The organism is Roseovarius sp. CAU 1744 (genome assembly GCF_039839345.1).
Classification (GTDB): domain Bacteria; phylum Pseudomonadota; class Alphaproteobacteria; order Rhodobacterales; family Rhodobacteraceae; genus Roseovarius.
Map to the genome: position 1 here is coordinate 1 of NZ_JBDOQV010000008.1, position 111,313 is coordinate 111,313.

114 protein-coding genes, 1 tRNA gene, 2 pseudogenes and 2 riboswitches (1 of these 119 cut by a window edge) are annotated in these 111,313 nt (G+C 60.9%); of the genes and pseudogenes, 73 read left to right on the plus strand and 44 right to left on the minus strand.

The window, feature by feature from the left end:
- Together AAFO92_RS16285 and AAFO92_RS16290 are read left to right on the plus strand one after the other, a co-directional pair.
- Positions 1 to 123, plus strand: a pseudogene (locus AAFO92_RS16285) (succinyl-CoA--3-ketoacid-CoA transferase); the annotation flags it as partial.
- Between the two features lie 2 nt (positions 124 to 125).
- Positions 126 to 506 (plus strand): acyl-CoA thioesterase, encoded by a 381-nt coding sequence (locus AAFO92_RS16290; protein WP_347536872.1) that lies wholly within the window; start codon positions 126 to 128, stop codon positions 504 to 506.
- Positions 507 to 545: 39 nt separating this feature from the next.
- On the opposite strand, the gene aroQ is transcribed toward AAFO92_RS16290, so the two are convergent.
- The 6 genes from aroQ to AAFO92_RS16320 form a co-directional block, all read right to left on the minus strand.
- Positions 546 to 995, minus strand: coding sequence for a type II 3-dehydroquinate dehydratase (gene aroQ / locus AAFO92_RS16295; RefSeq protein WP_347536874.1), 450 nt, complete (start codon positions 993 to 995; stop codon positions 546 to 548).
- The gene (locus tag AAFO92_RS16300; protein ID WP_347536876.1) at positions 992 to 2,878 is read right to left on the minus strand and encodes a TIM barrel protein; all 1,887 of its coding nucleotides are present in this window, start codon (positions 2,876 to 2,878) and stop codon (positions 992 to 994) included. Before AAFO92_RS16300 ends, aroQ begins: the two co-directional genes overlap by 4 nt.
- Positions 2,875 to 3,726, minus strand: a complete 852-nt coding sequence (locus AAFO92_RS16305) for a shikimate dehydrogenase (RefSeq protein WP_347536878.1) — start codon at positions 3,724 to 3,726, stop codon at positions 2,875 to 2,877. Before AAFO92_RS16305 ends, AAFO92_RS16300 begins: the two co-directional genes overlap by 4 nt.
- A complete protein-coding gene (locus AAFO92_RS16310; protein ID WP_347536880.1) occupies positions 3,723 to 5,234 on the minus strand; it encodes a tripartite tricarboxylate transporter permease in 1,512 nt (503 codons plus the stop codon). Before AAFO92_RS16310 ends, AAFO92_RS16305 begins: the two co-directional genes overlap by 4 nt.
- Before the next feature lies 1 nt (position 5,235).
- Positions 5,236 to 5,748 (minus strand): tripartite tricarboxylate transporter TctB family protein, encoded by a 513-nt coding sequence (locus AAFO92_RS16315; protein ID WP_347536882.1) that lies wholly within the window; start codon positions 5,746 to 5,748, stop codon positions 5,236 to 5,238.
- 151 nt (positions 5,749 to 5,899) lie between these two features.
- The gene (locus AAFO92_RS16320) at positions 5,900 to 6,892 is read right to left on the minus strand and encodes a tripartite tricarboxylate transporter substrate binding protein (RefSeq protein WP_347536884.1); all 993 of its coding nucleotides are present in this window, start codon (positions 6,890 to 6,892) and stop codon (positions 5,900 to 5,902) included.
- Positions 6,893 to 7,055: 163 nt separating this feature from the next.
- Here AAFO92_RS16320 and AAFO92_RS16325 point away from each other — a divergent pair, with 163 nt between their 5' ends.
- From AAFO92_RS16325 to AAFO92_RS16370, 10 genes are all read left to right on the plus strand, one after another.
- Positions 7,056 to 7,745 carry a TetR/AcrR family transcriptional regulator gene (locus AAFO92_RS16325; RefSeq protein WP_347536885.1) on the plus strand — a complete coding sequence of 230 codons (690 nt, stop codon included), beginning with the start codon at positions 7,056 to 7,058 and terminating at the stop codon, positions 7,743 to 7,745.
- Positions 7,746 to 7,751: 6 nt separating this feature from the next.
- Positions 7,752 to 8,690 carry an AEC family transporter gene (locus AAFO92_RS16330; protein WP_347536887.1) on the plus strand — a complete coding sequence of 313 codons (939 nt, stop codon included), beginning with the start codon at positions 7,752 to 7,754 and terminating at the stop codon, positions 8,688 to 8,690.
- Positions 8,691 to 8,909: 219 nt separating this feature from the next.
- Positions 8,910 to 10,127 carry a glycine betaine/L-proline ABC transporter ATP-binding protein gene (locus AAFO92_RS16335; RefSeq protein WP_347536889.1) on the plus strand — a complete coding sequence of 406 codons (1,218 nt, stop codon included), beginning with the start codon at positions 8,910 to 8,912 and terminating at the stop codon, positions 10,125 to 10,127.
- 32 nt (positions 10,128 to 10,159) lie between these two features.
- Positions 10,160 to 11,002, plus strand: a complete 843-nt coding sequence (locus AAFO92_RS16340; RefSeq protein WP_347536891.1) for a proline/glycine betaine ABC transporter permease — start codon at positions 10,160 to 10,162, stop codon at positions 11,000 to 11,002.
- A gap of 65 nt (positions 11,003 to 11,067) precedes the next feature.
- Positions 11,068 to 12,102 carry a glycine betaine/L-proline ABC transporter substrate-binding protein ProX gene (gene proX / locus AAFO92_RS16345; RefSeq protein ID WP_347536893.1) on the plus strand — a complete coding sequence of 345 codons (1,035 nt, stop codon included), beginning with the start codon at positions 11,068 to 11,070 and terminating at the stop codon, positions 12,100 to 12,102.
- A 169-nt stretch (positions 12,103 to 12,271) separates the two neighbouring features.
- Entirely contained in the window at positions 12,272 to 13,087 is an 816-nt protein-coding gene (locus AAFO92_RS16350; protein WP_347536895.1) for an alpha/beta hydrolase, read from the plus strand.
- A gap of 39 nt (positions 13,088 to 13,126) precedes the next feature.
- On the plus strand, positions 13,127 to 14,272 hold the full coding sequence (locus AAFO92_RS16355; protein ID WP_347536896.1) for an NAD(P)/FAD-dependent oxidoreductase: 1,146 nt from the start codon (positions 13,127 to 13,129) through the stop codon (positions 14,270 to 14,272).
- Positions 14,273 to 14,297: 25 nt separating this feature from the next.
- Positions 14,298 to 14,492, plus strand: a complete 195-nt coding sequence (locus AAFO92_RS16360) for a tautomerase family protein (RefSeq protein ID WP_347536898.1) — start codon at positions 14,298 to 14,300, stop codon at positions 14,490 to 14,492.
- Positions 14,482 to 15,279 (plus strand): alpha/beta fold hydrolase, encoded by a 798-nt coding sequence (locus AAFO92_RS16365; RefSeq protein ID WP_347536900.1) that lies wholly within the window; start codon positions 14,482 to 14,484, stop codon positions 15,277 to 15,279. Before AAFO92_RS16360 ends, AAFO92_RS16365 begins: the two co-directional genes overlap by 11 nt.
- Complete coding sequence (locus AAFO92_RS16370; RefSeq protein ID WP_347536902.1) at positions 15,279 to 16,337, plus strand: LysR family transcriptional regulator; 1,059 nt, start codon at positions 15,279 to 15,281, stop codon at positions 16,335 to 16,337. The genes AAFO92_RS16365 and AAFO92_RS16370 overlap by 1 nt, the downstream gene beginning before the upstream one ends.
- A 136-nt stretch (positions 16,338 to 16,473) precedes the next feature.
- On the opposite strand, the gene AAFO92_RS16375 is transcribed toward AAFO92_RS16370, so the two are convergent.
- Positions 16,474 to 17,367 (minus strand): LysR family transcriptional regulator, encoded by an 894-nt coding sequence (locus AAFO92_RS16375; protein ID WP_347536904.1) that lies wholly within the window; start codon positions 17,365 to 17,367, stop codon positions 16,474 to 16,476.
- Between the two features lie 96 nt (positions 17,368 to 17,463).
- Here AAFO92_RS16375 and AAFO92_RS16380 point away from each other — a divergent pair, with 96 nt between their 5' ends.
- From AAFO92_RS16380 to AAFO92_RS16395, 4 genes are all read left to right on the plus strand, one after another.
- Positions 17,464 to 18,642: an MFS transporter gene (locus AAFO92_RS16380; protein ID WP_347536906.1), complete on the plus strand. Its 1,179-nt coding sequence runs from the start codon at positions 17,464 to 17,466 to the stop codon at positions 18,640 to 18,642.
- A 65-nt stretch (positions 18,643 to 18,707) separates the two neighbouring features.
- Positions 18,708 to 19,532 (plus strand): aldo/keto reductase, encoded by an 825-nt coding sequence (locus AAFO92_RS16385; RefSeq protein WP_347536908.1) that lies wholly within the window; start codon positions 18,708 to 18,710, stop codon positions 19,530 to 19,532.
- 234 nt (positions 19,533 to 19,766) lie between these two features.
- A complete protein-coding gene (locus AAFO92_RS16390; protein WP_347536909.1) occupies positions 19,767 to 20,618 on the plus strand; it encodes a Crp/Fnr family transcriptional regulator in 852 nt (283 codons plus the stop codon).
- A 328-nt stretch (positions 20,619 to 20,946) separates the two neighbouring features.
- On the plus strand, positions 20,947 to 22,125 hold the full coding sequence (locus tag AAFO92_RS16395; RefSeq protein ID WP_347536911.1) for a DMT family transporter: 1,179 nt from the start codon (positions 20,947 to 20,949) through the stop codon (positions 22,123 to 22,125).
- A gap of 496 nt (positions 22,126 to 22,621) precedes the next feature.
- Here AAFO92_RS16395 and AAFO92_RS16400 read toward each other — a convergent pair whose 3' ends face one another.
- The 3 genes from AAFO92_RS16400 to AAFO92_RS16410 form a co-directional block, all read right to left on the minus strand.
- Positions 22,622 to 24,757 carry an ATP-binding protein gene (locus AAFO92_RS16400; RefSeq protein ID WP_347536913.1) on the minus strand — a complete coding sequence of 712 codons (2,136 nt, stop codon included), beginning with the start codon at positions 24,755 to 24,757 and terminating at the stop codon, positions 22,622 to 22,624.
- Positions 24,754 to 25,461, minus strand: coding sequence for a response regulator transcription factor (locus tag AAFO92_RS16405; protein ID WP_347536915.1), 708 nt, complete (start codon positions 25,459 to 25,461; stop codon positions 24,754 to 24,756). The genes AAFO92_RS16400 and AAFO92_RS16405 overlap by 4 nt, the downstream gene beginning before the upstream one ends.
- Before the next feature lie 249 nt (positions 25,462 to 25,710).
- Positions 25,711 to 26,010, minus strand: a complete 300-nt coding sequence (locus tag AAFO92_RS16410) for a hypothetical protein (RefSeq protein WP_347537334.1) — start codon at positions 26,008 to 26,010, stop codon at positions 25,711 to 25,713.
- Here AAFO92_RS16410 and AAFO92_RS16415 point away from each other — a divergent pair.
- A complete protein-coding gene (locus AAFO92_RS16415) occupies positions 25,960 to 26,391 on the plus strand; it encodes an adenylate/guanylate cyclase domain-containing protein (RefSeq protein WP_347537323.1) in 432 nt (143 codons plus the stop codon). The genes AAFO92_RS16410 and AAFO92_RS16415 overlap by 51 nt on opposite strands.
- 84 nt (positions 26,392 to 26,475) lie before the next feature.
- On the opposite strand, the gene AAFO92_RS16420 is transcribed toward AAFO92_RS16415, so the two are convergent.
- Entirely contained in the window at positions 26,476 to 27,210 is a 735-nt protein-coding gene (locus AAFO92_RS16420) for a DUF5765 domain-containing protein (RefSeq protein WP_347536917.1), read from the minus strand.
- Between the two features lie 89 nt (positions 27,211 to 27,299).
- Between AAFO92_RS16420 and AAFO92_RS16425 the strand changes: the two genes are divergently transcribed.
- Positions 27,300 to 28,154: a class I SAM-dependent methyltransferase gene (locus tag AAFO92_RS16425; RefSeq protein WP_347536919.1), complete on the plus strand. Its 855-nt coding sequence runs from the start codon at positions 27,300 to 27,302 to the stop codon at positions 28,152 to 28,154.
- A 203-nt stretch (positions 28,155 to 28,357) separates the two neighbouring features.
- Positions 28,358 to 29,353 carry a fatty acid desaturase gene (locus tag AAFO92_RS16430; RefSeq protein WP_347536921.1) on the plus strand — a complete coding sequence of 332 codons (996 nt, stop codon included), beginning with the start codon at positions 28,358 to 28,360 and terminating at the stop codon, positions 29,351 to 29,353.
- Positions 29,354 to 29,550: 197 nt separating this feature from the next.
- On the opposite strand, the gene AAFO92_RS16435 is transcribed toward AAFO92_RS16430, so the two are convergent.
- Positions 29,551 to 29,640 (minus strand) — tRNA-Ser (locus AAFO92_RS16435).
- Positions 29,641 to 29,846: 206 nt separating this feature from the next.
- Here AAFO92_RS16435 and AAFO92_RS16440 point away from each other — a divergent pair.
- The 7 genes from AAFO92_RS16440 to AAFO92_RS16470 are packed head-to-tail and all read left to right on the plus strand — an operon-like array spanning position 29,847 to position 36,247.
- Entirely contained in the window at positions 29,847 to 30,767 is a 921-nt protein-coding gene (locus AAFO92_RS16440; RefSeq protein WP_347536923.1) for an SPOR domain-containing protein, read from the plus strand.
- 11 nt (positions 30,768 to 30,778) lie between these two features.
- The gene (locus tag AAFO92_RS16445; RefSeq protein ID WP_347536925.1) at positions 30,779 to 31,945 is read left to right on the plus strand and encodes a D-alanyl-D-alanine carboxypeptidase family protein; all 1,167 of its coding nucleotides are present in this window, start codon (positions 30,779 to 30,781) and stop codon (positions 31,943 to 31,945) included.
- Positions 31,942 to 32,565, plus strand: a complete 624-nt coding sequence (gene tmk / locus AAFO92_RS16450; protein WP_347536927.1) for a dTMP kinase — start codon at positions 31,942 to 31,944, stop codon at positions 32,563 to 32,565. Before AAFO92_RS16445 ends, tmk begins: the two co-directional genes overlap by 4 nt.
- Positions 32,565 to 33,689 (plus strand): DNA polymerase III subunit delta', encoded by a 1,125-nt coding sequence (locus tag AAFO92_RS16455; protein WP_347536929.1) that lies wholly within the window; start codon positions 32,565 to 32,567, stop codon positions 33,687 to 33,689. The genes tmk and AAFO92_RS16455 overlap by 1 nt, the downstream gene beginning before the upstream one ends.
- Before the next feature lie 19 nt (positions 33,690 to 33,708).
- A complete protein-coding gene (locus AAFO92_RS16460) occupies positions 33,709 to 34,515 on the plus strand; it encodes a TatD family hydrolase (protein ID WP_347536930.1) in 807 nt (268 codons plus the stop codon).
- Positions 34,515 to 35,312, plus strand: a complete 798-nt coding sequence (locus AAFO92_RS16465; protein ID WP_347536932.1) for an MBL fold metallo-hydrolase — start codon at positions 34,515 to 34,517, stop codon at positions 35,310 to 35,312. Before AAFO92_RS16460 ends, AAFO92_RS16465 begins: the two co-directional genes overlap by 1 nt.
- A 5-nt stretch (positions 35,313 to 35,317) precedes the next feature.
- Complete coding sequence (locus AAFO92_RS16470; protein WP_347536934.1) at positions 35,318 to 36,247, plus strand: AEC family transporter; 930 nt, start codon at positions 35,318 to 35,320, stop codon at positions 36,245 to 36,247.
- A gap of 25 nt (positions 36,248 to 36,272) precedes the next feature.
- On the opposite strand, the gene AAFO92_RS16475 is transcribed toward AAFO92_RS16470, so the two are convergent.
- On the minus strand, positions 36,273 to 37,505 hold the full coding sequence (locus AAFO92_RS16475) for a mandelate racemase/muconate lactonizing enzyme family protein (RefSeq protein ID WP_347536936.1): 1,233 nt from the start codon (positions 37,503 to 37,505) through the stop codon (positions 36,273 to 36,275).
- A gap of 225 nt (positions 37,506 to 37,730) precedes the next feature.
- Here AAFO92_RS16475 and AAFO92_RS16480 point away from each other — a divergent pair, with 225 nt between their 5' ends.
- The gene (locus AAFO92_RS16480; RefSeq protein ID WP_347536938.1) at positions 37,731 to 38,915 is read left to right on the plus strand and encodes a hypothetical protein; all 1,185 of its coding nucleotides are present in this window, start codon (positions 37,731 to 37,733) and stop codon (positions 38,913 to 38,915) included.
- A gap of 49 nt (positions 38,916 to 38,964) precedes the next feature.
- On the opposite strand, the gene pcaD is transcribed toward AAFO92_RS16480, so the two are convergent.
- The 5 genes from pcaD to AAFO92_RS16505 are packed head-to-tail and all read right to left on the minus strand — an operon-like array spanning position 38,965 to position 43,478.
- Positions 38,965 to 39,777 (minus strand): 3-oxoadipate enol-lactonase, encoded by an 813-nt coding sequence (gene pcaD / locus AAFO92_RS16485; RefSeq protein ID WP_347536940.1) that lies wholly within the window; start codon positions 39,775 to 39,777, stop codon positions 38,965 to 38,967.
- Entirely contained in the window at positions 39,777 to 40,979 is a 1,203-nt protein-coding gene (locus AAFO92_RS16490) for an endonuclease/exonuclease/phosphatase family protein (RefSeq protein WP_347536942.1), read from the minus strand. Before AAFO92_RS16490 ends, pcaD begins: the two co-directional genes overlap by 1 nt.
- Positions 40,976 to 41,962: a threonine/serine dehydratase gene (locus AAFO92_RS16495; protein ID WP_347536944.1), complete on the minus strand. Its 987-nt coding sequence runs from the start codon at positions 41,960 to 41,962 to the stop codon at positions 40,976 to 40,978. Before AAFO92_RS16495 ends, AAFO92_RS16490 begins: the two co-directional genes overlap by 4 nt.
- Entirely contained in the window at positions 41,959 to 42,792 is an 834-nt protein-coding gene (locus AAFO92_RS16500; RefSeq protein WP_347536946.1) for an alpha/beta hydrolase, read from the minus strand. Before AAFO92_RS16500 ends, AAFO92_RS16495 begins: the two co-directional genes overlap by 4 nt.
- Entirely contained in the window at positions 42,792 to 43,478 is a 687-nt protein-coding gene (locus AAFO92_RS16505; protein ID WP_347536948.1) for a haloacid dehalogenase type II, read from the minus strand. The genes AAFO92_RS16500 and AAFO92_RS16505 overlap by 1 nt, the downstream gene beginning before the upstream one ends.
- Positions 43,479 to 43,678: 200 nt before the next feature.
- Here AAFO92_RS16505 and AAFO92_RS16510 point away from each other — a divergent pair, with 200 nt between their 5' ends.
- Together AAFO92_RS16510 and AAFO92_RS16515 are read left to right on the plus strand one after the other, a co-directional pair.
- Positions 43,679 to 44,107, plus strand: a complete 429-nt coding sequence (locus tag AAFO92_RS16510) for a peptidylprolyl isomerase (RefSeq protein ID WP_347536950.1) — start codon at positions 43,679 to 43,681, stop codon at positions 44,105 to 44,107.
- 315 nt (positions 44,108 to 44,422) lie between these two features.
- Positions 44,423 to 45,910 carry a hypothetical protein gene (locus AAFO92_RS16515; protein ID WP_347536952.1) on the plus strand — a complete coding sequence of 496 codons (1,488 nt, stop codon included), beginning with the start codon at positions 44,423 to 44,425 and terminating at the stop codon, positions 45,908 to 45,910.
- A gap of 135 nt (positions 45,911 to 46,045) precedes the next feature.
- Here AAFO92_RS16515 and AAFO92_RS16520 read toward each other — a convergent pair whose 3' ends face one another.
- Positions 46,046 to 47,041: an NADPH:quinone reductase gene (locus tag AAFO92_RS16520; protein ID WP_347536954.1), complete on the minus strand. Its 996-nt coding sequence runs from the start codon at positions 47,039 to 47,041 to the stop codon at positions 46,046 to 46,048.
- A gap of 45 nt (positions 47,042 to 47,086) precedes the next feature.
- Entirely contained in the window at positions 47,087 to 47,506 is a 420-nt protein-coding gene (irrA, locus tag AAFO92_RS16525; protein ID WP_347536955.1) for an iron response transcriptional regulator IrrA, read from the minus strand.
- Between the two features lie 173 nt (positions 47,507 to 47,679).
- Between irrA and fabA the strand changes: the two genes are divergently transcribed.
- The 4 genes from fabA to AAFO92_RS16545 all read left to right on the plus strand — a co-directional run bounded on the left by fabA (position 47,680) and on the right by AAFO92_RS16545 (position 50,596).
- Positions 47,680 to 48,189: a bifunctional 3-hydroxydecanoyl-ACP dehydratase/trans-2-decenoyl-ACP isomerase gene (gene fabA, locus AAFO92_RS16530; protein WP_347536957.1), complete on the plus strand. Its 510-nt coding sequence runs from the start codon at positions 47,680 to 47,682 to the stop codon at positions 48,187 to 48,189.
- A 24-nt stretch (positions 48,190 to 48,213) separates the two neighbouring features.
- Positions 48,214 to 49,443: a beta-ketoacyl-ACP synthase I gene (fabB, locus tag AAFO92_RS16535; RefSeq protein WP_347536959.1), complete on the plus strand. Its 1,230-nt coding sequence runs from the start codon at positions 48,214 to 48,216 to the stop codon at positions 49,441 to 49,443.
- A 6-nt stretch (positions 49,444 to 49,449) separates the two neighbouring features.
- On the plus strand, positions 49,450 to 50,241 hold the full coding sequence (locus AAFO92_RS16540) for an enoyl-ACP reductase (protein WP_347536961.1): 792 nt from the start codon (positions 49,450 to 49,452) through the stop codon (positions 50,239 to 50,241).
- A 97-nt stretch (positions 50,242 to 50,338) separates the two neighbouring features.
- Positions 50,339 to 50,596, plus strand: coding sequence for a hypothetical protein (locus AAFO92_RS16545; protein WP_347536963.1), 258 nt, complete (start codon positions 50,339 to 50,341; stop codon positions 50,594 to 50,596).
- Between the two features lie 145 nt (positions 50,597 to 50,741).
- Here AAFO92_RS16545 and AAFO92_RS16550 read toward each other — a convergent pair whose 3' ends face one another.
- Together AAFO92_RS16550 and AAFO92_RS16555 are read right to left on the minus strand one after the other, a co-directional pair.
- Positions 50,742 to 51,152, minus strand: coding sequence for a group III truncated hemoglobin (locus tag AAFO92_RS16550; protein WP_347536965.1), 411 nt, complete (start codon positions 51,150 to 51,152; stop codon positions 50,742 to 50,744).
- Between the two features lie 55 nt (positions 51,153 to 51,207).
- Positions 51,208 to 52,404, minus strand: a complete 1,197-nt coding sequence (locus AAFO92_RS16555) for an NAD(P)/FAD-dependent oxidoreductase (protein ID WP_347536967.1) — start codon at positions 52,402 to 52,404, stop codon at positions 51,208 to 51,210.
- A gap of 249 nt (positions 52,405 to 52,653) precedes the next feature.
- Between AAFO92_RS16555 and ileS the strand changes: the two genes are divergently transcribed.
- The 4 genes from ileS (at position 52,654) to rnc (ending at position 57,605) form a co-directional block, all read left to right on the plus strand.
- Positions 52,654 to 55,584: an isoleucine--tRNA ligase gene (ileS, locus tag AAFO92_RS16560; RefSeq protein ID WP_347536969.1), complete on the plus strand. Its 2,931-nt coding sequence runs from the start codon at positions 52,654 to 52,656 to the stop codon at positions 55,582 to 55,584.
- 21 nt (positions 55,585 to 55,605) lie between these two features.
- On the plus strand, positions 55,606 to 55,992 hold the full coding sequence (locus tag AAFO92_RS16565) for a nuclear transport factor 2 family protein (RefSeq protein ID WP_347536971.1): 387 nt from the start codon (positions 55,606 to 55,608) through the stop codon (positions 55,990 to 55,992).
- Positions 55,993 to 56,088: 96 nt separating this feature from the next.
- The gene (lepB, locus tag AAFO92_RS16570) at positions 56,089 to 56,925 is read left to right on the plus strand and encodes a signal peptidase I (RefSeq protein WP_347536973.1); all 837 of its coding nucleotides are present in this window, start codon (positions 56,089 to 56,091) and stop codon (positions 56,923 to 56,925) included.
- On the plus strand, positions 56,922 to 57,605 hold the full coding sequence (rnc, locus tag AAFO92_RS16575) for a ribonuclease III (RefSeq protein WP_347536975.1): 684 nt from the start codon (positions 56,922 to 56,924) through the stop codon (positions 57,603 to 57,605). Before lepB ends, rnc begins: the two co-directional genes overlap by 4 nt.
- A gap of 60 nt (positions 57,606 to 57,665) precedes the next feature.
- Here the strand turns inward: rnc and AAFO92_RS16580 are convergent, their stop codons facing one another.
- Entirely contained in the window at positions 57,666 to 58,535 is an 870-nt protein-coding gene (locus AAFO92_RS16580) for a hypothetical protein (RefSeq protein WP_347537325.1), read from the minus strand.
- A 109-nt stretch (positions 58,536 to 58,644) separates the two neighbouring features.
- Here AAFO92_RS16580 and miaB point away from each other — a divergent pair, with 109 nt between their 5' ends.
- The 9 genes and pseudogenes from miaB to AAFO92_RS16625 all read left to right on the plus strand — a co-directional run.
- On the plus strand, positions 58,645 to 59,979 hold the full coding sequence (gene miaB / locus AAFO92_RS16585; RefSeq protein ID WP_347536977.1) for a tRNA (N6-isopentenyl adenosine(37)-C2)-methylthiotransferase MiaB: 1,335 nt from the start codon (positions 58,645 to 58,647) through the stop codon (positions 59,977 to 59,979).
- A 235-nt stretch (positions 59,980 to 60,214) separates the two neighbouring features.
- Complete coding sequence (locus AAFO92_RS16590) at positions 60,215 to 60,781, plus strand: OmpA family protein (protein WP_347536979.1); 567 nt, start codon at positions 60,215 to 60,217, stop codon at positions 60,779 to 60,781.
- Between the two features lie 11 nt (positions 60,782 to 60,792).
- Entirely contained in the window at positions 60,793 to 61,107 is a 315-nt protein-coding gene (locus tag AAFO92_RS16595; RefSeq protein WP_347536981.1) for a hypothetical protein, read from the plus strand.
- Positions 61,108 to 61,256: 149 nt separating this feature from the next.
- Complete coding sequence (locus AAFO92_RS16600) at positions 61,257 to 62,264, plus strand: PhoH family protein (RefSeq protein ID WP_347536982.1); 1,008 nt, start codon at positions 61,257 to 61,259, stop codon at positions 62,262 to 62,264.
- 16 nt (positions 62,265 to 62,280) lie between these two features.
- Positions 62,281 to 62,769 (plus strand): rRNA maturation RNase YbeY, encoded by a 489-nt coding sequence (gene ybeY / locus AAFO92_RS16605; protein WP_347537327.1) that lies wholly within the window; start codon positions 62,281 to 62,283, stop codon positions 62,767 to 62,769.
- Between the two features lie 45 nt (positions 62,770 to 62,814).
- A complete protein-coding gene (locus AAFO92_RS16610; RefSeq protein WP_347536984.1) occupies positions 62,815 to 63,702 on the plus strand; it encodes a hemolysin family protein in 888 nt (295 codons plus the stop codon).
- Entirely contained in the window at positions 63,695 to 65,218 is a 1,524-nt protein-coding gene (gene lnt / locus AAFO92_RS16615; RefSeq protein WP_347536985.1) for an apolipoprotein N-acyltransferase, read from the plus strand. The genes AAFO92_RS16610 and lnt overlap by 8 nt, the downstream gene beginning before the upstream one ends.
- A 143-nt stretch (positions 65,219 to 65,361) precedes the next feature.
- Positions 65,362 to 65,411: riboswitch (SAM-SAH riboswitch) on the plus strand.
- A gap of 5 nt (positions 65,412 to 65,416) precedes the next feature.
- Positions 65,417 to 66,598: a methionine adenosyltransferase gene (metK, locus tag AAFO92_RS16620; RefSeq protein ID WP_347536987.1), complete on the plus strand. Its 1,182-nt coding sequence runs from the start codon at positions 65,417 to 65,419 to the stop codon at positions 66,596 to 66,598.
- Positions 66,599 to 66,645: 47 nt separating this feature from the next.
- Positions 66,646 to 67,404, plus strand: a pseudogene (locus AAFO92_RS16625) (ISKra4 family transposase); the annotation flags it as partial.
- 204 nt (positions 67,405 to 67,608) lie between these two features.
- Here AAFO92_RS16625 and AAFO92_RS16630 read toward each other — a convergent pair.
- Positions 67,609 to 68,220: a CGNR zinc finger domain-containing protein gene (locus tag AAFO92_RS16630; RefSeq protein WP_347536989.1), complete on the minus strand. Its 612-nt coding sequence runs from the start codon at positions 68,218 to 68,220 to the stop codon at positions 67,609 to 67,611.
- 189 nt (positions 68,221 to 68,409) lie between these two features.
- Between AAFO92_RS16630 and AAFO92_RS16635 the strand changes: the two genes are divergently transcribed.
- The 11 genes from AAFO92_RS16635 (at position 68,410) to AAFO92_RS16685 (ending at position 78,127) form a co-directional block, all read left to right on the plus strand.
- Entirely contained in the window at positions 68,410 to 69,345 is a 936-nt protein-coding gene (locus AAFO92_RS16635; protein WP_347536991.1) for an alpha/beta hydrolase, read from the plus strand.
- 42 nt (positions 69,346 to 69,387) lie between these two features.
- Positions 69,388 to 70,017 (plus strand): NAD(P)H-dependent oxidoreductase, encoded by a 630-nt coding sequence (locus tag AAFO92_RS16640; protein WP_347536993.1) that lies wholly within the window; start codon positions 69,388 to 69,390, stop codon positions 70,015 to 70,017.
- Between the two features lie 86 nt (positions 70,018 to 70,103).
- Positions 70,104 to 70,319: a 4-oxalocrotonate tautomerase family protein gene (locus tag AAFO92_RS16645; protein ID WP_347536995.1), complete on the plus strand. Its 216-nt coding sequence runs from the start codon at positions 70,104 to 70,106 to the stop codon at positions 70,317 to 70,319.
- 28 nt (positions 70,320 to 70,347) lie between these two features.
- Entirely contained in the window at positions 70,348 to 71,205 is an 858-nt protein-coding gene (locus tag AAFO92_RS16650) for an SDR family NAD(P)-dependent oxidoreductase (protein WP_347536996.1), read from the plus strand.
- A 30-nt stretch (positions 71,206 to 71,235) separates the two neighbouring features.
- On the plus strand, positions 71,236 to 71,832 hold the full coding sequence (locus tag AAFO92_RS16655; RefSeq protein WP_347536997.1) for a carboxymuconolactone decarboxylase family protein: 597 nt from the start codon (positions 71,236 to 71,238) through the stop codon (positions 71,830 to 71,832).
- A gap of 373 nt (positions 71,833 to 72,205) precedes the next feature.
- Positions 72,206 to 73,108, plus strand: coding sequence for a helix-turn-helix transcriptional regulator (locus AAFO92_RS16660; protein WP_347536998.1), 903 nt, complete (start codon positions 72,206 to 72,208; stop codon positions 73,106 to 73,108).
- A gap of 155 nt (positions 73,109 to 73,263) precedes the next feature.
- Positions 73,264 to 74,163: a hypothetical protein gene (locus AAFO92_RS16665; RefSeq protein WP_347537000.1), complete on the plus strand. Its 900-nt coding sequence runs from the start codon at positions 73,264 to 73,266 to the stop codon at positions 74,161 to 74,163.
- Between the two features lie 20 nt (positions 74,164 to 74,183).
- The gene (locus tag AAFO92_RS16670; protein WP_347537001.1) at positions 74,184 to 74,477 is read left to right on the plus strand and encodes a DUF1330 domain-containing protein; all 294 of its coding nucleotides are present in this window, start codon (positions 74,184 to 74,186) and stop codon (positions 74,475 to 74,477) included.
- 790 nt (positions 74,478 to 75,267) lie between these two features.
- A complete protein-coding gene (locus tag AAFO92_RS16675; protein WP_347537003.1) occupies positions 75,268 to 76,563 on the plus strand; it encodes a TRAP transporter large permease in 1,296 nt (431 codons plus the stop codon).
- 28 nt (positions 76,564 to 76,591) lie between these two features.
- Positions 76,592 to 77,632: a TRAP transporter substrate-binding protein DctP gene (gene dctP, locus AAFO92_RS16680; RefSeq protein ID WP_347537005.1), complete on the plus strand. Its 1,041-nt coding sequence runs from the start codon at positions 76,592 to 76,594 to the stop codon at positions 77,630 to 77,632.
- Positions 77,633 to 78,127 (plus strand): TRAP transporter small permease, encoded by a 495-nt coding sequence (locus AAFO92_RS16685; RefSeq protein WP_347537006.1) that lies wholly within the window; start codon positions 77,633 to 77,635, stop codon positions 78,125 to 78,127. It abuts the gene before it with no gap.
- Positions 78,128 to 78,278: 151 nt separating this feature from the next.
- On the opposite strand, the gene AAFO92_RS16690 is transcribed toward AAFO92_RS16685, so the two are convergent.
- The 3 genes from AAFO92_RS16690 to AAFO92_RS16700 are packed head-to-tail and all read right to left on the minus strand — an operon-like array spanning position 78,279 to position 81,186.
- Positions 78,279 to 79,592: a TRAP transporter large permease gene (locus AAFO92_RS16690; protein ID WP_347537008.1), complete on the minus strand. Its 1,314-nt coding sequence runs from the start codon at positions 79,590 to 79,592 to the stop codon at positions 78,279 to 78,281.
- Positions 79,585 to 80,136 (minus strand): TRAP transporter small permease, encoded by a 552-nt coding sequence (locus tag AAFO92_RS16695; RefSeq protein ID WP_347537010.1) that lies wholly within the window; start codon positions 80,134 to 80,136, stop codon positions 79,585 to 79,587. The genes AAFO92_RS16690 and AAFO92_RS16695 overlap by 8 nt, the downstream gene beginning before the upstream one ends.
- A gap of 12 nt (positions 80,137 to 80,148) precedes the next feature.
- Positions 80,149 to 81,186 (minus strand): C4-dicarboxylate TRAP transporter substrate-binding protein, encoded by a 1,038-nt coding sequence (locus tag AAFO92_RS16700; protein ID WP_347537012.1) that lies wholly within the window; start codon positions 81,184 to 81,186, stop codon positions 80,149 to 80,151.
- Positions 81,187 to 81,522: 336 nt separating this feature from the next.
- On the opposite strand from AAFO92_RS16700, the gene AAFO92_RS16705 reads away from it, so the two are divergent.
- Entirely contained in the window at positions 81,523 to 82,527 is a 1,005-nt protein-coding gene (locus tag AAFO92_RS16705; RefSeq protein WP_347537014.1) for a mandelate racemase/muconate lactonizing enzyme family protein, read from the plus strand.
- A 177-nt stretch (positions 82,528 to 82,704) separates the two neighbouring features.
- On the opposite strand, the gene AAFO92_RS16710 is transcribed toward AAFO92_RS16705, so the two are convergent.
- The 3 genes from AAFO92_RS16710 to AAFO92_RS16720 form a co-directional block, all read right to left on the minus strand.
- Positions 82,705 to 83,883 (minus strand): iron-containing alcohol dehydrogenase, encoded by a 1,179-nt coding sequence (locus AAFO92_RS16710; protein ID WP_347537016.1) that lies wholly within the window; start codon positions 83,881 to 83,883, stop codon positions 82,705 to 82,707.
- A gap of 65 nt (positions 83,884 to 83,948) precedes the next feature.
- Complete coding sequence (locus AAFO92_RS16715) at positions 83,949 to 85,427, minus strand: aldehyde dehydrogenase (protein WP_347537018.1); 1,479 nt, start codon at positions 85,425 to 85,427, stop codon at positions 83,949 to 83,951.
- A gap of 39 nt (positions 85,428 to 85,466) precedes the next feature.
- On the minus strand, positions 85,467 to 86,363 hold the full coding sequence (locus tag AAFO92_RS16720) for a helix-turn-helix domain-containing protein (RefSeq protein WP_347537020.1): 897 nt from the start codon (positions 86,361 to 86,363) through the stop codon (positions 85,467 to 85,469).
- Positions 86,364 to 86,951: 588 nt separating this feature from the next.
- Between AAFO92_RS16720 and AAFO92_RS16725 the strand changes: the two genes are divergently transcribed.
- The 4 genes from AAFO92_RS16725 (at position 86,952) to AAFO92_RS16740 (ending at position 90,156) form a co-directional block, all read left to right on the plus strand.
- Positions 86,952 to 87,866, plus strand: a complete 915-nt coding sequence (locus tag AAFO92_RS16725) for a LysR family transcriptional regulator (protein ID WP_347537022.1) — start codon at positions 86,952 to 86,954, stop codon at positions 87,864 to 87,866.
- A gap of 194 nt (positions 87,867 to 88,060) precedes the next feature.
- Entirely contained in the window at positions 88,061 to 88,474 is a 414-nt protein-coding gene (locus tag AAFO92_RS16730) for a cupin domain-containing protein (protein ID WP_347537023.1), read from the plus strand.
- A gap of 72 nt (positions 88,475 to 88,546) precedes the next feature.
- Positions 88,547 to 89,341 carry an alpha/beta fold hydrolase gene (locus AAFO92_RS16735; protein WP_347537025.1) on the plus strand — a complete coding sequence of 265 codons (795 nt, stop codon included), beginning with the start codon at positions 88,547 to 88,549 and terminating at the stop codon, positions 89,339 to 89,341.
- Positions 89,341 to 90,156, plus strand: coding sequence for a polyhydroxybutyrate depolymerase (locus AAFO92_RS16740; protein WP_347537027.1), 816 nt, complete (start codon positions 89,341 to 89,343; stop codon positions 90,154 to 90,156). Before AAFO92_RS16735 ends, AAFO92_RS16740 begins: the two co-directional genes overlap by 1 nt.
- 43 nt (positions 90,157 to 90,199) lie before the next feature.
- Here the strand turns inward: AAFO92_RS16740 and AAFO92_RS16745 are convergent, their stop codons facing one another.
- Positions 90,200 to 90,436, minus strand: a complete 237-nt coding sequence (locus AAFO92_RS16745; RefSeq protein ID WP_347537029.1) for a hypothetical protein — start codon at positions 90,434 to 90,436, stop codon at positions 90,200 to 90,202.
- A 99-nt stretch (positions 90,437 to 90,535) separates the two neighbouring features.
- Positions 90,536 to 90,641: riboswitch (TPP riboswitch) on the plus strand.
- A 38-nt stretch (positions 90,642 to 90,679) separates the two neighbouring features.
- Between AAFO92_RS16745 and thiB the strand changes: the two genes are divergently transcribed.
- The 4 genes from thiB (at position 90,680) to AAFO92_RS16765 (ending at position 94,797) form a co-directional block, all read left to right on the plus strand.
- A complete protein-coding gene (gene thiB / locus AAFO92_RS16750; protein WP_347537030.1) occupies positions 90,680 to 91,660 on the plus strand; it encodes a thiamine ABC transporter substrate binding subunit in 981 nt (326 codons plus the stop codon).
- On the plus strand, positions 91,636 to 93,183 hold the full coding sequence (locus tag AAFO92_RS16755; RefSeq protein WP_347537032.1) for a thiamine/thiamine pyrophosphate ABC transporter permease ThiP: 1,548 nt from the start codon (positions 91,636 to 91,638) through the stop codon (positions 93,181 to 93,183). The genes thiB and AAFO92_RS16755 overlap by 25 nt, the downstream gene beginning before the upstream one ends.
- Positions 93,170 to 93,862, plus strand: coding sequence for an ATP-binding cassette domain-containing protein (locus AAFO92_RS16760; RefSeq protein ID WP_347537034.1), 693 nt, complete (start codon positions 93,170 to 93,172; stop codon positions 93,860 to 93,862). The genes AAFO92_RS16755 and AAFO92_RS16760 overlap by 14 nt, the downstream gene beginning before the upstream one ends.
- Before the next feature lie 221 nt (positions 93,863 to 94,083).
- Entirely contained in the window at positions 94,084 to 94,797 is a 714-nt protein-coding gene (locus AAFO92_RS16765; protein WP_347537036.1) for a tRNA (guanine(46)-N(7))-methyltransferase TrmB, read from the plus strand.
- A 5-nt stretch (positions 94,798 to 94,802) separates the two neighbouring features.
- Here the strand turns inward: AAFO92_RS16765 and dtd are convergent, their stop codons facing one another.
- From dtd to AAFO92_RS16815, 10 genes are all read right to left on the minus strand, one after another.
- Positions 94,803 to 95,240, minus strand: a complete 438-nt coding sequence (gene dtd, locus AAFO92_RS16770) for a D-aminoacyl-tRNA deacylase (RefSeq protein WP_347537038.1) — start codon at positions 95,238 to 95,240, stop codon at positions 94,803 to 94,805.
- Between the two features lie 16 nt (positions 95,241 to 95,256).
- Positions 95,257 to 95,958 (minus strand): nitroreductase, encoded by a 702-nt coding sequence (locus tag AAFO92_RS16775; protein ID WP_347537040.1) that lies wholly within the window; start codon positions 95,956 to 95,958, stop codon positions 95,257 to 95,259.
- Positions 95,933 to 97,027: a TFIIB-type zinc finger domain-containing protein gene (locus AAFO92_RS16780; RefSeq protein ID WP_347537042.1), complete on the minus strand. Its 1,095-nt coding sequence runs from the start codon at positions 97,025 to 97,027 to the stop codon at positions 95,933 to 95,935. The genes AAFO92_RS16775 and AAFO92_RS16780 overlap by 26 nt, the downstream gene beginning before the upstream one ends.
- Positions 97,028 to 97,035: 8 nt before the next feature.
- Entirely contained in the window at positions 97,036 to 97,440 is a 405-nt protein-coding gene (locus AAFO92_RS16785; RefSeq protein ID WP_347537044.1) for a RidA family protein, read from the minus strand.
- Between the two features lie 33 nt (positions 97,441 to 97,473).
- Entirely contained in the window at positions 97,474 to 98,628 is a 1,155-nt protein-coding gene (locus AAFO92_RS16790; RefSeq protein ID WP_347537046.1) for an SPFH domain-containing protein, read from the minus strand.
- A gap of 20 nt (positions 98,629 to 98,648) precedes the next feature.
- Positions 98,649 to 99,560, minus strand: a complete 912-nt coding sequence (locus tag AAFO92_RS16795) for a DUF2927 domain-containing protein (protein ID WP_347537047.1) — start codon at positions 99,558 to 99,560, stop codon at positions 98,649 to 98,651.
- Positions 99,561 to 99,606: 46 nt separating this feature from the next.
- Positions 99,607 to 100,806 (minus strand): toxic anion resistance protein, encoded by a 1,200-nt coding sequence (locus tag AAFO92_RS16800; protein ID WP_347537049.1) that lies wholly within the window; start codon positions 100,804 to 100,806, stop codon positions 99,607 to 99,609.
- A 17-nt stretch (positions 100,807 to 100,823) separates the two neighbouring features.
- On the minus strand, positions 100,824 to 101,726 hold the full coding sequence (locus tag AAFO92_RS16805; protein WP_347537050.1) for a 5-bromo-4-chloroindolyl phosphate hydrolysis family protein: 903 nt from the start codon (positions 101,724 to 101,726) through the stop codon (positions 100,824 to 100,826).
- Between the two features lie 588 nt (positions 101,727 to 102,314).
- The gene (locus AAFO92_RS16810; protein ID WP_347537051.1) at positions 102,315 to 103,133 is read right to left on the minus strand and encodes a TerC family protein; all 819 of its coding nucleotides are present in this window, start codon (positions 103,131 to 103,133) and stop codon (positions 102,315 to 102,317) included.
- A gap of 103 nt (positions 103,134 to 103,236) precedes the next feature.
- Positions 103,237 to 103,650, minus strand: a complete 414-nt coding sequence (locus tag AAFO92_RS16815) for a DUF6314 family protein (protein WP_347537052.1) — start codon at positions 103,648 to 103,650, stop codon at positions 103,237 to 103,239.
- 112 nt (positions 103,651 to 103,762) lie between these two features.
- On the opposite strand from AAFO92_RS16815, the gene purB reads away from it, so the two are divergent.
- From purB to nthA, 7 genes are all read left to right on the plus strand, one after another.
- Positions 103,763 to 105,070: an adenylosuccinate lyase gene (gene purB / locus AAFO92_RS16820; RefSeq protein ID WP_347537053.1), complete on the plus strand. Its 1,308-nt coding sequence runs from the start codon at positions 103,763 to 103,765 to the stop codon at positions 105,068 to 105,070.
- 80 nt (positions 105,071 to 105,150) lie between these two features.
- Positions 105,151 to 105,684, plus strand: coding sequence for a tetratricopeptide repeat protein (locus AAFO92_RS16825; protein WP_347537055.1), 534 nt, complete (start codon positions 105,151 to 105,153; stop codon positions 105,682 to 105,684).
- 87 nt (positions 105,685 to 105,771) lie between these two features.
- Positions 105,772 to 105,936, plus strand: coding sequence for a carbohydrate-binding module family 14 protein (locus AAFO92_RS16830; protein WP_347537057.1), 165 nt, complete (start codon positions 105,772 to 105,774; stop codon positions 105,934 to 105,936).
- 131 nt (positions 105,937 to 106,067) lie between these two features.
- Positions 106,068 to 107,138: a FliG C-terminal domain-containing protein gene (locus tag AAFO92_RS16835; RefSeq protein WP_347537329.1), complete on the plus strand. Its 1,071-nt coding sequence runs from the start codon at positions 106,068 to 106,070 to the stop codon at positions 107,136 to 107,138.
- A gap of 225 nt (positions 107,139 to 107,363) precedes the next feature.
- On the plus strand, positions 107,364 to 107,705 hold the full coding sequence (locus AAFO92_RS16840; RefSeq protein WP_347537059.1) for a ScnB-like protein: 342 nt from the start codon (positions 107,364 to 107,366) through the stop codon (positions 107,703 to 107,705).
- Positions 107,698 to 107,961: an SH3-like domain-containing protein gene (locus AAFO92_RS16845; RefSeq protein ID WP_347537061.1), complete on the plus strand. Its 264-nt coding sequence runs from the start codon at positions 107,698 to 107,700 to the stop codon at positions 107,959 to 107,961. The genes AAFO92_RS16840 and AAFO92_RS16845 overlap by 8 nt, the downstream gene beginning before the upstream one ends.
- A gap of 4 nt (positions 107,962 to 107,965) precedes the next feature.
- On the plus strand, positions 107,966 to 108,604 hold the full coding sequence (gene nthA, locus AAFO92_RS16850) for a nitrile hydratase subunit alpha (RefSeq protein WP_347537063.1): 639 nt from the start codon (positions 107,966 to 107,968) through the stop codon (positions 108,602 to 108,604).
- On the opposite strand, the gene hemF is transcribed toward nthA, so the two are convergent.
- The 3 genes in view from hemF to AAFO92_RS16865 are tightly spaced (at most 48 nt apart) and all read right to left on the minus strand, a layout consistent with a single transcriptional unit that may run on beyond the window.
- The gene (gene hemF / locus AAFO92_RS16855) at positions 108,605 to 109,495 is read right to left on the minus strand and encodes an oxygen-dependent coproporphyrinogen oxidase (protein ID WP_347537065.1); all 891 of its coding nucleotides are present in this window, start codon (positions 109,493 to 109,495) and stop codon (positions 108,605 to 108,607) included. It abuts the gene before it with no gap.
- A gap of 13 nt (positions 109,496 to 109,508) precedes the next feature.
- Positions 109,509 to 110,309, minus strand: coding sequence for an SDR family oxidoreductase (locus AAFO92_RS16860; RefSeq protein WP_347537067.1), 801 nt, complete (start codon positions 110,307 to 110,309; stop codon positions 109,509 to 109,511).
- 48 nt (positions 110,310 to 110,357) lie between these two features.
- On the minus strand, positions 110,358 to 111,313 hold the 3' portion of the coding sequence (locus tag AAFO92_RS16865) for a class I SAM-dependent methyltransferase (protein ID WP_347537069.1). Its footprint extends 40 nt past the window's final position; only the last 956 of its 996 coding nucleotides appear in the window; its start codon lies off the right edge, out of view; the stop codon is at positions 110,358 to 110,360.

The window sequence follows — 111,313 nt, forward strand, 5'->3', positions numbered from 1 at the left end:
GACCGCGTGATCACCAATCTCGGCGTGCTCGACGTCACCGGGAACGGCCTGAAAATCATCGAACTCGCCCCCGACGTCTCCCGCCAGGACATCATCAACGCAACCGAAGCCAATATCGTTTGAAGATGCAGAAAACCCCACACGGCAAATTGACGCTGCAGACTGTGCCATTCCCGGCGGATACCAATTCCGCCGGAGATATCTTTGGCGGCTGGGTACTCAGCCAGATGGACATCGCGGCTGGAGTTACAGCTGCACAACGCGCCAACGGGCGCTGTGCCACTGTCGCGATTGACGCGATGCGGTTTCACGCGCCAATCCAGGTCGGAGATCTTTTCTCGGTCTACACGGACATCGTCGGCACGGGCCGCACCTCGATCAAGATGCATGTCGAAGCCTGGGTCAGGCGGCAGCGTACCGATGAAGAGATGATGGTGACCGAGGCTGACTTTACCTTCGTTGCGATCGAAAGGTCCGGGGTGAAACGTCCTTTGCCACCCGAGTAGATGCACCTGTTTCGAAGGCCGGTCGCGGGAGGATGTTCTTCACACCCTGCCGGGGATGATCCGTGCCAGCGCGCGTATTGCCGCCGCATATCCCTGCAGACCCAGCCCTGCGATCACTCCCGTCGCGACATCGGAAACATAGGAATAGTGTCTGAAGGGCTCGCGTCGATGCACGTTCGAAATATGTACTTCAAAAACGGGAAACTCGCAGGCCGCCAAAGCGTCCCTGATCGCAACGGACGTATGGGTGTAAGCAGCAGGATTGATGACAACCCCGCTTCCTTCCATTCGCGCCGCGTGGATCAGTTCGACGATCTCGCCTTCGTGGTTGCTTTGATGAAACCGAACATCCAGACCGGCCTCGCGCGCGGTCGCGGCGCACAGATCTTCGACATCTTTCAAGGTGTCATGGCCGTAGATTTCCGGCTGGCGGGTGCCAAGCAAGTTGAGATTTGGACCGTTGAGTACGAAAACCGGTTTGCTTGTCATAGCTTGGGCATCCCCTTGGGGCGCATCAGGCGCTTCTGCGCGGCGATCCGGAAAGGGGCGTTGGGCGCGCCATAGCCTTTGTAGCCGTCCTGGCGCTCCACGATCTCGAAGAAGATACCACCGGCGAACGGGCGCGAGTAGAACTGGAAAAACCGCCCTTTTGCGTCCTCGTCATAGAGTATGTTGCCCGCTTTCAGACGCGCGAGCATTTCCGAATTCAGATCGAAACGCGCCGCAAGATCGGCATAGTAGTTTTCCGACATCGCAAGTGGCTTGAAGCCAAGCCGGGACAGAGCCTCAGATGTCGAAAATATGTCGTCTGTCGCGACCGCTACGTGCTGAACCGAGGCGCCGAAACTGTCGGCCAGGAAACTGCCTGCCATAGTGCGATGCGTCTCGGCCCCGTTCAACGTGATGCGCAGCGATCCGTTGTCAGTTTCAAGTGCCTGGCTGCGGACCAGCCCGTCAGGGTCGATCACATCCACCATCGGTGATTTCTGCATCTTGAAAAGAGTGGTGTAGAAGAGCGACCAGCTGAGCATCTCATCATAGCTCATGGTCTGCGCAAGATGGTCGATATGGGTCAGTCCTGCGCCCTGTTCCGCGTTCTTCGATTGCCTGAATTCGACGGACCAGACGTCGCTCAGACCACTGGCATCGTCGATGAAATGCAACACGCTTCCGCTCAGCCCGCGGATCGCGGGAATGTCCAGCTCGCCCGGCCCCACGGGCTGGGAAAACGGGTTCGCGCCAAGCCGTGCGGCCCGCGAGACGGTTTCGGCTGCATTTTCGACCGCAATGCCGATATCGCAAACCGTTGTGCCGTGCATGACATAGGCGCTGTTGGCATATCCTTCGGTCTCGCGGTTCAGCACGATGCGAATATCGCCCTGGGTCCAGAGCGCAAGGTTCTTGGCAATATGCGTTCCGGATTGCGTAAACCCCAACGTTTGTAACAGTGCTTCCAGCGCATCGGCGTCCTTGCCGCGGGTCGCAAACTCGATGAAGGAGACGCCGTCCACTCTCATGCGCGCGGGCATCGATGGCGCACCGGCCAGAGACGATGGTTCCTCTCGAACGACATCGTCCATCAGGGCGATCAGGGAACGATAGCCATCCTTGGCAATCGTCTTGGCGCGGCCACCGCGGAACTGGTCGTTGAATATCTCGAGCGAAACGGGCCCCGCATAGCCGGTTGCAACCACCGCCTTCATGAAATCACAGACCGGCAGGTCCCCTTCGCCCGGCATGTTCCGGAAATGGCGCGACCAGTAGAGAAGATCCATGTCGATCTGCGGTGCATCGGCAAGCTGGACAAAGAAGATCTTGTCGCCGGGGATGCGGCGGATCGTGTCGGGGTCGATCTTGCGGCCCAGCGTGTGAAAACTGTCCAGGATCAGCCCCACGTTCGGGTGATCGGCCCGGCGAACGATTTCCCAGGCATCGCGATGATCGTTGACGTGGCTGCCCCATGCGAGCGCCTCGTACCCCACACGCAAACCGCGCCTGGCGGCGCGTTCGCCAAGCTCGTGGAAGTCGGCTGCGGCCCGGTCGATGCCGCCCAGTGCCCCGGGATGGACCGTCGAGCAGACGAGGACCAGATCGGTGCCCAGTTCCTGCATCAGATCGAACTTGCGTTCGGCGCGGTCGAACGCCTTGGCGCGCAGCGGATCGGGCAGGCCCTCGAAATCGCGAAAGGGTTGGAAAAGGGTAATTTCCAAACCTTGGTCGCGGATCATTTTCCCGACATCCTTGGGGGATCCGTCATGGGCGATGAAATCCTGTTCGAAAATCTCGATCCCGTCAAAGCCGGCGCCGGCGATGGCCTCAAGCTTCTCCGGCAGGCTCCCCGAGATCGAGACGGTGGCAATGGAGGTTTTCATTCATCTTCTCCGCTGATTGCTTCGCGCAGAATGCCGGTATCGAGCGGTGTCCCGGTGAAGATGTCCCAGGCGTCGACCCCTTGGGAAAAAAACAGCTCGTAGCCCGAGATGATCGTCAATCCCTGCGCGTCGGCATCCATCAGAAACTGCGTGTCGACGGGGGTGTAGACCGCATCAAACGCCCAGGTGGCACCCCGCATGGCCGGTGCGGGCAGGGGGGTGCCTTCGAGCCCGATCATGCCCACCGGAGAACAGTTGATCAGCCCGTCGGCCCCCTGCGCTGCCTCAGCCGCGTCGGTAAAGACTTCGATCCGTGTCGAGCTTTCCGCCGACTCGAGCGCGTTGCGCAGTGCACCTGCCTTTTCCGGATTCAGGTCGACGCAGCGGATGGTGTGGGCCTTCAGGCCCAGCAGGCCGAACGCCACGGCCTTGCCCACGCCGCCGGTGCCAATCAGGCAAACGGTGCCGGGCGTTGCGTCACCGCGAACCCGCCGATAGGCACTCATGAAGCCGGTATAATCGGTGTTGAACCCCTTCGGGCCGTCGGCTTCGAAAACCACCGTGTTGACCGCGCCGATCGCCCTGACCAGCCGGTCCGCCACCTCGACCTTGCCGGCAGCCCATTCCTTGTAGGGATAGGTGACGTTTATCCCGCGGTAACCGCTCGTCCGGGCCTGTTCGAACACCTCATCGAAGGTAAGGGCAAGATCCCTGGGGATGAGGCGGTCATAGGTCACGTCTAGCCCGGTCAGCTTTCCGGCGGTGCGGTGCAGTCGAGGCGATTTCGAGCGGGTGATGTTGTCGCCGATCAGCCCAAGCCTCACCTTATTGGCAGGCGCAATGGTCATGGCGTGGCCTTTCTGAGCAGGCGTTTCTTCATCGCGGTCCAGAGCGGGGTCTGGCTGACGAAGATGAGGATGACGCCGATGAAAAGAACGAGCGACAACGGGCTGGTGACGATCCCCTCGAAGAACCCCAGAAGGCTTTCACGCTCGGAGATGATGGCGCGCCGCCAGTTGTCATCGAGAAGGCGCGACAGGATGACCCCAAGGATCACCGGCCCCAGCGGGTAACTGTACTGCTTCATGAAATACCCCAACACGCCGAAGCCCAGCATCCAGTAGACATCGGTGATCGAGTTGTTGACCGCATACGCGCCGACAATCGACAGCAGGAAGATCAGCGGGATCAGCACCGTGCGCGGCATTTCGACGATCTTGGTGAAGACGCGGATGCCTGTGAGGCCAAAGAGCAGCATGAAGAAATTGGCCATGACCAGCGCGCCGACGATGAACCAGAACATGTCGGGTTTGTCGATCATCAGCATCGGCCCGGGGTTAAGCCCGTGGATAAACAGCGCACCGATCATGATGGCGGTGACGGCATCGCCCGGGATACCCAGCGTCATCATCGGTATGAAGGCCCCGCCCACGGCGGCGTTATTGGCAGTCTCGGGGGCGACGAGGCCCTCCATCGCGCCTTCGCCGAAGGGTGTTTCAGGCTCTTTGGTGATCCGCTTGGCGTGGTCGTAGGACATCAGCGCCGCGATGTCTCCGCCTGTTCCGGGCAGCGCGCCGATGATCACGCCGATGCTGGAGGTCTGCAGGGAAAGCGGCAGATATTTGCGGATGACGCTCCAGGACGGGACGATCTTGCCGACTTTCTGTTTCACGGCGGCGGTATCGACATGATGCAGCTGCATCAGGGCCTCGGATACGCCGAACATGCCGATCATGACCGCGATGAAGGAAATACCGCTCTTCAGGACCGGGACATCGAAGGTGAAACGCTCGGTGAAGGTCAGCGGGTCCATGCCGACCGCGCCAAGCCCGATGCCGAAGGCGCCGGCAAAGATACCCTTGACCAGGCTCCCCCCGGACAGGGATCCCACCAGCAGAATGCCCAGTATCGCGAGCAGCATGTAGTCGCGCGGCTGGAAGCCAAGAGCGAAATCCGAGACGAACGGCGCGGCAAGTGCCAGCACGGCGATGCCGATCAGCCCGCCGAAGAAGGACATGACGGTGGTGACGCCGATCGCCACACCGGCTTCACCCTTCTGCGCCATCGGGTAGCCGTCCATCGCCGTGGCAATGGCCGAAGGTGCGCCGGGGATATTGAGCAGGATGGCCGTGCGCGAGCCGCCATACACACCGCCCATATAGATGCCGATCATCAGCGAAATCGCCGGATAGACATCCCAGGAAAAGGTAAACGAGATCAGGATCGACACTGCCATCGTGACCGACAGGCCGGGAATGGCGCCGACATAGACCCCGGCCAGTGTACCCAGACCAACCAGCAACAGCAGTTGCGGCTGTGTCCAGACGGTCAGGAAATCCATCAAAGCCTCGAACATCTTATTCGCCTCCGGAAAACAGGTTGCCGAACCAGGCCAGCATTTCGCCTTCGGGAACGATCCCGGCGGGCATCAGAACGGTGAAAACGATGCGGAAAATCAGGTAGATGACGAACAGGCTGAAAAGGCTGACGCCGATCGCGAAGCTCCAGGATCGCCTGCTCAGGTACTTGATCGTCAGGATCAGGAAGACCGCAGATGTGGGCAGGAAGCCAACCGGTTTCAGCGCAAAGGCATAGGCAATCAGCAGCAGCCCGATCACGACGATCCTCGCGGGAACGATGTCTGCAACGAAACTGCCTTCGCCTTCCGGCTCGGCGCGCATTGTTCGAACAAGGACGATGCCCGCGGTGATGACCATGACGAAGGTGGCCGCCATTGGGATGGCACCCGAGCCGCTCAGGGCTTCAAAACCCGAGATGCCGTAGGCGTCGTAAAGCAGAAAGAGACTGGCAAGAGCTAGGAAAGCGGCAAAGGCAAGCTCTCCGGGCTTACGTTTCTCAGGGGTTTGCATGATGACCTCCTTTGTCGGCGCGCTAAGGATCTGCGTCCGCGGGTTGGGGTGACGCCGCCCCGGTCAGGGGACGAGGGCGGCGTACGCACTGCTCGGGTAGGAAGGTACTGAGGGCAGGGGCCGGGTCTGCCGGCCCCCACCGGCAGACTGGTTACGGACGCTCGATACCGAATTCTTCGGGCGAGGTCTTGGCCAGGCCGGCATCGAACATCAGCCAGGCGGTGTTACGTTGCCACTTGGTCAGGAAATCCTGCGCCTCATCGCCTGAGATGTTCATCATGGTAAAGCCGCGGCCGTCCATCAGCTCGACGAAATCCGCCTGTTTGGCCGCGTCAGCATAGGCGGCCTGCAGTTTCGCAACCACATCATCCGGCGTCCCGTTGGGCACGAACACCCCGAAAAAAGGCCCCCAGGGCAGGAATTTTTCGTATTCGGGGTTGGTCGAGGTGATGGTGGCCACATCCGGCAGCGCGGCACTTGCCTCGGTGTCGAAAAGCGCGATCGGTTTCATCGTCCCGGCGCGGATGCCTTCGACAGCGGCGCCCAAAACGGCAGGCATCACGTCAATGGCGCCCCCCTGCAGCGCGGTCAGGGCCGGGCCATCACCGTCATATGGCACGAAGATCACGGGCAGGTCGGCCTCGGACGTGATCATCGCGGTAACAACGGACGGAACGCCACCCGGGCCGGTTGACCCGAAACGCACCGTATCCGGGTTCGCCGCGATATATTCCATCATCTCCGGAAAGGTGTTGAAAGGTGCATCCGGATTGGCCACCAACATCGGCGTGCCGCGGGCCAGCAAGCTGATCGGGATGAAATCACTGTAGTCTTTGTCGCCAAATCCCATGACCTTGTACAGCATCGGGTTTTCGGCACCCATCAGCAGGGTATAGCCGTCCGCCTCGGTGCCTGCGACATGGTTCAGTGCAATTGCACCGACGCCACCGGTCATGTTCTGCATGACAACGGAGCCGCCCAGTTTCTCTTCGGCATGCGGCGTTACGGCACGCATCACCGTGTCGGTTGATCCGCCGGCGCCCCACTGGATGATCCCTTGAATTTCCTTCTCCGGAAATTCCGCGAACGCGGCAGTTGTGCTGAGTCCAAGCGCAACAATTGCGCCGATTAGTTTGCGAGACATTTCTGTCCTCCCATTATGTCAATTCGCCGCCGATTCGCTCCTCTTACCGGCGGTCACGGCTCTAAATTGTACTATTTCGTTAATTTGTCAACATAAATGTACCAAACGTTTAATTATGTGCTATCACAGGGCCAGAATCAGAGAAAATCAGAGGTTCTTGCATATGGTGGACACGAAGAAGAAACCGGCCAACCCTCGCAAGTCACGCTGGAAACAAGACCCGGATGCCGTCAAGGCAGACATTCTTCGCGTTGCGACAGATGAGTTTGCCGCGCATGGGCTTTCCGGTGGGCGCATTGATGAGATCGCCAAGAAAACCGAAGCATCCAAGCGGATGATCTACTATTATTTCGGCGACAAGGAGGGGCTTTATCAAAGCGTTCTGGAGAATGTTTATTCGACGCTCCGGGAAAGCGAAGATGCCTTGAAAGTCGAAAACCTGGAGCCGGTAGCCGCCTTGACCCGCCTGGTGGAAGCCACCTTTGACGCCCATGTCAATACGCCGTTGTTCATTCGACTGGTGATGATCGAGAACATTCACAACGCTGTTTATCTGCGCCGGTCAGAGATCATCCCGCAACTCAACCGTTCAATTATCGACAAGCTGGGCGATGTGTGCCGCCGCGGCAAAGCGGCCGGCATTTTTCGATGTGACGCCGACCCTCTGGAACTGCACTGGCTGATCAGTTCCTCCAGCTTTTACAACGTCTCGAACCGGGCAACTTTCTCGACATCTTTCGGCGACAGCCTCTATACGCCGGAAGGGCAGGCCCGACTCAGGCAGCGTGTCATCGACATGGTGCTGGGGCTTGTTGTTATTGGCTACGAACCGCGCCAGATTGCGGCAGAGTAGCATTTCGTGCTCGATATCTTTGCGATCACACTGCCGATCTACCTGATCATCCTGTTTGGATATGTCTCGGTGCGCACCGGGTATCTCAAAGAGGATACCATCAGCGCACTCAGCCGTTTTACGGTCAGGATCAGCCTGCCGACCCTGATCTTCAGCGCGATTGCGCTATCGGGCTCTGACGAAGCTCTGAACTGGCTCCTGATTTTTGGCTACATGATCGCGTCGCTGATGGCATTGTTCGCTGGCTACGGGGTGATGCGGTATCGTTTCCGGCAAGACAGAGGGGCGTCGTGGATCCATGGTCTGGCGGTCGCGAACTCCAACAGCGGTTTCATCGGGTTCTCGATCGCATCGCTGGTCTTTCCGGAAACGGCGCTCAGCGTCCTGGCCTGGATCATGATCGTCGAGAATGTGGTCGTCATTCCCTTTGCGATCGTCGCCGCCGAGATTTCATCCGGCGAAGAGCCCGATCTGGCCAAGGCCGTTCGCAAGGCGTTCCTCAGCTTTGTGCGGAACCCGCTGGTCGTCGCCGTGGCGCTGGCCCTGGCGGTTCGGTTGAGCGGCATTGCCTTGCCCGAACGGCTTGCGACCACCGTCAAGATGGTCGCCGCCGTTGCGCCGGTTGTGGCGCTCTTCGTCGTCGGCGGGATCATCGCACAGTTCAGCATCAGCCCGTTCTGGCGGCGCACCGCCACAATCGTCTCGGGCAAGCTGATCCTTCACCCGGTGCTTGTTTTCGTCGTCCTGGCATTGCTGATCGGGGGATCAGACCCCTTTGTCCTCACGGCGGTGCTGATCGCATCCGTTCCAATGCTGTCGATCTATCCCATTCTTGGGGCAACTTATGGAGCGGAACAAATCTGTGCGACGGCGCTGGTTGTGTCGACCATCACATCCTTCTTTTCCGTCAGCGCGCTGATTTGGCTGATGCAGCAGTTTACCTGATCCCAATTATCGAACTGCGTGATGATAACATCAGAACTATTAATTTGATTGTGTGTCCCCGGGGTGTGATCGTGCGACATGACACCGCTACAGGAGGCGCGACACAATTCAGATCACAATCCCGGCTTTCGGTGAAAGCGCGTTCGTAACCACCGGCATAGTGGTTCGGATTTCTGGATTTGACACGCCATTTCTGACCAGAAGAAAGAAGACTTGACCATGACGTTGAAGGCCACGGGGCTTTTCAAGGTATTCGGCACCTGCCCGCAAAATGCGCTCGAACTTGCCAGGGGCGGCCGGCACCCCAAGGACATTTTCCGTGACACCGGACAGATGGTGGCGGTCTCGAATGTCGACCTGACGGTCGAGAAAGGCGAGATCTTCGTGATCATGGGGCTTTCCGGATCGGGCAAATCCACACTTGTGCGGTGCCTGAACCGGCTGATCGAACCGACCGCCGGGACCGTGACCGTGGATGGTGAAGACGTGACAGCGATGAACAGGGCCGGTCTGCGCGAGTTTCGCCGCACGAAGATGGCAATGGTATTCCAGAATTTCGCGCTGTTGCCGCACAAGACGATTTTCGAGAATGTCGAATTCGGCCTGCATGTGCGGGGCGAGGCCAGGGACGCCCGCCGGGACAAGGCGAGGTCTGCACTGGCGCAGGTCGGCCTGGAGGAATGGGGTGGGCATTACCCGCATAACCTGAGCGGCGGCATGAAGCAGCGTGTCGGCCTGGCGCGTGCGCTGGCCAGCGACCCGGATATCCTGCTGATGGACGAGCCCTTCAGCGCGCTCGACCCGTTGATCCGGGCGGATCTGCAGGACGAATTGCTGCAGCTTCAGAAGGCGATCAACAAGACGATCATCTTCATCACCCACGATTTCCAGGAGGCGGTGAAACTGGGCACGAGGATCGCGGTCATGAAAGACGGTGAATTCGTGCAGGTTGGCGCCCCGCTGGAGATCGTGACCAACTCGGCCAACGACTATGTGCTGAACTTCTCCCGCGACGTGGATTGCGGCAAGCTGTTCGTCGCCAGGGACCTGAACGCGCGGCGCATTCCGTTGGTACAGGAAGGCATTTCGCCTTCGGAATTGCGGGCGCAGATGGCGCAGACCAAGTCCGGTGTCGCGGTCCTGCTGACGCCGGAAAGGACGGCCGCCGGATACGTGACCGAGATCGACCTCTGCGCCGAGCGCATCAATGGCCATGACAGCCTGGCCCATGTCATTCATTCGGACATACCCACCGTCAGCCAGGAAACGCCTGTGTCGGAACTTTATGCCGAATGCGCGCTCCGGCGCCCGGTCGCGGTTACCGATGCCGAGGGCCGGGTGGTGGGGGCGTTCGATGCCAGCGACGTGCTGCAACAGCTCAGCAGGGCCCAGACAACCAGAACGATTCCGGCGCCTGACGCCGGATCCGAGACCTGAAGACCGAAGCTTTTCGTGCAGGGGACGCCACGATGAACGACTATCCCGATGAATACATCCTGCCGGTCGACGCCTGGATCCAGACGGCGGTGGACTGGCTGGTTGCGGAATGGCGCCCGGCGTTCCAGGTGATGCGCTGGCCGATCGCGAAGTTTCTCGACCTGGTCAATGACGGGCTGTCGGCGGTCCCGTTCTGGCTGTTCATAATCCTGCTCCTGTTCGCGGCCTGGCGGCTGTCGGGCTGGAAGAACGCCGTACTTGCGGCGGGTTCCTTTACGCTGATCGCGATGATGGGACTTTGGGACCAGTCGATGAAAACGCTGGCGATTGTGCTGACCGCCGTGGTCTTCGGCGTCCTGACGGGCGTGCCCCTGGGCGTTCTGGCCGCAAGGAGTGACAGGTTCTGGACCGTGTTGCGGCCGGTGCTGGACCTGATGCAGACGACGCCGTCTTTTGTCTATCTGGTGCCGGTCGTGATGCTCTTTGGTATCGGAACGGTGCCCGGTGTGATCGCGACGATCATCTTCTCCCTTCCCCCGATGATCCGGCTGACAAACCTGGGCATCCGGCAGGTGCCGCTGGAGGCGACCGAGGCGGGTGAGGCGTTCGGCACGACCGAATGGCAGTCGCTGGTTCACATCAGGTTCCCGCTTGCGCTTCCGTCGATCATGGCCGGGCTCAATCAGACGCTGCTTCTGGCCATGGTCATGAGCGTCATCGCCTCGATGATCGGGGCCGAGGGGCTGGGCCTGACCGTGCTGCGCGGCATCGGGCGGCTGGATGTGGGGCTGGCGGCGATCGGCGGCGGGGCGATCGTGCTCATGGCGATCACGCTTGACCGGCTGACGCAGTCTTTCGCGGAGAAGCCGCAATGACAACACCGTTCAATTCAGAACCGCATGGCAACCGCGGCAATTCAACACCCAACAAGGAGAGACCAATGAAACCTATGATGAATCGGGTCACGAGATTGGCCGCCACGACGGCCGCAGCAGCCCTTGCCGGCAGCCTCGCGTTTGCGGCCGGCCCCGGTGACGGGAAAACCGCCTATCCGGTACGCCCCAACTGGGATACGTTCTGGTTCGGCCAGTATATCCTCGATATCGGGCTGGAGAAACTGGGCTACGAGATCGATCATCCCAAGACCCTGAGCGGCCCGCCGATGTTCGCCTCGCTGGCCCAGGGCGACAGCCATTACGCCGCCGACACGATCTCGCCCAATCACGACGCGATGTATGAAGAGGTCGGCGATGCGGTGATCAAGATCGGGCCGCTGATGGAGCCGGGTTCGCTCCAGGGTTATCTGATCGACAGGAAAACCTCGGAAGCACATGGCATCAAATATGTCGAGGACCTGCTGAAACCCGAAGTGGCGGCGCTGTTTGACAGCGACGGCGACGGACGTGCCGAGATGATCGGGCCGTCGGTCGGCTGGGGGGCCGAAACGGTCGCGTTGCACCAGTTCGAGGCGCTCGGCCTCGATAAGACCGTGCAAATGGTGCAGGGCGAATACAGCGCGCTTGCCGCTGACGCTGCCGGCCGGCTGAGCGACGGTGAGGCGGTGCTGATCTATGCCTGGTATCCCAATGCCACGACGTTGAAACTGCGCCCCGGCCGCGAGCTTGTGTGGCTGCAGATGAAAACCATCGACCTGCCTGGCGACCAGGAGGCGCGCTACAAGCCGATCACGGGCGATGTCGGCTGTTCCGGCGGTGACGATCCCTGCGATATCGGGTGGTTGCCCACGGTCTATTACATCGCCGTGAACCGCGCATGGGGCGAAGAAAACCCGGCGGTTCTGTCGTTGTTCAACAGCCTCAAGATGGACCTGTCGGCGCGGATCGAACAGAACGCCCGGATGGCCGAAGGCGAAACCCGAGAGGACGACATCCGGCGTCATGCCGAAGATTGGATCGCGGCCAACCAGGAACAGTTCGACACCTGGCTGGATACTGCGAGAGAAGCGGCCAACTGACCACTGGCGCAACAGGATGCGGCGGGCCTTCCGCTATCTCCCCGGTGGCCCCCGCATCCTCCCATTACCGACAGGAACGGCCCGCAAGGAGCAGGCCGAAGCGAGATATCTTTGCAAAACGCAACCGGATGCTGCGTAGCGACCTTCGAGAAAGCGAAAGACGAGACCCATGATGACACCCAAACAAGACGCGAAACGGCCCATCCTGTGCAACAGCTGGATCACCGGCGGCGGCGACCCGATTGTCTTTGTCCACGGCATCGGATCTTCCCATAACGGTTGGGATGGCGTTGTTGCCGGGCTCGGCGACACGTTCAGATGTATCACCTACGATCTGCGGGGACACGGGGTGTCGCCGCTGCCGGATGGCGAATTCGGCCTTGATGAACTGGTCGAGGATCTCGAGGCATTGCGCGCCGATCTGGGCATCGAACGCTGGCATGTCGCCGGTCATTCGCTGGGCGGCATGATCGGGCCGGCCTATGCCCGCCGCTACCCCGAACGGACGCTGTCGGTGGCGCTGATCTCGACCGCGGCAGGACGGACCGAGGAGGACGCGGCCAAGGTTCAGGGAGTGGTCGCGGCGATGGAAGAAAAGGGCATCGGCGAGGTGCTCGGAACCCTTGCCAACCGCTGGTACACCGACGCGTTCATCGCGGCCAATCCCGAGGTGGTCGAGGCGCGGATGCGCCAGGTCACCGGCATGAGCGCCGAGGTCTTCTTGAACGTCTTCCACATCTACGCCGAAACCGAAATGGCGCCCTGGCTGCAGCAGGTCCCGGTGCCCTGCCTGGTTCTGACCGGAGAGCTGGATGGCGGCTGCAACCCGCGCCTCAACCGTTTCATCGACGCGCAGCTGCCGGATTCCCGCCTCGTCATCCTGGACGGGCTGAAACACGCGATCCTGGCGGAAGCGCCCGACCAGGTGGCGCGGGAACTGCGCGGATTTTTCCTTGATGTGGCCCAGCCCGCCGCCGCTGGCTGACACAGAGAACCGACCCTTTTCGACTGACGGGAAACTGACATGACTTTGAAAACTCGAACCGCAGAAATCGCTGGTGCCGGACTGGCCGGGCTGGCGGTGGCCGCCTCACTTGCCCAGAAGGGCTGGAACGTGCGCGTGCATGAACGAAGCAAGGATTTGCGGGAAATCGGTGCAGGTATCTACATGTGGGAAAACGTGCACGCCGCGCTGAAGGATCTGGGCGTCTTCGACAAGGTGAAAGAAGCCGGGGTCGAAAGCCACTATCCGAGAATGCTGCTTGATCACCGCAACAAGGAGGTGAACCTGCGGCGCGACAAGGACAGCGTGCCCGACCTGATCGTGCTGCTGCGCACCGATCTGCACCGCATCCTGGCCGAGGCGGCGATTTCCGCGGGGGCCGAAATCGTGACCAATTCCAGGGTGATCGGGGCCACGCCTGAAGGAAATCTCGAATTCAGCGGCGGAATGGGGCCGCGTGCGGATCTGATCGTGGGCGCTGACGGTGTGTTTTCCCGGGTGCGGGATTCGCTTGGTCTGGTGAAGGAAATGTACCAGGTGCGCGATGGCTGCGGCCGGCACCTTATCGAGCGCAAGCCGGATGACCCGGTGAACCGACAGCGGATCGAGTCCTGGACCAGCGGGCGGCGCGTCGGTATCGCACCGGCCAGCAAGGACTATCACTACGTGTTCCTGTGCTGCCCGGAGGACGATATCGAGGGGCGCCTGCAACAGCCATTCAACCTGTCTGCCTGGACAGATTCACACCCCTGGCTGCACCAGTATCTTGAACGGATGCCGAAGCATCCCGAAGAGCACTGGCGCCCGTTCTACAACGTCACCTGCCACCGCTGGTCCAAGGGGCGTTCACTGATCATCGGCGATGCGGCCCACGGCATGACGCCCAATCTGGGGCAGGGCGCGGGCGTGTCGATTGTCAATGCCACGTCGCTTGCCCGTGCCGTGGATGGCGCACAGGACATCCCCGAGGCGCTCAGGGCGTGGGAAGCGGCCGAAAGGCCCTATACCGACATGACGCAGCGCATGTCCTATGTCTATGGCGCGGTCGGCACGCGGTGGCCGAGGAAGCTTCTGACGCTGCGCTCGAAAATCCTGCCGATCCTGTCGCGTGCCGATGTCTTCCAGCGCAGCCTGCGCTGCGCAACTGACCATGTGCCGGCGTTCTGATCATGCATGACCAAGGAGGCAAACCATGCCGTTGATCCGAGTGGAATTGATGGAAGGCCGGGATATCGCGCAAAAGCGCGAACTGGCCCGGCAACTGACCGAGGTTTTCGTCGCGGTCTGTGGCGGCAAGCCTGCGGCGGTGCAGGTGTTGATCGACGACAAGTCACCGGGCGACTGGGCCGTGGCGGGCCAGTTGCTGTGCGACCGGAATGGCACGTAGCCGCGCGGCGGCCGGATCGCGGCGCGGGCGCGGGGCGGTCGTCTTCGTTCATGGCAACGCCTCGACAAAGGCGATCTGGGACGGGGTGATCGCGGCCATGCCCAACGCCTATCGGTGCGTCGCTTTCGACCTGCCCGGGCATGGCGCCCGTGAACGTGAAGACATCCGCGGTTTCGAGGAATTCACCGAGGCGCTGATAGGCGCGATGGACGGGCTGGGATCAGAACCGGTGCATCTTGTGGGGCATTCCCTGGGCGGTCTGGTCTGTGCTGACATCGCGCGCCGGTTTCCCGACAGGATCAGAACGCTCTGCCTTCTGGCCACGCCCTTTGACAGAACACCCCAACAGTTTGAGGCCGCGTCCGCGTTTCTGGGCAGGGTGGAGCGGGAGGGGCTGTTTGAAAACCTCAGCCGGATGAAGGATCGATGGTATTCCGAGGAATTTTCCCGCCGAAATCCCGATGTCATCTCGGCCCGGCTGGCACAACTGAGAAAGATGGATGCAGGCAGGTTCCTCGCCACCTACCGACTCTACATCGACAAGAACAACGAAACAAACGCGGCCGACCTGCAAATGCCGGTGTTCTTGCTGTCAGGCGCCATGGCCGACGGCTTTGACACGTCCCATCAGTGCCACCTTGCGGAACGCCACGCCAACATTACCTGCCTGCACTATCCCGGCATGAAGAACGGCATCCTGACCGAGTGCCCGGCCCGTATTGCCAGGGATCTGGATGAATTTTTCACCGCCCATTGCCCCGCGGCAATGCTCCGGGGACACGACTGATGAAAGCACCGCTGACCGCCATCGTGACGAATAGCTGCCGAAAGGAGTTGGATTTCGCACCGGGATCGGCAGAGTTGATCCTACAGTCACGAACAGCCGGCGAAGGTTCGAAACGGAAAATGGCGTCAACGCGGATTACAAACTGGAACCTGCTGCACACATTTGTGGTGATTGCCGAGCAGCAAAGCCTGTCCAAGGCGGCGACTGTGCTGGGGCGTGGCCAACCGGCGGTCAGCGCCGCGCTCAAGAACCTGGAAGACCAGCTCAATTGCGAACTCGCGCATCGCGGCCCGAAGGAATTCAAGCTGACCGAGGCGGGCATAACGCTCTACCAGGAAGCGCGCGACATCTGTAATTCGATCGAACGGGTGTCAGGCCAGGTGTCGGATGTGGGCAATCAGCTCAAGGGTACGGTCAACGTGGCGCTCGCCAGTCACATGATCAGTCCGATCCTGGATCAGGTGTTCGTGGAATTTCACGATAGCCATCCTGACGTCAGCTTCTCGATGACCGTCCTGCGCATTCCTGAAATCCTCGACCGGATCGGTCGCGGGCTGAATTCCTTCGGGATTGCACCGATCTCGAAAAAGCGCAGCGATCTCGATTATTTCCACCTTTATCGCGAATATTGCGGGTTTTACTGTGGGCCGAGGCACAAGTTCTTTGGCCGGACCGACCTGACAATTGCGGACCTCGAAGGCGAAAAAGCCGTCACCTACCCATCGGCGGTTTTTTCGGACGAGCTTCAGTCCATTGCCGATATGCGCAAACAGATGAAATTCGCCGATCCGTTCGCGGGCGTGTCCAACAATACCGAAGAGCTTTTGCGGCTGATCGTGGCGGGGCTTGGGATCGGGCCGATTCCGATCCATGTGGCAGAGCGTGAGGTAGGCAACGGGTTGTTGTGGCGCCTGCCTCCCTACGAGAATTCGATGGAGATTGATGTGTTTCTCATCACCAACCCGCAGGTGCAGCCCAATCGCAGCGAACGGGCGTTCGTTCACGCGCTGCGGGACATCGTTGATGGATTGACCCTGGAAGAGCGCACATACCCTTGAAAAAGGGAGTGTTTTCAAAAGCGTCCCCGCCTGAAAAAAAGGAGTGAGGTTGATCCAGCACAGAGACTGTGCCGCCCGGCAGGGGCGGCCTGCAAAATCAGGCAACACGCGGATCGACTTCCCCGGGAGGCACCGATCAGGTGGCCGGGCGCAAGATCTCCTCGAGCCAGTCGAGAAACACCGCAAGGCGGCGTAAGCCCGAAGCGCGCGTGAGATAAAGCGCGGTGATGTCCAGCGGGTCGGCCTCCAGCGCCTCTGGGAAGAGGGGCACAAGGCGACCCGCTGCAAGGTCGTCGGCCACCATGAAATCGGAAAACCGCGCGATTCCGAGGCCTGCAATCACCAACTGACGCACCGCTTCGCCATTCGTGGCGGTCACGATGGGGCGGGGGCGCACCAGCTCAGGTACTCCCTTGAACCGCAGATCGTTGATGTGCTCCGGCGCGGCGAACCGGACCTGACCGAAATCGGCCAGATCCTCGGGGCGTTCGGGGTAGCCATGCCGGTCGAGATAGGACGGTGCGCCAACCAGCGTCCAACCAGTCTGCCCGAGGCGGCGGCGCAGCATCCTGCTGTCCCGCAACGGGCCGAACCGGATCGCCACGTCGGCATGGCTGCCGAACAGGTCGACGACGGCATCGTTCATGTCGAGCGTCAGGTCGATCTCCGGGTAACGAAGGTGGAAACCGCAGAGCCTTGGTGCGATGCCGTGCAGGACGAAGGGCACGGGCGCATCGACCCGCAGCGGGCCACGCGGTGCGCGGCTTTGCGTCGCCAGTTCGGTCAGGCCCTCGGCGCGCGAAACGATCTCGCGCGCGGCCTGCATCAGGTCGCGCCCCTCCGGCGTCAGTTCGATCGCCTGCGTACTGCGCCGCAGAAGCGTAACGCCCAGTTCAGCCTCCAGTCGCGAAACGGTACGGCTGAGTGTCGAGGGGGCGCTGTTCAGGAACCGGCCGGCCTCGGCGAACCCGCCGTGGTCAACCACCGAGAGGAAGACAGCCAGATCCCTCGTTTGTGGTAATTCGTGCATCTGACGCAAAAGCCTTTTGAAAATCTGTCTGTTCACGCAAAGGTTAACCCGCGCCATCTTCCGGGTCGAGACAGAATTCAACCTTGGAGATACCCAATGCCCTTCGCCCTTTGGGCGCTAACGATCAGCGCCTTTGCCGTCGGAACGACCGAGTTCGTGATCGTCGGCCTCATTCCCACCATCGCCGCCGATCTCGGCGTCTCGCTGCCCTCGGCCGGTTTGCTGGTCAGCCTCTACGCGCTGGGGGTCACCATCGGCGCGCCGGTCCTGACTGCGCTGGCCGGCAACCTGCCGCGCAAGCGATTGCTGCTGGCGCTGCTGGCGTTGTTCATCGCCGGCAACGCCTTTGCCGCCTTTGCGCCCGGTTATGACAGCCTGATCGTCGCGCGCTTCATCACCGGTCTTGCGCATGGCGTGTTCTTCGCCATCGCTTCGACCATCGCAACCGACCTTGTCGACCGAGACAAGGAAAGCTCGGCCATCGCGCTGGTCTTCATGGGCCTGACCGTGGCGCTCGTCACCGGTGTTCCGCTGGGCACGTGGATCGGTCAGAGCTTCGGCTGGCAATCCACCTTTCTTGGCGTCGTCCTGCTGGGTCTGATCGGCTTTGTCGCCTCGTTGCTGCTGGTGCCATCCAACCTGCGGCGGGCCGAGGCGCCCTCGCTCAGAGCGCAGGTCCAGGTGCTGACATCGCCCCGACTGCTGCTGGTCTACCTGATCACGGCGGTGGGATACGGCGGCAACTTCATCGCCTTCACATTCCTCGCGCCGATGCTGACCGACGTGACCGGCCTGACCGCGGGCGCCGTCAGCCTGGTGATACTGCTCTACGGTGCCTCGGTGGCGGCGGGCAACATCATCGGCGGCAAACTGGCTGACCGGATGGGACCGGTTCCATCGCTGACCATCATCTTCGCCGGGCTGGCGATAATGCTGGTGGCGCTCGGCCTGGCCCTGACGAATGTGGCCCTCACCATCGCCGTCATCGGCCTTTGGGGTGGCTTCGCCTTCGCCAATGTTCCGCCGCTGCAATCCTATGTGGTGCAGATCGCGCGCGAGGTGGCCCCGGGCGCCGTCGATGTCGCTTCGGGCCTCAATATCGGCGCCTTCAACCTTGGGATCGCGCTGGGGGCATGGGCCGGTGGTCTTGTCGTGGAGGGGATCGGCCTTGCCGCTGCTCCCTATGTCGGTGCCATCGTCGTCGCGGCGGGCATCGCCCTCGTGCGCCTGTCGGGGCAACTCGATCGCGGCGCGGCGTCCGTCCCGGCGGAATGACCTCAAGGAACGGCGCGACCCCTGCGGCGTTACTCAATCTGACTTTCACAGACAAGGAGACAGACATGTCCATCAAGAATATCGGACCCGCCGGCATTCCCAATCTGGGTCTCGGCACTTTCAGGATGCTCGCCGGTGAAACCCGCGACATCGTAGCCGCCGCGCTGGCGGAGGGCTACCGCCACATCGACACCGCACAGGCCTACGAGAACGAGGCTGAAGTCGGCGAGGGGCTGCGCGCAAGCGGCCTGCCGCGCGACGAGGTCTTCGTAACCACGAAGATCCTGCCAAGGGATTTCGGCGCCGGCGCATTCCGGGTCGCCGCCGAACGGTCCCTGAGGGCGCTCGGCACCGACCACATCGACCTTCTGTTGCTGCACTGGCCCTCGCGCGAGGTGCCACTATCGGAAACGCTGCCGGTGCTCGATGCGCTGATCGAAGAGGGCAAGGTGCGCTTTGGCGGCATCTCGAATTTCACCATCGCGCAGACGCAGGAGGCCGGGCGTATCCTCAAGGCGCCGGTTGCGGCCAACCAGGTCGAGCTTCATCCCTTTATCGACCAATCCAAGCTTCTTGCACATCTTGAGGCGCACAGCATTCCGTTCGAGGCCTATTCACCGCTGGCGCAGGGGAAGGTGATGCGGGATCCGGTCCTGAAAGAGATCGCGGAGGCGCATGACACCTCTGCCGCCGCGGTTGCCGTGGCATGGCTATTGCAGAAGCCGAACGGGGTCGCCATCCCGAAGACGGCAAAAAAGGCACGCCTTGCCGGGAACCTTGCCGCGGCCGAGATCACCCTGACCGCCGAAGAGGTCGACCGTATCGAAGGGCTGGCACGCCCGGATGGCCGCATCGTGTCCCCAGACAATCTTGCGCCCAATTGGGACTGAGGCAAGAAACCCACGAAAGGGAAGAACCTGAAGGCAAAGACATCGCTGGTGCCCGGCGCGAAGAACTGGCGACGCCGTCCTACCTGCAAGAGGATGTGGGTCACGGCACGCGCTGACAGCGGGGAAAAAGCCACGGGATTGCAGGGCATCGTGCCGTTCCTGCTGGAACGCCTCTCCTGATCGAGCGTCCTAATCCGGGCCATAAGAAAACGGCGCGGCCAGGTGGTCGGGCCGTTGTCGTTTGTTCCCGCTGACGGTGACCGGGCACCGTGTTTCGCCGACATCCATGAGGCCTTCGGCATTCAAAAATACCATTTGCGTCCGGATCGGATAAACTGGGTTTGCAGCGACAACGCTTCACCAGCTTGGCCAAGAGGGTACCCGATGAACATCGCAGAGCCGCAGAAGAAGAAATATCTGCGCGCCTGTCCGCTATTCGAAGGTCTGCAAAACGATGTGATCACGCGGCTGGCGTCAAGGGCGCACGGCGTATTCCTGCCGCGTGGCAAGGTTCTGTTCCATCAGGGCGATCCCTCGAATGGGCTCTATGTCGTCTGCTCGGGTCTGGTCCGGGTCAGTATCACCGATGAAGAGGGGCATGTCCTGACTCTGGCATTGCCGGAAATCGGCACGCCGCTGGGTGAATTGGCGCTTGTCAAACCGTATCCCAGATCTGCCACGGTTTCTGCGCTCGAAGACAGTCTTCTTCTTCACCTCGAAACCACGACCATGGTCGAGCTGCTGGATGAGAAATCGGCGCTGGCCAGTCACTTGATCGACTTTCTGTCGCAACGGCTGCGGCAGTCTAACGACATTCTGCACGATCTGGCATTTGCATCCCTCAAGCAGCGGTTGCTTCACAAGCTTGCCGAACTGGGTTGCCAACACGGCGAACTGCGCAAGGATGTTCTGGATCTGAGGCGAAAGTTTTCCCAGAATGCGCTTGCTGAGATGCTGGGTGTTACCAGGGAAGCAGTGAACAAGCAACTCAAGTTACTGCAAAAGCACGGTCTGATCGTGATGCAGGACGGGATCATCCAAGTTCAGCGGCCAGCAGAAATCCTGAGAAATTTCCCAGAATCGTGAAGCCGTTCACAGCGGTAGAACGAAAGACCGGCAATATTGGTCTTGGAATTAGATCTTAGAACTCAGGATTTCGGGGTTTACCCCTCTTTCGTTTCAGAGACGGATCCGGACATTATCGATCCGGAACCTGGACAGGGTAGCACAGTCCGCTGCGCAATATCGCTTTGACTTGACGACATTTTTCTGCCGATTCGCGGAAAAAGAAGGCCCTTTTTAGGGTCCGGGACAAGTTTGTCAGGGGAAAGAAGGGTACCGCGCCCCGTATTCCGACCATCGCACGAGTTGTGCCGTTCACCAGCGTCTCCGCCGGGAACGAGGAAAGCGAGACATGCCCATGCTGAACCCCGCCACAACCGACGTTTCAACCCATAGTTGGACCGCATTCAGGGGCGTGCCAGCGTTGTCGCCGGCGCAGGTCGGTCTGATCTGCACATGGGGCGCGATGATCTTGTACGCCGCTTCCAATTCCATCGTTTCGCTGCTTGTCTCGATAGGAGAAACGATGCCGGTTGCAGATGGTCGTAATGCGATCACCTACATGAATCTCCTGCTTCTGGGGTCTCTACTCTCGATCGTGCCGCTGGTAATTCTGTTTCGGCACGAGCTGCAACCAGCCGTCTTCCGTCAGATGACCCGCCGGAACTGGGGCTATCTGGTGTTGTCCTCGTTTTTCTCCTCGGCGGTGACGCCGGGGCTGTTTTTCTATGCGTTGGCCCACACGAGCGTGACCAACATCGTGCTGGTCACCCGGGTCGAACCACCGCTTTTCCTGCTGGCGACCTGGCTCATTCTGAATGAGCGGTTCAGCAGCAGGGCCATGTGCGCAGGTCTTGTGGCCCTGTCCGGTGCCGTCGTGATGATCGGCATGCGCGAAGGGGCCGGGCTTGATGCGCTTGGCAAGGGCGAATGGGCAACGCTTGCCGCCACCCTGTCCTATATCACTTCCGCGCTGATCACCCGCAGAAGCCTGCAAGAGATCCCGATCGGCCTGTTTTCCGTCGGGCGGACGATCCTGGGGTCGGCGATCTATTTTGCGCTGGTCTGCGCGATTGTGGGTCCGGACGCGTTCAGGGATATCTTTGCGCCGGTTCTCTGGTCGTGGATCTGGCTCTATGTCGGCACGGTCATCGTGCTCGCACAGATCGCGTGGAACATTGCGCTCAAACATGCGCGCTCTGAAACCTTGACGCTCGCGAATTCGTTTTCACCGCTCGCCGCCATTCTGATCGCGATGGCGCTGCTTGGCGAGGTGCCCGGACCGGGGTTCGTTCCAGGTGCGGCGCTCATCCTGTTTTCGATCCTGCTCAGCCGCGAAGCCGCCGCCGCCAAGGCCTGTCTGACCGGCGCATTCAACAGTCGGATATCACCACATTTTTACACCGCATCGTCGCGGTCAGCACAGAGCCCACTGTCACGTTACGAAACTGGCAACAGCGGAATTCGTCGGGAAATCCCGGAAAAGTGTGATCGCGATCACAGCGTTCAGGGACAAGGGCGTTCAGGTTGAGGGCAGGGGAACGGGGACTATCCCAACGCGTACTACCGGCGATCTTGAATTTTCCCTGATCGCGAAGCGCTCTGCTCTGCCAATTGTCGCAGCCTGGAGACTTTCGAGTTTTCGAAGCGGTGCGCAGAACGCGTGGGATTGGTGGCGAGTAACCGATCGTACCGTTTTCCGAAGCTGGATGTTTATTTTTTGCATCTGCATCCGTGATTAGTACCAGTGATTTTCATTACGAGTCAGCGCCCTCTGTCAGTCGGAAACTTGTCTGAAGGCAAATTTCCGGCTGCCAGGGGGCCATTATTTCTGGCTGGGCCAATCCCCATTGACGCTGACCACGTAGCTGTCAGACAAAATCCCGCCAGTCTTGATCCGGCGCTGCGGCGTTTGTTGATCTTCGCAGCCCGGAGGGGCCGAACTGATACCGCCAAAATAGAAGGCGTTCGTGGCGTGTGTCGCTGTGAAGGCATGGCCCCTGATGGTCCGTAGAAGCCGCAGGTGGCTACAGAGCTCTCCTCTGGAGCTTCCTCAAGACAGATCCGCATGATTCAAGCATCTTTTCCACGCAGGCATCATTGCCGCTGTCCAGCTGTATCTCAACGGATTTGGCCGTATTCGCAAGATCGGTCTCACCAAAGCTGGCTGCACTGCCGGATAGTCGGTGAGCAAGGTAGGAAATTCTATCTCTGTCCCCTTCTTGCACGGCTTTTTTCAGGTCGGAATAACCTTCCTCCAACGCCTCTTTGAACGTCATCAGAACGCTTTCGAATTCCTCGTCGCTCATGAGCTCCTTGAGCCGTGACATCCTGTTGTTCGGGTCCGAAGCGTTTGGCGTGTCACCTTGTGGCTGTATTCCGATGGCGGATCTGATTGCGCCATACAGAACTTTCTCGTCCAGAGGTTTGGAAACGACGGCATCGAAACCGGCCGCTGCATATTTCGCAAGATCATCGGGCATCACGTTTGCGGTGACAGCGATGGCCGCGATTTCCCTGTCGGGGGATTCCGCGTGTGATGCGTCTCTGAGGTCAAGGACAAGCTGAACGCCGGTGATGTCCGGCAGGCGTATGTCGGTAATGATACAATCGGTACGTTCTGGCCGGAAAATCCTCTTTGCATCTGTGCCATTGGACGCGGCAAAGACGGTGTGCCCGTCATGTTCCAGCAGGCTTCTGAGTATTTCCATGCTGGTCGGATCATCTTCGACGATCAGCACTCGCTGAGGCGCGCCGACGGTGGTGGCGGTCTCAGGCAGCTCCGGTTGCGGCAACCGATCCGTCACGGCCTGGAACGGAAGGACTACCCGGAAAGTAGTTCCTTCGCCGAGGTTGCTCTTGACAGAGACCTCTCCGTCCAAAGAGGCAACAAGCCCGCGAACGATCGACAGCCCCAAACCCGTGCCACCCATCTTGCGAGCATCGACATTGGACGCCTGCGAGAAGGGTTCGAAAATTCCATCCAGTTGATCGTCGGGGACGCCGATGCCGGTATCGCTGACCGTAAACGCCACGGAATGTTTCGATTGCTCAAACGACAGCGACACAAAGCCCTTGTGGGTGAATTTCACGGCGTTTCCGAGAAGGTTAAGAAGGATGTGCCTCAGATGGCCGCTGTTGCCCAGGATGTAAATTTCATCGTCAAAACGGGGAATGGTCAGTTGCAGGTTCTTCGATCGTGCCAATGGTCGTAGAACCGCCTCCAGATCCTGGAAAATCTCGGACAGGTTGAATGGCCGCAGTTCAGAACTCTCGGCGTTTTCCTCCAGCCTCGCGATGTTGAGGACGTCGTCTATCAGGTTTCTCATGGCGAGGCTTGATCGCTCGATCTCGTCAAGCCTCTGGTCGAGCGACACGCGGTCGCGTTTCCCCAGCTTGATGAGACGGATGTTTCCGACGATACCGTTGAGCGGTGTGCGCAGTTCGTGGCTTGCGGTCGCCAGAAACTGCGATTTGGCGTCATTTGCCTTTTCGGCCTCCCGCCGCGCCTTTTCCAGGTAAACGCTCTGAACGAAGTTCGCTCGCAATGTTTTCTCCGAGAACAGCTTTGCATAGAGGCCCATCAGGACAACCGAGAACAGAACAAAAGATGGTCCGATCCAGGTGCTGATGTCGCGATCCGCACCGGTGCTGTCAAACACCAGATAATAGGAAATCGGCACGAAGAGCAGCAATTGCAAAGCGGCTGAATGGGAAAACACGAATGGCAGAAAGACGGTGCCGGCAAGGCTGATCAAGGCAAAGCGATACAAGAAATCTTTTGACTCGTGCTGATCCGAGAATGCGAAGGCTGCCCAAATAATCAGGTACATGAAGGACCAGCCAACCGAAATGATGACTGGTAGTGAACGGGCGGGAAGTTTGTGGGAGAAGAAGTAGAGCCCGAAAATGAAGGTGATAATGACTGACCTTGCGCCCCAGACGGCGAGGTCTGCACCGGCGAATGTCCGGCTTCGCAGAACGAAAATCTCGAGAAGGGCAAAAATGACGTAGAAGGATGCACCGAACAGCAGCGCGGTCCGAAATTGACCACGCGTGGATTCAAAATACCAGTCGCGGTATTTGCTCTCCACCTTGGCATCAACGAAGTTCTGGGTGACTGCGTTGATCGCCTCGTCATATATGTAAGCGCGCGCTTTCAACTTCGTACCAAACCCAACCTGTATCCAACACCTTGAACTGTAACGATAATCTTTTTTCCATCATGCCCGTTCGACAGCTTTTTCCGAATTTTTGCCACCAGTGCATCAATCGTGCGCTCGCCTGCGTCGTGGTCCGGCGATAGCGCTACGGCGTCCAGCAGAACGGCGCGTGACAGCACCCGCCCGTTTGCATTCACGATGGCCATCAAGACGTCGAACTCGGCCCGGGTCAGCGGAGCGGTCTCTTTTCGCTCGTTCCAGACGCGCCGGCTGTCGAGGTCAATCTCAATTGCACCCAGGGTGACGTGAGATGCCTTGATCGACGCTTCATCGCTTGATCCGCTGCGCCGAAGAACAGCGTTGATCCGCGATAGCAGTTCATCCGGGTCGAACGGCTTTGTAATGTAATCGTCGCCCCCGACGTCCAAGCCGCTGATCTTGTCACCTGTGCTGTCCCTGGAGGACAGGAATATGATCGGCGGCTCCGAGGATTTCGCGCGCATGGACCGCGCAAGAACCAACCCGTCTTCGTCCGGCAATCCAAGATCAAGTAGCGCAAGGTCCACTGTTGATGACGCAAGGATTGCCCGCGCGTCAGCAACGCTGGATGCTTTGAGAACGCTGAAATGTGGTCTTAACAGAGCTGCCGTCAGAGCAAGCAAGGACGGATCGTCTTCGACCAGCAATATGCTTCGCTTTTTCACGGTTCCTTTCCCAAAATGCACCACCGGTCCAAGATTGCACCCAGATGGCTATCGTAAAATACGCGGGATCTTACTTCTATCTGAAGCGAAAGTCGCCTGACTCACAACCCCAGGGTGGGTCAAAAGCAGGCCTGGTAACATTCCATTAACATCTTGGTCGTCACGCGTTTACACGCCGTGGTTAGGTTGAGCCATTGAAGTTTTTTTGGGGGCGCAAGCATGCGAAACGTAGCAGTCTTGACAAACGGGTTAGCCAAAGCGGTTTCGCATCCGGCGAACCATGGAACCCTCGGCGACAGTGATATCATATACCCGGACGCCGAAAAAAATGAATGCGCTGCGGATGTCGTGACAAACCTGCATCCCCTGAACCAGGTTGAACAGCTCGGCCGTCATGATCGGGCGATGGCGGATCATTCCCGCCAGAGTCATGACCAGACCGGCGGCCAACGTTTCCTGACCACGATCATGATGACGGATGCGGTCAATTCCACCGAAATGGCGGCGCGGGTGGGTGATGAAAATTGGCGGGATGTAATGAACAAACATAACGCCGCGGCGATCCGGACAGTGACACAGAATGGTGGAACGCTGATCAAGTTTCTGGGCGACGGGTTTCTGGCCATGTTTCAATCGCCCAGCAGCGCGATCGCCTGCGCACAGCAGTTCCAATCCGAAGCCAGGGCGTTTGCGCTCTCGGTGCGCGCGGGTATTCACTCAGGAGAATGTCTGCGTATCGCAAATGACGTGACCGGTATTGCGCTGGCGATTACCGCCCGCGTCCTGAACCAGGCGCCGGGTGAGCGGGTCTGGGTGTCGAGCACAGTACGCGACCTTGTCGTTGGGTCAGAACTGGAATTCGTCAAGGTGGGGTCCCGAAAATTGAGGGGTCTGCCGGACGAATGGACGCTTTACGAGGTCGACGGTTGATTTTGATCGGTGGCTGATTCCGGCGGGACAACAGATTTGGTCAGCACGCAGGTCTTCACCTTGTTTCCCGCAGGGAACCGACGGTTAGCGGGTTGATTTGCGCAGGATAATCCACAACGGCCAGTGACGCACTTTCATGACCTCACGAAGAGGCGTGAATACGACAATCATGACAATTCCAAGTGAGAACAAACACCATATCGCGGGCATTTCCGTGGGGCTATCTGTGGTCAGCCATGCCAGGGTTGGTCCGATCAAGAACTGGTAGAGAACGATCTTCCACGAACCCAAGAGCGCCGGAAGGCCGAACATCACAGCGAAATACACCGGAAAATTGAGCTGATACTGGGAACCAATAATCGCTGCCGGAACGCGCTCTCCGATATCGTTGAGCGGTATATGCCAACCGATATGCCAGCTTTCGCGCATTACGCATAGCTTGTCGCTGCACAAAAGACGGCCGGGCCGGCATGGTCCAGCCCATTCAAACGGGAATATCTGTATCAGCAGATATGCCCCCGTCAGCGCGCCGAAGGTAAAAAAGACCGGAGCTATTCGCCGGCGCAGCTCACGCGGAATGAAATACAACGCCAGAAAGCCTGCGAATAACGGCTGAAATGCGATATGTATGTATGCCAACAAAGTGGCAACTTGGTTCTGCGGCAGCGCGCACTGGCCCTCTACAGAGTAGGAGTAGCCCTGAAGTGCCTCGATCGTCGTGAAGTATAGCAACGGTGACCATAGCAGAGCACTGTCACCGCGGGTCACCGATTTGATCGTCGCGGCAACGCCCACCGCAGCAATCGTGTATGATGCCATTCCGTTCCAACACATGGCCGGCCCCGCTTGTGTGTCGCCCTGAACCGTATTCAGTATGCATCCGCGGCCTCTAAGCGAAAGGATTTGTTTTGAACGACGCCATACTGGAGGGTCTTGCGAGTTTTGATTTCCCGCTGAAGGAGATCTGGATCAGCGCCGCTCGGTTCCACTTCCAGAACCTCGAACCCGAGATCAGCCAGTTGTCAGCTGGTTCCCGTGTGCTTGAGATCGGCTGCGGCGCCGGATTGCTGCTGACCATGCTCCGGCAGACAAATCCGAAGATTTTCATGGAAGGCATTGAACCTTTGGCCGGGGGATTCGAGGCAACGGCAGACATGCTTCGTTACTTCCAGTCGCTGGGAACGCTCATAGGCCATCAACCGTATGAAAGCTTCGAGCCGTCTGAGCGGTACGATCTCGTCTACCTGGTAAACGTCATGGAACACCTTCCGGATTGGCGGCATTTCCTGAATACGGTTCCCCGTTTTCTAAAGCCGGACGGGCGATGTCTCGTGCTTTGCCCGAACTACGATTTCCCTTTTGAACCGCATTTCAACCGGCCTGTCATCGGCTCCAAATCTACGATGGCACGCCTCTTTCGGCGGCGTATCGCATGGGTTGAAGACACCTACGGCGTGCATGGGCTATGGGACAGTTTGAATTTCGTGCGCCTGTCGGAAATCAAACGTCAACTTGCGGACACCCCGCTAAGTTTGAAGGTTCGGCACGACGTGTCGGACCGCATGATCGCGCGGTTCGACACGGACGATGTCTATAGAAACCACCTGGCCTTCATAGGTGCATTCGGAAAGATCCTGAAAGGTCTTCGCGTGACGAAATTGCTGCGTCTGAAGCGGCTCGAGAACCTCCAGCCATACATTTTCCTGGAGTTCCGGTATCGGCCAGCTTCAGAAAATTTAGCGGCGAAAGAGGCATTGCCGTAAGTCGCAACCGGTCGTGGCGCAATGAAAACAGGGCGCCGAAGGCGGATCTTCATGGCTGTTGCCCGTGCCGCCAGGTTGACAGAATGCCGGGATTGAGTTTCGCTTGGCCTGTCTGCCCGATATATTCCAGGGCATATTTTCAGATTGTACAGTGAATAGTATTGCGTTGAGGTTCCAATCCGTTTTCGCAAAGAGATCCGGAGATGCAAACAATCAAGGTGCCGCGCATCTACGCGCAACCCGATGACCGACAGGCTTGGAAGTCCTTGTTTGTAAGTGTTGCGATTGTTGTCTTGGGCCTGGGGATACCAGCAGTTCATGCCGCGTCATGGCTGGCCTTGTTCTTCGGCGCTCTGTTCTTTGCTGTTGGCATTCTGAGGCTGTATTCCATTCAGCATGACTGCGGGCATTACAGTTATTTTTCGGACCGCGGTCTCAACGACCTGGCCGGGGGGTGCATGTCGGTGTTTTCAGGCATTGCGCATAGTGTGCTGAGGTATAATCACAACCTGCACCATGCCCATCTCGGAGACCTGTCGCACCGCGATGCTCACGAGGTCTTTGTAATGACCAGGCAGGAATACGAATGCGCACCCGTTGCGCGCAAGATGCTTTATCGGCTGTATCGCCACCCCGTCACTCTGTTTCTGATTGGTCCGCTGCTGATTTATTTTCTCAGGTATCGCTGGCCTCGAAACACGAGCAAAGTAAGCATTCGCGATGTTATCCTCCAGAATCTGGCCATGTTCTGCTTTTGGGCACTGGTTGTCGCGCTACTGGGATGGTGGTCGTTCTACGCTTTGCTTTTGGGAAGTTTCTTTGCCGGCAGCTTCGGCATCTTCGTGGTCTATGTCGGGCATAATTTCGAGGAAACCTATTGGAGAGGGCAAGAGCGACGCGATGCGCGGATGGTGGCGCTGCACGGGGCCAGTTCGCTCAGACTTGGCCGTGTCGTCGATTTTGTCCTTCTTAATTTCGGCTATCACGACCTGCACCACTTCAATACAAAGATTCCCTGCTACAATCTCAAGCGCTGCAATGCAGCCATTGCGGATGATTGGAACCGGGCCGTGATAGGGCCAGCAGATGCCATCCAGAGTTTGCGGTGGCGGTTGTGGGACGAGGCGTCTGAAAGGATGATCCCCTTCCCGCAAACACTTGTGCAGGAACTCCTGCCAAGGTTTCGCCGGTATTGTTGACATGATTCAGCCAGCGCAGGCAAGCGACTGGATACCGTCCCTGACCTCGTTCAATGGTTGCTGTCGTGCCTGATTTTATTATCTTCAGAGCGCTCGGACGCGCTGTCAGACGACCTCGAGAACATCTGCAGACAGACGGTCGACGTGGCTTCATCTAGCGCAGTGTCTGCGCCAACCGGTCATGGCTGCGGCTTGATTGGCGGAGGAGGTGGGATTCGAACCCACGGTAGACTTTCACCTACGTCGGTTTTCAAGACCGGTGCATTCGACCACTCTGCCACTCCTCCGACCCGGCTTTCCTACCCAACATGTCTTGATTCTGAAAGACGTTGTTTTCTGTGGAAAATCGCCGAGGGCGCACCTGTAGACTTTTCTTGCGGGTGACAACTGGTTATCCTGTGCGCGCGGGGACCAAAACAGCCACAAGAGCACAGGGACCGGCACCAACCGGGGAACAGCGTCGGCAGGCGCGAATACAGGCAAGGGGCAAGGCATGATTTTTCAGCGCAGAGGCCGCAAGACAAGCTGGCGCAACGTTGCGTTGGCCGGGATCGGCATGGTGATGCTGGCCGGGTGCGAGGAAGGGGCGACGTTCAATCCTTTCAAGCAGCTTGGTCAAAAGGAAAGACCCGCGGCGGCCGGCGAGACATCCGCAGGCTCGTCGGTCAAGCTGGTCGAGCGTGACGTCGAGGCGCCAGAGGTTTTTCAGACTACCGGTCAGGGGCTTTGGGACGGCCGTCCGTCGCTGGGCGGTGTCTGGGTGGCCCACCCGGACGTGCAAGAGCCCGAGCGGGTCATCATCCGCAACAACAGTAACTCCAAGTTCGTGATCGGTGCGCTGTTCCGGCGCGAACGCTCCAACCCCGGTCCGGCGTTGCAGGTTTCCTCCGACGCCGCCGCGGCGCTCGGGATGCTTGCAGGCGCCCCGGTCGAGTTGAACGTGACCGCGCTGCGCCGCGAGAAGACGCCCGATCCCGAGGCGCTGCCCGCCCCGGCGGTCGATCCCGAAGCCCCCGCCGAAGTCGAGGTCAGTACGCTTGATCCGGTCGCCGGCGCTGCCGCTGCGATCGACGAGGCCGACGTGGAAGGCGCCGCCGCTGCCCCCGAACCGGCGGCTGAGCCCGAGACCCAGACACGCGCTGCCGCCGCGGCACCTGCACCCGCGGCGCAGGCAACGTCACTGGAAAAACCGTTCATCCAGATCGGCATCTTCAGTGTCGAACAGAACGCCGAAAACACGGCGACCGCAATGCGCCAGGCCGGTATGGTTCCCACGGTCAAGGAACAGAGTTCGCAGGGCAAGACTTTCTGGCGTGTCATCGTCGGACCTGCGGCCAACAGATCCGAACGCAGCGTTTTGCTGAACAAGATCAAGGGCATCGGGTTTGAAGATGCCTATCCCGTAACCAACTAGAAGCTCTCACCATGAATCGTCTTCTGCGCTCCTTCGCTCCGGCCCTGTTCACGATGGCGCTGGCCCTGCCCGCCAGTGCCTTCGACACCTCGGCCAAGGCCGCGTTCGTGATGGATATCACCACCGGCACCATCCTGATGGACAAGAACGCGGACACGCCGCTGCCGCCGGCGTCCATGTCCAAGCTGATGACGCTCTACGTGGCGTTCGAGGCAATCCGCGACGGGCGGCTCTCGATGGACGAGGAATTGCCCGTTTCGACCCATGCGATGAGCTATGGCGGCTCGACCATGTTCCTGGACACGACCGACAAGGTTCGGGTGGATGATCTGCTGCGGGGGATCATCGTGCTGTCGGGCAACGATGCCTGTGCGGTGATTGCCGAGGCGCTCAGCCCGGACGGGACCGAGGCCGGTTTCGCCCGGTACATGACACAGCGCGCGCAGCAAATGGGGATGACCAATTCGATCTTCATGAATTCGAATGGCTGGCCCGCCCCGGGCCACGTGATGAGCACGCGCGATCTGGCGCTGCTGGCGAAACACCTGATCGAGGATTTTCCGGAATTCTACCCGATGTTCGCGGAAACCGAGTTCGAGTTTGACGGCCGTGCCCCCAAGAACACGCAAAACCGCAACCCGCTGCTCAAGATGGGTATCGGGGCCGATGGCCTCAAGACCGGGCATACCGTCAAGGCGGGCTATGGGCTCGTGGGGTCGGCCAAGCAGGGTGATCGCAGGGTGGTGTTCGTGGTATCCGGCCTCGACAGCGTCAAAACCCGTGCCGAAGAGAGTTCGGCCATCGTCAACTGGGCGTTTCGCCAGTTTGTCGAAAAATCGGTGGTGAAGGCCGGCACTCAGGTTGCCCAGGCCGATGTCTGGATGGGAAGCACCACCACCGTCGGGCTGACCGTGGCCGAGGATGTGACCACCCTGATGCCGGTTCTGGGCGACGATAATCTGAATGCCGAGGTGGTCTATACCGGCCCGATCCGTGCACCCATTGCCAAGGGTGATGAATTGGCCGAGCTGGTTTTTGCGCCAGACGGATTGCCGGAAACCCGGATCAAGCTGGTGGCTTCGGATGATGTCGCCAAGGGCGGCTTCCTGGCGCGCCTGCGTACCGTGTCGGGCCTGCTTCTGACCCGCCTGCAACAGGGGCCCGAGGGCGCGCTTTGAGCGGGCAGGGACGGTTTATCACATTCGAGGGGATCGACGGTTCGGGCAAGTCCACACAGGCGCGCCTTCTGGCCGATCATCTGCGGGCGTCAGGCCGCGATGTGGTCCTGACCCGCGAGCCGGGCGGCAGCCCGGGCGCTGAGGATATTCGCAAGCTGGTGCTTGAGGGGGATGCGGACCGATGGTCGGCCGAGACCGAGCTGCTGCTTTTTACCGCCGCGCGGCGCGATCACCTGGAACGCACCATCGCGCCCGCTGTCGCGGAGGGTAAGATCGTGGTCTGTGACCGTTTCGCCGACAGCACGCGGATGTATCAGGGGGTGGGCCGCGCCGATCTGCGGCGGCTGGTGGATCAGCTGCACGAATTGATGATCTGCCGCGAGCCCGACCTGACCATTCTGATCGACATGGACCCTGAAACCGGCCTCAGGCGCGCCCTGTCGCGGGGCGGCGAGGAAGAACGGTTTGAATCCTTCGGCAGCGACATGCAGCGGCGTATGCGTGACGGGTTTCTGGCGCTTGCACGGGAATTCGCGGACCGTTTCATCGTGATCGACGGCGGGCGCGGGATTGATGATGTGGCCGCCGATGTGCGTCGCGCGGTCGAGGGGCGGATCTGATGGCCACGGAAACGCCGCCGGAACCCGACCGTGTCGAGGGGGCGCCGCACCCGCGCGAAACGCCGGAACTGATCGGCCAGGACAGCGCCCAGGCGGCATTTCTCGAGGCGTTCAACGCGGGCCGGATGCACCACGGCTGGCTGATCACCGGCCCGCGCGGAGTGGGCAAGGCGACGCTGGCCTGGCGGATTGCCCTTTTCCTGCTGGCCACGCCCGCCGCGGAAGAGGGCGGGTTGTTCGGGGATGCGCCGCCCTCCCCCGAAACGCTTGAAATTTCGGCCGATCACCCGGTCGCGCGGCGGTTGCTGGCGGGATCCGATCCGGGGTTGTTTCACATCACCCGCAGCGTGAACGAGAAAACCGGCCGGATGCGCGACATGATCGTGGCCGACGACGTGCGGCGACTGAACCAGTTCCTGCAGCTCAGTGCCGCCGATGGCGGGCGGCGCGTCGTGATCCTCGATTGTGCTGACGAGATGAATGTGCAGGCCGCCAATGCGCTGCTGAAGATGCTTGAGGAACCACCTGCGCGCACGACCCTGTTGCTGGTCAGCCATCAGCCCACGCGGCTGTTGCCGACGATCCGGTCGCGCTGTCGGGAATTGCGGCTTTCGCCGTTGGCGGCCGGTGATATGGCGCAGGCATTGCGCCAGGCGGGTATCGACGTGCCCGAGGATTCCGGCGCCCTGGCCGAACTGTCCGGCGGGTCGGTGGGCGAAGCGGTGCGGCTGATTAACCTGGACGGTCTGAAAATCTATGCCGAACTGGTGGCGATTCTCGGAACCCTGCCACGGCTTGACCGGGCCCGCGCCCTGAAGCTGGCCGAGGCCGCGGCGGTGCGTGGCGCCGAGGACAGGTTCGATCTGCTGATAGGTCTGACAGATCTGCTGTTGTCGCGGATGGCGCGTAGCGGGGCGGTCGGTGCCGCCCCCGCGGTTCAGGCCGCGCCCGGCGAAGCGGACATGCTGGCGCGCCTCTCGCCCGATCCCGCGAAAGCTCGGGCCTGGGCCGAATGCGCGGCCGAGATCGGCGCTCGCGCCCGCCATGGCAGGGCGGTCAACCTTGACCCTGCCGCGCTGGTCCTAGATACGGTGTTCAGGATACAGCAAACCGCCGCGGGCTAGGCCCGCCAAGGGCCTCAATATGACAGACCAGATCCAGATCACCGACAGCCATTGCCACCTCGATTTCCCGGATTTCGACGCTGAACGCGATGACGTGATCGACCGTGCCGTGGCGGCCGGTGTTACCCGCATGGTCACGATCTGCACCCGGCTGCGGCTGGAGCCGCAGGTGCGCGCGATTGCCGAGAAATACGCGCCGGTCTTCTATGCCGCGGGCACCCACCCGATGAGCGCGGCCGACGAACCGCTGGCCACGGTCGATGACCTGGTCGCCCTGGCGCGGCACCCGAAATTCGTCGGTATCGGTGAGACCGGTCTTGACTATCACTACACCTCGGAAAGCGCTGAAATCCAAAAGAAATCCCTAGCTGTCCATATCGAGGCGGCGCGTCAGACAGGCCTGCCGCTGATCATTCACGCCCGCGCCGCCGATGACGACATGGCCCGTATCCTGACAGATGAACATCGCAATGGCGCCTATGCCTGCGTCATGCACTGTTTTTCCTCCGGCGCGGGGCTGGCGCGGGCGGCGCTCGACCTGGGTTTCTATCTGTCGATGTCGGGTATTGCCGCCTTTCCCAAGAGCCAGGAATTGCGTGACATATTCGCGGCTGCGCCAGTGGACCGTATCCTTGTCGAAACCGACGCGCCCTATCTTGCGCCGCCTCCCTATCGCGGCAAGCGAAACGAGCCTGCCTACACGCTGCACACCGCGCAGAAAGGCGCGGAGACATTCGGCATGGACTGGCCGGAATTCGCCGCGCAGACCCAGGCCAATTTCGACCGGCTGTTCTGGAAGGCCGCGGCCTATGAGGACGCCGCCTGATGGCCGAATTGCGCTTTACCATCCTTGGCAGCGGGTCGTCCGGCGGGGTGCCCCGGCTGGGCGGGCATTGGGGCGATTGTGATCCGTCCAATCCGCGCAATTACCGCCGCCGCTGTTCGATGCTGGTCGAGCGGGTGGCGGATGGCGGCATCACGCGGGTTCTGATCGACACCTCGCCCGACCTTCGCACCCAGCTTCTGGATGCCGGTGTAGGAGAGCTTGACGCCGTGGTCTATACCCATGCCCATGCCGATCACGTGCACGGGCTGGACGACCTGCGGATGATCGTCTTCAACATGAAGCGCCGCTTGCCGGTCTGGGCCGACGGTGCCACGCAGGACGCGCTGTTTTCGCGTTTCGGCTATGCTTTCGTGCAACCCGAGGGGTCGCCCTATCCGCCGATCCTCGACATGCACACAATCGACGGCCCGGTGGTGATCGACGGTGCGGGCGGGCAGGTGACGTTGACGCCGTTCAAGGTGGGTCACGGCTCGATCGACGCGCTTGGCTTCAAGATCGCGGGGCTGGCCTATCTGCCCGATGTGGCACAGATCCCCGACGCGGTCTGGCCGGTGCTCGAGGGGCTGGATTGCTGGGTGCTCGATGCGCTGCGCCGCAAGCCGCATCCGACCCATTCGCATTTCGAGCAATCGGTCGAATGGATGAAACGCGCCCGCCCGAAACAGGGCGTCCTGACCAATATGCACATAGATCTGGATTACCAGGCGGTGATTGCTGAAACCCCCGACTGGATCACCGCCGCCTATGACGGCATGGTGATCGCCTACCCGGACTGACGCGGATGCAGGCGCTGCTCGAAGTCATCCTGCCAGTGTTTGTGGTCACGGGGTTCGGCTATTTCGCCGTCTGGCGCGGCTGGTTTTCCGACGCGGGCGTCGACGGGCTGATGAATTTCACCCAGAAATTTGCCATTCCCTGCCTGCTCTTTACCGCTATCGCCCGGCTCGACCTGGGGCAGAGCTTTGACTGGCGGCTGCTTGCCAGCTTCTATGCCGGCGCGCTGGCGGGGTTCCTGCTGGGGCTTTTCGGCGCCCGCCACCTGTTCGGGCGATCGTGGGAGGATGCGGTGGCGATCGGCTTTTGCTGTCTGTTCTCCAACACGGTCCTGCTGGGCCTGCCGCTGACCGAACGCGCCTACGGGACAGAGGCCATGAACACGACCTTTGCCATCATCGCGATGCATTCACCCTTCTGCTATGGGATCGGCATCACCGCGATGGAGATCACCCGCGCGCGGGGTACTGCCGGCGTGTCACTGGTGGGCAAGGTGCTGAAGGCGATGTTCTCCAACGCGCTGATCATCGGGATCGCGCTTGGGTTCATCGTCAACCTGACCGGTTTCCCGATCCCCGGCGTGCTGAATGACGGGCTGGACCTGCTGGTGCGCGCCGCGCTGCCTGCGGCGCTGTTTGGTCTGGGCGGCGTGCTGGTGCGTTACCGGCCCGAGGGGGATCTGCGCGTGATCCTGTTTGTCTGTGCCATCGCGCTGGTGGTGCACCCGATGATCACCCGCGGGCTGGTCGCGGCCTTCGCGCTGCCGGTCGAGGTGGTGCGCGCCTCGGTGCTGACGGCGGCGATGGCGCCGGGGATCAACACCTATATCTTCGCCAACATGTATGGCGCGGCCCGGCGGGTGGCGGCCTCGGGCGTGCTGATCGGCACGGCGCTGTCGATCCTGACGGTCTGGGTCTGGCTGGCGCTGTTGCCCTAAGCAGCGCCGCTTCCCCCCTGCCAATCTAAACGTCTTGCGGCGGCGCGCCGCCGGTAAATGCGTTGCCGTTGGCGTAATCGCAAGGCGCTTCCTGCATCTCAAGGTGCAGGCCGGTGCCGGTGTAGGGGTTGGCGCGGGCCAGGTCTTCATCGATCTCGATGCCCAGGCCGGGTGCCTCGGGTGGCAGGATGAAGCCATTTTCGATCCGAATGCTGTTCTTTATCAGCGCGTTGTGAAACGGCGTGTCGATGGTTTCGGCCATCAGCAGGTTGGGGATCGACGCGGCCAGATGAATGTTGGCCGCCCATTCCACCGGCCCGGCATAGAGATGCGGGGCCATCTGCGCGTTATAGACCTCGGCCATGGCGGCAACCTTCTTCATTTCCCAGATGCCGCCCGCCCGGCCCAGGGCCGGCTGCAGGATCGTGGCCGCGCCCGCGCGCAGGACCGGGGCGAATTCGGCCTTGGTGCACAGCCGCTCGCCGGTGGCCACCGGGATCGAGACCGCCTGCGCCACCTTAGCCATCTCGGCCACGCTATCCGGCGGGATCGGCTCTTCGAACCAGAGCGGCGCATAGGGTTCCAGCGCCTTGCCCAGGCGGATCGCGCCGGCGGTGGTGAACTGGCCATGCGTGCCAAAAAGCAGATCGGCACGGGTGCCGACAGCGTCGCGGATCGCGCGGCAGAATGCGACCGACAGATCAATATCCGTCATTGCGGGCATGTGCCCGCCGCGCAGCGTGTAAGGCCCGGCGGGGTCGAACTTGACGGCGGTATAGCCCAGGTCGACCATCGCCAGGGCGGTTTCGGCCGCTATCCCCGGCGACGTCCAGAAATCGGTGATATCGTGATGGGGCAGGGGGTAGAGGTAGGTATAGGCGCGGATGCGGTCATTCATCCGCCCGCCCAGCAACGCCCAGACGGGCCGCTCGCGTGCCTTGCCCAGAATGTCCCAGCAGGCGATCTCAAGCCCGGAAAACGCGCCCATGACGGTCAGGTCGGGACGCTGGGTGAAACCCGACGAATAGGCACGCCGGAACATCAGTTCGATATTCTCGGGGTTTTCGCCCTGCATGTAGCGCGCGAACACATCCGCGATCACCGCTTTCATCGCCTTGGGGCCGACCGAGGAGGCGTAGCATTCGCCCCAGCCGACAATGCCGGTATCCGTGGTCAGTTTCACCAAAATCCAGTAACGCCCGCCCCAGCCGGGGGCCGGCGGGGCGGTGACGATGATCTCGAGGTCTTGCAGGCGCATGGGATGGCTCCGATCCGTTTCGACAACGCTGCCCCGAGCGCCGGGCGTAGCGCAAGCCCGAATGCGATGTCGGCGTGCCTGATTTTTCCCGGCATCGCCGGGTTTGGTGAAACCGGCGGTTGACACCGGTAATAGGCAGCGTATCACAGCCCCAGGTTTTGAACCTGCAGCTCGCCCAAGCATCCGATGCCAGCCAGCCCGTTTCACTGGAACTTCGGAGGCGATATGACAAAGATATCCTACATCACACTGCTACCCTTCCTGGCGCTACCGGCGGCCGGGCAGGCCAAGACACTCTCGATCCTGATGGCTGACCTGGCCAAAGAAGGTATCTACCGGTTTTCGGATACCGACGGTGACGGTACCACCCGCGGCGCCGAGGGCGCGCTGTTCTTCGACGGCTCTGCCCTGGGTCTGACTGGCCTCAACGTCTTCACGCTGGAGGGCAAGGACGGCGTCTACTACGCGGGTGAGGGCGACACCGACACGGTCTACCGGCTGAAAGATCTGGATGGCAATGGCGATGCCAATGATGTCGGGGAATCGCGGGTCTGGTTTTCCTCCGCCAACGCGGGAGGCTACAAGCTGCACACGCCCAACGGCATGGCGGTCGGCGCCGACGGTGCGGTTTACGTGACCGAGGCGGATGTCCTTTCGGATCAAAGCGGCGATTTCATATTTCGCACCGTTGACCTGAACAATGACGGCGACGCCAATGACGCGGGCGAAGCAACGCCCTGGCTGGACCTGAAGGCGCTGAACGGCAAGTCGTCTCCGTTTGAAATCTCGTTCGATGGCGATGTCGCGTATATCTCAGACCTGGTGGGTACGGATGACAACGTTATCTACCGCGCCGAGGATGTGGACGGGTCCGGCGTTGTCGAGGCAGATGAGGTGAGCATCTTTATCTCAGAGGGTAATCCCTATGGCGCGCCGGTGGATTTCGGGATGACCGCGCAGGACGGCACGGTCTATACGCTCGAGTTTCTGGACTTCGCAAACCCGTCCTCGCTTTATGCGCTTATCGACAGGAACGGCGACGGTACGATTGACGCCGCTGACGAAGCGACCGAGGTCTGGAATGCCGGCGCCTTGCCGGATGGGTTCGGTCTGGATTTCGGATTTGACCTGAATTCGGACGGGTCGGGAACGCTGGCACTGGTTTCCAACGGCCTGACACCGCAGACAACGGGCGTTTACCTGTTGCAGGATCTCAACGGCGACCTGGATTTTCTGGACGACGGCGAAACCACGGTGTTTGCTTCGGGAGCCGAGTTTCCGGGCATCTTCGACAAGCCGCGCCCGGTCACCTTCTATGACGGCCCCACGGGCATTTCGACAGTACCCCTGCCCGCAGGCGGTATCCTGTTGTTGAGCGCGCTTGGCCTGTTGGCCCTGCGCCGCCGCTGAGCCGCAGACGGGCCGTGCCATGCGTGCGGCCCGCCTGAGCGGCAGGCTGTCATATATCCAGTCCCGGGTCGATGTGAACGTGACCGATCTTGTGCAGGAACCCTGAAAGGATGCGCGCATATTCGTCGGGTTGTTCGACGCAAGGCAGATGACCGGCGCGGCGGATCAGGTGGAAATCGGCGCCGGGGATCAGTTCGATCGTTTCGCGAACCAGATCGGGCGGGGTGGAGCCGTCATCGGACCCGGCAATGCCAAGCGCCGGGAGGCGCAGCCCGCTGGTGGGGGTGTAGAAATCGGTGCCCGAGATGGCATTCATGCAACCGATGAACCCTTCGAGCGGCTGGTTTGTCATCATGTCCCGCCAGAACCGCACCGCGGGCGAAGCGCGAAAGGCACGGGTGAACCACCGCGCCATCGTCGCATCCGCCAGCGCCTCGATACCGCCCGCCCGGGCCGCCCTGATACGGTCGTCCCACATGCCGGCCTGTCCGATCTTCGCGGCGGTGTTCGACAGGACCACGCCGCGCACCAGATCCAGCCGCTTGATCGCCAGGCCCTGCGCCACCATCCCGCCGATGCTGAGGCCGACAAATACGCAATCGCGCAGCCCAAGATGATCCAGCAGCTGTTCAGCATCGCGCACCAGCTGGCCCATCGAATAGGGGCCGGGCGGACAGTCCGAGGCGCCATGCCCGCGCATGTCATACCGGATGATCCTGAGCCCCGCGGGAAGCAGCGGCAGAATCTGGTCCCACAGCCTGAGATCGGTACCGAGCGAATTGGCAAAGACCAGCGGCGCGCCGTCCGGATCGCCATCCTCGACCACGTTCAAGGCGATGTCGCCCAGATCGACCCGCGCCATCAGCGCAGCGCCATATGGGCGACGATCTGGCCGTGATCCGAGGCCAGCTTGTTATAGGGTGCCTCGGGGTGGGAGCCATCGGTCAGGTGGTCGTTAAAGACGCTGAAATAGGTCATGTCGCCGATGCGGTCGGGATTGTCGGGATGAAAATGGCGCGACAGGAACAACTGGTCGATACTCTCGTACACGCCGCCGAAGGCCGAGGTATAAACCATGTCGCGCAGGGATTTCCGGACAAAGAGTTTCTCCGCCGAATGCAGGCGGACGCGTTCGATATCGCCGGTGATCTGGCGGTGTTCCTCGGCGGAATAGCGGTCATTCGCCGCCTTGGCATCGTGTCGCAACATCCAGGCATAGTTCTTGAACGGGGTTTCACCGGCGATGATTTCCGAACTGACCGCATGTTCGCCATCGTTGAAATCGCCCATCACCATGACAGGGTGGCCGGCGTTGATCTCCTTGACGATCTCGCCGCGCAGCACCCAGGCTTCGGCCATGCGACGGACGGCGGCGCGCAGGCTGCCCAGGGCGCGGCCAACCGGGTCATAGCGGGTCAGATCTTCTTCGGGGGCGTATTCGGCGCCCTTGGGTTTCAGATATTCGCCCAGCTTGGATTTCAGGTGGCAGTTGAACACGGTGATGACCCGATTGCCCACCGGCACCCGCACCTTGAGGATCGGGCGCGACAGCCGGCGCAGGCGATAGAACCCGGCCTCCTGGTCCCCTTCCATGCCGCGCAGGGGCTGGAACGGGATGTCCAGCGGCTGCGGCAGATCCTGGATCATCTCGGGCGCCCCCTCGAAACCGAACCGTGACAGCAGCGCCAGCCCCGGACGCCGCTGGCCAGGCACGCCCTCATCCGCGGCATTGGGGGCAAAGGCCAGCGCGGCGTCGGTATAGGGTTCCACCGCAAGCTTGCGGAAAATCACCTTGCGCCGGTAGCTTTTGGACTTGTCGGGCAGGGTGGCTGCGTTCAGCGCCTCGGCCCGCCGGTTGGTCTCGTCAATCACGCTGCGCAGGGCTTCTTCTTCGAAAATCTCCTGGAAACCCACGATATCGGCATCCAGCGTCAGCAGCTGGTTTGCCATCCAGTCCTCTTTCCAGGCGTGTTCTTCGGGCGTGTATTGCTGGAACTCGTAATATTCCTTGTCCGGTTCGATCAGGTTCTTGACGTTGAAGCTGGCGATGGTGAACTCGGTCATACGTCATCCCCGTATTTGCTGAGGGCGGTCTGAAAGACGCCGGCGTCGACATTGCCGCCCGAGATCGTGACGATGACCGTATCGCCTTTGATCTGGTCGCCGTGAAAGAGCGCCGCGGCGAGGGCGGCGGCGCCGCCGGGTTCGGCGACCACCTTCAGCCGCGCCCAGGCAATCGCCATTGCCCGCAGGCATTCCTCTTCGCTGACTGCCAGGCCGGGGCCGCACAGGCGTTGCAGGATCGGAAAGGTGATCTGCCCCGGCGCGGGGGTCAGGATCGCGTCGCAGATATTGCCGGACTGGGCATTGTTGGTTTCGATTTGCCCCGACGCCAGCGAGCGTTTCACATCGTCAAATCCCTGCGGTTCCACCGGACGCGGGCGCAGGGTGGGCGCGTCGGCCTCCAGCGCCAGCGCGATGCCCGATGTCAGGCCGCCGCCGCCGCAACAGACCAGCACATCAGCATTTTCGATGCCCAGTGCGTTGGCATCCTCGGCAATTTCAAGCCCCGTCGTGCCCTGTCCGGCAATCACCTGTGGCTCATCATAGGGCTTGATGAGCGTGAGCCCGCGTTCGGCGGTCAGCTTGTCGCCCAGCGCCTCGCGGCTTTCGCCGCCCGCACGGTCATAAAGCACGACCTCGGCCCCCAGGGCGCGGGTGTTGTCGATCTTCATCTGCGGTGCGTCAGCCGGCATGATGATGATCGCCGGCACGCCGAATTCACGCGCCGCCAGGGCCACGCCCTGGGCATGGTTGCCGCTGGAAAAGGCGATCACGCCGCGCGCGCGGGTTGCCGCGTCCAGCGCCGAGACGGCCGAGCGGCCGCCGCGATACTTGAAACTGCCGGTGTGCTGAAGGCATTCGGGCTTGATGAACACGCGCCGCCCGGCGATCTGATCGACAAAGGGTGAGTTCAGCAGCGGGGTACGGCGGGCATGGCCCCTGAGCCGGTCCGCCGCCGCGCGGATCATGGTGATGTCGGTCATTTTACCTGCTCCAGCAATTGCGTGATTGCCAGAAGCGCCTCCGGCTCGTCCAGAAAGGGTACATGGCCCCGGTCGGCCACGGTGGCGGCGATCATGCCGGGGTGGCGCCGGGCCATCTCGGCCTGGGTCGCGGCGGTCAGCAGGTCGGAATTGGCACCCCTGATCGAGGCTAGTGGCAGACCGTCCAGCGCGTCGAACAACAGCCAGAGATCCGGCGCGTCGCCGGCCCGCGCCTGACCCACCAGCGCATCGCGCAGACGCGCATCATAGCGCAATGCCAGGGTTGCCTTGCCTTGCTCCTGCCACATGAATTCGGCCTGCACCAGCCAGCGGTTGTAAATGACGCCGGGAAAATCCCTGCCATAGACCGCCGCCAACCCCTCGGCGGCATCGGCGTAGGTGGCGAAATTGGGCTCCTTGCCGACATATTCCATGATCCGTTCCAACCCGGCATGATCGACGTCAGGCCCGATATCGTTGAGGATCACACCGTTCAGCCGCGCCTTGTGCGCATAGGCCAGCAGCATCGCGATCAACCCGCCGCGCGACGTGCCCAGTAGCGTGACCTGCGCCAGCCCCAGGTGATCAAGCAGTTCGATCGCGTCCTGGGCCTCGCGCATGATGGAGTAGTTCATGAAATCAGGGTCGTAATCCGATTTCCCGCGCCCGCGGTAATCCATCCGGATCAGCCGGGTATGCGCCATATGCGGCGCCAGAAAGTCGAAATCCCTGCTGCTCCGGGTCAGCCCGGCAAGGCACAGCACGGGAATGCCGGTGCCGTCATCCTCGTAATAGAGCGTCAGGCCGTCCGAGGTCCGGAACGTAGGCATCAGACGCCCGCCAGGCCGGGAATGCCGGTAAGATCCTCGAGGAAATGGTCGGGTTTGGCCGGCAAGCGGTCCACGGGGTCTCCGCCGCGGTTGACCCAGGCCGTGGTAAAACCATATCCCGCCGCACAGCCCGCATCCCAGCCGTTGGACGACACGAACAGCACTTCGTTCCTGGCGCAGCCGAAACGGGATTCGACAAGGTCATAGACCACGCTGGCGGGTTTGAAGATGCCGACGCTTTCCACCGACAGCACATCGTCCAGCACGTCACCGATCCCGGCCGATTGCACCGCGCCGTCCAGCATCGCGGGCGAGCCGTTGGACAGGATAGCCGTGTTCATGCCGCCTGCTTTCAGGGCCGACAGCATGGCCGGCACTTCAGGATAGGCCTCGAGCTCCCAATAAAGCTGCAAAAGGCGCTCGCGCAGTTCGGGATCGCCCGAATGACCGCTGGCTTCCAATGCCCAGTCCAGCCCGTCCTGCGTGACATCCCAGAAATCCGCGTGGTTGCCGGTGATGGCGCGCAGCCATGTATATTGCAGCTGTTTCAGCCGCCAGTCATTGGCAATCTGCGGCCAATCCCGGGCAAAGGCTTCGCGCCCCGGTTCGGCAGCGGCGTTGCGGGCGGCGGCACCCACGTCGAAAAGCGTACCATAGGCGTCGAATATACAGGTGGTGATGGGCATTCTTTCCCTCCGGTTCATTTGGGGCGCAGACTGGCATGGATGGGCGGAAGGGGGAAGGTCAATCTGGGCGGTTGCCCGCGCCGTGGTTAACGGTTTGCAATCACCTGGCGCAAAGGATAGCGTAATGCGCACTTCGCCCAAGAACCCGCGCGCCGATGCGCGGCCTTGATACCCTGTTTCAAGACACGATTGGAAAACTGATGAGCCAGGTCAAATCGGGCGATACGGTGCGCCTTCACTATACCGGTACGTTGGCTGACGGCACGGAATTCGATTCAAGCGCCGGCCGCGACCCGCTGGAATTCACGGTGGGATCGGGCCAGATCATTCCCGGGCTGGACCAGGCTATCCCGGGGATGGAAGTAGGCGACAAGAAGGTTGTCGAGGTTCCGGCGGATCAGGCTTATGGTCAACCGCATCCCGACGCGCGCCAGGACATGCCCCGCAGCGAGATCCCCGCGGAAATTCCGCTTGAGGTTGGCATCCAGCTGCAGATGCAGGCGCCGGACGGGCAGGCCATCCCGGTGCGGGTCGTTGCCGTGACCGAGGAAACCGTCACGCTGGACGCGAACCACCCGCTGGCGGGCCAGGACCTGACCTTTGCCATTGAACTGGTGTCGATCGGCTAGACGGTGATCCGAAGAGCGGATGGCTGACTTTCGCCGGGCATGAGGTCACGACCGGCGCGCGGCGGGAAGACTGAAGCCGGGTCCACATCTGCTGTTCTGGCCGATGGAAACAGGTCTCAGCCCGGTCTTGACATCGCAAAAAACTGATCCTGCCCGGTTCGCTTGCCGGAATTGCATGCAGGCGTTCAAATCATGCTGACACTTTGCCAGCGGCCGGTCATCACCCGGCCGGTGTTCTGAAACTTTTTGCACAACGTATCCGTGAGTCCGACGTCGCCGAAATTGCGGCGTCATTTGCTCCAAAGGTGATACGAAATGGCTATTTTCGGAATAATTGCTGACGCGCAGGCCGCCAAACGCGAGATTCTGCGTACCATTACACAACCACTTAAGGATGTATCCAGACGGCTGCGAACGATCCGCCTGCTTGTCTGGGTGGTTCGGGCCTGGGCCGCCGTGTTGAGGGCCCTGAACGCGATACTGACCGCGCTCAGGGCGGTTCTGCGGTTCATCGGCCTGCTGCCCTTTGCGCCGGTCCGGGCCTTCGTGCGTGTGCTGAACACAGCGCTCTCCCGGCTTCTCGATGTCATTAGCCCCATATCTCGTACCCTGACCAGTTTCGCGCGAAGGCTGACCGCGCTGGACAACGGGCTCGACGATGCCCGGGACACGATTTCCAAGATCATCACCAGATTGCGGCTGGCCCGCGCGAAGCTGCTTCTGGTGGAAACCCTGGCACGGGCGCTGGAGCCGCAGCAGGATCTGCTTGAACGGATCTTGCCCCAATCCCTGCTTGACCGGATCAGAAGAGCCGTTGCGCGGCTGGAAGATCTGTCGCGCCAGCTAACGATGGCGCGCATGGCACTGATTGCCCTGTTTGCGCCGCTGGACATGTTGTTGTCGGCGCTGAAATCGATCTCGGACGAGATCGAGAAGCTGTTTGGCGTCCTGCGCGCCATCCTGGCCAGCCTCAACCCGCTTCGGGGCGCGCTGAACGCGATCCGCGATGCCATCCGGCAACTGCTGCAGAACCCGATTGTCAGGGCGGTGCTGGACGGGATCACGTTCTTTCTGTCCGCGGTTGAGGCGCTGTTCGACGCGGTGCTCGAGGCGAGCGGGATCAACCGGGCGCTCGATGCCATTCTTCGCCGGGTTGCGGCGGTTCAGGGCATCATCACCGCTCTTGAGGACTATCGTCGCCGGCTCCGGGAACTGATCGAACAGTTGAACGCCATTCGGGCGCAGCTGAATGCCATCCTGGCGATTCTCGATGAGATCATCGCGGTGGTCGACGAAATCATCGCCGCGTTGCAGGGCATCCAGCTTCCGGTCAAGACGCTGATCGAGGCGTCGCTTACCGACTATTCGGACCTGATCGAACATCGTGATGCGCCGGATTTCGCGGAAACATTCGCTGTCCACCTGGAAAAAATCCCCGAGGACAGGGCGCTGGCGGCGGAAATCGAGGATCTGAACGGCGAGGCGCAGCTCTTTGTGCGGATGTCCGGCAGGATGCCGTCACGGTTGCAGCTGCGCGTGTCGACGGAGGATCTGGCCGAGCTCGACCGGATCGCGCCGCCGCCGATGCCGGTTGCACAAATCCCCGGCCTGATGACAGGGGAAGCCCTGATCGAGGAGCTTCACGGGGCGATTGCAGGCAGTACCGACGATCTTGTCGCGCTGCTTGAGCGCAATGACATTCCGGTGCTGGATGCCGATGGACGTCAGGCGCTTCGCGGCCTCTACGCGACGTTTGACCCGGCGAAACCGCTGCCATCGGGCGATGTTTCCGACGCGCGCTGACCGTGCCAGTGGCCGGATGCGCGTACCGGTTGGCGCCATGCCCTGCCATTGCAGCGCGTGGCGCCGGCTTGTCGGACGGCAATGCCGAGGGGGACGCCGGTTGCCAAGCCCCCGCGATTTCGTGCAGGGCGCAGCTTAACCCTGGTCGATCTCCAGCAGCACCGCGCCCGCCCGGCCCGGGGTCATCACGGCATCATGGGCCTGCGCACATTCCCCCAGCGGATAGGTGGTGTGGATGGCCGGGGTCAGGCTGCCGTCAGCCAGGGCGGCATGCAGGCGGGCGATGGCGACGTTGCGGGCGGGTTTGGGCAGGATGTAGATCAGGGCGATGTCAATCTTGAGCGCCTTGAAGAGATAGGCACCAAAGGGCAGTTGCGGCGTCATGTCCAGGAAACTGCCATAGGTTGCGATGGTGCCGTTCGGCACCATGACCTCGGCCAGCAGGGCGGCGTTGACGCCGAACTCGACCTCGACCGCGCGGTCGATACCGGCACCGCCGGTGGCCTCGGTGATCTGCGCGGCCAGATCCGGGTCGGCATAGTCCAAGACATGATCGGCGCCCGCATCACGTGCCCGCTGCGCGGCCCCTGGCGAACAAGTTGCGATCACCGTCGCACCGCCGGACTTCGCGAGCTGCACCGCGTTATGCCCCACCGCCCCGGCACCGCCACTGATCAGCAGGGTCTGCCCGGCAATGTCGCCGCCGCCAAAGACCGTATGCGCCGCGGTCAGGCCGGGGATGCCCAGTGTCGCGCCCAGGTCAAAGGAAATTCCGTCGGGCAGGGGAACAGCCTGCGCGGCGGGCAGGGCGATATATTCAGCGGCGGTGCCAAAGGCGCGCTGCCACTGGCCGTTCCAGATCCACACCCGCTGGCCGATACGGCCACTGTCGACGCCGTCGCCAACCGCCTCGATCACACCGGCCCCGTCGGAATTCGGAATGATCTGATCGAAGGCCGGTTTGGTCACGCCGGGCCGCGCCCCGGCACGCGCCTTGGCATCGGACGGGTTCACGCCCGAGATTGCGAGCCGCACCAGAACCTCTCCGGCGGCGGGGGAGGGGGTGGGCATGTCGGTCAGCGACAATACATCGGCGGCGGGGCCGAAACGGGAATAGGTGATAGCGCGCATGCGGGGCCTCTTGGCCAAGGGACTCAACCGTCAGAATGCCGAAATTCAGGTGCGGCGCAAGCGGATGACGACATCGACCTTGGCGATCTCGGTCCCGTCGGGGGCGTTGGGCAGGCTGGCGATCTCAAGCTGGTCGGCGGGCGCATCGCTGAGGCGGTTTTCATCTTCCCAGAAGAAATGCGGGTGGTCATGGGTATTGGTGTCGAAATAGCTGCGCGAGCCATCCACCGTCACCTCCTGCACCAACCCGGCGTCGCAAAAGGCCCGAAGCGTGTTGTAGACCGTCGCCAGCGACACGCTTTCGCCCATTTTCTGCACATCGGCAAAGAGGCTTTCGGCGGTCACGTGCCGGTGCTGCCCGTCGCCCACCAGCAACGTGGCCAGCGCCACGCGCTGTCGCGTTGGACGCAGACCTGCGCCGTTCAGCCACTTGGTGCTTCTTGCTATTGCTGCATCGGATGCCACGTCGGATCGTCCTTTTTGCCTGCCCCACAATATAGGGCCGCCACGCCGAGGAATTCAAATAGATTCATGCGGATTGCCGAGGCAAGCTGCCGCACGCGGGCTTGCAAGCGCCTTTTGCCGGGTGTTACAGGGGAAGTAACGGATTATTGCAAAACTGAAAGGGGCCGCCACGTATGGCAGACTATCCGACCAGCTTTGACCGCGACGCGCTGCTGAAATGTGCCCGTGGAGAGCTCTTTGGCCCCGGCAATGCCCAGTTGCCCGAACCGCCGATGCTGATGATGGACCGGATTACCGATGTCAGCGCCGATGGCGGCGAACATGGCAAGGGGCACGTGGTGGCGGAATTCGACATCGACCCTGACCTGTGGTTCTTCAAGTGTCACTTTCCCGGCAATCCGATCATGCCCGGCTGTCTGGGCCTGGACGGTCTGTGGCAGCTGACCGGGTTCAACCTGGGCTGGCGGGGCTGGCAGGGGCGCGGCTATGCGCTGGGCGTGGGCGAGGTCAAGCTGACCGGCATGGTCCGGCCTGACCGCAAGATGCTGACCTATCACGTAGATTTTACCAAGGCGGTGCAGACCCGCCGGTTGACTATGGGTGTGGCCGATGGCCGGGTTGAGGCCGATGGCGAGGTCATCTATCAAGTCAAGGACATGAAGGTTGCGCTGTCCGAAAGCTGACCCCCTGACCAAAGGAGATCGCTAATGCGTCGTGTCGTTGTCACCGGCCTGGGGATTGTCTCGAGCATCGGCAACAATGCCGAAGAGGTGCTGGCCTCTCTCAGGGCCGGCCGCTCGGGCATCACCGCCAATGAGGAAATGAAAGAACATGGCTTCCGCAGCCAGATCGCGGGTGCGCTTGACATCGACGTGGCCGAGCATGTCGACAAGCGTACGCTGCGCTTCATGGGGCCGGGCGCGGCCTATGCCCATATCGCGATGGGCCAGGCGATCGCCGATGCGGGGCTTGAGGAAAGCGATATCGTCAACCCGCGCACCGGCCTCGTGGCAGGCTCCGGCGGGCCGTCGACCAGCGCCATGCTGGCGGCGCATCAGACGGTGTTGAAGACCGGTGCGACCAAGCGGATTGGCCCGTTCGCGGTGCCGAAGACCATGTGCTCGACCATCTCGGCCAATCTCAGCACCGCCTACAGGATCAAGGGCATCAACTATTCCATCACCTCGGCCTGTTCGACCAGCCTGCATTGCATCGGCAACGCGGCGGAACAGATCATGATGGGCAAGCAGGACTTGATGTTCGCCGGCGGCGGGGAAGAACTGGACTGGACGCTGTCCTGCCTCTTCGACGCCATGGGCGCGATGTCGTCGAAATACAACGACACGCCGGAACGCGCCAGCCGGGCCTTCGATGCCGATCGTGACGGGTTCGTGATCTCGGGTGGCGGCGGTATCGTGGTGCTGGAAGAACTGGAACGTGCGAAAGCCCGCGGGGCAAAAATCTATGCTGAAGTCACCGGCTACGGTGCCACGTCCGACGGGGCCGATATGGTGGCCCCCTCGGGTGAGGGCGGCGAGCGTGCGATGCGCCTTGCACTGGAAACGCTGCCCGAAGGCCGCAACGTCAGCTATATCAATGCCCATGGCACTTCGACCCCGGTCGGTGACGTGGGTGAGGTCGAGGCGGTCAGACGGATTTTCGGACAGGGCAGTACACCGCCCATATCCTCGACCAAGTCCATGACAGGCCACAGCCAGGGCGCGACCGGCGCGCAGGAAGCGATCTACTGCCTGCTGGCGCTGCACCACGATTTCATTATCCCGTCGATCAATGTCGAAACGCTGGATCCCGCGTTGGACGCGTCCGAGATTGCGACGGCCCGGGTCGACGATGCGGGTATCGACACGGTGATGACCAACTCTTTTGGCTTTGGCGGCACGAACGGGTCGATGCTGCTGAGCAAATTCGATGGATAGGCACATATGAATGATGCAATGAAGGGCAAGCGCGGGCTGATCATGGGGGTGGCCAATGACCGCTCCATCGCCTGGGGTGTGGCCAAGGCGATGCACGAGGCGGGCGCGGAGCTGGCGTTTTCCTACCAGGGGGAGGCATTCGGCAAGCGAGTCGAACCTCTGGCCGCATCGCTCGGCTCGGATTTGCTGCTGGATGTGGATGTCTGCAACGATGCCTCGCTGGACGCGTGTTTCTCCGCGCTGGCCGATCGCTGGCCGACGATTGATTTCGTGGTCCACGCCATCGCCTATTCCGACAAGTCCGAGCTGACCGGCCGGTTCCTGAACACCAGCCGCGCCAACTTCAAGAATTCGATGGATATCTCGGCCTATTCCTTCATCGAGGTGGCGCGCCGCGCCCATCCGATGATGAAGGAAAACGGCGGCACGCTTTTGACCATGACCTATCAGGGGTCCAACCGCGTCGTGCCGAATTACAATGTCATGGGTGTGGCCAAGGCCGCGCTGGAGGCGACAACCCGCTATCTGGCCAATGACCTGGGCCCAGACGGCATCCGCGTGAACGCCATTTCGCCGGGGCCGATGAAGACGCTGGCGGGCGCGGTGATCGGCGGGGCGCGCAAGACCTACAAGCATACGGATCAGAACGCCCCCCTGCGCAGCAACGCCACGCTTGAGGCAATCGGCGGCACGGCGGTTTACCTGGCCTCGGACGCGGGCGCCTGTACAACCGGAGAGATCATCCGCGTCGATGGCGGCTACCACGTTCTGGGGATGCCTCAGCCCGAACATCTTTGATGTGCCTTTCGTAAATCTTGTTAAAAACAAGGATCTTATCTGATTTTCGTCAGATGAGCGCCGCATTGTTGCCACGAGTCGCTGTCACCGTTCCGGCATGGAGTTTGCGTTTGTAAAACGAGAAGCGCGGCAGGAGCGCTACAAGACACGGGCAAGAACCGCCCGGTTCTATGCGCGATTCGTCATGTTTGCGCTGGTCTGTACCATTGCCGCTGCCGCCTGGCAGGACGAGCATTACGGCCCCCAGATGAAGCAATACGCCCTGTTCGCCATGGAGAAGTTCGAAGCGGCAACGGACGAAGGCAGCACCAGCCGCAAGATCGTCCAGGCCGCGATCAGCAAATTGCAGCTCTGAGCGCCTGATCGACTCCAACACGGATACCGCCACATGGATATTGCCGACCAAGCCGGGGCCGAGGGGTCCGGGCGGGGTGTCGCCTGGCTGTCGGTGTCGATGCCGCCCCGCGTCGCCAATATCGTCTGGTGCGGTAGCCGATGTGTCAGCGCAGCTTCGGTATCCCGCCCGGGAGTTTTTCACGGTCGACCACGGCGGCGCGCAGGGAACGCCCGATGCGATGCGCCAGCGCCGACCACGCGGCGGCCTGATCCGGCGTCAGCTCGGCGCGCAGGGTCGCATCGAACAGGCCCAGCCAGCTGTCGAACATGCCCGGGCGCACATTGCCCGCCTTCACATGCGCCTCAACCGGACTGCCCTCATAGCTGCGCTCATGCAGGATCGTGTTGGCCCAGAAATCCGCCACCTGGGCCTCATGCGCGGGCCAGTCGGTAACGTGCACGGCAAAAACCGGCCCCAGCATCGGGTGCGCGCGCACATCGGCGTAGAACACCGCCACGACCCGCTCGATTTCCGGGCGGGTGATGGCAAAGCGCGGGGGCAGGGCGGTGGTCATGCCCTTTACCTGCCGCGTGTGGCCCGGGCTTGCAAGGCGGCAGTTCGGAAATGTATCAGATATCACACCCGCGCAGCGGCGCGATCAGATCGCCGCACACGATCCGGGACAAGAGCCGCGGGCCGGGCGGCACGCCCGACAACGGCGCCAGCACATGGTCGCGGATCAGGGGCAGAATGCGGCTGTTCGACTGGTACATCGGGGTAAACACCGCGCTCATGAGCTGATAAATCCAGAGATGGCGTTTTCGGCGGTCGCAATAAAGGTTTAGCGCCGCGTCGAGGGTCGGGCTATCCCGCAGCGCCAAAGTCAGCGCCCAGGCATCAAGCAGCGCCATATTCGCCCCCTGGCCAAGTTGCGGACTGGCCCGATGGGCGGCATCCCCGATATGCACCAGACCGGGCGCAACGGGTCGGCGCAAGGTTCCGTGGCCGTAGAAGGCCGGAGTCAGCTGTCCATGATCGGAAATGCCCTGCAAGAACGGTGCGAATTCGGGCCAGAGCGCAGTTGCCGCCGCCTTCCATTCTGACAGGGGTTTTTGCTGGAAATCCGCGATCCCTTCCCGTGGTAGCGACCAGAATATCGCCGCCTTCCGGGGGCCGCCTCCAGGTAGGGTGCCAACCGGCAACACGCCCACCATGTTGCGGGCGGCGCGGTAGCGTTGCGATAGCTGATGCTCGGGGAAAGGCGCGTTATCGGGCCAGTCCACCGTACCCCAGACCGCCCCATAGGGCAGATCGCGCGCGCGCAGCGGCGATAGGGGCGACCCGGCGCCGCTGGCGTCGATAACAAGGTCAAACCGCTGACTGTCCCTGCCATCGTCAAAACTCAGCCGGCCATCGTGAAACCCCATGACGGCGCTGTGGGTGATCACTTCGACTCCGGTGGCCCGGGCGGCCTCGAACAGCGCGTGAAAAAGCGCCGCCCGGTGGATCGCCAACCCGCAACGTGCCGGATCTCCAGACGGGTCATAGGAGACATCCAGCACCACCCGCCCGCGCCGCGCCTCATGTCCCAGCATGTGGGTCACCACCTGCCCGTGGCCATGGGCCAGCGTATCGGCGCCGATGCGCGCCAGCACCGCCTGGCCCACCGGCTGAATCACCAGGCCCGAACCGACCGGGCGCGGCGTGTCGAACTGGTCGAACAGCGATACCGCGTGCCCGTCTCGTGCCAGCGCCGTGGCCGCGGCCAGCCCGCCGATCCCGGCCCCGGCAATTCCGATTTCAAGCTGCTGCATCTTGTCTGCCATACTGTCTTTTGCGCCAATCTATGCCGGGCATCGGGAATATGCACCCGGCAATCTGACGCGGTGCGCGACGCCCTCTGGACGCGGCCTCTGGCCCGGCCTATAAGGCGCGTCATGACCCGCATTCTGGCGATCATTATTCGAATTATATGCCCGGCGCTCTGAGCAGATCGAGCCGCCGGGACAAGGCGTATGTGCCAACGCGCCGCCCCCAGACATCCCAGTAAGACACGCATATGAAGGACGCCACCGATGTGCGCCGAAACCCCCGACTACAAAGACACGCTGAACCTGCCCAAGACCGATTTCCCGATGCGCGCGGGCCTGCCCAAGCGCGAGCCCGAGTGGCTGGAGCGCTGGAACCGGATCGGCATCTACGACACGCTGCGCAAGAAGGCAGACGGCCGCAAGCCCTTCACCCTGCATGACGGCCCGCCCTACGCCAACGGGCATCTGCATATCGGCCACGCGCTCAATAAGATCCTCAAGGACATGGTGGTGCGCAGTCAGCAGATGATGGGCCGCGACGCGCGCTACATCCCCGGCTGGGACTGCCACGGACTGCCGATCGAATGGAAGATCGAGGAACAATACCGCAAGAAGGGCCGCAACAAGGATGAGGTCGATATCGTCGACTTCCGCCAGGAATGCCGCAAATTTGCCGAGGGCTGGATCGACATCCAGCGCGACGAGTTCAAGCGCCTGGGCGTGACCGGCAAATGGTCGAAACCCTACCTGACGATGGATTTCCGGGCCGAGCGTATCATCGCCGAGGAATTCCAGAAATTCCTGATGAACGGCACGCTCTACCAGGGTTCGAAACCGGTGATGTGGTCGCCGATCGAACAGACCGCCCTGGCTGAGGCCGAGGTGGAGTATCACGATAAGGAAAGTTTTACCATCTGGGTGAAGTTCCGCGTGGCCACAGAAGGTGATCTGCAAGGCGCATCTGTTGTCATCTGGACCACCACCCCCTGGACGATCCCCTCGAACAAGGCGGTGGTTTATGGCGAGAATTTTTCGTACGGGCTTTACGAAGTCACCGCCACGCCCGAGGAGTGCTGGGCCAGTGTCGGCGACCGGTTCCTGCTTGCCGACAAGCTGGCGGCGGATGTGTTGACCCGCGCGCGGCTGGCCGAGGGTCAGTGGACCCGCGTGCGCGACGTGACGGCTGATGAACTTGCCGGCCTGTCGCTGCAACACCCGCTGGCCGGGGCCGAGGGCGCCAATGGCGAATGGGACGACCTGCGTGATTTCCGCGCCGCCGATTTCGTCACCGATGAGGAAGGCACCGGCTTCGTGCATTGTGCGCCGTCGCACGGGATGGAGGAATACGAGCTATACCGCGATCTGGGCATGCTCAGCCAGGTCATCACCTATAACGTGATGGATGACGGCTCTTTCCGGGCCGATCTGCCGTTCTTCGGCGGCACGTACATCCTGTCGCGCAAAGGCGGCGAGGGGGATGCCAACAAGGCGATCATCGACAAGCTCGTCTCGGTCGGCGGGCTACTGGCGCGCGGCAAGATCAAGCACAGCTATCCGCATAGCTGGCGGTCCAAGGCGCCGGTCATCTACCGTAACACGCCGCAATGGTTCGCCGCCATCGACCAGAAGGTCGGCGACGGGCAGGACCAGCATGGCGAAACCATCCGTCAAAGGGCGCTCACCGAGATCGACAATGTCAAATGGACGCCCAGAACCGGCCGCAACCGGTTGCATTCGATGATGGAAGCGCGGCCCGACTGGGTGCTGTCGCGCCAGCGCGCCTGGGGCGTGCCGCTGACCTGCTTTGTCCGCAAGGGCGTACCGCCCACCGATCCGGACTTCTTGCTGCGCGACGCAGCGGTCAATGCCCGTATCCTCGAGGCGTTCGAAGCCGAAGGTGCCGATGCCTGGTACAAAGCCGGCGCCAAGGAACGGTTCCTGGGCAATGACTATGACCACGATGAGTGGATCAAGGTCGAAGACATCCTCGACGTGTGGTTCGATTCAGGCTCGACCCACGCCTTCGTGCTGCGCGACCGCGCGGACGGGTCAGAGGACGGGCTGGCCGATCTCTATCTGGAGGGCACCGACCAGCACCGCGGCTGGTTCCACTCGTCGATGCTGCAAAGCTGCGGCACGCAGGGCTGTGCGCCCTATCGCGGCGTACTGACCCACGGCTTCACGCTTGACGAGAAGGGCAACAAGATGTCCAAATCGCTGGGCAACACCATCGTGCCGGACGAGGTGGTCAAGCAATACGGCGCCGATATCCTGCGGCTCTGGGTGGCGCAGACCGATTACACCAACGATCAGCGCATCGGCCCGGAAATCCTGAAGGGCACCGCCGACAGCTACCGCCGGCTGCGCAACACCATGCGCTTCATGCTGGGCGCGCTGGCGCATTTCGAGGATCGTGACCGGGTCGAGCCCGCCGAGATGCCGGAACTGGAACGCTGGGTGCTGCACCGCCTGGCCGAGCTGGATCACAAGGTGCGCACCGGTTATGCCGCCTATGATTTCCAGGGCGTGTTCCAGGCATTGTTCAATTTCGCCACGGTCGAGCTCAGCGCCTTCTATTTCGACATCCGCAAGGACGTGCTCTATTGCGACGGTGACACGCCGCGCCGCCGCGCCGCACGGACCGTGCTGGACATCCTCTTTCACCGGCTGACCACCTGGCTGGCCCCGGTGCTGGTCTTCACCATGGAAGAGGTCTGGCTGGAACGGTTCCCGGGCGAAGACAGCTCGGTGCACCTGACCGATATTCCCGCCACCCCCGCCGACTGGCTGGACGAGCCGTTGGCCGCGAAATGGTCAAAGGTCCGGCAGGCACGGCGTGTGGTAACCGCGGCGCTTGAGGTGCAGCGCACCGACAAGGTCATCGGCGCCTCGCTGGAAGCCGCGCCAATGGTGCATGTGCGTGATCCGGACATGCTCTCGGTGCTGAAATCGGTCAGTTTCGAGGATATCTGCATCACCTCGGATATCTACCTGACCGGTGATCCCAGCCCGGCCGAGGCGTTCCGCCTGCCCGAGGTGGACGGCGTGACCGTGGTGTTCGAGAAGGCCGAGGGCGGGAAATGCCAGCGCTGCTGGAAGATCCTGCCGGATGTCGGCAACCATGCCCATCCCGGCACTTGTGGGCGCTGCAGCACGGCACTGGACCACGCCGCGTCGGGCGCGGCTTCGGCATGAGCGCGGAAAGGAAATCCTGAGATGGCCGCGGATACCGAGCGCAACAAGGCCAACGCCATGGTGTTTTACGACATGATGTTCAACCGGTGCAAACCGCGCGAAGCGATCGATACCTTTGTTGGTGATGTGTACATCCAGCACAACCCGCATGTGGGCGACGGCAAGGATGCCTTTGTTGACTATTTCGAACGGATGGCAAGGGAATATCCCGGCAAGCAGACGCGGTTTCACAAGGCCATCGCCGAAGATAACTTCGTCGTGTTGCATTGTGAGCAGATCTGGCCCGGCAGCGACAATTATGCGGGGATCGACATTTTCCGCTTCGATGACAAAGGCAAGATTGTCGAACATTGGGACGTCTTGCAGGTAATCGGCGAGACCTCGGCCAACGACAACGGACTATTTTAACCGGGCGGGCCTGCCGGGCGTGTTCCTGCGCCGCTTGACACCCGGACCGATGCTGCTCATGTAGCGCCCAGACCCAGACACGCCGGAGAGTTGCCAATGGCCTCGGAAGAAAAACCGAAAAACGCGATCGTCGAGACCATCAAGACGATCGTCTATGCGCTGTTGATTGCCGGCGTCTTTCGGACCGTGTTCTATCAGCCGTTCTGGATACCTTCGGGGTCGATGAAGGACACGCTGCTGATCGGTGATTTCCTCTTTGTCAACAAGATGGCCTATGGCTATTCCTACGCTTCCTGCCCCTCGATCCGCATTCAGCGGCTGGGCATCGACATCGACGCCAAGGATATCTGCGGTTTCCTGGATGGCGACAATACCCGGATCATGGGGTCCGAGCCGGAACGCGGCGACATCATCGTTTTCCGCCACCCGGTGAACGGTACGGATTTCATCAAGCGCGTTGTCGGGTTGCCGGGGGACCGGATCCAGATGAAAAACGCCGTTCTGCATATCAACGGCACGCCGGTCAAACTGGAGGATGCCGGGGTTTTCGAAGAGGTTTTCGGCCCGCAGGGACCGCTGCGCAACCATCCGCGCTGTGAGAACGGCGTGGTGGGAGAGGGGGGCGCTTGCCAGAAGTCCCGTCAGATCGAGACCCTACCGAACGGACGCTCGCACAGCATCCTGAACATCGCGCAGCAGCGCCACGACAATACCGGCGTCTACACAGTGCCGGCGGGGCATTATTTCTTCATGGGCGACAACCGCGACAACTCGACCGACTCGCGCGTTCCGCCTGCCGCGGCCGGGGTCGGGTATGTGCCCTATGAGAACCTGATCGGCCGGGCTGGCCGGGTGATGTTTTCGTCCGCGGGCCGCTCGATGCTGTTCTTCTGGACCTGGCGCAGCGACCGGTTCTTCAAGAGGCTGGATTGAAGCTGGGGGCCGAGCTGAAGGCGCTTGAGGCGCGGCTGGGGCATGAATTTTCCAACCCCGCGCTGCTGGTGCGCGCGGTCACGCATTCGTCGATGTCCTCGCCCACGCGCGAGGATAACCAGCGGCTGGAATTCCTGGGTGACAGGGTGCTGGGGCTGGTAATGGCGCAGGCGGTTCTGGAGCATGACAAATCCGCCACCGAAGGCCAGCTTGCCCCGCGGTTCAACGCGCTGGTGCGCAAGGAAGCCTGTGCCGACGTCGCGCGGCAGGTCGATCTGGGCGCGGTGCTGAAACTGGGCCGGTCCGAGATGGTCTCGGGCGGGCGGCGCAAACAGGCGCTTCTGGGGGACGCGATGGAGGCGGTGATCGCCGCGGTCTATCTGGATGCTGGTTTCGATACGTCCCGCGACATGATCCTGCGGCTCTGGGGGGATCGCATCCGCACCGTCAAATCCGACGCCCGCGACCCCAAGACCGCGTTGCAGGAATGGGCCCAGGCGCGGGGGCTGCCGCCGCCGCTCTATGTCGAAACCGGGCGTTCCGGCCCCGATCACGCCCCCGAATTCACCATCGAAGCCCGGCTTGACGGCCAGACGCCGCAGGTGGCCACCGCCGGATCGAAACGCCAGGCCGAACAAGCCGCCGCCAAGGCGATGCTGAAGCGGGTCGAAGACACCTGATTGCAGGCTGGGCTTGATGCGCGCCGCGCGGTCAGTGCCAGGCGGCTGCAGCACGCGCGGTCAGAACCACTGCCCCGGTTCCATCAGCCCCAGGTCCAGCAATTGCCGTGAATGCCATTCGAACGGGGTGGAATTATGCCACTTGAAGGTCTCGATATCGAAGGTCGAGCCGGGGTTGCGCTTGAGTGCCTTGGCGGTGCGGAACGATACGATGGCCGCGGTCAGGTTGTGATGCCAGGGGCAGGCATAGGTGTTGTATTCCTCGTCGTTGAAACGATGGTTTTCTGACAGTTTCAGTTCGGGCTTGGCACGGAACAGCGCGATGCGGTCGATGTTGCGGCGCGGCGTGGGGATATGTTCCTCGTAGCGCCAGCGCAGCCCGCCGAAGAAATCCAGTTGCCGTTCCTTAGGGTGGTTGTGATTGTCCGGATCGTTGCGGGCCAGCGCGTAATAGCCGGACTTGTCCAGATGCGCGTCCTCCAACGAAACGGCATTCTTGTGGGCATAGAGATCCCCGGCATAGAGGTCGATCACGTAGGTGAGCATGGCATCGCGGCGTTCTTCGGTGTGAAAGGCCAGCATTTCGCCGACGCTGCGCGTCTCGCAGAAGGGGAAGAACAGGTATTCGGCGTTGAAACAGTAATAAAGCCAGGCGCCGGGCGCGGCGGCGATGACCTGGTTGACGGCCATGGTGAAATCATCCCCGGCGACCAGGTCGAAATCGATCCGGTGCACCCGCGCCACCACGTCATCGGGCAGGGCAAAGGCCGGCGGGATTAGTATCAGCATCTGCTTGAACCCCGAATCGAGGTGGTGGCGGATGGTCGTATCCACCTCGACCTCGTCCTCGACGAAGATCATCGCGACCGGCCCCTTGGACAGGGCGGTCTTTTCCTTTGCCAGAAACGTCTTGAGGTCGGGATACTGCATCATTGCCCTTAATCTTTTGGCGTCAGAATCGGCGAAATCCAGGCGCATTGCAAGAGACCCGCAAGTTGATGTAGTCAGGCCCCCTGAAACGCGGCAGAGGACCGGACCGATGGCAGAGCCAAAGAAACTGTTCATCAAGACCTACGGGTGCCAGATGAACGTCTATGACAGCGAACGCATGGCCGAGGCCATGGGCGGGGCAGGCTATGTCGAGACCGGTTCGCCCGACGATGCCGACATGATCCTGCTCAATACCTGCCATATACGCGAAAAAGCTGCCGAAAAGGTTTATTCCGAACTGGGCCGGTTCCGCGAGCTCAAGGATGCCAAGCCCGACCTGAAGATCGGTGTCGCGGGCTGTGTCGCCCAGGCCGAGGGCGAAGAGATCATGCGCCGCCAGCCGCTGGTGGACCTGGTGGTGGGCCCGCAGAGCTATCACCGCCTGCCGCAGATGGAAGCGAGAACGCGGCAGGGGGCCAAGGCGCTCCACACCGATTTCCCGCTGGACGACAAGTTCGATACGCTGCGGACCCGGCCCAAGGCCAAGCGCGGCCCGACCGCCTTTCTGACCGTGCAGGAGGGGTGCGACAAGTTCTGCGCCTTCTGCGTGGTGCCCTATACACGCGGTGCCGAGGTGAGCCGTCCGGCGGATCGCATCCTGGAAGAGGCGCGCGACCTGGTCGAGCGCGGGGTGCGCGAGATCACCCTGCTGGGCCAGAATGTCAACGCCTACCACGGCGCGGGACCAAATGGCGACATGAGCCTTGCGCAACTGATCTGGGAGCTCGACAAGATCGACGGGCTGGCCCGCATCCGGTTCACCACCAGCCATCCCAATGACATGAGCGACGACCTGATCGAGGCGCACGGCACCTGCGACAAGCTGATGCCCTACCTGCATTTGCCGGTGCAGTCGGGCAGCGACAAGATCCTCAAACGGATGAACCGCAGCCATACTGCCGAAAGCTACCTGCGGCTGATCGAACGTATCCGCGCCGCGCGGCCCGACATCCTGATGTCAGGGGATTTCATCGTCGGCTTCCCGGAAGAGACGGAAGAGGATTTCCAGGCCACGATGAACCTGATCGAAGAGGTCAATTACGGCTATGCCTATTCGTTCAAATACTCGACTCGCCCCGGCACGCCGGCGGCCGAACGCGCGCAGGTTGACGAAGAGGTGAAATCCGACCGTCTGCAGCGGCTTCAGGCGCTTATCACCCGTCAGCAACGCGCCGCGCAGGAGGCGATGGTGGGCCGGACCGTCAATGTGCTGTTCGAAAAGCCGGGCCGGCTTGACGGTCAGATGGTGGGCAAATCCGACTATCTGCACGCGGTGCATGTGACCGATTCCAGCCTGCAAAGCGGCGACATACTGCCCGTGAAGGTTGTGGAAAGTGGCGCCAATTCACTCTCAGGCGAAGTGTTGCGCCACGCGGCGGAATAGACCCCTCGGAGACAACCGCTGAAAAACGGATGAAGTAGGTAGGTTGCGGCCAATCCGCCGCAATCTCTGGGCATTGTTTCCCACTCGGACACAATATCTGGTTATTTCTCTTCCCAAACGGCCATTTCGCGCTACACTCTCCGGAATTTGTACGAGTGGGGGCTCGTGCTGCGCCCGACGTGGCCCCGGCCCTCCGTGTTGAAACGTGAGCAAGAAACAGGGGGCTGTGGCGGAGATGAAACCAACAACAGCAAACGCGATGCTGACGGGGCTGGCAGCTGCCATCGGCATTGCCGTGACCGCAAGCGCCGGCTGGGCGCAATCGGGTGGCACCGCGTCCAAGTCAGAACGCTACATTCCAACCATCTGGGTCGATCCCGACGGGTGCGAGCACTGGGTGATGGATGACGGGTTCGAAGGCTTCATGACCCCGCATGTGACACGCGACGGCAAACCCGTCTGCCGGCGCGGCAACCTCTGTGGCGTTGTCAGTTCGGACCAGCTGTTCGCCACTGACAGCGCCCGGATCAGCAGCGCCGGCAGGGCGCGGCTGCGCAGTTTCTTCCAGCAGACCAATGCGCGGGGGTTCATCATCACCGGCCATACCGACAGCCGGGCATCGGACGCCTATAACATGGACCTGTCATTGCGCCGCGCCAACGCGGTGGCGCGCATCGCCACGGCCGCCGGTGCGCGGATCAACGGCGTGCGCGGCTATGGCGAGAGGCAGCCCAAGGCGTCGAACGCCACCGTCGCCGGCATGGCCAAGAACCGCCGCGTCGAAATCATGTGTATCAAGTGAGGGGGAAGGTCATGCGCATCAGGAACGTGATATTGTGCCTTTCTGCCGTCGGAATGCTGGGCGCCTGCGGTGAGGGCGGCGGCGGTCAGGTCGGCGAGGACAAGTCGATCGACTATGGATTCAAGCGCAAGCATCTCAGCCAGTTGCAGGCGGGTATCTGGGTCGATCCCAACGGGTGCGACCACTGGATCATCGACGATGGGATCGAGGGCTATCTCTCGCAGCGGCTGGATCGCGATGGCAAGCCGGTTTGTTCCGGCGTGGCGCCGCCCACCCACGTGACTGGCCCGTTCCAGGGCAGGCAGACGGTGGCCGACACCTTCTGATCCCGAAGCAGATCAATGCAATTGGCCGCGCGGGCAATCCCCGTGCGGCTTTTTCGTTAACTTCCGGCAACAATCTGCAATGGGCCCTTGCACCCACCGGGACAAGTTGGCACGATTTCCAAAACGAAAGCCTTTCCCAGGAGACTTGATTGATCAGCGGTGAATTGCCTCAGCCCCTCGACCCGATCGTGCAACACGAAGAGGCCGTGGAATTTCCCGATAACCGACTGCTGATCGACCTGTGTGGCGAATTCGACAGAAATCTTGCCGAGATCGAGCAGAATCTGAGCGTACAGATCATGCGCCGCGGCAATCAGCTTGTGGCCGTGGGCGAGGAAGCGCCGGCGAAAGAGGCGATCGCCGTGTTGCAGGCGCTTTATGAACGGCTGGAAACCGGCAAACCCGTCGAATACGGCGATATCGACCGTGAACTGCGCATGGGTGGATCCGAAGCAGGCACCGGCAGCCGCGACGGCGACCAGCTTGAGATGTTCAAGGGCGGCGCGGTCGAGATCAAGACCCGCAAGAAGCTGGTCGAGCCACGCACCGAGGCGCAGAAGGATTACGTGCGCGCGCTGTTTTCCAAGGAGCTGGCCTTTGGTATCGGACCCGCGGGCACCGGCAAGACCTACCTGGCCGTGGCCGCGGGCGTGTCGATGTTCATCGAAGGGCATGTCGACCGGATCATCCTCAGCCGCCCCGCGGTCGAGGCCGGGGAAAAGCTGGGCTATCTGCCCGGCGACATGAAGGACAAGGTCGATCCCTATATGCAGCCGCTCTACGATGCGCTGAACGATTTCCTGCCGGGCAAGCAGCTGGCCAAGCTGATCGAGGACAAGCGGATCGAGATCGCGCCGCTGGCCTTCATGCGCGGCCGCACGCTGTCCAATGCCTTCGTGGTGCTGGACGAGGCGCAGAACGCCACCTCGATGCAGATGAAGATGTTCCTGACCCGCCTGGGCGAGGGCTCGCGCATGGTCATCACCGGCGACCGCAGCCAGATCGACCTGCCGCGTGGCGTGACCAGCGGCCTGCACGATGCCGAACGCCTGCTGAAATCCATCAAGGACATCAGCTTCAGCTATTTCACCGCCAAGGACGTGGTGCGCCACCCGCTTGTCGCCGCGATCATCGAGGCGTATGAGGCCGACACCTGAGACCTTGCGGCCCGAGATGCTGACCGACACCCTGATCGAAGATGACCGCTGGACCGCAGCAGAACTGGCGGGGCTGTCGGAACGTGCGGCGACAGCGACATTGGCGCATCTGGGCCTTGACCCCGCCGATTGGGAAATCAGCATCCTGGGATGTGACGATGCGCGGATCACGGTGTTGAACGGCGATTTCCGGGACAGGCCGCAGCCGACCAATGTGCTGAGCTGGCCCAGCGAGGAACGCGGCGCCGACGCTGCTGGAGCCGTGCCCGACCTGCCGCAACCCGGGTTCGATCCCGAACTGGGCGACATTGCCATCGCCTATGAAACCTGCGCGCGCGAAGCGTCCGAGGGCCAGAAACCGCTCAGCGACCATGTAACTCACCTGATCGTTCATGCGGTGTTACATCTTTTGGGTTATGATCATATCCGTGACGAAGATGCCACCCTGATGCAGGCGACAGAGGTGGAGGTACTTGGCAAACTGGGGCTTTCTGACCCATATTAACCGGCGTGGGGCCACCTGAGCACTGCAATTTTTTGGAAAGAGAGAATGGGCGAAAGTATCGACGGATCCTCTAACGCAGCGCAGCGCGCGCAGCCGGAAGGCCAGGACGAAGAGGAACAGGGCGGGTTTTTCCGCCGGATTTTCGGGGCGCTCAGCCCCGGTGACGAACACGCGGATCTCCACGAGGATGCGACCAGCCCGCGGGCCGAAGGGCAGCCGGGAATCGGCAACCTGCGCCATATGGCGGTCGAAGATGCGGCTATTCCCAAGGCGGACATCGTTTCGGTTGCCTCGACCATCGGCAAGGATGATCTGGTGCAGGTGTTTCGCGACAGCGGGCTGACGCGCCTGCCGGTCTACAAGGGCACCTTGGACACGCCGATTGGCTTCGTTCACCTCAAGGATCTGGCGCTGAAACATGGTTTCAATGGCGCAGGTGGCCGATTCTCGCTCAAGCGGATGCTGCGCCCGCTGCTTTTTGTACCGCCGTCGATGCCCATCGGCGTTCTGCTGCAAAAGATGCAGGCCGAACGGCGGCACATGGCGCTGGTGATCGACGAATATGGCGGTGTCGACGGTCTGGTCACGATCGAGGATCTGATCGAGCAGGTCGTGGGCGAGATCGAGGATGAACATGATATCGACGAGGGCGGCTACTGGACCCAGGAATCGTCGGGCCATTACCTTGCGCTGGCCAAGACCCCGCTGGACGAGTTCGAGGACGAGATCGGCATTTCCCTGACAGAGGCGGACGAAGTGGACGAAGAAGAGATCGACACGCTTGGCGGGCTGGTCTTCATGCTTCTGGGCCGCGTGCCGTCCCGCGGTGAGGTGGTCGAGCATCCAACCGGTGTGATGATCGAGGTAATGGATGCTGACCCGCGCCGCATCAAGCGGCTCAAGGTCAGCTTGCCCGGTCAATCTGATGGCTGATACTGCGGATCTCGGTTTTGTACGCCGTATCAACGGGATGCGCGGTATATTTCAGGCGTTGGTTTATCTTGGTCTGGGGGCGCTTGGCGCGCTTGGGCAGGCGCCTTGGGGCCTCTGGCCGCTGACCATTCTGTCGCTGGCGCTGATCTTTGCCCTGTTCCGCCAGACCGCCGGCCCTCGTCAGGCCGCTCTGCTGGGCGGGATCGCCGGCCTCGGGTATTTCATGCTTGCCCTCAGCTGGATAATCGAGCCGTTCCTGGTCGATGTCGCGCGTCATGGCTGGATGGCGCCGTTTGCGCTGGTGGGCCTCTCGGCCTTTCTGGCGTCCTACTGGGCCCTGGCTTTCACGGCGGCACGGGCGGCGGGGGGCGGCGCGCTGGCGCTGATCGTCTGTTTCACGCTGGCGGCATGGTTGCGCGGATACCTTTTCACCGGTTTCCCCTGGGCACAGGTCGGTCATGCCTGGATCGACACGCCGATGTTGCAATGGGCATCCTTCATCGGGTCGCTTGGCCTGACAGCAACCCTGATGGCTGCGGCGGCGGGCCTTTGGCACCTGGTGTCGGGCCAGCGTATCGCCGGGGGTGTCACGCTGTCCTCTGTGGCGGTGCTTTACCTGACCGGCCCGGTCGTCAATGTACCCGCCCACACCGCGTCGGTGGAACGCCCGATGATTCGCCTGATCCAGCCCAACGCCGCGCAGCATGAAAAATGGGATCCGGCGATGATGCCGGTCTTTTTCAACCGCCAGCTGGAATTTTCCGCGGCGGGGCCTTCGCGCCCCGATCTGATCGTCTGGCCCGAAACCTCGGTGCCGGTGCTGCTGCAGAACGCCGATGCGGCTTTCGGCTCGATGTCGGACGCGGCGGGCGGGGTGCCCGTGATAGCGGGATTGCAGCGGCTGGACGGTCCGCGGATCTACAACTCACTGGTGACACTGGGCGCGGGTGGAGAACTCGCGGCCCTTTATGACAAACACCACCTCGTGCCTTTTGGCGAGTTTGTTCCCTTCGGTGACTTCATGGCGCGATTCGGCATCGCCGGGATTGCCGCACAGAACGGCAACGGGTTCAGCGCCGGGCCACGCGGACAGATCATCGACCTTGGAGACCTTGGCAAGGCGCTGCCGCTGATCTGCTATGAAAGCGTCTTTGCCCGCGATCTGCGCGCGGCACCGGAACGCGCGGATTTCATCCTGCTCATTACCAACGACGCCTGGTTCGGCAAGGTCTCGGGCCCCTATCAGCACCTGGCGCAGGCCCGGCTGCGCAGTGTCGAACAGGGCCTGCCGATGGTCCGGGTCGCCAATACCGGCGTGTCGGCTATGATCGATGCAAACGGACTTATCACACATCATTTGCCCCTGGGGCAGGCGGGCTGGGTCGACGCGCCCTTGCCGCTGCCGCATCCGCCCACGTTCTATGCCCGGATCGGTGATCTGCCCATCCTGGCGGTGCTTGTTCTTGTGCTGGCAGGGGTGACGCTGGTGCGGCGGGCCGGGCGACGCACGACATAGCGCGCCCGCTGTCAGTGACCGATTCGGAACCAATCCCGCGCCAACGCGCGTTTTGTAGACGAATTCCCGCCAGTACCGGCGTAATTGACGGCAAACCGCTTTAGCGATTGACGCGCTCCCGGCGCGGGCTTAACCAGTGCCGAACCCCGTCACAACGGCTTCCTGGCGTGGCGGTGATCTTTTTAATGGAGCGATCTCATGGCCCGTAGCAATTATGTTTTCACCTCTGAATCGGTATCAGAGGGCCACCCCGACAAGGTTTGTGACCGGATTTCCGATGCGGTTCTGGATGCCTTCCTGTCGCAAGAGCCGCAGGCGCGTGTCGCGGCCGAAACCTTTGCAACGACCAACCGCGTCGTCATCGGCGGAGAAGTTGGCCTGTCCGACCAGGACAAGCTGCATGAATACATGGGCCGGATTGACGAGATCACCCGCGACTGCATCCGCGATATCGGCTATGAGCAGGACAAGTTCCACTGGCAGACCTGCGAAATCACCAACCTGCTGCACGAGCAATCGGCGCATATCGCCCAGGGTGTCAATGCCGCCGACAACAAGGACGAGGGTGCCGGCGATCAGGGCATCATGTTCGGCTTTGCCACCAACGAGACCGAGGCGCTGATGCCCGCGCCGATACAGTTCAGCCATGCGATCCTGCGCCGCCTGGCAGAGGTGCGCAAGAACGGCACCGAGCCTACGCTTGGCCCCGACGCCAAGAGCCAGCTTTCGGTGCAATACGAGGATGGCAAGCCGGTGGGCGTGACCTCTCTCGTGCTCAGCACGCAGCATCTGGACGAGGCGTTGACCAGCGACGACATCCGCACCATCGTCGAGCCCTATATCCGCGAGGTTCTGCCAGACGGTTGGCTAACGGCCGAGACCGAATGGCACGTCAACCCGACCGGTAAATTCGTGATCGGCGGTCCGGATGGCGACGCGGGCCTGACCGGCCGCAAGATCATCGTCGATACCTATGGCGGGGCGGCCCCGCATGGCGGCGGCGCGTTTTCCGGCAAGGATCCGACCAAGGTCGACCGCTCGGCCGCCTATGCGGCGCGCTACCTGGCCAAGAATGTGGTGGCCGCCGGCATGGCCGAACGCTGCACGATCCAGCTGAGCTATGCGATCGGGGTCAGCAAGCCGCTGTCGATCTATGCCGACACCCACGGCACCGGCGAGGTCGATCCGGCCGCTATCGAACGCGCCATTCGCCAGTGCATGGACCTGAGCCCGCGCGGCATCCGCGAACATCTGGAACTGAACAAACCCATCTATCAGCGCACCGCGGCCTACGGCCACTTTGGCCGCGAGCCCGAAGCAGATGGCGGTTTCAGCTGGGAAAAGACCGATCTGGTCGAGGCGCTGAAAGGAGCGGTCTGATCCGGTCAGTTTCCGGTGACTTAAGGGAAGGTGCAGTATATCCACCGACCGTTTTCCTCGACGGCGCCCAAGTCCGCTGACGGCCGGAATATCAGAAGCGTCACCTCGAAGTCGTGGTCGGCAAGGTTGAGAACCGCTGCATGAGCCGGTGTTTTGGCTTGGTTCAAGACGCGAGTAAGTCTCCCGCAACACAGCTCCGGAATGATCTCATCTCGTAAGGCTGGAACGGCCAGAGCCAGGTGGCTGTGGTTTCAGACGGAGAGCCGACTTTGCCAATTCTGGCGCGGCGTGCAGTTCACGGCCCGGTGACCCACATCCTCGACTGGTGGCATATCTCGATGCGTGTACGGCATTTCGAAAATGCCATTCAGGGTTTGCTACAAACAAAGGACTTCGAAGGGTTTCCACAACTCTTCGAGCGCCCCGCGCGAACCCTGCGTTGGCACCTTTGGCACGGGAAGGTGATGACGGCTGCAACCAACCTTAATATTCTCATGATCGACTGCGATCGTTTGCCCAGAGAAAGCAGAGACCTGCGTACAATTACGAGACGAGTCAAAGCCCGATTCCAGGATCTCTATACATATCTTTCCAAAAACTTTGACGCGCTCGCGAATTATGGTCATAGACACCGAAACGGGCTGGCTGTCTCGTCATCGCGCGCAGAGGGTTGCGTCGATGAGATCGGCAATGCGCAGATGGACAAGCGACGTCGCATGAGATGGTCACCGCAAGGCGCGCATCGAGTTGCCGTTACAAAGGTGGCCGTCCTCGATGGAAGGCTGTCTGTTTCAGGAATTGCCGCCCGACCACCAAGTTTTGCTCATACCACCTGCGCGCAAGGTTTGCATGAGAAGTCTTCCCCTCGCTCTTTCAAATTTAAATGCGCATCTCGAAAATCGCCGGCAATTTTTTGGCGGCTTTTGGGTAGGAAGAGAACCAAAACTGTCCCCTTGAGCGCAGCTCAAGAGTGCGGCGTGACGACAGGACTGTCTATTGGACCCATCGCTTCAAGAACGATTTCTATAAGCCGCAGCTTTGGCTCGATTGCCGCATAACTCCATGCTGCACCACCGTCGTTTGTGGTTCTTGCTCACATCGCGAAAGAACATGGTACAGCCAGATCCCTGACATCTTCGCACATGCGTGAAATCAGCCTCGGCAATGAGCTCAGCGCAAGCGGCGGCAATGCGTGGCAAGAGATCTTCGGCGGTTTGCATTCTATGGATTACGTTCAGCATAAATTCACCGCCATCGGAATTGTTCGAAACCAGGTGCAACGACTGATCCCCGGCTTGCATCAGATGGTTAACTCTCTCGATCATCGGGTGATCAGCAGGCACCTTGTTTTTATCGCTCACGCTGCAGACAAACGCTCGGAATTCTTCTCGAAACGCCCGGATGTCGTCGGCGGCCAAATCCAGCGCGGGGCGATGCCGAGGCTGTCTCAGATCAGAAATATCTTCTTCGCGTGCGAGCCCGGATTGGACCAACCAGTCCAGCACGTCTGCACCGGATGCGAGCCATTCGAACTCAACTGATCTTGGCATAGCAATCGAATTGACAAAATCCAACGCCGCGCTGTCTCCGACGAAAAACGGTGCTGGTCGCACATCACCCATGGTGTCTGAACCTCCTTTCTTCGCAGTTGAACTTGGGCAGAAGGCACCATATAACCATCGAAATTTAATTTAGCAAGTTACTTTTTTTGCATGTCAGGACAAAAAAATGTGACTTGCCAATGGGCACGCATATTCGCAATTTGGTAACCGTCTAAACACTAATACAACAGTTACTACGGAGTGCATCCGATGAAGAACCTTCTTCCAATCGCAGGCGCGTTGTTGATCGCGTCGTCCGGTTTGCCTGAACAGGCAGTCGCCGGAGAAAACCGTCAAGTGATCTACGGTTCGGTCGAGATCGGCGACGTTTCCGTGTTTTACCGCGAAGCAGGGCCCACGTCCGCCCCGACGATCTTGCTTCTCCACGGTTTCCCGTCCTCATCGCATATGTTTCGGGACCTGATCCCGGAACTGGCGGAAAACTATCGCGTCATCGCACCCGACTATCCCGGCTTTGGTCAGTCTTCGGCACCGGACGCAGGTGCCTACGACTACGATTTCGCGACCCTGTCGGCGACCATCGCGGAGTTCACGGAAACGCTGAACATCTCCAGCTACACCCTTTTCATGCAGGATTATGGCGGGCCGGTCGGGTTTCGTCTGGCGCAATCCGATCCGGACAAGGTCGACGGGATCATCATCCAGAACGCGACCATTCATGCGCAGGGATGGAACCCGGATATCGTTGGCCATTTAGCGCCATTCTGGGAAAACAGGACCCCTGAGACGGAGGCACCCCTGCGCGGGTTCCTCACGCCGGAAACCACCAAGTGGCAATACACGGAAGGCGCCAGCCTTACCCACCGCATCAGCCCGGACGCCTGGATCAACGACCAAGCCGGACTGGATCGCCCAGGCAACCAGGAGATCCAACTGGAATACCTGTGGAACTATCAGGATAACGTGGCCCAGTACCCGGCATGGCAAGCCTATTTGGCCGAACATCAGCCGGACACTCTCATTGTTTGGGGCCGCAACGACCCGTTCTTCCTGATCGACGGTGTCGAAGCCATCCAAGAGCTTGTGCCGGATGCCGACGTTCAACTTTTCGATGCCGGCCATTTCGCCCTGGAGACACATTCCAGGGAGATCAGCGATGCCGTCCATCGCTTCATGGCGCGCTAGTCGCCGCCCTTCCCACCCTCTGGCAAACAGGAAACCAAGCAAATGACCAAAGTTCTTCACATCATCGCCTCCCCGCGGGGTGAGACATCGCAATCCACGAAAATGGCCGAGGCCTACCTCAATGCGGCAACACAAGCGGATCCATCCATGACCGTGGACACCCTGGAATTGTGGAAAGAAGATCTACCGGAATTCGACGGTGACAAATCCGCGGCCAAGATGACCTTTTTCGGTGTCGGGGAAATGGGCTCGACCCAACAATCGGCCTGGGACCAGGTTGTCAAGATCACATCTCGTTTCACCCGTGCTGATGTCTATGTGATGTCCGTTCCGATGTGGAACGGGGGCATACCCTACAAGCTGAAACAATATATCGACATTATCACCCAGCCCGGGCTGCTGTTCGGGTTCGAGCCCGAGGCCGGCTATTCCGGGCTGCTCGAAGGTAAGCGGGCACTCGTGTTTTATACGTCCGGCGTGTGGGCCCCGGGTGCCCCCCAAAAATACGGCAGCGATTTTCATTCGGAATACCTGTCATGGTGGCTGGACTTTATTGGCATTAAGGAAGTCCGCGATGTGCGGTTCCAGCCGTCACTCCTGACGAGCGATCCTGAAGGTGACAAAAAGACCGCCCTTCAGAAGGCAACCGGGCTGGTGCGCGAGACAGCCTGACCGGGCGTCAATCTTTACCCAAAATCGTCCTACTGCCGCGTGGGCGGCGGCAGGAGCCGTATCAATTCAACATGAAGGAAGAAACCATGCCCCTCATAACCGTGAAGGTTTTCAAGGATGAACTCAGTCAGGAGCAGTCAAAGGCGTTGATCGAAAAAATCACCAACACTGTCCTGGGGGTGACAAGTGAAAAACTGCGCGACGCGACCTGGGTCGTGATTGAGGAGGTCAGGGATGGCCACTGGGGCGTTGGAGGTAATCCGCTGCGCCTTGACGATGTAAAGACGCTGATCGCCAGTTGACCGCTGCACCACGGACCGGAGTTACACCATGAGAAATCTGAAGAAAACATATGAGGGCTGGGCGCTGATTACCGGAGCGTCATCGGGCATTGGCAAGGAAATGGCCCGCGAACTTGCCAAGCAGAAATTCGACCTCGTCCTTGTGGCACGAAACGAAGACGCGCTTGAGCAGCTCGCGCAGGAGCTTGTGTCAAAACATGGCGTCCAGACACGGGTTATTCCGCTCGATCTCGTGCAGGACGGCGCTCCGCAATCCCTGCACGCGCGCGTCAGCGATATCGATGTCGGCCTGCTTGTCGCCAGTGCCGGCATTGACGAAATGGGCCCGTTTCTCGACAAGGACTACGCCGCCCTGCGCCGAATGCTGCGGTTGAATGTTGATGCGCCCAGCGAGCTTGCCCATCTGTTCGGCCGTAACATGGCGACCCAGCCGAAGCAGGGGAAGAAACGGTCCGGAATTATCCTAGTATCGAGCCTGTTTGCGTATCAGGGCATTCCCAATTTCGCCGTCTATGCGGCCACAAAGGCCTACGTCCTGACATTGGGCGAGGCGCTGACGGCGGAGATGAAGAAGAACAGGATCGATGTTCTGACACTGTCGCCCGGCCTGACGGCTACGCCCTTCGCAGCGGGACTGAAGTTGAACGCTGCCCGGCTTCCCATGATCCCGCAGAGACCGAACAGCGTGGCACGTGTTGGCTTGCGCAACCTTGGGCGCAAGATGAGCGTCGTATCCGGCCCCCTCAACAAATTCTACGCTTGGGAAAATCGCCTCATTCCGCGTTCATGGCCCGTCAATTTGTTCGGCTTTCTTATTGGCCACGCCATGAAGTCGTATCAGCGGCGCCAGGCCAAATTGAACAAAGCAAACAAGGCTCGCGCATAGCGCTGCCAGATGACCAGATAGGACACTTGGATGAAAGATGAGATGACACAAGCCGTGCATTTTCCCTTGCTTGAAAAGGATACGGCACCGCAAGCCTCCGTCGAATGGCTGAAGAAGGCCGAGGCAAATTTTGGCATGATCCCCAATGTCGAGAAGGTGATGGCGCTCAGCCCTCAATTGTTGGCGGGCTACACGTTCATGTGGGATGGGTTCAACACATCGAGCCTCGACGAACAGGAACGGCAGGTTGTCTACATGACCGCCAATTACGAAAATGAATGCAATTACTGTGTCCCTTGGCACAGCATCCTGGCTGAGCAGAGCGGTTTGACCGCAACGGACATTGACGCCCTGCGAGGCGGCGGAAAGCTCTCTGATCCGAAACAAAACGCACTAGGTGAGTTCACGCGCCTGCTGATCGCCAACCGCGGCAAGATTTCACAAATGCAACTACAGGCGTTTTTTGATGCGGGCTACACCTCGCAACAGGCTCTCGAAGTGATCCTGGCTTTGGCGGTGAAGCTGATTAGCAACTACACGAACTCCATCGCAGGAACTCCGCTGGATACGAACGCCCGACACAAGCATTGGGAAAAACCTCTCATAGCTGAACGGCGTGCCGGGTAATTTGGCTGCGAAAGAGGAAAACATGTCAAAGCCTACATCGAGTTTGTCCGTCATTGGTCCGAGAACAACGGGCGAATGACACACTGGAATTGGCGCTGGAGACATCCGGCTGCAATCATGCGAAGGTCGTTCAGAAACCCAGACTGCTCAGCGATACATATGAAGAGGTATCGGCACGGCGGAGTGTTACATGCTGATTCAAGTTTTTTCATTGCCACCAGGCCAGTCAACACGCGATCCGTCAGGGGGGCGGAGCCAACCTGTCCGCGTTCGGCCAATTCTGCGCCGCAAACGGTCAGAGGCAAATTATGACCTGAGGGAGAGCGAAAAACTTATAAATAGGTTGCGTTCAGACAGGTGAGGAACCCGATCGATGATTGAACACAACATCATGTCACGACTAGAGAAATCGATGACACTGGCCTTCCTGTCCGGACAAACGTCCAGGGGGTTTTGGATCAATGGATGCCAGCAAGCGCAGACGATTACCAAAATGGCTATGAGTGCGCCAATGCTTATGTTCCCGATTATCGGACAGAAGAGGATCATCGCCGGGCGCCAAATCTATGACACGCAGCCGGGTGAAGTCCTTTTGCTCCCCAAGGGAATGCAGTGTGATGTCGAGAACATTCCGGAACTGGGACAAAGCCGGTTTCTTGGCGCGTCGTTGGTTTTTGATCGGCAAACCATGGAGCTGTTCGGCAAGGCATATTCGGGCGGGTTAAAGCACTGGGAATTGACACCAAAGTGGAAGGCCGCAGGATCAGAAGAGATGTATTCCCTGATCGCAGATTGGATTACCCACGACCAGAATTACCCCGCAGACCTTATCCAGACCCGCCATCGGTTGGTCGAGATACTCTTGGTTTTGGCGCGTCAAGGTGTGGCTGGAAACCTGCTATTGTCACACAGCGAAACCTTGTCTGAACGTATCACGCATCACTTCAAGACAGATCTTTCGCGCGATTGGTCGGTGCAGGATTTGACCAAGACGCTTGCCATGAGCGAGCGAACCTTGCGCCGCCGGCTTCAGATCGAGAAGACTGGCTTTCGCGATCTGCTCGAGGATGCGCGGCTGAACCGAGGATTGGAGTGGGTCATTTCTTCGGATATGCCAATTGGACAGGTCGCTTTTGAATGCGGCTACCAATCGCAATCTCGATTTGCAGAGCGGTTCCGGCTCCGATTTTCCATGAGCCCGACCGAGCTCCGCGCAACGCAGAAACAAGCAATTGGTGACCTCGTGTCATTGGATCAGCACCGCGCGCGCAATTGACCGTTTGAAGCGCACCCTTGACCATCCACAGCGCGAAAGCCGACGACACATAGCGCAAGTCTTTTCCGGTAACTCAGGAAAGGAAAGCTATGATATCCTCACTCAAACCTCTCTTACTCGCGGGCTCAATGGTGGCTACGTTGCCTGTCTTGGCGATGGCGGAGACCAACATTTCATTGCCAGACGCGGCATTCGCGCCCGAAGGTATTTCTCATGACACATCAGGCAACCTTTATGTCGGAAGTCTGACACAAGGGCGTATCGTAAAAATCTCTCCCAAGACGGGGGATGTTACCGAATTTGCATCTGCTGGCGCGAATGGATTGGTGACCGTAGTCGGTGTGCATGTCGAAGGCAATCAAACCTTTGCCTGTTCGTCCGACCCTGGCATAAGTGCATTGACGGGAACGGCACCCGCCGCGCTGGTTGCATTCAACACTGAAACTGGCGCATCTACTGGCCGCTACCCGCTGCCGGAGGGCGGCATATTCTGCAACGATATTGCTGTGCTGCCCGATGGCACGATCTTGGCTACGGACAGTTTCGTGCCCCGCATCTACGCCTTGAAACCCGGCGGGGATCAGTTGGAGATTTGGCTGGACGATAGCCGTTTCGCGGGCGAGGGATTCAATCTCAATGGTATCGCCTATGATAACGGGGCGGTTTTTGCTGCGCGCTACAACACTGGCACGTTGCACCAGATAGAGGTGGGTAAAGACGGACAGGCAGGAGCGATCACTGACCTGAAGATGTCGGTGGAAATCCACGGCGCGGACGGATTGACCGCTCTGGGCGACCGCAGATTTCTTATCGTTGAAGGTGGCGGATTGTCCGCAGGCGCGCGTGGCGCTCTTTGGGGCGCGACTGTGTCCGACGGCAAGGCCACACTCGAAGCGATTGCGGGGGATTTGAATGTTCCAACCACCGCAACGGTGCTTGGCAATACGGCTTATGTCGTTGAGGGCCAACTGGACCATCTGTTCGACGCGGACAACGCCGGTGCGGCCGACGCCTACCGCATTCTTGCGATCGAATTGCCTGAAACGTTTCAATGATTCCTGAATGAGAAACAGCCATGACTGCACATGTTATCGTACTATCGACGCCAGCCCCGAACAAAACCGAAGGGGCGAAAAAATACGCGGAGTCGGTTCAACCCTTGCTGAAGACCGCAGGCGTAACCCCAAAACTTCGCGGTCCTGTTACGGAGACATTGGCGGGTCAGAACAGCCCCGCAACGGTGTTGGCTCTGGAATTTCCGGACCGGACCGCAGCAATAGGTTTCTTTGCGCAACACGCTTATCGGGAATTGATCCCACTTCGGGATGACAGCTTTTCGCAAATGGAGATCTACATCATGGGCGCTTAACGCCTGGATGCGACAATGACGATATTGGCGCGGCAGTAGCTGTGCCAATATCCTGCAACGAAACGTCCCTTGGTTTTGTTGCGAAGGACTGGTTGACTTAAGAGAAGGCGCTGTGTTCGCGGATTCATGAGGTGAGTTCCGCGAACTGGCGAAACCGGCAGATTTCGGGCATGGAACTTGAGGTCCGCATTTAACTTAGCAGAGAACCACGCTGTGAGTTAGCTGTAGGACTGCGGGAGATTTTGCTGATTTCAGCACTTGATCGTGAGATTCACCCACTCAAAAAACTCAAATCAACTGCATCTGCCGAGGTGGCCCCCATTCGATCGCGGGAGAGGTCAAATGGTCCGTGGCCTGGATGAACCGGTGCCTGTTTTCCCCAAAGATGTGCCCTTGCAGCATCCTCAACATATCGGGCCCCGAGTGTTCAACGATTGCGACACCGGCCAGGGGGCTGGAAGAATGCGGCGCGTCAGGATCGGGTGATTGGGCGGGTAGGGGAATGATGCCACGCGTCCCGGAATGGCGTCGAGTTCTGGGATGAACACACCGAGGGCCCGGACCGTGCATCGCGGACGCTGCTGACGTCCATCCGGTTGCAGATCGCCACCGTCGGCCCGCAGCCGACGCGACCCGTAAAAGACGTGGCTGCTGTAGGCGAAGGAACGGTCGTTTCGAGGCAAAGACAAACTCAGAGGATTTCTAAGCACTTGTATGGAGCCGATCTCAATCGTGACGGCAGGGAGGAAAGACATGTCTAAGAACCATCAACAGAAATTGAGGCACGGTGATGATTGAGCCGCTCCTCGTTGTCGTGGCGCTTCTGACGCTCATAATTGCGGGCGCACCCATTTTCCTTGCTCTTGGCGCCAGTGGGCTACTGGGCTTCTGGATGGCGCGAGGGTCGTTCGGGCTGTTCTTTGCAGGCTCGTCCTTCTTTGGCCAGCTCAACAGTTTCGAGCTGATTGCACTACCGCTTTTCATTCTAATGGGGAACTTCCTGACTGCGACCCCAGTTGGATCGAGCCTGTTTCATGCGGCCTCGGTTTGGCTGCGGTGGCTTCGGGGCGGGCTTGCGATCTCAACGGTGGGCGCGGGTACTGTTTTTGGTGCCGTTTCCGGCGTTTCAGTCGCCGGGGTCGCGGCTGTGGGCTCCATCGCCGTGCCAGAGATGCTTAAACGCGGCTACAGCAGAGGCATCGCCGCCGGATCGGTTGCATCCGCAGGTGCGCTTGCCATGCTTATCCCACCCAGTGTTCCGTTCATCATTTACGGGGCGGTATCCGGTGTATCAGTCGGCGATCTGTTTATCGGTGGCGTTGTTCCCGGCGTCCTGCTTGCACTGGCGCTTTCGGCCTATATCTGGGTGCGCTGTACGTTGAACCCCGATGAGGCACCCCATGCCAGCGAGGATGAGACAAGCTGGGGCGACAAATTCCGCGCGCTCAAAAACATCTGGCATGCGCTCCTTCTGGTCTTTCTGGTCCTCGGAAGCATCTACTCGGGCATAGCTACCCCCAGCGAAGCTGCAGGCTTTGGTGCGCTCGGCGCGTTTCTGATCGCCGCCGTCATTTTTCGAGCCCTCGACTGGCGCAAGACCTTTCGCATTTTAGGCGACAGCGTGCGCGTGTCCGGAACGATCCTATTGATCATCGGCTGTGCTCGAATCTTCGGCGACTACCTGAACTTGATGCGCGTTCCGCAGGCTCTCTCCGATATGTTGGTGGCTATGGACCTGCCCGCCTGGAGCATCCTGGTGGTGATCATGATCGCCCTTGTGCTGCTCGGAATGCTTGTGGATGCGGTCTCGCTCATTGTGGTGACGACGCCGATCCTACTGCCTTTGATCGAGGCCATCGGCTATGACCCGCTCTGGTTCGGCATCGTGTTGGTCATGAACCTAGAGATCGCCGTGGTGACGCCGCCCGTCGGATTGAACCTCTACGCGCTTCGTGGCGTAGCGCCAATGCTTGAAGTCGATGAAATCATCCGCGCCGTTATCCCCTTTGTGGTCGTGCAATTCGCGGTGCTCATGGTTTTCGTGCTGATCCCAGAGCTCAGCCTTTGGCTGCCTGGCTTATTCTGACTGACCACCCAACGGAGGAGAAACTACAATGACCATTACACGCAGAAAACTCTTGCAAAAGACCGGGTATCTGGGGGGCGTGGCCCTTTTGGCAACCCACATTCCGGGCAGCGCACATGCGGCCTCGACAATCACCGGGGTTTTCTACATCCCGCAGTCCTACAAGGCACTCTCGGCCGGAGCAAATGGCTTTGTCGAGCAACTTAAATCCCATGCAGCAGGCCAATTCGCAGTCGAGTATTATGACTCCGGCACACTTCTGAAGGCTGATGAGCAACTCGCTGCGCTGCGGGCCGGTTCAATCGACTTCATGTTCCACACCTCCAGCTATATTACCCGATCCGTCAAAATCCTTGGTATCACTGGCTTGCCAGGTGTTGTCGCGGCACTGCACGAAAACCCTGGCCGGATTGCCCGCGGCTCTGCGCTCTTCAACCTCGTCAACGAAGAACTGGCGAAAGAGAACATCTACTTGCTTACCATGATGGGCAACATTTACGAGCCTGAGTACCTCTGGTCGACCGCCGACAAGCCAATCCGCTCCATCGCCGACATCGCTGGTAAGAAAATTCGCGTGGTCAGCTTCGAGGCGACCCAGCTTGTCGAACGCTTCGGCGGCGTGGCTGTCCGTATTCCCTCTTCCGAGCTCTATCTTGCACTTCAGCGTGGCACGGTCGATGCAGCGGTTGCCAACATCTCGACCATCGTCGGACGCAGCCTGCAGGAGCAGATCGGACATGTTTACCGTCTACCGATCACGGCCTACGGAATCGGGTTGTTTGTCGACCTGCGCCGGTGGCAAAAACTTCCGCAGGAGTTAAAAACCGCGATGGAAAGCGCCTCAGACTGGGCTGACGTGAACGGTGCCGCGATGGCCAATAACGACATCTACCCGAATGAATTGTGGCCCATTATCCAGGACGCGGGGATCGAGAAAATTGATCCGAGCAAGGAGGATCTCTCAATGCTTGAAACGGCCGCCGAGGATGTCACTTCCGCATGGAAAGACGACGTCGGTCACGAAATCGGCACAAGGGCGGTAAATCTCGCGCTTGGATCGAGCAGCTAAATGAGCAAGATTGCCATGCCGCTTTTCAACCAAGTCACAAGAACCGCCCGTGTGCTGGGACAGGTCGTCTTGGCCTTCATGGTGCTAACAATCTGTTTCGATGCTGCTATGCGCTATGTCTTTGCGGCACCCACCAGTTGGAGCCATGAGGTCAACACCTTTTTGATTACTTACGTCGCCCTCATGACTGCGGCTGACGTTCAGCGCACGGATGATCATATCAGAATAACGTTTTTCACCGACCGGCTGTCCGAGGTCGCAAGAACGGTTATTCGGATTGCAATTGCTTGCGTCGGGGTCGCCTTTTGCGGCGTCATGACTTGGCGAGGGGCGCTAACGGCATTTCAGGCTTGGGAATACGGCGAGCGCGTCTCTTCTAGTTTCGGCACGCCTCTCGTCTTGCCCTATTCGTTGCTTCCAGTGGGTTTCGGACTCCTCGCTTTGCAGTTTGCGCTTGGGATTTTCAACCGCCCAGGCCCCGTGCAAGAGGCCTGACAACAACGGAACTGTCGCTTCTACACAATCTGATCCCTAACAAAAAAGGCGCCGCACTTTCCTGTGCGGCGCTCTTGTTTTCTGAGATATCTCTTGGCCAGCTTCATCTGCCTCAGAAACTAGGCCGGTCGGCATTTCTGCTGCCCGGGGGCTATTGCCCGTAGACCAGATTAGGGAGCCATAGCGATATCGTCGGGAACATTACGATCAAAGCTAACAGGACGAACTCGACGCACAGAAAGGGGATTACACCCCGAAAGAGTTCGCCGGACGTAACCACGGATCGGGCCGAAGCGATGACTGCAAAGAGGTTCAGGCCGATCGGAGGCGAAATGGCAGAAATCTCGATGAGCTTGATAAGAAGTATGCCAAACCAGATCGGATCATAGCCCAACTCGACCATGATCGGATGCAGGAAAGGAACGGTGACGACGGTGATCGAAACGGTGTCGATGAACATGCCAAGGACAAGGTTGAATAGGATCACGGCGACCAGTACCTGCCATGGTGCGATACCGCTTTCGCCAATGACATCGACTAGGTCGGAAATGAAGCCCGAGTAGACGAGAAAGCGTGCAAACAGCAATCCGCCGATCAGCACGAGAAAGATCGTGCCCGAGCTTACCGCAGTCTCTTCCAGGGCGTCTCTTATTTCCTTAGGCGAGCCCACGCGTCGCCAGATCGCGATCCCCAATGCACCTGCAGCTCCGACCGCGCCAGCAGCCGAAGGGAACATCAGCCCACTGTAAATGCCACCGATTACGATGACACTCAGGATTAGAAATGGGCCAATCCGACCGAGGGACTGAAGTTTCTCCCGCGCACTGAAGACGCGGTCAACCCGTGGTGCGACTGATGGTCTGACGCGCACGAGAATGAGGATAAAGATCAAATAGGCAATTGCTGTCAGCCCGCCCGGCACCACACCGGCTACGAACAGACGTCCGATCGACTCCCCCGTCAACAAGGCGTAGATCACCATCATGATGGAGGGAGGAATGAGGGACGCGAAGGTTCCTGCCGCCGCGATGCAGCCCGCGCCGATACCCTTATCGTATCCGAAACGGCTCATCTGGGGCAGGGACAGCTTGGTGAATACCGCTGCACTGACGATGGTCGAACCGGAAATCGCAGCGAAGCCCGCCGAGGAAAGAACCGTCACCAAATAGAGGCTGCCGCGCACGCGCGACATAATACGATAGAATGCCTCGTAGAGGTCGCCAGTGATCTGCGCCCGGTTGGCAAGAATTCCCATCAGAATGAAGGTTGGGATGACTGCAAAGGAATATTGGTTTAGGGCGTTATAGGCGAGGGTCTCTGCCGCGGAGGTGAGCAGGATGGTCCCTCCCACCAGATATAGGCCGCCCAATCCGATCAGACCCAGCGCGACCGCGACAGGCACCCCGATCAGTGTGAGCACAAGCGCCAGGCCGATAGATCCGACCCCCATGATGATGCTATCCATGTGAGGTCACCTCGCCAGCAAATGCATTTTCGGTTGTGACAGTTTTTCCCGCCATGGTCAGAAGCACGATCCGCAGCGCTTCAAGACCACTGATACAAAGCCCGACGGCGAAGGCGATCTTCATCGGCCATACAGGAAAGGCAACAGCGCCAACCGCTGTCTCACTCAGTTCGATGCTTGCAAGCGCCAGGCGGACCGCGCCGAAGGAAAGAAGGCCAAAAAAGATCAGTGACAGCGCACCCGCAATCAAGGTCGACACTGTTCGAAGGCGCGCGCCCATGCGTTCGGTCAAGATATCGACGACAATTTCTGCCCGGTTGCGAATGACTTGACCCGAGGCGAGCAGGACTGCCGCGGGCAGAATCTCCTCGGCGAAATTGGTGGCCGCGGGGATTGGCTTGTTAAAGAAAAAGCTCAGGACCGAGTCCAGGGTGGCGAGGAAGACAATCGCAAGCACAAGAGCCCCCGAAACCGAAACGCTGAGGAAGGTGGCTGCGCGCAGCAGACGATCTGAGGCGCGCAGGATGTTCGACAAAAAGGTCATAGCGAGCAGCGCCTATTCCAGCTCGGCCTGAATGGTGCGCCAATGGTCGACTACCGTCTTTGCCTCTTCACCAAGCCCCCTTGCCACCATGTCCTGGAACCAGACCTCCTGCATGTCAGGGATAGCAGAGTCGTAAGCGTCTGGTTCGACGAACTCCACGACCTCGACACCCTGGGCCTTGAGAAACGCCAGCGAAGCGGTCTCAGCCTCTGCAACCGTAGCCAGACTGCGCGCCGCAGCTTCTTGGCTTACCTCAAGAATGAGGTCCTTCACATCATCGGAATAAACGTTTTCCCATTTGTCCAGGTTAACCCAAATCGGCCATGTCGTTACCGGTCCGACCCCAGCGGTCGAGAGGTATTTCGCTACCTCGTAAAGTTTGGTGACTTCGTAAAGATCGGTAGAGAAGAAACCGCAATCAAGCCGTCCGCGTTGCAGACCCTCGTAGATATCGGACGGTAGAACGTTGACCCCGACTGCGCCCAACGCCTCCCACATTGGCGGCTGGTAGGCTCCGAAACTGCGGATACGCACACCTTCGAAATCCGCCATGGCCTTCACGGGCTTTGTGCAGAGCGGATAGTAGGAATTCATCGGGTGAAAGAAGAGCGGCTTCACGTTGTTCCTACGTAGTTCTGCCTGAACGGCCGCGTTTTCAGCCACCAGCCTTTCCGAAACCTCGGCCGCTGCCTCTCGGGTGGTAAAGACATAGGGCACCGAATTCGGAGCACCGATCAGTGGCAGTTCATTCGGGAAATAAGCCTGCGGTACAGCACCGAAATCCACAGCGCCCGCCCCCACGAGTCCGAGAATTTCCAACGGCTTTCCGGCTGCGCCGCCCCAGAAGATGCGAATCTTGATGTTGCCGCCGCTACGCTCTTCGATTTCGTCGGCCCACCATTGGTCGATACCGCTTTGGACAAAGACCTTGGGCCCGAAATGTGCGAGGCGCAGGTTCATCTTAGGATACTCCTGCGCCCATGCCGCATCGAGCGACGAAAGTGACAGTAGAGACAGGGCCGCACGAGCGACCAGTAACTTAATCTTCATGATTTCCTCCCATTGGATCCACGCGCGCCCATCCATCCTCCGAAACGCGCCGTGTCAGGCGGTGCCGGACACGTTACCCCTCGTAAATTAGCATGGCGCGGGCGGCTCTCGGTCGCCTCTAAACGCGAAGAAATCGCCCAGAACTGCGCTTGGCTTCCCGGATATTCCGGTGTCGTGCCTGTCCAAATGAACCAAATAAGGCGAAGGCTGGGGCGATTGAGGCAAACCTTGTGTCCTCGCCATTCATATTCATGCAGGATGGATCACGACATAGTCACATCAGTCATCTGGAATATTCTCAGATACCCGTTGCCCAACGCGGTCGGAGGCTCAGGAGTGAGCGTTGTCGATCTGCTTACATGCGCGGTCGACACCAAAGCAGGGCAATCGGGCTTTGGGTTTTCATACGTGATCGGCGGAGGCGCCGAAGCCTCGCTCGTCGCAGGGCGGCGGTTAACCGATGCGCTGTTTCTAGAGCACCCGGTTAGCCACCCGGAAGTGGCCTGGGCACGGGCACAGAAACTTTGCAATCGAACAGGAAAAGGCCCGAACTATGTCGGGTATGCTGCTGCAGATATGGCGCTTTGGGATCTTCACGCGCGCACAAACAACGTATCGCTGGGCGAAGCGATGGGAGGCGCGAGACGCGCGGTTCCAGTCTATGGCAGCGGTGGTTACCGTTCGGGAATGTCGGCAGATGCGGTCGCAGAACAGGTGACGTCCCATCTCAACCAAGGGTTCCAGGCGATCAAGCTTAGACTTGCCGGCGACGCACGTGATGAGACCGCGTTGAAAGCTGCCGCTTCCATTGCTGATGGTTCGCATCATATCATGGCCGATCTCAACGAAAAGGGCACTCTCACAACGGCCAGACGCACCCTCGACCGGGTCGCGGCCCATGGAGGGATCTTTGTCGAAGAACCGCTTCCGGCCCATGACTATTCCGGCTATCGGCAACTGTCCCTCAGTCACTCGGGCCAAGTCGCCACCGGCGAGCACCTGCAAGGCTTGTCCGAGGCGCTGCCCTTTATGACCGAAGGTCTCTGCGCCGTCATTCAACCCGACTTGGCCATGATCGGCGGTTTGACCGAGGCCCTGCGTGTCGCGCGTATTGCCGAGGCCACGGGAACCGAAGTCATGCCCCACTTTCTGCCTGGGCTCTTCGTTCATCTTGCTGCCGCCGTGCCCTCCTTGACCTGGCTGGAGGACTTTCCCCTGTTGGAGCCGCTCTTTACAGGATGGCCCGAGATATCGCCTGACGGAACGATGGCTCCGCGCGATGTCGCAGGGCACGGTCTGACTCTGACCGAGGAGGCATGTGCCCGGTACCGTTTGAGCTGATACGGGCGGAAGCGCAGGCGCCTCGATCAATGTGTTCAAGGCGCTTTTCACTCCATTGATTTGAAACCTGATGGGAGTAGGCAAGGGAAGCGCAACCAGGATGACGTTATGGTCGCGCAAACCGAATCTGGGCTTAACGTGTGCCTGCCCCAAAATCCGTTCATGTGGTTTCTGGGGTCAGTGCGTACTGAAACATGCCCTGTAGATATCTTCGGCATCGGATACGCGCGCCTGGCGAATGTTCGGCGACGCAATTTCAGACGCGTCGCTGATGTTCCCGGTGGACCCGGTGCCATATAACCCCGGCACTGCCGCGCGTGCCACAGCGTTCAGGCAAGATGGTTCATCAAGAAGGCCCGCAAAGGATTGGGGGAAATCAATCCTATCGTAAAAGCTCCGGATTGCGGCAATGACGCCGGCGAGAACATCTTCGTCCGGGCGTTCCTGCTCTCTAACCCCGAACGCCAACGCAAGCTGCCGAACCTTCGGCGCCGCGATCGGGGCGTTGAAGGCTAGCACATGGGGCAGAAGCACCCCGACGCCGTAACCGTGGGGAAGATGATGCTGTGCCTCAAGCGGCAATGACAAGGCATGGGCAAGGCCCAGCCGCGCGTTGCCACAAGCCATGTTCGCGATAGCAGAGCCGAGGAGGTTTTCAGTACAGGCGGCCTCGTTTCGTTCTAGGATCGCTGCAGGCGCCGAGCGGAATAGCAACGAAACCGCTGTCGTGGCAAGTCCGTCGGTGAGCGGCGTCGCGAATTCTGTGAACATTGCCTCGACCGCGTGAGACAAAGCATCGACTGCCGATACAGCGGCAAGCCGCGGGGGAATACCGCTAAGCACCTCTGGGTCAAGCACGGCGACATCGGGAAAACTGAGGGGCCCTCCGCCTACGAATTTGGTTTCGTTTTCGTCGTCTTTGACCAAAGTAAACTGCGAAACCTCAGCCCCAGACCCCGCCGTCGTCGGGATCATTATCATTTTCAGGGCGCGGTTGGTAAAGCTCGCGACGCCCGCGCAGTCGCGGAAACTCGGTGGGTTAGTGGCGACGATAGCGACAGCCTTGCCCACACACATGGCCGACCCGCCCCCTATGGCGATGATCCCGTCGATCCCGTCACGCCGCACGCGCGCCGCCAGTTCGTCCACCTCCGCGAGATGGGCGTCGATGCCACAGCCGTCATAGACGTTCACCGCGACACCCGCCGCGCTGAGCGATGAGGTGGCTGCGCTGTAAAATGCTTGCGGCGTGATGTTCTGGTCAGTGATGACCAATACATTTCTCAGGCCCAACTCTGTCGTCGTATCGCCTAGCCCGGACAGGACACCTGTTCCGTGGATGATACGTGTGCTCATCAGAAATGTCTGTTGCACGTTTCCCTCCCCTTTGAATGTTTGCAGATCGCCCCTCCCACGTCCTGTCAGCGCAGGACGAACGGGTTGGGAACCTCCTTTTCCAGGTTGAAGTAAACGCTCTTTGTTTGGAGATACTCCTTGATCATCTCCTGACCGTTCTCACGCCCGATGCCTGACTGTTTGTAGCCACCGAAAGGCACGGCGTAGCTGACCACGCGATATGCGTTCACCCAGATCGTACCCGTCTTGAGCGCACGGGTGTAGCAAAAGGCCCGGCTCAGATCATTCGTCCAGACCCCTGCCGCCAATCCATAGGGGGTGTCGTTGGCAATCCGAATCGCTTCGTCATCGTCTTCAAAGCGGATGACTGACAGGACAGGCCCGAATATCTCCTCACGTGCTACGCGCATCGAATTATCGACATTTGTTAGGATCGTCGGTTCAATAAACCAGCCTTCCTCACAGCCGGGCCCAGAATAGGCTCGCCCGCCATGCGCTAAAGTGGCACCCTCGCCTTGGGCGATGTCGACATAACTCAACACTTTTTCGAACTGAGGAAGCGTTGCGACAGGGCCGATCTGGGTGTCGTCGGCCATCGGATCACCCATTTTTGCAGCGCTTACAAAGCGGCGCAAAGACTCTACAAAGCGATCATGAATCGCCTCGTGCACAAGTAGGCGCGAGCCAGCCATGCAGGTCTGGCCGGTCGCTGCGAAAATGCCAGAAACCGCGCCCTTTACGGCCTGCTCGATATCGGCATCCTCGCAAATGATATTTGGGGATTTACCACCGAGTTCCAATGTCACATGCTTGAGCGACTTCGCAGCGGATTGATAGACCGCCCGCCCCCCAGCATCGCCCCCCGTAAATGCCACTTTCGCCACTTTCGGGTGTTCAACGAGGGCTACACCACATTCGTTACCGTAGCCCGTGACCACGTTCACCACGCCCGGAGGGAACCCGGCCTCGTGAAACAGCTTCACGAACTCAACCATCGAAACCGAAGCGTGTTCAGAGGGCTTTATCACCACCGCATTCCCTGCCGCCAAGGCAGGTGCCAGCTTCCATGTGGTAAGCAAAAGCGGTGAGTTCCAAGGTGTGATCGCGACCACAACACCCAAAGGCTCGTGAACCGTGTGAACGAACATTCCCGTCTTGTCCGAGGGGATGACCGCGCCTTCGACCTTATCTGCAAGACCGCCAAAGTAGTAGTAATGCTGCGGCAGATAGCGGAGCTGGCCGAGCATCTCCGCCTTCAGCTTGCCATTGTCTTGAACTTCGAGGTCGGCCAGCCGCTCGGCATTGGCCAAGATCAGATCGCCGACCTTGCGCAGCAATGCGCCGCGCTGACTGGCAGATAGCGCGATCCAAGCAGGGTCTTCCATCGCTGCAGCGGCCGCTTCGACAGCGGCATTCGCATCTGCTCTTGTTCCTCTCGGGATCCGCGCCCAGGGGCGCCCCGTAAATGGATTGGTGCTTTCAATCCATTCACCATTCTCGGCGGCACGATCCTGCCCCCCGACGACCATTTGAAAATCCAGCATCCTGACCTCACAGTAATAAGCCTCAGGATAGATTAGCGCTCAATCGGAAAACTCTTCGCCCTGGCCAAGCAAGCATTCGCCCTCATCAGCCAGTCCGCTGCGCCGAAGCGAACTGGGCGTCACGCCGAAACGCTCCTTGAACCTGTCGGTAAAGCGCGACTGCGATTGATATCCCACCGCGTCGGAGATCTGGCAGATCGTCATGCCGGTTTCTTGGACCATCGTCAGCCCCGTCATAAGGCGCGTCTCTTCCAGAACTTCCCGGAAACCGGTGCCCTCAAGTTTGAGCTTGCGGCGCATGGCGGATTCGCTGATCCCCAGAGTCCGGCAGACATGGCCGTAACGCCAATCACGCGCCGGATCAACGCCGACGAGTTGCGAGACGCGCAGACGCCAGCTTGACCCGCGGCCCAAGATTACGTTTCCAGCAAGTCCCGACTGGGCGAGAAGAAGCAGTAGCTCCACCAACCGGTGACGCTGTACCTGAAGTGACACAGGATACTTGCGGCTCCAGTCAAGCCACTGCTGAGTCCATTCGAGGATCGCTTCCGAGGCTGGGGCACGCCAGTTCGCCGCCAAGTTCCAGTTTTCCGAACCCTTGCCATATGCACGGCGAAACTCTTCTACGGTTTCGATATCAAACCGGAACCCCAGGCCCTGATAGACACCGTTTTCTTTATCAGGATACTTCCCAAGCCAAAAATCCACGTTAGGCGGCACGATCAACATCTCTCCTGCCTTCGCCACAAAACGCTTGTTTGGTACCTGGATTTCCTTACTGCCCCTTACCACGAGAAGCATCGCGGGTTTGTTGAAGGTAACCTTCGAGATGCTCTGCTGCTTGAAGCAACTCTGCACCCCCAGCCCACAATGCATCATATCCTTGCTCAGATCGTCATCACGCAGTTGAAGGCTCTTGTAGAGATCGTCAAGCAACCTCCGTTTAGTCGGTTGAAACGGAAGTTCCTGCCGGACGCCAAACGCCGGTGCTTGCCTTGTTATCGCCATATCGACCCCGCAGAATGCATTAAAAACAGCAATTATCGCTAGGCTACACCGCATACCCAGATCAGAGAACGATTAATCTTGCTGCGAAAACTTGGAGCGAAGCATTGGCGCTTCGGGGCGAAAAGGCTTCGCGATCTTCTCCAAGAAGAGGCTCCCAGTACTTTGACCTATTCAAGTCTTCTTGTCAGTCAACGCCCTCGCAGTTCTCGTCACTTACTGGTTATGTATCCTGACCCTAATCCTCTACGAACCGGGTAGGACGTCATAGACCGCTGCACCGGTACATCTATCGTAAGCCACTAACGCAAGCGCCTTGCCCTGGCGTTGGGATCGATTTCCGAGACGATCACGACGTCGTCTCCGTCGATTTCATTGACGGGTAGCGCGTCGCAAGACTTGCGCCTTGCTTGTCTGCTCAGCCAGGGAATGTCGGTGTTTTCAAGATCAAGTTATCGCACGTGATTTGCGTATTCTGAGAGGTGCCGTAGAGCTTCTCGAAACGGATTGAACTGACCGATGAGAAGGCTCCCGCCGCTAAACGCTTTGCGCGCATTTGAAGCCGCTGCAAGACACCTCAGCTTTAACGCGGCTGCGGGTGAATTAGGTGTCACGCCAACTGCAATTTCACACCAGATCAAGCTATTGGAAGATACGGTCGGACGGACGCTATTCGTTCGCAACCCAAGGCCGATCTCGCTGACAGAGGCGGGCGAACGTCTATTTCCAACTGTTCGCACTGCGCTCGATCAGCTTGCTCAAGTTGTCGCCGATATTACAGAAACACCCGATACGAGTACGCTTCGGGTGTCGACGACGGTGGCATTTGCGTCCAACGTTCTGTTGCCGCGGCTTGCGGATTGGTCTCAGGAGTTTCCCGATATTGAACTTGAGATTCATGCCTCCGATCACCCGGTCGATCTGGCCGCGGAGCGGGTTGATGTCGCGGTGCGCTACGCCGCGAAACCCGGCAACAGCATGGTGTGGCGCGAGATTTGCAATGATGAATTTCGCCCGACAGCAGTACCTTCGTTGGCTTTAAAAAATAACGGCATGCGCAGCGAGTGTATCGACCTCTTTTCTCTGCCGCTGATCAGTTATCGATGGAAATCCCCTCACAAAGCGGAACCAACCTGGGAGAAATGGCGCGCGACCGCGATTGAAGGCGGCTCAGACCATACCTGCCTGTCGAAGGCGCAGCACATCAAGCTGAGCGAGGAAAGCCATGCGATTGAAGCGGCACTGGCCGGTCAGGGCATCGTGCTTGCAAGTACGGTTATCGCGGCCGCACATATCCGAAAGAAGAAACTGCAATATGTGTCCGACACGGCGCTCCCCGGATTGACCTACTACACCGTTCATCTTCCGGAACGGCATGACGGCCGAGTTGCGATTTTCCATGACTGGCTCGGGTCAATTTTGCAGGCGCATTGAACAGCGGTCGGCCACCTTATTCCAAACGATGCTTGATTTGGGCCTGCTCCGGTCGCGGACGGTGCCTTGTGCACCGACCTACCTGAGAAAAACTCATCTGCCTGCTTAGGTATTCGATTTTGACGCAACGGGTTCGTTGGCTTTTATTCGGGTCAGCCCGGCCGGCGCGTAACGAAACCTTATGGAGTAATCAGATGAACAAGTTTGTGAAACTCGCCACAGTATCAGTTGCGGCGTCACTGGTCGGATCTGGTCTTGCGTTTGCAGCTGAGCCGCCAACCGAACATCAAGGCGTATCGGTCTATGGCAGGGCCGCGCTCGAATTGGGTGCCCAGATCCCGGCAATGGATGGCTATCAGCTTCGTGTACGGCAAGTGGTCGTTGAGACCGGTGGCGTGGTTGCTTTTCACCGTCACGACACGCGCCCAGGCGCATATTACGTTGTGAAAGGCAATGCAGTTCGCGAGTTTCAAGGCGCCGACGATGAAACCGGACGTATCGTATCTCCCGGCCAGGCGGTGCTGGAAGACCAAGGCACCGACCATTGGATCAAGAACGAGGGCGACGAAGCGATCTTCTTCGTTCTTGACATCGTTCCTGTTGAGTAACTCGGCGTTTCTTGGGGCCGTGGCGTTTGGCGATCCGTCAAACGCCACGGTGCCTCAGGCTTGGGTATAGGTATGGCCTCTGCATTGCTCATTGACGGTTCCGCTCAGCGCAAACCCTGGCTGGTCATGGTTCATGGAACCAGTCACGATCATCGCGTCTTTGAAGCACAGATCGAGACATTTCAAAGTGAGTTCAGATTGTTGCTCATAGATCTGCCCGGTCATGGATTGTCCTCGACGCTCAGTGGGCCCTATGGGCCAGTTGAATATGCCGAACATGTTGCGGGAACCCTTGCATCACACGGTGTCGAGCAGGCCCACTTTTGGGGCTCCCATACCGGCGCGGGTGTCGGTCTTGCGCTTGCCGTGGAACACCCAAGCCTGTTTCGATCTCTGGTTTTGGAAGCCCCTGTCATTCCCGGCAGGAATCCGGACGTTGTTTTGAGGACGCTTTCGAAAGTATGTGAATTGGCGAAATCCGGATCACCGCACGCAGCTCTCGAATTTTGGTGGCAGGAGTCATGCTGGTTCGACTATATACGAGCACATCCCCAACGAACCCGGGCAGAGGCACTCAAAAAGATCGTTTTTGAGTTTTCGGCCGTGCCCTGGACCGATACGTCTCTGCCGGCTCAACCGATCGATGTTTCGGAAAGTCTTGCGCAATTGACCATTCCAACCCTGGTATACAACGGTGCCTTTGATCATGCGGGGTTTCTGGAAACAGCCCACGAGCTCGACGAATGTCTGCCGCGATGCAGGCGGGCCCTGGTTGAGAAGAGCGGCGGGTTTCCGGCGTGGGAAAATCCCAGTGCAACAAACGCACTGGTGAAGGGCTATTACAAGAGTATCGGAGAATTCGTGTGATGAGATTCCTGTGGCTTTTCGTGGCTTTGTCGTTGAGCGGCATCGGTGTTCGGCCAGCATTGGCTTGTGGGCAGGATAGCGATTGCGTCATCGGCGATCGACACTATCGGATTTATATGCCAGCCCGTGAACCCGCGGACGAACGGGTCGGAGCCATTGTGTTCGCCCACGGATTTGGTGGATCTGCGAAGGGCACGTTACGGAACCAATCACTTTTGCAGATCGCAGACGACCTTGGTGTGGCAATTGTCGCGGTCCAATCGGCCGCCAAGGATTGGTCAATTCCGGGTGCGCCATCGGAGGTTACTCTGGATGATGTTGATGAGCTCGCATATTTCGACGCCGCGATTAAGGATATGACGACCCGTTTCCCTATCGACCCGAACAGATTGGTCGCGTCCGGGTTTTCGGCCGGTGGGATGATGGTTTGGAACCTGGCATGTTATCGGAGCCACCAATTCGCTGCATTTATCCCGATTGCTGGAACCTTCTGGCGGGGCGCGCCTTCGGATTGCGCAACTCCACCTAAAAGCATCGTTCATATCCACGGCGACGACGACAAAATCGTCCCGCTGAAAGGTCGAAAGGTAATGGACACGCATCAGGGAGATGTGGCTCAGACATTGGAGATGTACGCACGCTTCGGTGCCTTTGACGTAGCAACAGATTCTATTGAGGGTGATCTTAAATGCAGAAATCGCCGAAACAGCGATGGTCTGCTACTCAGCTTCTGCCAGTTCTCGGGTGGCCACTCGTTCAAGGCCCAACATCTCCGCAGCGCGTGGCAGATGCTCCAGAAAACAGGCACGCTGTGATCACGACAACAAAGCTGGACAGGTCGTTCAGCACCCTGGCCGTTCATCCGTCCGTCGTCAGAGTTTTTCGGAATGCTTTGGCTGTTTCGTAGCGGAGGCTCTGGTTCGATTTCTGTTTCTTGATCTCCTCGCGAATCTTCAGGATTTTCGCGCCCCGGCCATGATGAACAACGGCGGGTGCCAGGTTGCCGATACTCTCGTGGTATCGTTGGTTGCCGTCGGGGGCGACGAGAGCCCCGATCTGACGTTCCAGGTCACCGGGCAGGAAGTAGTTCTCCAACAATAGCCGCCTGGCCACCAAAATTTGCCCACTCCCATCGCTGCAGCCTTCAGGCACAAACAAATGCGGTTGTGCTGCTGCCCGTATTCTCCTATCACCAACCCTACCTCGGGGTGCATGGACGACCGTGCTGAGATGCCATTTCGGCGAACCCGTTGAACCTGAACCGGCTAGAACCGGCGGAGGGAAGGGGGCACCGGTTTCATCCATCCTTACCCTCTCGCGAGCCAATTGGAGGATGACATGAAACATCTGCTTATTGCTGCGGGAATTCTGAGTGCGACATCGGCCGTCGCCGCCGATAAACCCGAACTGACCGTCTATACCTATGACAGCTTCGTTTCCGATTGGGGCCCGGGCCCGCAGGTCGAAGAGGCGTTCGAGAAGACCTGCGATTGCGACCTCAAGCTTGTCGGGGTCGAGGACGGCGCGGCGCTTCTGTCGCGCATCCGGCTGGAGGGGGCCGGCTCCGACGCCGATATCGTGCTGGGCCTGGATACAAACCTGCTGATTGCGGCCCGGGAAACCGGTCTGTTCGCCGCCCATGACGTCGAAGCCGATTACGCGCTGCCGGTCGCCTGGGCAGATGACCATTTTGTTCCCTATGATTGGGGGTATTTCGCGTTTGTGCATAACGCGGGTGCCGAGGTGCCGGGCAACTTCCGCGACCTTGCGGCAAGCGATACCAAGATCCTCATCCAGGATCCGCGCTCGTCGACGCCCGGCCTGGGGCTGCTGATGTGGGTCAAGGCGGCCTACGGCGATGCGGCCCCGGAAATCTGGGCCGATCTGTCGGACAACATCGTGACCGTGACCAAGGGCTGGTCCGAAGCCTACGGCCTGTTCCTGGACGGCGAGGCCGATATGGTGCTGAGCTACACGACCTCGCCCGCCTACCACCTGATCGCCGAAGAGGATGACAGCAAGGCCGCCGCCGTCTTTGACGAAGGTCATTACATGCAGGTCGAGGTGGCGGCCAAGCTGGCCGGCTCGGATCAGGTTGAATTGGCCGACCAGTTCCTGGCCTTCATGGTGTCGGACGCGTTCCAGTCGATCATTCCGACAACCAACTGGATGTATCCCGCGGTGATGCCTGCCGATGGGCTGCCCGCCGGATTCGACATGTTGGTCACGCCTGAAAAAGCCCTGTTGCTGACCCCCGAAGAGGCGGCGGCAACCCGTGACGAGGCGCTTGGCGAATGGTTGGGCGCGCTCAGCCAGTAAACCCGTGGCCCGGGGTCATCGCGGCGGCTCTGGTCGCCGTGCTGATCCTTGGTACGCTGGTCGCCGTGGCGTTGCGCGCCGAAACCGGGCGGGGGTTTGGCCCTGCAGACTGGGCGGCGCTGCGGTTCACGCTGACCCAGGCGGTTCTGTCGGCCGCGCTCAGCGTCGCGCTTGCCATACCCGTGGCGCGTGCACTTGCGCGCCGCCGGTTCCACGGGCGGCGCGTGTTGATTGCCCTGCTGGGGGCGCCGTTCATCCTGCCGGTGATCGTGGCCATCCTGGGCCTGTTGCAGGTCTTTGGCCGCGCGGGATGGATTTCCGACCTGCTGGGGCTGGCCGGCCTGCCGCCCATCCGCATCTACGGGTTGCACGGCGTGGTGCTGGCGCATGTCTTCTTCAACCTGCCCCTGGCCACGCGGCTGATCCTGCAGGCATGGCAAGAGGTTCCGTCCGAACAGTTCCGGCTGGCGGCACAGCTGGGCTGCGACGGGCGTGCCGTCTTTCGGCTGATCGAGGCGCCGATGCTGGCGCGCGTGGTGCCCGGCGCGCTGGCGGTGATCTTTGCGCTTTGCCTGACCAGTTTCGCCGTGGCACTGACCCTGGGCGGCGGGCCGCGGGCGACGACGATCGAGCTGGGGATCTACCAGGCCTTTACCTATGATTTCGACCTCGGGCGCGCGGCAATGCTGTCGGCGCTGCAACTGGTGCTGACGGTGCTGGCCGGGATCGCGGCGCTCAGGCTGGCGCGTGGCGGCGGTTTCGGTACCGGGCTGGACCGGCCAATCCGCCGTTGGGATGCCGGCGCGCCGCTGGCCGATACGCTCTGGATTGCGCTGGCCGCAGCCTTCCTGCTGCTGCCACTGGCTGCGATCATGGCCTCGGGCGCGGCGGGCCTGTTCCAGATGCCCGCGGTGGTGCTGCGCGCGGCGCTGGTGTCGGTGGTGGTGGCCGCTGCCAGTACGCTGCTTCTGCTGATGCTGGCCCTGCCGATGGCCGCCGCAATCGCGACCGGGCGCAGGGGGCTGGTGGAACTAAGCGGCATTCTGGGGCTTGCGGCGTCGCCGCTGGTGATCGGTACGGGGCTGTTTGTCCTGATCCGCCCGCTGGCCGACCCGACCACGCTGGCGCTGCCGGTCACGGCACTGGTCAACGCGGTGATGGCTTTGCCCTTTGCACTGCGCATCCTGGTGCCTGCCGCCCGGCAGAACGTGGCGCGTTACGGTCGCCTTGCGCTGTCGCTTGATATGCGGGACGGGGCATTCTTTGCGCGCGTGTTGGTGCCACGGATGCGCCCGCAGATCAGGTTTGCCGCAGGGCTTGGTGCGGCCCTGTCGATGGGCGATCTGGGGGTTATCGCGCTGTTTGCCGATGCCGAGATCGCGACGCTACCGCTACAGATCTATCGCCTGATGGGGGCCTACCAGATGCAGGCGGCACAGGCGGCGGCGTTGCTGTTGCTGGTGCTGTCCATGGGGGCATTCTGGCTGCTGGACAGGGGAGGCCGCTGGCATGCTGAAGCTTGAGGATTGCGTGATCGGAAACGGTGATTTCACACTGCACGCGGACCTGGGCGTGGCCGCGGGTGACAGCGTGGCCGTGATCGGCCCGTCGGGGGCCGGTAAATCCACCCTGCTGGAGGCAATTGCGGGTTTCCGCCCGCTGGTGCGGGGGCGCCTCAGGTGGGGCGCCGCCGATCTGACCGAGCTGCCGCCGGGCAGGCGCCCCGTGGCAATGCTGTTTCAGGACGGTAATCTCTTCCCGCATCTGACCGCCATGCAGAATGTCGGGCTGGGATTGCGGCCCAATGGCCGGCTGTCGGCGCAGGATGAGGCAGAGGCCAAGGCGGCGCTGGCCCGGGTGGGGCTGTCCGGTATGGAGGCGCGCAAGCCCGCCGCGCTTTCCGGCGGGCAGCAGAGCCGCGTGGCACTGGCCCGCGTTCTGGTGCAGCGGCGCGACCTGTTGTTGCTGGATGAGCCCTTTGCCGCGCTTGGGCCGTCGTTGAAGGCCGAGATGCTGGACCTTGTGCAGGAACTGGTGGCCGAGAGCGGTTCGACGCTGATGATGGTCAGCCATGATCCTGCCGACGCACGGCGCATCTGCGAACACGCGATCCTCGTGGCACAGAACACGGCGTTGCCGCCCAAGGCCACATCTGAACTGCTGGACAAGCCCCCGCCGGTTCTGCGCGATTACCTGGGATAAGCGATTGCGCATCGCGGAAGGGCGATGGCCGGTGCGACCCGCCTGATGCAGGTCTGCGCAATCCGATTGAGCGCCTTGCGGCGCGCAGGGTCTCTCGTCGAACGCCCTTGACGTCCTCCTCGGGATTGGCGCGAGGAAGTGGAGCTTGCGCGCAGCCCTGACCGGTGGAGCGGTCGATTAGGGATTGCAGTTGGGCCCCGATCTGGGGCATGTGAGCCGCCATGACGTCCAAGACCCATCCCTCTGGTGCGCCATGGCGCAATTTCTACGGCCGTTTCAAGGGAAAGGGGCTGCGCAAGTCGCAGGAGGCATTTCTGAACGAGGACCTGGCCGGGTTGTCGCCGGGCCCCGTCGGCTGGGAAGAGAACCCGGAGCGGAAACCGATCGACCTGGAGGCCTGTTTCGGCAATCGCGACATCTGGCTGGAAATCGGGTTTGGCGGTGGCGAACACATGGTGCATCAGGCGGCGCGAAACCCGGAGGCCGGCATCATCGGATGCGAGCCATACATCAACGGCGTGGCGATGCTGTTGGGGAAAATACGCGAGGCACAGGTCGAAAACCTGGCGGTCTATCCCGGCGATGTGCGCAACATGTTCGACGTGCTTGGCGACAATGCCATCTCAAGGGCGTTCTTGCTCTATCCCGATCCATGGCCCAAGAAACGCCACCACCGCCGCCGTTTCGTGACGCCCGAGCATCTGGAACCGCTGGCACGGGTGATGAAACCAGGCAGTATTTTTCGCGTGGCGACGGATATTCCGGATTACGTACGCCAGACGCTTGAGCAGGTGCCGCGCCACGGGTTCGAATGGCTGGCCGAGCGCCCCGCCGACTGGCGCGTGCCGTGGGATGACTGGCCTTCGACCCGTTACGAACAGAAGGCCCTGCGCGAGGGTCGTACCCCGCATTACCTGACATTTCGCAAGACCTGAGCCGATCACGCCTCCATCCAGATGGTCACTGGCCCGTCATTCAGCAGTTCGACTTTCATGTCGGCGCCGAATGCGCCGGTCTCGACGGGTACGCCCTGCGCCGCCAGCTGTTGGGCGAAATACCGGTAAAGGCGCTCTCCTTCATCCGGGCTGGCGGCGGCGGAAAAGCCGGGGCGATTGCCGCGGGAGGTATCGGCGGCCAGGGTAAACTGGCTGACCACGAGGGCGCTGCCGTCAATGTCGCGCACCGACAGGTTCATCTTGCCGGCCTCATCCTTGAAAATACGAAGTTTTGCGATCTTGGCGGCCAGTTGGTCGGCCTCGGCCTCGGAATCGCCCTGCATGGCGCAGATCAGGATCAGCAGTCCGGCGCCGGTCTGGCCGATCCGTGTGCCGTCAACCGCGACGCTGGCATGAGAGACTCGTTGAATAAGTGCGCGCATCCGGGGTTCTCTCAGGTCAGCTGCGGAAATCGCAGATTTCGGAAATTTCGGCGCGCTCGGTGCGAAGCCGGTTGGCCGGGTGGTTCGGGTCGGGGTAGCCAAAGGAAATCGCACAGAGGATCGTCCGGCTGGCCGCAAGGCCGAAATGCGCGCGGATCATCTCGGGGTAGGCCGCCACGGAGGCCTGCGCGATGCTTGCCAATCCCAGGGAGGTCGCGGCCAGCATGAAGGCGGTGACGAAACCACCGCAATCAAGCGCGCCATAGGGGCCCAACGCGGCCTCGGAACTTACGATCGCCACATGCGGAGCGCCGAACAGGCGGAAGTTCTCGCGGCTTTGCCCGGCGCGCGCGGCGTGGTCGTCGCGGGCAATGCCCACCGCATGATAGAGCTGGTAACCGCAGGTGCGGCGGCGATCACCCGTGGCGCCCGGGTAACTTTCGGGCCAGGGCATGTCCGGCGCGGGTTTTTCCCGGTCTACGGTGTCCAGCAGGGAATTGCGGAAGCGTTCGGTTTCCTCTCCGGTCGTGATGACCACCTGCCAGGGTTGGGCGTTGCACCATGATGGTGCGCGACCGGCGGCAGTGACGATCTGTTCGATCACGTCGCGAGGGACCGGATCGGGGCGGAAGCCGCGACAGCTGTAGCGGGTCGAGAGCAGTCGCTCCAATGCGTCGAAATCCACGGTCACGTCAGATAGCTCCTTGGTTTTTCGCATAAAAATACCCGACCGCACCGGCCAACAGGGCCCCCAGAATGACCGCCGCGGCGATTTTGATGGCCGAATAGGGCCGCTCGCCCTGGACCCGGCCGGTGCGGCCATTGACGACAAAGCGGTAGGTTTTGCCGCGGTATTTGTAGGCGGCCAGCCAGACCGGCAGCAGGATGTGCTTGAAGGTCACATCGTTCATCCGTGTCTGGATGTCGTGAATACGCTGACGATCGCCGCCGATGTCGAACTTCACGTCGCGGGAAATGACCCGGTCCATGTGCCGGCGCGCCTCGGCAAAGCCGTCTTCAAGCGCGACAGTGTAGCCTTCGGCCCGGAAACCGGCCAGGTATTCAGGCCGATAGGGTTCCAGCGCGGCCAGATCCCAGGGCTCCAGCGCGTCGGTGAAACGTTTCGGCAGAGACCGTGCGGCCAGCACCAGCACGTCATCGAAGAACCGCGAAACGCGGCCGCGGACCGGGCGCCAGCGGACCTTGGCCACGCGGATGTTCTTGCGCTTGCCGTCGCTCATGACCGTCCGGGTTTCGTAATACACCGTGCCGCGCTCGCCCCGGTAGGCGGACTCGGTATTCGCGTCAAAGGTCCAGTATGGGACGTAGATCCCCTGCATCTTCCGGCCCTTGCGGGCAAATTCCTGCAGTCCCGAAGGGGCGAACCACAGGTTCCCGAGCCAGTCCGTCATCGCCTTTCGCGCGGCGCTTTCCTGCAGCGCGAAGGGCAGAAGCCCGCGCGGTTTGATATGCCGATGCGTGCCGGTATCGGTGACGACCGGTGTGGCGCAGAACGGGCATTCGGTGGCGTGCAGATCCGAGTCATATTCAACCTGGGCCGCGCAATTCGGGCACTGCAGCACGCGGGTCTCCTCGATCTCCTGCTCCGGCAGCCGGCTTTCCAGCGCGCGGTGCAGGTCCAACTCCTGGATGGGCGCCGCCGAGGTCACCGCGTGTTCGATCTGTGCGCTGTTGCCGCAGTGATCGCAGACCAGTTGCGCCGCGCCCGGATCAAACCGGAAATCGGCGCCGCAATTGTCGCAGGGAAATCGGTGTTCAACGGTCATCGCCGGTGTCACCCGTTCCAGTCACCGATGATCGCGTCCGCTTCGAGTTCGACCAGCCAGTCGGGATTCACGAAACGGTCGACCGCCATGATCGTATCGACGGGTCTGACATCGGTGAAATATTCCTTGCGCACGTCTATCGCCGCTTTCCAGTTGTCGATATCGGTCAGAATGACCCGGGTTCGGACGACGTCTTGCAGCCCCGAGCCCGCCTGTTCAAGCGCGGCCTTGATGATTTCGATACATTGCCGGGTCTGCGCGGCTACGTCGCCGATGCCAACCGTGTTCCCGTCCGGATCAACAGGGGCGGTCCCGCCGACCGAGATGAACGGGCCGACGCGGACCGCGCGGCTGAACCCGACGGTCCGCTCCATCGGGTTTCCGTTTGAAATCAACTCACGGTCATAGCTCATGGCGTTACGTTCCCTATGGTGGTCGGAAAGGTGTCAGGCGCCGGGTGGCGGTGGCGGCATCACGGTGAAAAGCTGCGCCAGTTCCTGCACGTCCTCGGCGCGTTGCCAGCCATCCTGCCCGGCGGTCCAGACCAGCGTGTCGCGAGTCAGCTTGCCTTCGCTGGCCATCTGGCCCAGCCGGGCCCTGGAATAGGGGCCGTGGGACTGACCGTTTTCGGCGATATGCCAGACATGTTCGACCGGCGGCAGCGGCGGCGGGGGGGCGTGATGGGTCGGGACCAGTACCGTTTGCGGCGATGTGCCGGCCTGCGAGGTGGCAGGGCGTGCCCCCCACGGGCCGTGCTGCATCCCGGCTTGCGCCATTGCCATGCCCATCCCCATGCCAAGACCGGCGCCCATGCCGCCGCCATTGGGGTTGCGGGCGGCCTCGGTCATCGCCTCGGCGGCGGAGTATTCGGTAAAGCGGCCCAGATCGCCAGCGATACCTGAGGAGGTGCGCTTGTCCAGCGCCGCCTCGACAGCCGGCGGCAGCGAGATGTTCTCGATATAGAGCTCGGGGATCGACAGACCGTATTCCGCGATCGTGCCGCTGATGGCGGCGGCGACCAGCTTGCCCAGATCGGCGGTGTTGGCGGCCATGTCCAGCACCGGGATGCCCGACGAGGCGATTACGCGGGAAAACTCCTGCACGATGATGTTGCGGATCTGATAGCTGATCTCGTCCATGGTGAATTCGCCATCGGTGCCGACGATCTCGACCAGGAATTTCGCCGGGTCGCTGACACGCACCGAGTAAGTGCCAAAGGCGCGCAGGCGGGTCGGGCCGAATTCCGGGTCGCGCAGCATGATCGGGTTCTTGGTGCCCCATTTCAGGTCGTTGAAACGCGTGGTGTTGACGAAATAGATCTCGGATTTGAAGGGGCTCTTGAAGCCGTGATCCCAGTGCATGATCGTGGTCAGCACCGGCATGTTGTTGGTCTCCAGCATATAAAGGCCGGGGGTGAATACATCGGCCAGTTGCCCTTCGTGCACGAAGACCGCCGCCTGACCTTCGCGCACGGTCAGCTTGGCGCCGTATTTGATCTCGTGCCCCTCGCGTTCGAACCGCCAGACCATCGTGTCGCGGGTGTCGTCCACCCAATGGATGACGTCGATGAACTCGCCAGTCAGAAAATCGAAAATACCCATCTTTCAGGTCTCCTTTGTCGTCAGCTTGGTCCGCTCTGGCCGGTAAACAGCCGGCGGAATATCGGCCGCGCTTCGTCGGCGGTCATGCCGGGCCGCAGCGCCGGGTTGTAGAGCACGCGCAGCAGTTCCTCGTCATGGGTGGTGAGCAGGGCGAACTCGTCGTCGTCGTTAAAGATCGAGGGCCGTGCCGTGGGGCTGTCATTGGCCAGGCCCAATCCCTGGGCCAGCTCTTCGTGCACGCAGGACTGGCGCATCAGGGCCGGGTGTTCGGCCCGGATGAAGGCGATGGCGCGGGTGTATTCGTAATCCTTTTCCGACCCGGCGGTGATCACGAAACACAGGATCGACCGGGGCAGAGCGCCGAAGAAGTCCAGCGAGGCCTGGCTGATGCTGGGAATGATCTGCGCGGCACGTCGGCGGGCGAATTCGTGGTCATCCTCGCCCATGACAAAAACATAGAAGTTGGGATTGCGCGCATTGACCGAGACGGGGTGGCCGGTAATGCGGGCCAGGCGGGCGGCATACCGGGTGACAAGCGCCGTGTCCGTGGCGCGCTGTTCCTGCGGTACCGAGGCGCCAAATTCCATCCCCATCCGCACCGGCCCTTTCCACTTGCGCAGCCGGCCGGATTTTCCATCGGACTTTTTCAGACCCTGATCGCGGGCATATTCATCGTAAAAGGCGATACGTTCGAAATTGCGGATCAGATCGGTATCGGTATAGGGCGTATCCACCCCGCCTCCGCCGGTGCGCAGCAGGCCCTGCGCCAGCAGATCGGCCTGCATCCTGCCGTAGAACTGCGCCATCGCCAGGCTGCGCGCTGACGGCGCTGACGGAACGGCCTGCACCGCCAGCCCCGACGGGCGTGCGCGGGGCTTCTCCGTTGGCTCCAGCGGGGCAAGGTCACACCCCGCCAGGGCCCCAAGACCCAATCCAAGAACTGCCCCTGATACGACCCCGCGCCACCGCACCGGGGTGTCAGGCCCCGGGCACCGCGGTGCCGGCGTTGTCACCAACCCCGTCGCGCCGGGATTTGGCCGCTGCCAGCGTATCGCGCAGCTCCGTCTCCATCTTCTTCAGTTCCTCTTCGGCGGCGGCGCGGCGGGCCTTGCCCTCGTCGGCGATCGCCAGGCTTTCCTCGATCGTGCCGATCAGGTCGGCATTGGCCTGTTTCACGGCCTCGATGTCGAAGACACCACGCTCCATTTCCTCGCGGATCATCTTGTTCGATTCGCGCAGGTTGCGGGCATTTGCGGTCAGCAACTCGTTGGTCAGGTCATTGGCGTCCCGGACGGCCGCCGCGGCATCGGCGGAACGCTGGATGGTGACCGCCTGCGCCAGCTGCGTTTCCCAGAGCGGCACCGTGTTGACCAGTGTCGAGTTGATCTTGGTCACCAGGCTCTTGTCGTTTTCCTGTACCAGCCGGATCGAGGGCAGGGACTGCATCGTGACCTGCCGGGTCAGTTTCAGGTCATGCACCCGGCGTTCCAGGTCGTCTCGTGCGGCTCGCAGATCGCGCAGTTCCTGCGCCTTCATCACCTGCTTGGCCTCGGCGGCCTTTTCCACGGCTGCTTCGGCCTTGGGGATGTCCTTTGTGTCGAGAACGTTCAGTTTCTCCTCGCCCGCCGCGATATAAAGCGCCAGCTCATCGTAGAAGCTGAGCGTTTTTTCATAGAGGATATCGAGCGATTTGATGTCCTTGAGCAACGTGTGCTCATGGCCCAGAAGATCCTCGGTGATCTTGTCGATCTGGCCCTGGACCTTTTCGAACCGGGCGGTGAAATTGGCGAAGGGCGCGGCGCGGCCAAGCAGGCGTTCCCACCAGGTGCGTTTGCGGCGCACATCCAGCTCTGAGACGGAAAAGCCGCGGATCGTGGTGACGATGCCGCGCAGGCTGTCGCCCGCGGGGCCGACATCCTTGTTGCGCACCCCCTGCAGCATGGACTGCGAGATTTCCTGCAGTTCGGCCTGCGCGTTCGAGCCGAAGGAGACGATGGACTGCGTGTCGCTCATGTCGATCTCGGCCATGCGTTTCTTGATCTCGGCGCCCAGGGGCTTGTCGGCGTCCCTGAGCGGGACGATGGTGTTTGCGTCAGTGGGTTCGGGCAGGATAACGGCGCTGACTTTCTCCACTTCGGCCAGCGTGGCCTCGGCCTGTTGGCGGATATTCTCGGTCATGACTTCCCCTCTACCTGTTAATCCTGTTGATCCGACTGGATCTCGGGGCGGATACCCTCGCGCCGCAAGCGGTCGCGCAGCACGTCGATTTCGATTTCCAGATCAGTACGATTGTCGGCCAGCAGCTTTTGCGTCTTGGCCACGAAATTCTCTTCCAGATCGGTTAGCAGCATCATGTAGTCGGATTTCGCCGCCGCGCTGCGGGAGCGGGCGTAAATATCGGCGAATTTCGCGGTCGCGTCGCGTGCGCCCACCAGGTAGATGCCCATGTACTTGCGCGCTGCCGTCAGGTCGCGCGGGTCGTCTTCGACGGTACGCAGCATGTCGCGCACGCTGACCTGAAACCGCTCTACCCGCGCCTCGGCCTGGCGATCACCGGCGCGCCTGATCGCATCGGACATCGCGGCCAGGTGGGTTTCGGCCTTTTCCACCGCGCGCGCGACGCGGTCGGTCTGGAACTGGTCGACCCCTTCAAGGCCCTTGTCCTTCATCGGGTCGAGACCGAAGGCAAGACCGTGCAAGACCGTGCCGAGCACCCCATAGATTACCGGTGCAACGATCCCGCCGCCGGCGGCAAACCCGGCAAGTGCCAGGCCCAGCCCGGTCAGCACCGAGCCCGCCATCTTGCGCGGGAATCCGGGGCGGCGGGCGACCTTGCGCGCCTCATAGGCTTCCTGTGCCAGAATGCCTTCGCGGGTCATCCAGGCTGCCATCAGCAATGTGCCAAGCGCCAGAAGGTTCAGCGCTAGCCCCACGGGCCCGCTGGCGAAGGCCTGCCAGATCAGCGGCAAAGGCGCCAGAAACAGCAGGTTGACCCGGCCGCCGGCGCGGGTGCGCCTGGCCCCCTGGAACGCGCCACGGGGGGCCGTTCCGGGCGGGCCGCCATCGGGGCTGTATTTGCCGCCATAGCGTTGCGCCATCTACACGCCCCCCGACACCGAGACAAAGAGGATCAGCAGCACAAGCAGGAAGAATGCAAGTTTTTGCAAGCCTGTCTCGGTCATCGAAATCCCCGGTATTCTCAAGTCATGACAAACCTAGGGGATGCCGGTGCGGCTTACTAGGGGGAAGATTCCCGTGCGCGGCTCATCACCAATGCGCCAGAGGTTTTTGCGGCGGTCGCGTGGCTTGTCCACTGGTCGCTCCCGCATGCCAAGATCTGATCAATAACCGTGTGCTTCGAGCTTCCGCTCTGAGCCCAAACAAGGCATTCGATAGGCGCCCCGCGCTGAACCAAGCCCGAAGGGCGCAGCGCATTGCCGGCGCGCTCCCATGCGGCGGCAATTTGGCTGAGGCAGGCGCAATGGAGTGAAGTTTCCAGGACTTGGCTGGGATAAACGGCTCAGAATTTCTGTTGGATCGCCACCGCGCGCGTCGGCAATGCGCGGCTTGAAACGAAAGCGTCAACGGCGGCTCCGGTCCGCACTCCGGATATTCTCGAACTCAGACTTCACGCAGCCTCTCAGGCGGCCGCATGGGGCCGCCCAAGAGGGGTAAAGGGACACCGCTCAATGGCGCGCGGCGGTGCGGCGTTCCGCGTTCAGCTTGCGGGTATAGCCGGATTGGATGACTTCGACCGCGACCAGCACCACCACCGAGAAGTAGAAAGTGGTCTTGGACATCGGCACCACCTCGTAGCCGAAGAATTTCAGCGCCAGGGATTCGTCATGCATGGCATGGGCGGCGGCCTGTCCGGCCTCCCCCAGAAGGACCACGCCCACGATCAGCAGGATAAAGAGGCCCAGAACCTCGTACATGCGGTTCTTCTCGAGAAAGCGGGTGACGCCATCGGCCAGCAACAGCATCGCCAGACCCGACAGGATGATCGCGGTCGCCAGGATCGGGAAGACATCGGTAATGGCCAGCGCCGACAGCACCGAGTCGAACGAGAAGATCAGGTTCATGAGCACGATCAGCATGACCACCTGAGCGGCCGACTTGCCGGATTTCGATTCAACGTCGGTGTCGAGATGTTCGATCGTCAGCATGTGACCGATCTCCTTGACCGCGGTATACATGATGAAGATCCCGCCCAGCACAAAGACACAGGTGGCGAAGTTGACGCCTCCTTCGATCAGGCCGGGGCTGTCAAACACGAAAAACGGCTCTGCCATGGCGTCGATCAGCTGGATCATCGCGAAGAGCAGGATAACCCGCAGTGCCACCGCGATCACGATGCCCCAGCGACGCACGGCCTGTTGCTGCGCGACGGGCGCGCGCTGGCTTTCGATGGAGATATAGAGCAGGTTGTCGAACCCCAGAACCGCCTGCAAGAAGCACAACATCAGCAGGTTGCCCAGGTTTTCCACTGTCAGAAGGTCGGCCATTTGGTCTGTTCCTCGCACGTTTGAACCGGTTTCGGGCTGCTATAGCGCGCCAAGGCCGCAAAAACAAAACGAAAGGACCGCGCGGTGCCGCGCGTCGCGATTTTCAGTCGGTACGGGTGTAGCGGGACCGCATCCGGTAATCCTTGGCCGGTCCCGTGACGCGCCACTCAACCTGAAAATCCGGCCAGCCGTCGAAGTGGTAGGTGGCGGTGTAGCGATCCGGATCGCACCAATGCGACGCCGTACCGCCCGACGCCGGGACCTGGTGAAAAAACCGCCCGTCGTCGAAATAGACCCTGAGCCCAGGCGCCCAGAAATACGTCCGTTCGGATGCCATCGGCTGGTGTCCGCGGATCGTCAACAGCCCTGCCTCGTGATAGCTTAGCCCCGCGCCACGCGGTGCCCAGACGGCTGTGCCGGTGAAGCTTGCCGGCGGGGCGTCGGCATGGGTGATCTGACGGACCAGCCGGTATTTGCCCTCGAATTCGGCGAGACCGCGTTCGGGCCGGTCAGCCATGCGCGCTCTCGGTTCGGTCAAACTGTCCCATCTCGCTGCTCCTGCCTTGCCGCTGTGGCGCGGTCGGTCTAAACCGCGCGCAACGATAGTCGCATCGCGTAAGGACCGCTACATGATTTCCCGCTATTCCCGCCCCGACATGGTTGCCATCTGGTCGCCCGAGACCAAGTTCCGCATCTGGTATGAGATCGAGGCCCATGCCTGCGATGCCATGGCCGATCTGGGTGTGATCCCGCGCGAGAATGCCGAGGCCGTATGGAAGGCCAGGGACGTGGAATTCGACGTGGCCCGCATTGACGAGATCGAAGCCGTCACCAAGCATGACGTTATCGCCTTCCTGACCCACCTGGCCGAACATGTCGGCAGCGAAGAGGCGCGTTTCGTGCATCAGGGCATGACCAGCTCGGATGTGCTGGACACCTGTTTCAACGTGCAGCTGACCCGCGCCGCCGATCTGCTGATCGCCGATCTCGAAGGTCTGCTGGCCGCTCTGAAACGTCGCGCGATTGAACACAAGGATACCATCCGTATCGGCCGCAGCCACGGCATCCACGCCGAGCCGACCACCATGGGCCTGACCTTTGCCCGCTTCTACGCCGAGATGGACCGCAACCTGTCGCGGATGCGCGATGCGCGCGTCGAGATCGCCACCGGCGCGATTTCCGGGGCCGTGGGGACGTTTGCCAATATTGATCCGGCCGTCGAGGAACATGTCTGCGACCAGCTGGGTCTGGTGCCCGAACCGATCAGCACACAGGTCATTCCGCGCGACCGTCATGCGGCGTTCTTTGCCACGCTTGGCGTCATCGCCAGCAGTATCGAGAACATCGCCATTGAAATTCGCCACATGCAGCGGACCGAGGTGCTGGAGGGGGCCGAGTTCTTCTCGATGGGGCAAAAAGGCTCCTCGGCGATGCCGCACAAGAAAAACCCGGTGCTGACCGAGAACCTGACCGGGCTGGCGCGCATGGTGCGCGCGGCGGTGATCCCGGCGATGGAAAACGTGGCGCTCTGGCACGAGCGCGATATCTCGCACTCGTCTGTCGAACGCATGATCGGGCCGGACGCCACAATCACGCTGGATTTCGCCCTGGCCCGGCTGACGGGCGTGGTCGACAAGATGCTGATTTTCCCCGAGAACATGATCGAGAACATGAACAAGTTCCCCGGCCTGGTGATGAGCCAGCGGGTTCTGCTGGCACTGACCCAAGTAGGGGTCAGTCGCGAAGATGCCTATGCCATGGTGCAGCGCAATGCGCTGAAAGTCTGGGAACACCGCACCGATTTCAAAGAGGAACTGCTGGCAGACCCCGACGTCACCGCCGCGCTGAGCCCCGAAGAGATCGAGGAAAAGTTCGACCTGGGCTATCACACCAAGCATGTCGACACGATCTTTGCGCGGGTCTTTGGCCAGGGCTGACACGCGCTTGTGATTTGTCTGCTGCGCGATCGTCCTGTCTGATCGTTTCTGATTGAATTGCGCCAGACAGGAGTTGCCGCATGTTTCGTACCATCGTTTTCGCAGCCATTCTTGCCCCCGCCATGGCCTTGGCCGCCGGGGGTGGCGGGTCTTCGGCCCCCAAACCGACGGAAACGACCAAGAAATGCACCGATGGCAAGGTCTGGGACAAGGGCAGCAAATCCTGCGTACAGGCCCGTAACGACGTTCTGGATGACGATACGCTTTACGGTGCCGTCCGGGAATTTGCCTATGCGGGGCAGTACGAACATGCACAGGCGGCACTGGCCGCGATGTCGGACCAGGCCGATGACCGCGTGTTGACCTACTGGGGCTTCACCCACCGCAAAATGGGCGATGTCGCCACCGGGATGTGGTATTATCGCAAGGCCATCGCGACTAATCCGCAAAATATCCTTGCGCGGTCCTACATGGGGCAGGCGCTGGTGGAGCAGGGTGATCTTGTCGGCGCGCGCCGGCAATTGCGGGCCATCGTCGATGCCGGCGGCAAGGAAAGCTGGGCTCATGCGTCGCTTTACCAGGCGCTCACGACGGGTGTTACCTACACCTACTGAGGATGCCGGGCACGGCTGCATCCAATTATGGTCGGCGATCGCGGGCATTTGTGCTATCATCTCCCGAGAACCAGCAGGAGATCAGAGATGAAGCTGAAAATCGCGATTGCCGCTGTCGTGATGACACTTGGTACGGCTGCCCTCGCCGGACCGGGGTGTGGTCTTGGCCATGGCAAGCAGGTCATGTCTTGTGGCGAAGGCACTGTCTGGGACGCGCAAAGCCAGAGTTGCGTACCGCTAACCACCAGCTAAACCGATCGAATTCGGCGAATTGGCCAAGGTTGGGCTGGCGTGCCAGACCGATCGTATTCTCCGTCTGTTCTTAGATAAATTTTCATCCTTCCCGGCCTATTCTCGGCGCAGAGCCAGGAATGAGGGAAATGATGAACGATATGACACCGCTTGCGCAACTGTCGCCACCGTCTGCCTCTGGCGCGACATCGGCGCGGCTGACGCGCAAGCAAAAGGCCGCCATCGTAGTGCGTTTCCTGCTCAACGAGGGGGCAGAGGTGCCGTTGACCGATCTGCCGGAGCCGCTGCAGGCGACGCTGACCACCCAGATGGGGACCATGCGCTATGTGGACCGTTCGACGCTGGCGGATGTGGTGGCGGAATTCGCCGGAGAGCTTGAGGCGATGGGCCTGACCTTCCCGCGCGGCGTGGCCGGGGCGCTGACTGCGCTCGACGGGAAGATCAGCCCGCAGACCGCCGCTAGGCTGCGCAAAGAGGCAGGCGTTCGTCAGTTCGGTGACCCGTGGGAGCAGATTTGCAACGCCGGCATCACCAACCTGGTCCCGATCATCGAAAAGGAAAGCATCGAGATTGCGGCGGTGGTGCTGTCCAAGCTCGAAGTGGCGCAGGCGGCGGCATTGCTGGGCAAGCTGCCGGGCGACAAGGCGCGGCGCATCACCTACGCGGTGTCCCAGACAGGCGCGGTAACGCCGGACGCGGTGGATCGGATCGGCCTGGCGCTGGCCGCACAGCTGCACGAGGTGCCCGAGACCGCGTTCGACAGCGGGCCCGAGCAACGGGTGGGGGAGATCCTCAACTATTCCGCGGCGGCGACCCGCGATGACGTGCTTGTAGGGCTTGACGAAACCGATCAGGATTTCGCCGCCCGTGTCCGCAAGGCGATCTTTACCTTTGCCAATATCCCCGAGCGTCTGAACCCGACCGATGTGCCCAAGATCACCCGCGAGGTGGAGCAGGCGGTCCTGGTCATGGCGCTGGCCTCTGCCACCGAAGGCGATCTGGCCGCCGCGGCGGAGTTTCTTCTGGATAACATGTCGAAACGCATGGGCGACGGCATTCGCGAAGAGATGGAAGAGCTGGGGGCGGTCAAGCCGAAGGATGCCGAAGAGGCAATGACAGAAGTCGTCAATGCGATCAGAAAGCTGGAAGCCAGCGGCGAAATCACCCTGATCCTGCCCGAAAGCGAGGGCGAAGACGAATAGCGATTGTCGCGCCGCCGCGATCCCATCTCAGGTTGGGCACCGGTATCTCGATCCGGGCGATCGGCCGTTCGGCGTTCGTAAAGGTTGCCTGGTAGCGGGAAAGGGCACTGGATTCAGCGCCTCTTTCCTCACGACGGGCGCACCTCTCGACAATGTGTTCTGTGTCCGGCGCACCGGCGTCGAAACCGGTGGACAGCTTCGGGGCGGCGGCATAGGCTTGCCGCCATGAGCGATACTGATGGACGCCGCTGGCATGATATGGGTGGGCAGAGCGCCGGTGAGATCCCGCAGGAGGGGCATGATTTCGCCCTTTGGGAAAAGCGCGTCGATGCCTTGATGGTACTGTGTGGCGGCAAGGGCCTGTTCACCGTTGATGGCCTGCGCCGGGCCCTCGAAGACATGGGCGAAGACGCGTTTGAAAAACACAGTTACTACGAGCGCTGGATCGCTTCGGTGAACCAGAACCTGATCGAGGCCGGTACCTATTCGCTCGAAGAGCTTGGCCGGAAGATGGACGAGGTCGCCGACCGTGGCGCGACCTATGGCGCGGCGCAGCGTGATGGCTGAGCGGGTGCGCGTCAAGGCGATGATGCCGCCCGGACATGTCCGCGCGCCGGCTTATCTGCGGGGCAAGACCGGCATCATCGAACGCGCGCTGGGCACGTTTGGCAACCCGGAGCAGCTGGCCTACGGGCACGCGGCCGAGAAGAAGCAGCTATACCGCGTGCGCTTTACCATGGCCGAGCTTTGGGGCGATGGTGCCGAGACACCGGAAGACACGGTGGATGCCGAGATCTACGACCACTGGCTGGAGAAGGTGTAGCCCGATGCCGCATGACCATCATGACCATCTGAGCCCGTCGGGCCACCCCTATCGCCCCGACAATGACGGCCCGCTGACCTATTGGCAGCGCATGGAAATCGCGGTGCGCGAGCTGTTGATCGAAAAGGGTGTTGTCACGCCTGCCGAAATCAGCACCCAGATCGACGCGATGGATGCCCGCAGCCCGGCGAACGGCGCCGCGGTTGTGGCGCGCGCCTGGACCGACCCCGAATTCAAGTCGCGCCTGCTGGCAGATGCCAGCGCCGCGAGCCGGGAAATGGGGTTCGATATCGGTCCGCTCAACCTGATCGCGGTCGAAAATACCGACACCGTGCATAACCTGATCGTCTGTACCCTGTGCTCGTGCTACCCGCGCAACCTGCTGGGCCTGCCGCCCGATTGGTACAAGACCCGTGAATACCGAAGCCGCGCCGTACGCGAACCGCGCGCGGTGCTGCGCGAATTCGGGGTCACCCTGCCGGACAACGTACAGGTGCGCGTGCATGACAGCACGGCCGATATGCGCTATATCGTGCTGCCCGCGCGGCCCGATGGTACCGATCAACTGGATCAGGGCGCATTGGCCGAACTGGTCACGCGCGATTCGATGATCGGAATGGGGTTGCCGCGCAAGCCTTTGTAATCACACCCATTTCGCCAAAGGTGGCAAGCTCATGAGCACCGCGTTGGCGTCATGCCCGGTGGCCAGCCCGAATTTGGTGCCGCGGTCATAGACCAGGTTGTATTCGGCATAAAGACCGCGATGGATCAACTGGGTATCCTTGTCCTTGTCCGTCCAGTCCTGCGTGCGGCGTCTTTCCACCAGCGGCACGAACGCCGGCAGGAAGGCGCGGCCAATGTCCCGGGTCAGCGCGAAATCCGCTTGCCAGTCACCGCTGTTGTGATCGTCCATGAAAATACCGCCGACACCCCGGGCGCGGCCACGGTGCGGTATGTAGAAATATTCGTCCGCCCAGGCCTTGAGGCGCGGGTAATGATCCGGCCCGTGCGGATCAAGATAGGCGCGCTGCGTGGCGTGAAAATGCGCCGTGTCCTCCTGGTATTCGATACAGGGGTTCAAGTCGGATCCGCCACCGAACCACCAGGCCCGTGGCGTCCAGAACATCCGGGTATTCATATGTACCGCCGGCACGTGCGGGTTCTGCATATGCGCGACCAGCGAGATGCCCGAGGCCCAGAAACGCGGATCATCGGCGATGCCCGGCACCCCGCGAGCGGCCATTGATTTCTGCGCGGCTTCGCCAAGTGTGCCGTAGACCTTGGACACATTGACACCGACCTTCTCAAAGACCCGTCCGCCCCGCATCACGCTCATCAGGCCGCCGCCGGCGTCGCTACCGTCGTCCGAATGGCGCCTGGTCTCGCGCAGCTCGAATGTGGCGGGTGGCATGTCGGACAGCGGGCCATCGGCGTGGCTTTCCTCCAGCCCTTCGAATGCGGCCACGATCTGATCGCGCAGGCTGCGGAACCAGGCGGCGGCCTCGCGTTTTTCGGCGTTGAAATCCGTGGTCATGACGCGCGTCCGATCAATGGGCCGGAGCGCCGACGGCATCAAGCAGCGTGCGCCCGCCATCAACTGTCATGATCTGCCCTGTCATGAATCCCGAAGCTTCGCAGGCCAGGTATTGCGCGGCCTCGGCAAGCTCCGCGGGCGAGGCGATGCGTCCAAGCGGCGTGTTGTCCTCGATCTCTCCGCGGTATTCTTGCTGTTCGCGCAGCGTATCCTTCAGCGATGCGCTCATGACGGACCCGAAGGCCAGCGCGTTCACCCGGATGCGGTGCGGCGCCAGGGCCACGGCAAGGCTGCGGGTCATCTGATCCAACGCGGCGGACGATACCGAAAAGGCCAGCAGATCGGGGTGGGTGCGACGCGCGGCGATCGACGACAGGTTGATGATCGTGCCGGTTGCGCCCTCTTCCTGGTCCTCGGCCTGCTTTATCATCCGCCGGGCAACAAGCTGCGACAGGCGCAGGGCGGTTATCAGGTTCTGGTTCAGCAGCATGACCATCGCATCATCATCCGGGTTCAGCGGGTCCGAGGTGACGACCTGGCGCGAGGCATTGACCAGGATGTCGACCTGGTCGAAGGCGTCGATCGTGGCGGACAAGAGGTTCGCCTGGGTCAGCTTTTCACGCAGATCACCTGCGAAATACCTGATATTGCTGCCTTCTTCGTTCTTGCCGATTTCCTTTTTCAGCTGCTTTTCGTCCATATCCGCAAACATCACATTCGCGCCCTTGTTGGCGAAATGACGGCCGACGGCGAGGCCGATGCCATTGGCCCCGCCGGTGACAATCGCGGTTTTGCCGGAAATCGAGAATGACATGGGCGGGACCTTTCAGAGGTGATTCTGCCTGTGGCAGGCTATGCGAATTCAACGCGCCGTGCGAGACGGCCGCTGCGCGTGCAGGATTTTGAACCTGTTGTCGCCTGCCGCCTCGGATACAGTGGTGAAGAGCCGGTTCAGATCGGCCTCATAGGGCAGGTGGCGGTTGGCCACCAGCCACAACTGGCCGGACGGTTTCAGCATTGCCGCCGCGGCGCAGATGAAAGCGCGGCCCAGGGCCGGGTCGGCATTTCGGTCGGTGTGGAAAGGGGGATTGCTGACGACGCTATCCAGCAGTCCCTCATCGGGCCGCCACCGGGTGGCATCGTCCCAGTGCAGCCTCAGGCGCGGATCGGTCACGTTTTTCCGGGCGCATTCCAGGGCGGCGTGATCGGCTTCGACCAGGTCGAGATGCGAGATGCTGTCACGTTCAAGCAGCCGCGCGCTCAGATAGCCCCATCCGCCGCCCAGATCTGCAACATGCGCCCCCAGCCGGTCAGGCAGCGTATCTGCCAGCAGGCGCGAGCCGGGGTCGATCCCATCGGCGGAAAACACGCCCGGCTGGGTCACGAAGCCTTCGTCGATCTCCTGCGGATCGCCGATCATCCAGTCATCGAAATCGGCCTGCACCGAGATCTGGAACAGCTTGCCATGCGCCTTGGACAATGGGGCCGCCACCTGCGCACGCTTGCGGCACGCCTTCAGAACGGATTCGACACCGTTGGTCTTGGCGCCGTCAACAATGACCGGCCCATCCGTGACCTGCGCGGCGCGGGCGATCAGCCCATGCGCCAGAAGTTTCGCCCGCGGCAGGAACACCAGCGATGCGGAATAGCGTCCTTCGGGCTGGGTGGAACAGTGCAGGCCCTGCGCGGCGAAGTGATCCACATCCGGTTTGAACCCGGTCAGCACGTGCAGCCGGTCCTGCGGCAGGGGCGACAGGTCATGCAGACCGGCACGGGGGGCAAAGACGGCAACGCGCCCGGTTTCGGGCAGCGTGACCT

Excerpts from the sequence above, each read along its gene's own strand:
- AAFO92_RS16290 (WP_347536872.1), top strand. The coding sequence starts at position 126 with ATGCAGAAAACCCCACACGGCAAATTGACGCTGCAGACTGTGCCATTC.
- aroQ (WP_347536874.1), bottom strand. The coding sequence starts at position 995 with ATGACAAGCAAACCGGTTTTCGTACTCAACGGTCCAAATCTCAACTTG.
- AAFO92_RS16300 (WP_347536876.1), bottom strand. The coding sequence starts at position 2,878 with ATGAAAACCTCCATTGCCACCGTCTCGATCTCGGGGAGCCTGCCGGAG.
- AAFO92_RS16305 (WP_347536878.1), bottom strand. The coding sequence starts at position 3,726 with ATGACCATTGCGCCTGCCAATAAGGTGAGGCTTGGGCTGATCGGCGAC.
- AAFO92_RS16310 (WP_347536880.1), bottom strand. The coding sequence starts at position 5,234 with ATGTTCGAGGCTTTGATGGATTTCCTGACCGTCTGGACACAGCCGCAA.
- AAFO92_RS16315 (WP_347536882.1), bottom strand. The coding sequence starts at position 5,748 with ATGCAAACCCCTGAGAAACGTAAGCCCGGAGAGCTTGCCTTTGCCGCT.
- AAFO92_RS16320 (WP_347536884.1), bottom strand. The coding sequence starts at position 6,892 with ATGTCTCGCAAACTAATCGGCGCAATTGTTGCGCTTGGACTCAGCACA.
- AAFO92_RS16325 (WP_347536885.1), top strand. The coding sequence starts at position 7,056 with ATGGTGGACACGAAGAAGAAACCGGCCAACCCTCGCAAGTCACGCTGG.
- AAFO92_RS16335 (WP_347536889.1), top strand. The coding sequence starts at position 8,910 with ATGACGTTGAAGGCCACGGGGCTTTTCAAGGTATTCGGCACCTGCCCG.
- AAFO92_RS16340 (WP_347536891.1), top strand. The coding sequence starts at position 10,160 with ATGAACGACTATCCCGATGAATACATCCTGCCGGTCGACGCCTGGATC.
- proX (WP_347536893.1), top strand. The coding sequence starts at position 11,068 with ATGAAACCTATGATGAATCGGGTCACGAGATTGGCCGCCACGACGGCC.
- AAFO92_RS16350 (WP_347536895.1), top strand. The coding sequence starts at position 12,272 with ATGATGACACCCAAACAAGACGCGAAACGGCCCATCCTGTGCAACAGC.
- AAFO92_RS16355 (WP_347536896.1), top strand. The coding sequence starts at position 13,127 with ATGACTTTGAAAACTCGAACCGCAGAAATCGCTGGTGCCGGACTGGCC.
- AAFO92_RS16360 (WP_347536898.1), top strand. The coding sequence starts at position 14,298 with ATGCCGTTGATCCGAGTGGAATTGATGGAAGGCCGGGATATCGCGCAA.
- AAFO92_RS16365 (WP_347536900.1), top strand. The coding sequence starts at position 14,482 with ATGGCACGTAGCCGCGCGGCGGCCGGATCGCGGCGCGGGCGCGGGGCG.
- AAFO92_RS16370 (WP_347536902.1), top strand. The coding sequence starts at position 15,279 with ATGAAAGCACCGCTGACCGCCATCGTGACGAATAGCTGCCGAAAGGAG.
- AAFO92_RS16375 (WP_347536904.1), bottom strand. The coding sequence starts at position 17,367 with ATGCACGAATTACCACAAACGAGGGATCTGGCTGTCTTCCTCTCGGTG.
- AAFO92_RS16380 (WP_347536906.1), top strand. The coding sequence starts at position 17,464 with ATGCCCTTCGCCCTTTGGGCGCTAACGATCAGCGCCTTTGCCGTCGGA.
- AAFO92_RS16385 (WP_347536908.1), top strand. The coding sequence starts at position 18,708 with ATGTCCATCAAGAATATCGGACCCGCCGGCATTCCCAATCTGGGTCTC.
- AAFO92_RS16395 (WP_347536911.1), top strand. The coding sequence starts at position 20,947 with ATGCCCATGCTGAACCCCGCCACAACCGACGTTTCAACCCATAGTTGG.
- AAFO92_RS16415 (WP_347537323.1), top strand. The coding sequence starts at position 25,960 with ATGGCGGCGCGGGTGGGTGATGAAAATTGGCGGGATGTAATGAACAAA.
- AAFO92_RS16410 (WP_347537334.1), bottom strand. The coding sequence starts at position 26,010 with ATGTTTGTTCATTACATCCCGCCAATTTTCATCACCCACCCGCGCCGC.
- AAFO92_RS16420 (WP_347536917.1), bottom strand. The coding sequence starts at position 27,210 with ATGGCATCATACACGATTGCTGCGGTGGGCGTTGCCGCGACGATCAAA.
- AAFO92_RS16430 (WP_347536921.1), top strand. The coding sequence starts at position 28,358 with ATGCAAACAATCAAGGTGCCGCGCATCTACGCGCAACCCGATGACCGA.
- AAFO92_RS16440 (WP_347536923.1), top strand. The coding sequence starts at position 29,847 with ATGATTTTTCAGCGCAGAGGCCGCAAGACAAGCTGGCGCAACGTTGCG.
- AAFO92_RS16445 (WP_347536925.1), top strand. The coding sequence starts at position 30,779 with ATGAATCGTCTTCTGCGCTCCTTCGCTCCGGCCCTGTTCACGATGGCG.
- AAFO92_RS16455 (WP_347536929.1), top strand. The coding sequence starts at position 32,565 with ATGGCCACGGAAACGCCGCCGGAACCCGACCGTGTCGAGGGGGCGCCG.
- AAFO92_RS16460 (WP_347536930.1), top strand. The coding sequence starts at position 33,709 with ATGACAGACCAGATCCAGATCACCGACAGCCATTGCCACCTCGATTTC.
- AAFO92_RS16465 (WP_347536932.1), top strand. The coding sequence starts at position 34,515 with ATGGCCGAATTGCGCTTTACCATCCTTGGCAGCGGGTCGTCCGGCGGG.
- AAFO92_RS16470 (WP_347536934.1), top strand. The coding sequence starts at position 35,318 with ATGCAGGCGCTGCTCGAAGTCATCCTGCCAGTGTTTGTGGTCACGGGG.
- AAFO92_RS16475 (WP_347536936.1), bottom strand. The coding sequence starts at position 37,505 with ATGCGCCTGCAAGACCTCGAGATCATCGTCACCGCCCCGCCGGCCCCC.
- AAFO92_RS16480 (WP_347536938.1), top strand. The coding sequence starts at position 37,731 with ATGACAAAGATATCCTACATCACACTGCTACCCTTCCTGGCGCTACCG.
- pcaD (WP_347536940.1), bottom strand. The coding sequence starts at position 39,777 with ATGGCGCGGGTCGATCTGGGCGACATCGCCTTGAACGTGGTCGAGGAT.
- AAFO92_RS16490 (WP_347536942.1), bottom strand. The coding sequence starts at position 40,979 with ATGACCGAGTTCACCATCGCCAGCTTCAACGTCAAGAACCTGATCGAA.
- AAFO92_RS16495 (WP_347536944.1), bottom strand. The coding sequence starts at position 41,962 with ATGACCGACATCACCATGATCCGCGCGGCGGCGGACCGGCTCAGGGGC.
- AAFO92_RS16500 (WP_347536946.1), bottom strand. The coding sequence starts at position 42,792 with ATGCCTACGTTCCGGACCTCGGACGGCCTGACGCTCTATTACGAGGAT.
- AAFO92_RS16505 (WP_347536948.1), bottom strand. The coding sequence starts at position 43,478 with ATGCCCATCACCACCTGTATATTCGACGCCTATGGTACGCTTTTCGAC.
- AAFO92_RS16510 (WP_347536950.1), top strand. The coding sequence starts at position 43,679 with ATGAGCCAGGTCAAATCGGGCGATACGGTGCGCCTTCACTATACCGGT.
- AAFO92_RS16515 (WP_347536952.1), top strand. The coding sequence starts at position 44,423 with ATGGCTATTTTCGGAATAATTGCTGACGCGCAGGCCGCCAAACGCGAG.
- AAFO92_RS16520 (WP_347536954.1), bottom strand. The coding sequence starts at position 47,041 with ATGCGCGCTATCACCTATTCCCGTTTCGGCCCCGCCGCCGATGTATTG.
- fabA (WP_347536957.1), top strand. The coding sequence starts at position 47,680 with ATGGCAGACTATCCGACCAGCTTTGACCGCGACGCGCTGCTGAAATGT.
- fabB (WP_347536959.1), top strand. The coding sequence starts at position 48,214 with ATGCGTCGTGTCGTTGTCACCGGCCTGGGGATTGTCTCGAGCATCGGC.
- AAFO92_RS16540 (WP_347536961.1), top strand. The coding sequence starts at position 49,450 with ATGAATGATGCAATGAAGGGCAAGCGCGGGCTGATCATGGGGGTGGCC.
- AAFO92_RS16545 (WP_347536963.1), top strand. The coding sequence starts at position 50,339 with ATGGAGTTTGCGTTTGTAAAACGAGAAGCGCGGCAGGAGCGCTACAAG.
- AAFO92_RS16550 (WP_347536965.1), bottom strand. The coding sequence starts at position 51,152 with ATGACCACCGCCCTGCCCCCGCGCTTTGCCATCACCCGCCCGGAAATC.
- AAFO92_RS16555 (WP_347536967.1), bottom strand. The coding sequence starts at position 52,404 with ATGGCAGACAAGATGCAGCAGCTTGAAATCGGAATTGCCGGGGCCGGG.
- ileS (WP_347536969.1), top strand. The coding sequence starts at position 52,654 with ATGTGCGCCGAAACCCCCGACTACAAAGACACGCTGAACCTGCCCAAG.
- AAFO92_RS16565 (WP_347536971.1), top strand. The coding sequence starts at position 55,606 with ATGGCCGCGGATACCGAGCGCAACAAGGCCAACGCCATGGTGTTTTAC.
- lepB (WP_347536973.1), top strand. The coding sequence starts at position 56,089 with ATGGCCTCGGAAGAAAAACCGAAAAACGCGATCGTCGAGACCATCAAG.
- AAFO92_RS16580 (WP_347537325.1), bottom strand. The coding sequence starts at position 58,535 with ATGCAGTATCCCGACCTCAAGACGTTTCTGGCAAAGGAAAAGACCGCC.
- miaB (WP_347536977.1), top strand. The coding sequence starts at position 58,645 with ATGGCAGAGCCAAAGAAACTGTTCATCAAGACCTACGGGTGCCAGATG.
- AAFO92_RS16590 (WP_347536979.1), top strand. The coding sequence starts at position 60,215 with ATGAAACCAACAACAGCAAACGCGATGCTGACGGGGCTGGCAGCTGCC.
- AAFO92_RS16595 (WP_347536981.1), top strand. The coding sequence starts at position 60,793 with ATGCGCATCAGGAACGTGATATTGTGCCTTTCTGCCGTCGGAATGCTG.
- ybeY (WP_347537327.1), top strand. The coding sequence starts at position 62,281 with ATGCTGACCGACACCCTGATCGAAGATGACCGCTGGACCGCAGCAGAA.
- AAFO92_RS16610 (WP_347536984.1), top strand. The coding sequence starts at position 62,815 with ATGGGCGAAAGTATCGACGGATCCTCTAACGCAGCGCAGCGCGCGCAG.
- lnt (WP_347536985.1), top strand. The coding sequence starts at position 63,695 with ATGGCTGATACTGCGGATCTCGGTTTTGTACGCCGTATCAACGGGATG.
- metK (WP_347536987.1), top strand. The coding sequence starts at position 65,417 with ATGGCCCGTAGCAATTATGTTTTCACCTCTGAATCGGTATCAGAGGGC.
- AAFO92_RS16630 (WP_347536989.1), bottom strand. The coding sequence starts at position 68,220 with ATGGGTGATGTGCGACCAGCACCGTTTTTCGTCGGAGACAGCGCGGCG.
- AAFO92_RS16635 (WP_347536991.1), top strand. The coding sequence starts at position 68,410 with ATGAAGAACCTTCTTCCAATCGCAGGCGCGTTGTTGATCGCGTCGTCC.
- AAFO92_RS16640 (WP_347536993.1), top strand. The coding sequence starts at position 69,388 with ATGACCAAAGTTCTTCACATCATCGCCTCCCCGCGGGGTGAGACATCG.
- AAFO92_RS16645 (WP_347536995.1), top strand. The coding sequence starts at position 70,104 with ATGCCCCTCATAACCGTGAAGGTTTTCAAGGATGAACTCAGTCAGGAG.
- AAFO92_RS16650 (WP_347536996.1), top strand. The coding sequence starts at position 70,348 with ATGAGAAATCTGAAGAAAACATATGAGGGCTGGGCGCTGATTACCGGA.
- AAFO92_RS16655 (WP_347536997.1), top strand. The coding sequence starts at position 71,236 with ATGAAAGATGAGATGACACAAGCCGTGCATTTTCCCTTGCTTGAAAAG.
- AAFO92_RS16660 (WP_347536998.1), top strand. The coding sequence starts at position 72,206 with ATGATTGAACACAACATCATGTCACGACTAGAGAAATCGATGACACTG.
- AAFO92_RS16665 (WP_347537000.1), top strand. The coding sequence starts at position 73,264 with ATGGCGGAGACCAACATTTCATTGCCAGACGCGGCATTCGCGCCCGAA.
- AAFO92_RS16670 (WP_347537001.1), top strand. The coding sequence starts at position 74,184 with ATGACTGCACATGTTATCGTACTATCGACGCCAGCCCCGAACAAAACC.
- AAFO92_RS16675 (WP_347537003.1), top strand. The coding sequence starts at position 75,268 with ATGATTGAGCCGCTCCTCGTTGTCGTGGCGCTTCTGACGCTCATAATT.
- dctP (WP_347537005.1), top strand. The coding sequence starts at position 76,592 with ATGACCATTACACGCAGAAAACTCTTGCAAAAGACCGGGTATCTGGGG.
- AAFO92_RS16685 (WP_347537006.1), top strand. The coding sequence starts at position 77,633 with ATGAGCAAGATTGCCATGCCGCTTTTCAACCAAGTCACAAGAACCGCC.
- AAFO92_RS16690 (WP_347537008.1), bottom strand. The coding sequence starts at position 79,592 with ATGGATAGCATCATCATGGGGGTCGGATCTATCGGCCTGGCGCTTGTG.
- AAFO92_RS16695 (WP_347537010.1), bottom strand. The coding sequence starts at position 80,136 with ATGACCTTTTTGTCGAACATCCTGCGCGCCTCAGATCGTCTGCTGCGC.
- AAFO92_RS16700 (WP_347537012.1), bottom strand. The coding sequence starts at position 81,186 with ATGAAGATTAAGTTACTGGTCGCTCGTGCGGCCCTGTCTCTACTGTCA.
- AAFO92_RS16710 (WP_347537016.1), bottom strand. The coding sequence starts at position 83,883 with ATGAGCACACGTATCATCCACGGAACAGGTGTCCTGTCCGGGCTAGGC.
- AAFO92_RS16715 (WP_347537018.1), bottom strand. The coding sequence starts at position 85,427 with ATGCTGGATTTTCAAATGGTCGTCGGGGGGCAGGATCGTGCCGCCGAG.
- AAFO92_RS16725 (WP_347537022.1), top strand. The coding sequence starts at position 86,952 with ATGAGAAGGCTCCCGCCGCTAAACGCTTTGCGCGCATTTGAAGCCGCT.
- AAFO92_RS16730 (WP_347537023.1), top strand. The coding sequence starts at position 88,061 with ATGAACAAGTTTGTGAAACTCGCCACAGTATCAGTTGCGGCGTCACTG.
- AAFO92_RS16735 (WP_347537025.1), top strand. The coding sequence starts at position 88,547 with ATGGCCTCTGCATTGCTCATTGACGGTTCCGCTCAGCGCAAACCCTGG.
- AAFO92_RS16740 (WP_347537027.1), top strand. The coding sequence starts at position 89,341 with ATGAGATTCCTGTGGCTTTTCGTGGCTTTGTCGTTGAGCGGCATCGGT.
- thiB (WP_347537030.1), top strand. The coding sequence starts at position 90,680 with ATGAAACATCTGCTTATTGCTGCGGGAATTCTGAGTGCGACATCGGCC.
- AAFO92_RS16755 (WP_347537032.1), top strand. The coding sequence starts at position 91,636 with ATGGTTGGGCGCGCTCAGCCAGTAAACCCGTGGCCCGGGGTCATCGCG.
- AAFO92_RS16760 (WP_347537034.1), top strand. The coding sequence starts at position 93,170 with ATGCTGAAGCTTGAGGATTGCGTGATCGGAAACGGTGATTTCACACTG.
- AAFO92_RS16765 (WP_347537036.1), top strand. The coding sequence starts at position 94,084 with ATGACGTCCAAGACCCATCCCTCTGGTGCGCCATGGCGCAATTTCTAC.
- dtd (WP_347537038.1), bottom strand. The coding sequence starts at position 95,240 with ATGCGCGCACTTATTCAACGAGTCTCTCATGCCAGCGTCGCGGTTGAC.
- AAFO92_RS16775 (WP_347537040.1), bottom strand. The coding sequence starts at position 95,958 with ATGCGAAAAACCAAGGAGCTATCTGACGTGACCGTGGATTTCGACGCA.
- AAFO92_RS16780 (WP_347537042.1), bottom strand. The coding sequence starts at position 97,027 with ATGACCGTTGAACACCGATTTCCCTGCGACAATTGCGGCGCCGATTTC.
- AAFO92_RS16785 (WP_347537044.1), bottom strand. The coding sequence starts at position 97,440 with ATGAGCTATGACCGTGAGTTGATTTCAAACGGAAACCCGATGGAGCGG.
- AAFO92_RS16790 (WP_347537046.1), bottom strand. The coding sequence starts at position 98,628 with ATGGGTATTTTCGATTTTCTGACTGGCGAGTTCATCGACGTCATCCAT.
- AAFO92_RS16800 (WP_347537049.1), bottom strand. The coding sequence starts at position 100,806 with ATGACCGAGAATATCCGCCAACAGGCCGAGGCCACGCTGGCCGAAGTG.
- AAFO92_RS16805 (WP_347537050.1), bottom strand. The coding sequence starts at position 101,726 with ATGGCGCAACGCTATGGCGGCAAATACAGCCCCGATGGCGGCCCGCCC.
- AAFO92_RS16810 (WP_347537051.1), bottom strand. The coding sequence starts at position 103,133 with ATGGCCGACCTTCTGACAGTGGAAAACCTGGGCAACCTGCTGATGTTG.
- AAFO92_RS16815 (WP_347537052.1), bottom strand. The coding sequence starts at position 103,650 with ATGGCTGACCGGCCCGAACGCGGTCTCGCCGAATTCGAGGGCAAATAC.
- purB (WP_347537053.1), top strand. The coding sequence starts at position 103,763 with ATGATTTCCCGCTATTCCCGCCCCGACATGGTTGCCATCTGGTCGCCC.
- AAFO92_RS16825 (WP_347537055.1), top strand. The coding sequence starts at position 105,151 with ATGTTTCGTACCATCGTTTTCGCAGCCATTCTTGCCCCCGCCATGGCC.
- AAFO92_RS16830 (WP_347537057.1), top strand. The coding sequence starts at position 105,772 with ATGAAGCTGAAAATCGCGATTGCCGCTGTCGTGATGACACTTGGTACG.
- AAFO92_RS16835 (WP_347537329.1), top strand. The coding sequence starts at position 106,068 with ATGAACGATATGACACCGCTTGCGCAACTGTCGCCACCGTCTGCCTCT.
- AAFO92_RS16840 (WP_347537059.1), top strand. The coding sequence starts at position 107,364 with ATGAGCGATACTGATGGACGCCGCTGGCATGATATGGGTGGGCAGAGC.
- AAFO92_RS16845 (WP_347537061.1), top strand. The coding sequence starts at position 107,698 with ATGGCTGAGCGGGTGCGCGTCAAGGCGATGATGCCGCCCGGACATGTC.
- nthA (WP_347537063.1), top strand. The coding sequence starts at position 107,966 with ATGCCGCATGACCATCATGACCATCTGAGCCCGTCGGGCCACCCCTAT.
- hemF (WP_347537065.1), bottom strand. The coding sequence starts at position 109,495 with ATGACCACGGATTTCAACGCCGAAAAACGCGAGGCCGCCGCCTGGTTC.
- AAFO92_RS16860 (WP_347537067.1), bottom strand. The coding sequence starts at position 110,309 with ATGTCATTCTCGATTTCCGGCAAAACCGCGATTGTCACCGGCGGGGCC.